Annotated in this window: 90 protein-coding genes and 1 pseudogene; 38 read left to right on the forward strand and 53 right to left on the reverse strand. The window is 60.5% G+C overall.

The window, feature by feature from the left end; genetic code table 11:
* The 8 genes and pseudogenes from AWB69_RS47875 to tssB all read right to left on the reverse strand — a co-directional run.
* On the reverse strand, window positions 1-238 hold a 238-nt coding region (locus tag AWB69_RS47875), incomplete at its 3' end, for a hypothetical protein (RefSeq protein WP_156528928.1).
* On the reverse strand, window positions 219-752 hold the full coding sequence (tssJ, locus tag AWB69_RS21940; protein ID WP_062088688.1) for a type VI secretion system lipoprotein TssJ: 534 nt from the start codon (window positions 750-752) through the stop codon (window positions 219-221). The genes AWB69_RS47875 and tssJ, both read right to left, overlap by 20 nt.
* A gap of 13 nt (window positions 753-765) precedes the next feature.
* A complete protein-coding gene (gene tssG / locus AWB69_RS21945) occupies window positions 766-1,869 on the reverse strand; it encodes a type VI secretion system baseplate subunit TssG (RefSeq protein WP_231937192.1) in 1,104 nt (367 codons plus the stop codon).
* Window positions 1,870-1,880: 11 nt separating this feature from the next.
* Window positions 1,881-3,038 (reverse strand): annotated as a pseudogene (gene tssF, locus AWB69_RS21950) (type VI secretion system baseplate subunit TssF); the annotation flags it as partial.
* On the reverse strand, window positions 3,011-5,599 hold the full coding sequence (locus AWB69_RS21955) for an ImcF-related family protein (RefSeq protein ID WP_082913515.1): 2,589 nt from the start codon (window positions 5,597-5,599) through the stop codon (window positions 3,011-3,013). The pseudogene tssF and the gene AWB69_RS21955, both read right to left, overlap by 28 nt.
* Before the next feature lie 358 nt (window positions 5,600-5,957).
* Complete coding sequence (vgrG, locus tag AWB69_RS21960; protein WP_062088695.1) at window positions 5,958-9,158, reverse strand: type VI secretion system tip protein VgrG; 3,201 nt, start codon at window positions 9,156-9,158, stop codon at window positions 5,958-5,960.
* A gap of 71 nt (window positions 9,159-9,229) precedes the next feature.
* Window positions 9,230-10,744 (reverse strand): type VI secretion system contractile sheath large subunit, encoded by a 1,515-nt coding sequence (tssC, locus tag AWB69_RS21965; protein ID WP_062088826.1) that lies wholly within the window; start codon window positions 10,742-10,744, stop codon window positions 9,230-9,232.
* Between the two features lie 32 nt (window positions 10,745-10,776).
* Window positions 10,777-11,277: a type VI secretion system contractile sheath small subunit gene (tssB, locus tag AWB69_RS21970; RefSeq protein WP_062088697.1), complete on the reverse strand. Its 501-nt coding sequence runs from the start codon at window positions 11,275-11,277 to the stop codon at window positions 10,777-10,779.
* Window positions 11,278-11,733: 456 nt separating this feature from the next.
* Between tssB and tssK the strand changes: the two genes are divergently transcribed.
* The 3 genes from tssK to tssE all read left to right on the forward strand — a co-directional run bounded on the left by tssK (window position 11,734) and on the right by tssE (window position 14,184).
* A complete protein-coding gene (gene tssK, locus AWB69_RS21975; RefSeq protein ID WP_062088699.1) occupies window positions 11,734-13,083 on the forward strand; it encodes a type VI secretion system baseplate subunit TssK in 1,350 nt (449 codons plus the stop codon).
* Entirely contained in the window at window positions 13,080-13,691 is a 612-nt protein-coding gene (locus tag AWB69_RS21980; protein ID WP_231937193.1) for a DotU family type IV/VI secretion system protein, read from the forward strand. The genes tssK and AWB69_RS21980 overlap by 4 nt, the downstream gene beginning before the upstream one ends.
* 61 nt (window positions 13,692-13,752) lie before the next feature.
* Window positions 13,753-14,184: a type VI secretion system baseplate subunit TssE gene (gene tssE, locus AWB69_RS21985; protein ID WP_062088702.1), complete on the forward strand. Its 432-nt coding sequence runs from the start codon at window positions 13,753-13,755 to the stop codon at window positions 14,182-14,184.
* Window positions 14,185-14,236: 52 nt separating this feature from the next.
* Here the strand turns inward: tssE and AWB69_RS21990 are convergent, their stop codons facing one another.
* Window positions 14,237-15,310 carry an AI-2E family transporter gene (locus AWB69_RS21990; protein WP_062088704.1) on the reverse strand — a complete coding sequence of 358 codons (1,074 nt, stop codon included), beginning with the start codon at window positions 15,308-15,310 and terminating at the stop codon, window positions 14,237-14,239.
* Between the two features lie 240 nt (window positions 15,311-15,550).
* Between AWB69_RS21990 and AWB69_RS21995 the strand changes: the two genes are divergently transcribed.
* Window positions 15,551-16,066 (forward strand): OmpA family protein, encoded by a 516-nt coding sequence (locus tag AWB69_RS21995; RefSeq protein ID WP_063977873.1) that lies wholly within the window; start codon window positions 15,551-15,553, stop codon window positions 16,064-16,066.
* Window positions 16,067-16,087: 21 nt separating this feature from the next.
* On the opposite strand, the gene AWB69_RS22000 is transcribed toward AWB69_RS21995, so the two are convergent.
* The 3 genes from AWB69_RS22000 to AWB69_RS22010 all read right to left on the reverse strand — a co-directional run bounded on the left by AWB69_RS22000 (window position 16,088) and on the right by AWB69_RS22010 (window position 21,000).
* A complete protein-coding gene (locus AWB69_RS22000; protein WP_062088706.1) occupies window positions 16,088-18,109 on the reverse strand; it encodes an acetyl/propionyl/methylcrotonyl-CoA carboxylase subunit alpha in 2,022 nt (673 codons plus the stop codon).
* Between the two features lie 85 nt (window positions 18,110-18,194).
* Window positions 18,195-19,802, reverse strand: coding sequence for a carboxyl transferase domain-containing protein (locus AWB69_RS22005; RefSeq protein WP_062088708.1), 1,608 nt, complete (start codon window positions 19,800-19,802; stop codon window positions 18,195-18,197).
* Window positions 19,803-19,818: 16 nt separating this feature from the next.
* Window positions 19,819-21,000 (reverse strand): isovaleryl-CoA dehydrogenase, encoded by a 1,182-nt coding sequence (locus AWB69_RS22010; protein WP_062088709.1) that lies wholly within the window; start codon window positions 20,998-21,000, stop codon window positions 19,819-19,821.
* 198 nt (window positions 21,001-21,198) lie between these two features.
* Between AWB69_RS22010 and AWB69_RS22015 the strand changes: the two genes are divergently transcribed.
* On the forward strand, window positions 21,199-21,924 hold the full coding sequence (locus tag AWB69_RS22015; protein ID WP_062088711.1) for a TetR/AcrR family transcriptional regulator: 726 nt from the start codon (window positions 21,199-21,201) through the stop codon (window positions 21,922-21,924).
* Window positions 21,925-22,122: 198 nt separating this feature from the next.
* On the opposite strand, the gene AWB69_RS22020 is transcribed toward AWB69_RS22015, so the two are convergent.
* A complete protein-coding gene (locus AWB69_RS22020; protein WP_062088713.1) occupies window positions 22,123-22,833 on the reverse strand; it encodes a TetR/AcrR family transcriptional regulator in 711 nt (236 codons plus the stop codon).
* 73 nt (window positions 22,834-22,906) lie between these two features.
* On the opposite strand from AWB69_RS22020, the gene AWB69_RS22025 reads away from it, so the two are divergent.
* Window positions 22,907-24,409 carry an MDR family MFS transporter gene (locus AWB69_RS22025; protein ID WP_062088715.1) on the forward strand — a complete coding sequence of 501 codons (1,503 nt, stop codon included), beginning with the start codon at window positions 22,907-22,909 and terminating at the stop codon, window positions 24,407-24,409.
* Between the two features lie 82 nt (window positions 24,410-24,491).
* Entirely contained in the window at window positions 24,492-24,701 is a 210-nt protein-coding gene (locus tag AWB69_RS22030) for a hypothetical protein (RefSeq protein ID WP_156528929.1), read from the forward strand.
* A gap of 50 nt (window positions 24,702-24,751) precedes the next feature.
* On the opposite strand, the gene AWB69_RS22035 is transcribed toward AWB69_RS22030, so the two are convergent.
* Entirely contained in the window at window positions 24,752-25,372 is a 621-nt protein-coding gene (locus AWB69_RS22035) for a LysE family translocator (RefSeq protein WP_062088718.1), read from the reverse strand.
* 383 nt (window positions 25,373-25,755) lie between these two features.
* On the opposite strand from AWB69_RS22035, the gene AWB69_RS22040 reads away from it, so the two are divergent.
* Entirely contained in the window at window positions 25,756-27,243 is a 1,488-nt protein-coding gene (locus AWB69_RS22040; RefSeq protein ID WP_062088720.1) for an MFS transporter, read from the forward strand.
* A gap of 70 nt (window positions 27,244-27,313) precedes the next feature.
* Window positions 27,314-28,405, forward strand: coding sequence for a phosphate ABC transporter substrate-binding protein PstS (pstS, locus tag AWB69_RS22045; protein ID WP_082913523.1), 1,092 nt, complete (start codon window positions 27,314-27,316; stop codon window positions 28,403-28,405).
* 151 nt (window positions 28,406-28,556) lie between these two features.
* On the opposite strand, the gene AWB69_RS22050 is transcribed toward pstS, so the two are convergent.
* Both AWB69_RS22050 and AWB69_RS22055 read right to left on the reverse strand, forming a co-directional pair.
* A complete protein-coding gene (locus tag AWB69_RS22050) occupies window positions 28,557-28,775 on the reverse strand; it encodes a hypothetical protein (RefSeq protein ID WP_062088722.1) in 219 nt (72 codons plus the stop codon).
* A gap of 335 nt (window positions 28,776-29,110) precedes the next feature.
* On the reverse strand, window positions 29,111-30,706 hold the full coding sequence (locus AWB69_RS22055) for a methyl-accepting chemotaxis protein (RefSeq protein ID WP_062088724.1): 1,596 nt from the start codon (window positions 30,704-30,706) through the stop codon (window positions 29,111-29,113).
* Between the two features lie 535 nt (window positions 30,707-31,241).
* Between AWB69_RS22055 and AWB69_RS22060 the strand changes: the two genes are divergently transcribed.
* The 3 genes from AWB69_RS22060 to AWB69_RS22070 all read left to right on the forward strand — a co-directional run bounded on the left by AWB69_RS22060 (window position 31,242) and on the right by AWB69_RS22070 (window position 34,958).
* Entirely contained in the window at window positions 31,242-32,339 is a 1,098-nt protein-coding gene (locus tag AWB69_RS22060) for a TIGR03118 family protein (protein ID WP_062088726.1), read from the forward strand.
* Between the two features lie 389 nt (window positions 32,340-32,728).
* A complete protein-coding gene (locus AWB69_RS22065) occupies window positions 32,729-33,520 on the forward strand; it encodes an ABC transporter substrate-binding protein (RefSeq protein WP_062088728.1) in 792 nt (263 codons plus the stop codon).
* 322 nt (window positions 33,521-33,842) lie between these two features.
* Window positions 33,843-34,958 (forward strand): succinylglutamate desuccinylase/aspartoacylase family protein, encoded by a 1,116-nt coding sequence (locus tag AWB69_RS22070; protein WP_062088730.1) that lies wholly within the window; start codon window positions 33,843-33,845, stop codon window positions 34,956-34,958.
* 164 nt (window positions 34,959-35,122) lie between these two features.
* On the opposite strand, the gene flhC is transcribed toward AWB69_RS22070, so the two are convergent.
* The 3 genes from flhC to AWB69_RS22085 form a co-directional block, all read right to left on the reverse strand.
* Window positions 35,123-35,782 (reverse strand): flagellar transcriptional regulator FlhC, encoded by a 660-nt coding sequence (gene flhC / locus AWB69_RS22075; RefSeq protein ID WP_062088732.1) that lies wholly within the window; start codon window positions 35,780-35,782, stop codon window positions 35,123-35,125.
* Between the two features lie 15 nt (window positions 35,783-35,797).
* Window positions 35,798-36,115, reverse strand: a complete 318-nt coding sequence (gene flhD / locus AWB69_RS22080; RefSeq protein ID WP_047845882.1) for a flagellar transcriptional regulator FlhD — start codon at window positions 36,113-36,115, stop codon at window positions 35,798-35,800.
* Window positions 36,116-36,780: 665 nt separating this feature from the next.
* Window positions 36,781-37,917 (reverse strand): purine-nucleoside phosphorylase, encoded by a 1,137-nt coding sequence (locus AWB69_RS22085; protein ID WP_082913524.1) that lies wholly within the window; start codon window positions 37,915-37,917, stop codon window positions 36,781-36,783.
* A gap of 241 nt (window positions 37,918-38,158) precedes the next feature.
* On the opposite strand from AWB69_RS22085, the gene AWB69_RS45960 reads away from it, so the two are divergent.
* Entirely contained in the window at window positions 38,159-38,539 is a 381-nt protein-coding gene (locus AWB69_RS45960) for a hypothetical protein (RefSeq protein WP_062088734.1), read from the forward strand.
* Here AWB69_RS45960 and AWB69_RS22095 read toward each other — a convergent pair.
* The gene (locus AWB69_RS22095; RefSeq protein WP_063977875.1) at window positions 38,464-41,055 is read right to left on the reverse strand and encodes a mechanosensitive ion channel family protein; all 2,592 of its coding nucleotides are present in this window, start codon (window positions 41,053-41,055) and stop codon (window positions 38,464-38,466) included. The genes AWB69_RS45960 and AWB69_RS22095 overlap by 76 nt on opposite strands.
* Before the next feature lie 174 nt (window positions 41,056-41,229).
* Between AWB69_RS22095 and AWB69_RS22100 the strand changes: the two genes are divergently transcribed.
* Window positions 41,230-41,562, forward strand: a complete 333-nt coding sequence (locus AWB69_RS22100) for a hypothetical protein (RefSeq protein WP_156528930.1) — start codon at window positions 41,230-41,232, stop codon at window positions 41,560-41,562.
* Between the two features lie 61 nt (window positions 41,563-41,623).
* On the opposite strand, the gene AWB69_RS22105 is transcribed toward AWB69_RS22100, so the two are convergent.
* Window positions 41,624-42,544, reverse strand: coding sequence for a cation diffusion facilitator family transporter (locus AWB69_RS22105; protein WP_062088738.1), 921 nt, complete (start codon window positions 42,542-42,544; stop codon window positions 41,624-41,626).
* Window positions 42,545-42,610: 66 nt separating this feature from the next.
* Window positions 42,611-43,675, reverse strand: coding sequence for a selenide, water dikinase SelD (gene selD / locus AWB69_RS22110; RefSeq protein WP_062088740.1), 1,065 nt, complete (start codon window positions 43,673-43,675; stop codon window positions 42,611-42,613).
* 311 nt (window positions 43,676-43,986) lie between these two features.
* Between selD and AWB69_RS22115 the strand changes: the two genes are divergently transcribed.
* The 3 genes from AWB69_RS22115 to AWB69_RS22120 all read left to right on the forward strand — a co-directional run bounded on the left by AWB69_RS22115 (window position 43,987) and on the right by AWB69_RS22120 (window position 44,903).
* On the forward strand, window positions 43,987-44,334 hold the full coding sequence (locus tag AWB69_RS22115) for a BspC domain-containing protein (RefSeq protein ID WP_231937194.1): 348 nt from the start codon (window positions 43,987-43,989) through the stop codon (window positions 44,332-44,334).
* A gap of 130 nt (window positions 44,335-44,464) precedes the next feature.
* On the forward strand, window positions 44,465-44,596 hold the full coding sequence (locus AWB69_RS50375; RefSeq protein WP_156528931.1) for a hypothetical protein: 132 nt from the start codon (window positions 44,465-44,467) through the stop codon (window positions 44,594-44,596).
* A gap of 70 nt (window positions 44,597-44,666) precedes the next feature.
* On the forward strand, window positions 44,667-44,903 hold the full coding sequence (locus tag AWB69_RS22120; RefSeq protein ID WP_062088744.1) for a hypothetical protein: 237 nt from the start codon (window positions 44,667-44,669) through the stop codon (window positions 44,901-44,903).
* 123 nt (window positions 44,904-45,026) lie between these two features.
* On the opposite strand, the gene AWB69_RS22125 is transcribed toward AWB69_RS22120, so the two are convergent.
* Window positions 45,027-46,007: an AraC family transcriptional regulator gene (locus AWB69_RS22125; protein ID WP_082913518.1), complete on the reverse strand. Its 981-nt coding sequence runs from the start codon at window positions 46,005-46,007 to the stop codon at window positions 45,027-45,029.
* Window positions 46,008-46,372: 365 nt separating this feature from the next.
* On the opposite strand from AWB69_RS22125, the gene AWB69_RS22130 reads away from it, so the two are divergent.
* Window positions 46,373-47,419 (forward strand): aldo/keto reductase, encoded by a 1,047-nt coding sequence (locus AWB69_RS22130; protein WP_062088745.1) that lies wholly within the window; start codon window positions 46,373-46,375, stop codon window positions 47,417-47,419.
* Between the two features lie 39 nt (window positions 47,420-47,458).
* Here the strand turns inward: AWB69_RS22130 and AWB69_RS22135 are convergent, their stop codons facing one another.
* Entirely contained in the window at window positions 47,459-47,968 is a 510-nt protein-coding gene (locus tag AWB69_RS22135; protein WP_062088747.1) for a GNAT family N-acetyltransferase, read from the reverse strand.
* 262 nt (window positions 47,969-48,230) lie between these two features.
* Between AWB69_RS22135 and AWB69_RS22140 the strand changes: the two genes are divergently transcribed.
* Complete coding sequence (locus AWB69_RS22140) at window positions 48,231-49,415, forward strand: 4-hydroxybenzoate 3-monooxygenase (protein WP_062088749.1); 1,185 nt, start codon at window positions 48,231-48,233, stop codon at window positions 49,413-49,415.
* A gap of 50 nt (window positions 49,416-49,465) precedes the next feature.
* On the opposite strand, the gene AWB69_RS22145 is transcribed toward AWB69_RS22140, so the two are convergent.
* Window positions 49,466-51,715, reverse strand: coding sequence for an amylo-alpha-1,6-glucosidase (locus AWB69_RS22145; RefSeq protein WP_082913519.1), 2,250 nt, complete (start codon window positions 51,713-51,715; stop codon window positions 49,466-49,468).
* 252 nt (window positions 51,716-51,967) lie between these two features.
* Between AWB69_RS22145 and AWB69_RS22150 the strand changes: the two genes are divergently transcribed.
* Window positions 51,968-52,786 carry a sulfite exporter TauE/SafE family protein gene (locus AWB69_RS22150; RefSeq protein WP_062088836.1) on the forward strand — a complete coding sequence of 273 codons (819 nt, stop codon included), beginning with the start codon at window positions 51,968-51,970 and terminating at the stop codon, window positions 52,784-52,786.
* A 372-nt stretch (window positions 52,787-53,158) separates the two neighbouring features.
* Window positions 53,159-54,847: an acid phosphatase gene (locus tag AWB69_RS22155; protein ID WP_062088751.1), complete on the forward strand. Its 1,689-nt coding sequence runs from the start codon at window positions 53,159-53,161 to the stop codon at window positions 54,845-54,847.
* Window positions 54,848-54,951: 104 nt separating this feature from the next.
* Here AWB69_RS22155 and AWB69_RS22160 read toward each other — a convergent pair whose 3' ends face one another.
* The 3 genes from AWB69_RS22160 to AWB69_RS22170 form a co-directional block, all read right to left on the reverse strand.
* Window positions 54,952-56,406, reverse strand: coding sequence for an HdeD family acid-resistance protein (locus AWB69_RS22160; protein WP_062088753.1), 1,455 nt, complete (start codon window positions 56,404-56,406; stop codon window positions 54,952-54,954).
* A 123-nt stretch (window positions 56,407-56,529) separates the two neighbouring features.
* Window positions 56,530-56,919 carry a RidA family protein gene (locus tag AWB69_RS22165; protein WP_062088755.1) on the reverse strand — a complete coding sequence of 130 codons (390 nt, stop codon included), beginning with the start codon at window positions 56,917-56,919 and terminating at the stop codon, window positions 56,530-56,532.
* Window positions 56,920-56,973: 54 nt separating this feature from the next.
* Window positions 56,974-57,879 (reverse strand): LysR family transcriptional regulator, encoded by a 906-nt coding sequence (locus AWB69_RS22170; protein ID WP_062088757.1) that lies wholly within the window; start codon window positions 57,877-57,879, stop codon window positions 56,974-56,976.
* 110 nt (window positions 57,880-57,989) lie between these two features.
* On the opposite strand from AWB69_RS22170, the gene AWB69_RS22175 reads away from it, so the two are divergent.
* On the forward strand, window positions 57,990-58,892 hold the full coding sequence (locus AWB69_RS22175; protein ID WP_062088759.1) for an NAD-dependent epimerase/dehydratase family protein: 903 nt from the start codon (window positions 57,990-57,992) through the stop codon (window positions 58,890-58,892).
* An 85-nt stretch (window positions 58,893-58,977) separates the two neighbouring features.
* Here AWB69_RS22175 and AWB69_RS22180 read toward each other — a convergent pair whose 3' ends face one another.
* Both AWB69_RS22180 and AWB69_RS22185 read right to left on the reverse strand, forming a co-directional pair.
* Complete coding sequence (locus AWB69_RS22180) at window positions 58,978-60,072, reverse strand: malate/lactate/ureidoglycolate dehydrogenase (RefSeq protein ID WP_062088761.1); 1,095 nt, start codon at window positions 60,070-60,072, stop codon at window positions 58,978-58,980.
* A 163-nt stretch (window positions 60,073-60,235) separates the two neighbouring features.
* On the reverse strand, window positions 60,236-61,699 hold the full coding sequence (locus tag AWB69_RS22185; protein WP_062088763.1) for a M20 family metallopeptidase: 1,464 nt from the start codon (window positions 61,697-61,699) through the stop codon (window positions 60,236-60,238).
* Between the two features lie 244 nt (window positions 61,700-61,943).
* Between AWB69_RS22185 and AWB69_RS22190 the strand changes: the two genes are divergently transcribed.
* Window positions 61,944-62,468, forward strand: a complete 525-nt coding sequence (locus tag AWB69_RS22190; protein WP_062088765.1) for a DUF1993 domain-containing protein — start codon at window positions 61,944-61,946, stop codon at window positions 62,466-62,468.
* A 36-nt stretch (window positions 62,469-62,504) separates the two neighbouring features.
* On the opposite strand, the gene AWB69_RS22195 is transcribed toward AWB69_RS22190, so the two are convergent.
* Together AWB69_RS22195 and mprF are read right to left on the reverse strand one after the other, a co-directional pair.
* On the reverse strand, window positions 62,505-63,767 hold the full coding sequence (locus AWB69_RS22195) for a virulence factor family protein (protein ID WP_062088766.1): 1,263 nt from the start codon (window positions 63,765-63,767) through the stop codon (window positions 62,505-62,507).
* Window positions 63,764-66,358, reverse strand: coding sequence for a bifunctional lysylphosphatidylglycerol flippase/synthetase MprF (mprF, locus tag AWB69_RS22200; RefSeq protein ID WP_082913520.1), 2,595 nt, complete (start codon window positions 66,356-66,358; stop codon window positions 63,764-63,766). Before mprF ends, AWB69_RS22195 begins: the two co-directional genes overlap by 4 nt.
* A gap of 347 nt (window positions 66,359-66,705) precedes the next feature.
* Here mprF and AWB69_RS22205 point away from each other — a divergent pair, with 347 nt between their 5' ends.
* A complete protein-coding gene (locus tag AWB69_RS22205; protein ID WP_062088768.1) occupies window positions 66,706-67,062 on the forward strand; it encodes a hypothetical protein in 357 nt (118 codons plus the stop codon).
* 16 nt (window positions 67,063-67,078) lie between these two features.
* On the opposite strand, the gene AWB69_RS22210 is transcribed toward AWB69_RS22205, so the two are convergent.
* From AWB69_RS22210 to AWB69_RS22230, 5 genes are all read right to left on the reverse strand, one after another.
* Window positions 67,079-67,621, reverse strand: a complete 543-nt coding sequence (locus tag AWB69_RS22210; RefSeq protein WP_062088770.1) for a hypothetical protein — start codon at window positions 67,619-67,621, stop codon at window positions 67,079-67,081.
* 250 nt (window positions 67,622-67,871) lie between these two features.
* Window positions 67,872-68,939 carry an ABC transporter ATP-binding protein gene (locus tag AWB69_RS22215; protein ID WP_062088772.1) on the reverse strand — a complete coding sequence of 356 codons (1,068 nt, stop codon included), beginning with the start codon at window positions 68,937-68,939 and terminating at the stop codon, window positions 67,872-67,874.
* 14 nt (window positions 68,940-68,953) lie between these two features.
* The gene (locus AWB69_RS22220) at window positions 68,954-69,787 is read right to left on the reverse strand and encodes an ABC transporter permease (protein WP_062088774.1); all 834 of its coding nucleotides are present in this window, start codon (window positions 69,785-69,787) and stop codon (window positions 68,954-68,956) included.
* Window positions 69,784-70,647 (reverse strand): ABC transporter permease, encoded by an 864-nt coding sequence (locus AWB69_RS22225; protein WP_231937196.1) that lies wholly within the window; start codon window positions 70,645-70,647, stop codon window positions 69,784-69,786. The genes AWB69_RS22220 and AWB69_RS22225 overlap by 4 nt, the downstream gene beginning before the upstream one ends.
* A gap of 232 nt (window positions 70,648-70,879) precedes the next feature.
* Window positions 70,880-71,956 carry an ABC transporter substrate-binding protein gene (locus AWB69_RS22230; protein WP_062088839.1) on the reverse strand — a complete coding sequence of 359 codons (1,077 nt, stop codon included), beginning with the start codon at window positions 71,954-71,956 and terminating at the stop codon, window positions 70,880-70,882.
* Window positions 71,957-72,498: 542 nt separating this feature from the next.
* Between AWB69_RS22230 and AWB69_RS22235 the strand changes: the two genes are divergently transcribed.
* Window positions 72,499-73,269: a DeoR/GlpR family DNA-binding transcription regulator gene (locus AWB69_RS22235; RefSeq protein WP_062088777.1), complete on the forward strand. Its 771-nt coding sequence runs from the start codon at window positions 72,499-72,501 to the stop codon at window positions 73,267-73,269.
* Window positions 73,270-73,273: 4 nt separating this feature from the next.
* Here AWB69_RS22235 and AWB69_RS22240 read toward each other — a convergent pair whose 3' ends face one another.
* On the reverse strand, window positions 73,274-74,947 hold the full coding sequence (locus tag AWB69_RS22240) for a Na/Pi cotransporter family protein (RefSeq protein WP_062088779.1): 1,674 nt from the start codon (window positions 74,945-74,947) through the stop codon (window positions 73,274-73,276).
* 193 nt (window positions 74,948-75,140) lie between these two features.
* Between AWB69_RS22240 and AWB69_RS22245 the strand changes: the two genes are divergently transcribed.
* From AWB69_RS22245 to AWB69_RS22260, 4 genes are all read left to right on the forward strand, one after another.
* The gene (locus tag AWB69_RS22245; RefSeq protein WP_062088781.1) at window positions 75,141-75,824 is read left to right on the forward strand and encodes an HAD family hydrolase; all 684 of its coding nucleotides are present in this window, start codon (window positions 75,141-75,143) and stop codon (window positions 75,822-75,824) included.
* Between the two features lie 154 nt (window positions 75,825-75,978).
* On the forward strand, window positions 75,979-77,256 hold the full coding sequence (locus AWB69_RS22250; protein WP_062088782.1) for a NupC/NupG family nucleoside CNT transporter: 1,278 nt from the start codon (window positions 75,979-75,981) through the stop codon (window positions 77,254-77,256).
* Between the two features lie 10 nt (window positions 77,257-77,266).
* Complete coding sequence (locus tag AWB69_RS22255; protein WP_062088784.1) at window positions 77,267-77,656, forward strand: cytidine deaminase; 390 nt, start codon at window positions 77,267-77,269, stop codon at window positions 77,654-77,656.
* On the forward strand, window positions 77,653-78,618 hold the full coding sequence (locus AWB69_RS22260; RefSeq protein ID WP_062088785.1) for a nucleoside hydrolase: 966 nt from the start codon (window positions 77,653-77,655) through the stop codon (window positions 78,616-78,618). The genes AWB69_RS22255 and AWB69_RS22260 overlap by 4 nt, the downstream gene beginning before the upstream one ends.
* Here the strand turns inward: AWB69_RS22260 and AWB69_RS22265 are convergent.
* Together AWB69_RS22265 and AWB69_RS22270 are read right to left on the reverse strand one after the other, a co-directional pair.
* Complete coding sequence (locus AWB69_RS22265; RefSeq protein ID WP_062088787.1) at window positions 78,615-79,289, reverse strand: alpha/beta hydrolase; 675 nt, start codon at window positions 79,287-79,289, stop codon at window positions 78,615-78,617. The two genes, AWB69_RS22260 and AWB69_RS22265, sit on opposite strands and share 4 nt — an antisense overlap.
* A gap of 26 nt (window positions 79,290-79,315) precedes the next feature.
* Complete coding sequence (locus AWB69_RS22270) at window positions 79,316-79,705, reverse strand: MAPEG family protein (protein ID WP_062088789.1); 390 nt, start codon at window positions 79,703-79,705, stop codon at window positions 79,316-79,318.
* 89 nt (window positions 79,706-79,794) lie between these two features.
* Between AWB69_RS22270 and AWB69_RS22275 the strand changes: the two genes are divergently transcribed.
* A complete protein-coding gene (locus AWB69_RS22275) occupies window positions 79,795-80,193 on the forward strand; it encodes a PPC domain-containing DNA-binding protein (protein ID WP_062088791.1) in 399 nt (132 codons plus the stop codon).
* On the opposite strand, the gene AWB69_RS22280 is transcribed toward AWB69_RS22275, so the two are convergent.
* The 4 genes from AWB69_RS22280 to AWB69_RS22290 all read right to left on the reverse strand — a co-directional run bounded on the left by AWB69_RS22280 (window position 80,184) and on the right by AWB69_RS22290 (window position 82,813).
* Window positions 80,184-81,020 carry a phosphatase PAP2 family protein gene (locus AWB69_RS22280; protein ID WP_062088793.1) on the reverse strand — a complete coding sequence of 279 codons (837 nt, stop codon included), beginning with the start codon at window positions 81,018-81,020 and terminating at the stop codon, window positions 80,184-80,186. The genes AWB69_RS22275 and AWB69_RS22280 overlap by 10 nt on opposite strands.
* A complete protein-coding gene (locus tag AWB69_RS22285; RefSeq protein WP_062088794.1) occupies window positions 81,017-81,886 on the reverse strand; it encodes a metallophosphoesterase family protein in 870 nt (289 codons plus the stop codon). The genes AWB69_RS22280 and AWB69_RS22285 overlap by 4 nt, the downstream gene beginning before the upstream one ends.
* Window positions 81,883-82,059, reverse strand: a complete 177-nt coding sequence (locus AWB69_RS47885) for a hypothetical protein (protein ID WP_156528932.1) — start codon at window positions 82,057-82,059, stop codon at window positions 81,883-81,885. Before AWB69_RS47885 ends, AWB69_RS22285 begins: the two co-directional genes overlap by 4 nt.
* Window positions 82,060-82,372: 313 nt before the next feature.
* Window positions 82,373-82,813 carry a CBS domain-containing protein gene (locus AWB69_RS22290; RefSeq protein WP_062088796.1) on the reverse strand — a complete coding sequence of 147 codons (441 nt, stop codon included), beginning with the start codon at window positions 82,811-82,813 and terminating at the stop codon, window positions 82,373-82,375.
* A gap of 395 nt (window positions 82,814-83,208) precedes the next feature.
* Between AWB69_RS22290 and AWB69_RS22295 the strand changes: the two genes are divergently transcribed.
* Window positions 83,209-84,168: a chemotaxis protein gene (locus AWB69_RS22295; protein ID WP_062088798.1), complete on the forward strand. Its 960-nt coding sequence runs from the start codon at window positions 83,209-83,211 to the stop codon at window positions 84,166-84,168.
* Window positions 84,169-84,304: 136 nt separating this feature from the next.
* Here the strand turns inward: AWB69_RS22295 and AWB69_RS22300 are convergent, their stop codons facing one another.
* From AWB69_RS22300 to AWB69_RS22310, 3 genes are all read right to left on the reverse strand, one after another.
* Window positions 84,305-84,571, reverse strand: coding sequence for a hypothetical protein (locus AWB69_RS22300; protein WP_062088800.1), 267 nt, complete (start codon window positions 84,569-84,571; stop codon window positions 84,305-84,307).
* A 309-nt stretch (window positions 84,572-84,880) separates the two neighbouring features.
* Window positions 84,881-85,318 (reverse strand): response regulator, encoded by a 438-nt coding sequence (locus tag AWB69_RS22305; protein ID WP_062088802.1) that lies wholly within the window; start codon window positions 85,316-85,318, stop codon window positions 84,881-84,883.
* A gap of 178 nt (window positions 85,319-85,496) precedes the next feature.
* Window positions 85,497-85,829 (reverse strand): hypothetical protein, encoded by a 333-nt coding sequence (locus AWB69_RS22310; protein WP_062088804.1) that lies wholly within the window; start codon window positions 85,827-85,829, stop codon window positions 85,497-85,499.
* Window positions 85,830-86,085: 256 nt separating this feature from the next.
* On the opposite strand from AWB69_RS22310, the gene AWB69_RS22315 reads away from it, so the two are divergent.
* Complete coding sequence (locus tag AWB69_RS22315; RefSeq protein ID WP_062088806.1) at window positions 86,086-87,105, forward strand: transporter; 1,020 nt, start codon at window positions 86,086-86,088, stop codon at window positions 87,103-87,105.
* 78 nt (window positions 87,106-87,183) lie between these two features.
* Here AWB69_RS22315 and AWB69_RS22320 read toward each other — a convergent pair whose 3' ends face one another.
* Entirely contained in the window at window positions 87,184-87,651 is a 468-nt protein-coding gene (locus AWB69_RS22320; protein ID WP_062088808.1) for a nuclear transport factor 2 family protein, read from the reverse strand.
* A 125-nt stretch (window positions 87,652-87,776) separates the two neighbouring features.
* Between AWB69_RS22320 and AWB69_RS22325 the strand changes: the two genes are divergently transcribed.
* Window positions 87,777-88,361 carry a TetR/AcrR family transcriptional regulator gene (locus AWB69_RS22325; protein WP_062088810.1) on the forward strand — a complete coding sequence of 195 codons (585 nt, stop codon included), beginning with the start codon at window positions 87,777-87,779 and terminating at the stop codon, window positions 88,359-88,361.
* A gap of 127 nt (window positions 88,362-88,488) precedes the next feature.
* Here the strand turns inward: AWB69_RS22325 and AWB69_RS22330 are convergent, their stop codons facing one another.
* Window positions 88,489-88,959, reverse strand: coding sequence for an RcnB family protein (locus tag AWB69_RS22330; protein WP_062088841.1), 471 nt, complete (start codon window positions 88,957-88,959; stop codon window positions 88,489-88,491).
* 347 nt (window positions 88,960-89,306) lie between these two features.
* On the opposite strand from AWB69_RS22330, the gene AWB69_RS22335 reads away from it, so the two are divergent.
* The gene (locus AWB69_RS22335) at window positions 89,307-89,783 is read left to right on the forward strand and encodes a DUF3331 domain-containing protein (protein ID WP_062088812.1); all 477 of its coding nucleotides are present in this window, start codon (window positions 89,307-89,309) and stop codon (window positions 89,781-89,783) included.
* 501 nt (window positions 89,784-90,284) lie between these two features.
* Entirely contained in the window at window positions 90,285-90,488 is a 204-nt protein-coding gene (locus tag AWB69_RS22340) for a hypothetical protein (protein ID WP_062088814.1), read from the forward strand.
* Window positions 90,489-90,595: 107 nt separating this feature from the next.
* Here AWB69_RS22340 and AWB69_RS22345 read toward each other — a convergent pair whose 3' ends face one another.
* Genes AWB69_RS22345 through AWB69_RS22355 form a run of 3 tightly spaced genes read right to left on the reverse strand, consistent with a single transcriptional unit; the run spans window position 90,596 to window position 92,823 of the window.
* Window positions 90,596-91,126, reverse strand: a complete 531-nt coding sequence (locus tag AWB69_RS22345) for a cupin domain-containing protein (protein WP_062088815.1) — start codon at window positions 91,124-91,126, stop codon at window positions 90,596-90,598.
* Between the two features lie 12 nt (window positions 91,127-91,138).
* Window positions 91,139-91,900 carry an ABC transporter permease gene (locus tag AWB69_RS22350; protein WP_062088817.1) on the reverse strand — a complete coding sequence of 254 codons (762 nt, stop codon included), beginning with the start codon at window positions 91,898-91,900 and terminating at the stop codon, window positions 91,139-91,141.
* On the reverse strand, window positions 91,897-92,823 hold the full coding sequence (locus AWB69_RS22355; protein ID WP_062088818.1) for an ABC transporter ATP-binding protein: 927 nt from the start codon (window positions 92,821-92,823) through the stop codon (window positions 91,897-91,899). Before AWB69_RS22355 ends, AWB69_RS22350 begins: the two co-directional genes overlap by 4 nt.
* A gap of 136 nt (window positions 92,824-92,959) precedes the next feature.
* Between AWB69_RS22355 and AWB69_RS22360 the strand changes: the two genes are divergently transcribed.
* From AWB69_RS22360 to AWB69_RS22370, 3 genes are all read left to right on the forward strand, one after another.
* The gene (locus AWB69_RS22360) at window positions 92,960-93,388 is read left to right on the forward strand and encodes a DUF1810 domain-containing protein (RefSeq protein WP_062088820.1); all 429 of its coding nucleotides are present in this window, start codon (window positions 92,960-92,962) and stop codon (window positions 93,386-93,388) included.
* 269 nt (window positions 93,389-93,657) lie between these two features.
* Entirely contained in the window at window positions 93,658-94,626 is a 969-nt protein-coding gene (gene panS / locus AWB69_RS22365; protein ID WP_062088822.1) for a ketopantoate/pantoate/pantothenate transporter PanS, read from the forward strand.
* 113 nt (window positions 94,627-94,739) lie between these two features.
* Complete coding sequence (locus AWB69_RS22370; protein WP_062088824.1) at window positions 94,740-95,006, forward strand: cupin domain-containing protein; 267 nt, start codon at window positions 94,740-94,742, stop codon at window positions 95,004-95,006.
* 84 nt (window positions 95,007-95,090) lie between these two features.
* On the opposite strand, the gene oxlT is transcribed toward AWB69_RS22370, so the two are convergent.
* Window positions 95,091-96,395, reverse strand: coding sequence for an oxalate/formate MFS antiporter (gene oxlT / locus AWB69_RS22375; RefSeq protein WP_062088843.1), 1,305 nt, complete (start codon window positions 96,393-96,395; stop codon window positions 95,091-95,093).
* Between the last annotated feature and the right edge of the window lie 279 nt (window positions 96,396-96,674).

A 96,674-nucleotide genomic window follows, 5' to 3' on the forward strand; every position in this document is an offset into this window, starting at 1 on the left:
GATCCTCGCGGTATCGCTGGATCAGGCAGCGCTCGAAGCAATGCCGGTCAATGAATACGTTGATTTGTACGTGATTTGATTCTGGATTTGCGTTAACCGAAACAGCCATTCGTGCGATGTTGCGAAACGGCTGTTTTTTAGATGCACCCATCCACCACTCCACCCCACAATAATCGGCGGCAGTTGAGCGATCCTGCTCAACAAGCGGCAAACAGGCGTCATCGTGCAGGTCGCTCACGTGGAACTTCATTGGCCGCCACAAGCTCTTGACCAACGAGATCGAACCTGAGCGGGTCGCTCGCTGACAGCGATTTCCTCGGCACCACTCGGCGCCAATCGCGATCGTTTTTCGGGTTGCGGAAGAATCCCACGATCGCAATATATTCTGTGTCCGGCCTCATGGGCTGCGACAGGCTCGCCGCACTGCCCGGGTTGACGACCACTCCCGCCGAGTCTTGCAGGTCTGCGCTCAACACGGCTCGCTCGTTTTTCAACAGATCATCGTAGGACGCTCCATCGAACGCTTTACGATCCTTTAGCTGATAAACGCGAACGGCTACGGACACCGGGCGGTTAGCCTCGTCAGGGTTCAGCGACGCACGCGCATTCAGATCAACATTTAATACCTTGACCTGCTTGTGAAACACTGCCTGATAAGCGCTGGACGACGTGTCAGACACGCCCTGCCAAGCACCACATGCGCATAGACTCAGGCTCGCCGCAACGGCGGTTACAGTAGAAATAACGTGCATGCAAACTCCTGGTTCATGCAGCTCGGCCACCGGGTGCCGGACGCGCAACATGTTCTGTCGGGATCGCTTCGTATCGGCCCAACGGGATGGTGATGACGCGGTCATTAGCCGGTTTCAATAACGTGGTCCAGGCAAGGCGACCTTGATGACCTTTGCCGAGTGCGTGAGCGTGTGCCGCGCCCAGCTTTAGTACCGGCATGACGGCGGCGGATACCTCCATTCGCAACACGACGTCTGCCTTGTTACCCACGTACACACGCAACATGCTGATCAACTCTTTATAAAGCGGGGCAGCGGGCAGCAGATCGTGCGCTTGCTCAGGAGTTGAGGGCCGCAATGTAAGCAAGACCGCTTCGCCGCGATTCTTGACACGCCTTCCCAGAACATGTCCTTGGCCAAGCCCTTGTCCAGCGGTTCCGCGCGTGCCTGGCGGGCCTAATGAACCGCCCGAACGCAGTCCTGGTTGATCGCCCAGCCTCACCCAAACAGGGAAGCGCTCGTCAACCTTCACACCGGCACCGGGCAGCGTCAGCGCAACCACGCCTGCCAACCCCTCCACGGTTCGCGTGCGCTGGGTCAGAAGACCCAGCAATCCGAGCACGCTTGCACCAGGCAGACCGGCACCAACTGCCTTGTCGCCGAGCCCAAATCCCGCAAGGCACAACAGCGCGCGTGAGGTCGTGTCATCGCCACGTTCGAACCCCGACGGATACCGATACTTGCGCCAGGTGCGATAGAAAAGCGTTGCAATCCGGTGATTAAAGAGGTCAAGAAAGGACATGACCTCCTCGTGCCCTTCGCGCCTCAGCACAATGTCGTCGATCAGATGCGGCGGCATCACTGCGTTCACGCCGTACAGTCCGAGGAAGGTAGTCCGAACAGTAGGTGGCCGATCCGGACGCTCGTGATCGAATTCCACTTCGGCAAGCTCAGTGCCCGGAAAACCCACCTTGGGATACGGCCGGAATCTGACTGTCTCGCCGGCTGGCGTGTCACTGGCCCCAAGACTCATGCTGTGCGGCATCAGCGTTTCTAGAAGTTGGCATAACTGAAAGAAATTCATCTGCGGCGCTCGCGCGAGCAGAGCCCGCACGAACGGTGTCATTCCATCAGGCATTTCAGGCGTCCTCATAGCGGTGAGCGCTCTGCATGACTCGCCGCCCATTCGATGCGCTTTCCGGAGGGTAAGCTGATGATCGCCAGTTGGGTGAATAGATTGATCTCGGCGTACAGCGTAAAGAACCGGTGCAATAACTCGCCGAAAAGGTACACATCACCTGTGCCCGCGAAAGCATGGCTATCAAGCGTGACTTCAATCAGCACGCCGCGCTCTATACCGCCGCCAATCACCTTGCGCAGGAGTTTTTGCGATACATGCTGAATACCTGCGAGTCGACGACGGTTCAGTTCGTCTCCCGTCCAGTCGTACAACGCCAGCGCCCCACGCAAAACTTCAGCGTCCATCAACGACAAGAAGTTCGGAGCGAGATGAGACAGCACGCGCCATTGGAAGCGGTCATTCACCGGTGGATAGACCGGCAGCGTGGGCGACGTAAGGTTGCGGACGCGTCCGACATTTGGTGCACTCGCGACCAGTTCATTGATGCTCGCTTCGCGCAGACCTTTGCGTGGCAGCATGCCGTTGGTACCCGTTACGCGTAGTGACAACGTCTCCTCAGGCAGGTCCGGCATCGATTCCCACGCGTGACCGCCGAGAATGATCCATGTGTCAAACAAACCCTTCACGCCTTGCCTGACGCGCGTATGAAAGTAACGTTCCGGCGCTTCATGGCGAAGCATGCCGCCACGATGCCGAAACGTCGAAAATGGTACGTACTCGAAACGCTCGGCGGTATCGTGATCGAACGCCTCAACCGCTTCAACCGAATACGTTTCGACGAAGTCGCCGTGATGATGCATCGGCTTCACGCGATACTCGGTTTCGTGATGATCGATCCGCACGGGTTCGGCGTCGAGTTCGAATAAGTTGATGATTGGCGTGCAAAACAACCGTACATTGGCGGCCGTGAAGCGCAGGTCGGCTGGATAACTTTCGTTGAGCAGCACTTCGACCTCGAAGCTCCAGGCGTCTGCTGGCAACGCATCCATGCTCAGGCCGCACAAGTCGACAAACAAAAATTTCTCGCGGAACGTGAAATATTCCAGCAGGAGTTGATAGCCTGAAAATGCGATGTCCGCCTTCGGCCACAAACGCTCTTCTGCTGAAAATCCCGCCGGTTCGATTCGGGCACCTTTAATTAGCGTTGCGGCGCCGTCATGCACTTCGGATAACGGGCACCATCTTGCTGCGAGACGGTTGCCCGTTCGAGTAAGCGAATCAGCCCAAATCGCCCTGTGAAGTCGAACGCCACGCGCGGGCCAGCCTGCTCGGTCTTCCACTCAATACGCGTGCCGTTTTCCAATGCCTCTCCCGGCCACACAAACGGCGCCCACTCTTCGCGCTGATTAAAGTAATGCAAGTCCCGCCCCGAAAGCGCGATCTTTACGTCGGTGATTCCAGGTGTAGGGATAGCGCGTAGTTCGTAGCGCAGGTTCGCGTCACCCGTTGGGAACAAAACGTTCGCTACACGTGTGAGCCGGTTCAATGCACTCACGAATTCAGGATCGACTCTGAGCGTATTGCCTCCGGCGGCTTGCATGACGACCCACTGATCACCCTGACGCTCGATGATGCCGCCAAGTTGCGTCGATATAAATTGCGAGAGCACGCCGCTATCCACACGCAGGAAGCGCGCCATTTCAGGCAATGAAGCATCGCTATCCGAGTCCGCAAACGGATAACGTCCGCCGAACGATTTGTTCCAGGCCGCGACAATGGCCGTGCGCCACGTTTCGTTCAGACTCGCGGTCGCCGGTTGGAGAACGACGTCCCAGGTTTGATCGAGTGGTCGCTGAAAGACCGCATTGCCAAAGCCCGACCATTGCTCGCCAAGGCTCGCGGCAACACGGCTTGCGTAGTCGCGGCTGTCGCCAATATCCGATGTCTTTCCCTGCAGGATCGCCTGCGCCGCCGTGCGCGACATGGCGTCCGGGTCCGGGCTCATCATGATTTGCTGGAGCTTGAGGCGTACTCCTGTTACCCGTTCGAGATAGCGCGGCAGGCTGATATCGGATGTGTTCGCCGATGGAGCAGCGGCCTTGGTGGTACTGGCCGTTGCCAGATCGCTGCCCGCGACGCGCAGCAGCGGACTGAAAGCCGATGCAAGCGGTGCTTCGGGTTGTGAGGAAGCGCTGGAAGGATCGCTATCTTTGTCACCACCGCCCACGAGCAACCGGGCTTTGTTGACGAGCGTATCCGATAGCGACTGCCCCACAGCGCCCGTGCTGGCCTGATACACGATCACCTTGAACAACGCCGATAGCGGCGAGCGTTGTGGATCGGCATACAGGCTCAGTTGATCGACGGTACCGGATAAGGATGTATCCGCCTGCCAGCGCACGCTGTTCAGGAACTGCTGCCAGGCACGGCCGTAATCGGCGAAGTAGCGCTGGCGCAGTTGTTCCTTGAGCGACGCAGCGGATGCGGTTGCGCTTGTTGTTGATGCATCGGACAGCACCCAGTCGCCGGTAACTGTGCGTTGCTCGTTGGCGTCATCGATAGCTTTGCCAATGCGCTCGTCCCACGCCTGCCGCGTGTAGACGCCGGGTACGGTTTCGCTGGTTGTGAACACGCCACGGCTGCTAGTGTCGCCCAGTAGCGACTGCAGTGACACGGGCGGGTACTTGACGCGGGTTTCTTCGAGGATCTGCTGGTAGACGGTATCGGTGGAGTTCCGCAGACCCATCACGCTCACGAGCGTCTGACGGGCTGTGGTGATTAACGTTGCGTCGGGTGTGATGGCGAGTGACGGGCGCTGGCGTAGGTGGTTCGCATGGAATGCCACAAGACGCTGGGTCACGTCGCGCCAGTTGCTCGGGTTGAGGGCGGATGATCCGGGACGTGCAGGTTGACCAGCAGCCAGCAATTGAGGGATCAGGAAGCCCGAATCGACGCGCTTAGGCTCGGTCAACATCAGGTATGACTTGAGGGTGCTGTAAGCGCGTTTGACCTGTGCGTCGCCGCCGCTTGCCAATTCCTGATCGGTGAGTGAGCCGAGTTGTCGTAGATCGGATTCCACCTTCGTTCGCAAGGGCTGCATCAGGATGCGATTGTTTGCGACTTCGTAGGCGGGCCACGCGGCGCTCAGCAGTGCGGCATCATGGTTCAGACCAAAGCGGGCGTACCACGGGGCACCGTCACGCTGACGTGCTTCGAGTGTGGCGATCTGGTTTTGTAGGACGTCGAGGTTTTGTGTGGCTTGCGTTGCGTCGCGCGCTGCTGCGAGCTTTGCGATCGTCGTGGACGCGGTCTGGATAGCGTTGCGATTGGCTGCCACGGAAACCAGCGTGCCAGTGATCCATACGGCCGCGAGCGCGATTGCGCTCCACGCCGCGACACGTGAGAACGAGAAACCCACGGGGCGGCCGTGCACGGTCCGGCTGTGGGCTGCGATGGCATGCCATGTTGGTTGCGCAAGTACAGATGGCGCTTGGGTTGCGTTAGCACCGCCGAGGAGCTGCTGTTTGAACAGGGGCGTGAAAACTACGCCGAACACCGTCGTACGCCTAGTCCGCGAGTTGCATAGCTGCGAAACAAGTTGCGACAGCGCCTCCGCGCGTCGAGCTACCTGTTGCGACAGCTGCGCAAGACAGGCTTCCTCCTTACTTTCACTGAGACGTTGCACGCCTGCATCGGCGAGCCGCTCAGACAGATCGGTGAGCGACGCTTCCACTCCGCGCGAGTTATTGGATCGAGTTGACCACGAACACATGACGGGCTCGGTCATCGCGGGAGCCGGACCATCGACTTCCACTGCGTTCAATACATAGGCCGGTGCAGAGACGCCGAGTGTTCGGTTTTGCTCGGCCAGACGATTGACGTTACAATCTCGGGACTCCCGCCCTCGATTTCGTACCGATCGATCTCAACATCTGTACTTCCGACACACGTCCACATAACTCGAATATCGAAGTCACCGGAACTTAGCGGATCACTATCCGAATGCTTAACGTCTTTGGGAAAAGCTATTTTGCAACCCTCCATAAGATTGCTGGCGGAAATAGCTGGTGATGCAACGTCACCAACTTGCGCGAACAAGGGGCTAGAAAAAAAAGCATAAGTAAATAACAACGTAGACGCAGTTCTTACCATCCATGCACCTGATCGAGCGTTGATTCCCATCTTTGTTTGCATAATTGACTTTCCTTATTGATGACGCGGAAGGCGGCTTTGACAGCTTCTTTCCTCCGACCGATATCCTTCAGGGCGGGATTTATCTTTGCAGTGACTTTGACGATCTTATTTTCGTCTGCCACTGCGTTGATACCCCATTGAGACCAGTACCAGGTCGATGAATCCGTGGCTATGTGTTTGTCAAACTGGACAGACAGTGGGTCTTTGACAATATCAATACCGCTGTGACTTTTATATTTGCGATAATTTTCCATCCACGTTAAATGTAAGAGACCACGCCCTCGATAATCCACGTCCGGTTGATCACTATCGCCAAATAAAACCAACCCTAAGCCTTGATCATTTTTTACCAACTCGGTTTTTGAATATTTTTCCATTTGAGCTTCAGACCAAGCAGGGTGTAAGCGATGAAGACCACGTACTAATGCGCTATGGTATGTGCGCCAGAGTCGACTTCCGTCCTTGTAGTACAAGCTCTCGGCGAATGCTGTGAAGCCACCGCATTCCACGGCGCACTGGCCAAAAAAATGCGCAACTCGGTGACATGTATTGATTTCATATTTTTCGAAGGCTATGTTTAACTCGGGAGCGAAGCCATTTGCGTTGTCAGGGCTAATGGTGGGAAATATTTCACGCATCATGTCTGAAGTGACCATTAGATCGACTCGGCATTCTCGGCAAAAGTAACCGGGTTTTCCAACGAAGTTACCCAACAATCCAATCGGATGAATATGAAACACCTCCGGCGACGACGGAAACCCTTCAATCTTCCCCGCTTCCACATCGCTCCACCACACGAGCTTCGCGATCCGTTTCTTCTCTTCATCCAGCGCTGGATCGTGGGCGGTCCGCTCTTCGACCTGTGCAAATAGGGAATCCCACTTTGTCGGATTAGCCCACTCGCTTTCGTGCCGCACTATTAATCGCGACAAGATCAACTGACGCCACTTATTCTTTGAAGCTTTACGCAGTTCGTCCGCCGCCTGCGCCCCTGACCCCGTCGGATACGCCGCCCGATATATCTCGTTTGCGGCCGGACTCAACTTGGCCAATGCCGCAACCTCGGGTACCGGAGCATCCAGCTTGTAGTCAATCCAACCTTGCGCACTAGCGAACATCGTATGCGTAGGATCGTGGGCCTCTTCTAGCGTCTTGAAGTCGACCCACTGGTGTGGTGCTTCCAGCGTCACCCTTCCCCCGGCGTGATTTGTCTCCCGCACCCAACCTTCAATGGGCGCGTGACGCACGTCCGCACTGTCGATCATCCACCAATGCGCTTTCCTTCCATCGCTTCCAGCTACCGTTTCCTGGGCCTGATCCTCTTTCTTGGCTGCGGCCAGGACCGATACTGGATAAATTTGCACTACTCCCGTCTCCGGCGCACTTATGCCCTCCTGGTCCATTTTCTTGTAAAGCTTCACCTGCTTGTCGACGCGAACGATCGTGTGATCTTCATCTTTCGCATGCTGATCCACATACGTTCTACTCTGCTTTAGATACGACTCAATCTCCTCGTCGCAAAGTACCTCGATGTGTACCATCCGGTTTCCAGCGGTCGGTGGACTCAACAGGTCATACTGGCCGAGATGTCCAATAAGGTCGCCAGCGTTAATAGGAAACGGTTTGGGCAAAATGACCACGCGGTCTAACTGCGCGTCGGACAAAACCTGCTTAACGACCGGCTTGCCGTGTTCCTTGCCGAGAAAAATCCATCCGGTCTTTGCATCGTCGGCGACATAAGCCCCGGCCTGCGGCGGATACACCTCCCCGCCCGATTCGATCTCAACGATTTTTCCCCACAGGTCTTTCTCTTTCTTTTCGCCGATCCTAAGCCGCGTTCCTTGCGGCAAAATTGCAAGTATCTGTCCACGCCGCGGCGCCGCACGAACTCGCAAACCGACTTGTTGTTCAGGCGCGGCGATTCCGGTATTCGCGTTGGCTTCCGGTCGATCCACAGCAGAGTCTAAGATTTCATACGCTAGGTCCCAATACGCAGGCTTTTTTAGCGCGCTGTCCTTCTCGTACTCTTCAACGCTTTGCAAATGCATATACAAACTGAAGAACGCCAGCTTTTGCCCGCGCGGGTATTCCATGCGGTGCCTGACTAGCGCGAAGCCTGTGCTGTACGGTGCGTTGACGGTCGGCAATCCATGTTCAGCATTCCCGAGTTCACGGTTGGTAAAGCGGAACACCGCGCCGGGCGTCATGCCGATCACATTGCCAGTCCCCTCAAAGATTACCTGTTGTGCCAATTCAGCCTGATGCCTCAAGGTCGCTACACGTTTTCCAGTCTCGGGCGTGGTGTAATGCTCGCCCCAGCGGTACTGATTGCCGACAGTAGTTTCGTCGTCGCGTGCGGTGTTCACCTTCGTCAACAACGCAACCCCCGCAGTTCGATGGTTGTAGTCATCCACAGTAATCGATTGCACCACGCGCTTGCGGCGCTCGACCAAGGTCATGACTGAATCAGCACCTCGGCTGGCAAAGCCGCCTTCCTCGCGATACGGCGCCGAGAGTTTCGGATCACGCGCGTACGCATCGAGGTCGTCGCCAAAGACAATGACCTCATGTTCGGGCGTCTGCTCGAAACGAAACCAGATGCCCTCTTCAGCAGCAATGCGCTGGATGAACGCCAACGCCGATTCGGCATACTGCGTAATGTATTCATGCGTTTCGTATTCGGCCCTAAGCTGGAACTTGAAATCAACAGCGGTGTAACCGTAGTGCCGCAACGTCGATTCGATAACGGCAGGAACAGTCTGATTCTGAAACAGCCGGCTCGCGACCTCGGATCCAAGATCGGACAAACGGGCCTCAAGCTTTACGCTGTATCGCGTTTCATCGGCTGATGAACTCAATTCATCGAACTCGGTGATAACTCCACTGATCAGCCGCTCAGGTGGCTTCACCAGGCGCGCGGCCAATTCCGCTGCCAGTCCTGCATTGGGATCCACCGGCTCAACAGAAAACTTGGCTCGCTTGCCGAGAACGTCGGCAATGGGAAGTCCAGCGCGAGCACAGGTGAACTCAATCACCAACCAATACGGCTTGCTAATATCTTCCTGACCCCCGAAAGACAGTACAGAAAATGCGGCGGGTTGCTTCGAGATACGCAGGCTATACGCTTGCGTCGGTAGAACCATGATTCCCATTGGTGGGCGTCTCCTGTTGGCTGACATGTCTCGCAATACATCGGCTGATTATTGAAGTGTGCTGTCCGCAGTTACATAGATTCGCATTTGTCCCTCGGCATTTGCGAAACCATGGAAAGACCAACATCCATGCCTTCCACCTGAAAGTGCGGAACGACAAAAAGCCTGACACGAAAGAAACCTGGGTTATCCTCAATGTCTTCCACCGACACTTCCGCTTGCCGCAGCGGATGCGCAGCCTGAAGGTCATCGGTAGGATCAGTCATCTCGGTGACCAGCGTCTTGATCCAATTATTGAGCTCTACCTCAAGCAGACGTCGGTCCTTGGTCGTACCAATGTTTTCGCGCTGAATCAGTTTCAAGTGATGTGCAATGCGTGACAGCAGAAATATATAAGGCAAACGCGCATTGATCCGGCTGTTGCCAGTGGCCTCAGGGGTGGCATAAAGCGCGGGCTTCTGCACGGAATTCGCGGAGAAGAAACAAGCGAAGTCATGGTTCTCGAAGAACGACAGCGGCATGAAACCCAGATTCGCGAACTCGAATTCCCGCGTTTCAGGGATCAACACCTCGGCTGAAATCTTGTTTTGAAATCCGGTGCCAAGGTCATACTGATGCACGGGCAAGCCCGCAACCTTCCCGCCCGCTTGCGGACCTCGGACTTGAACACACCAACCATTGCGGACAAAGCTATGCACCATGTTCGCCGCAAAGGCGAACGAGGCACTGACCCAAAGGAAGCGATTTGGATCAGTACCCTTGATCATTTCCCGATAATTCAGGTCACGTACGGGCGTGTTGTCGGGGCCATAAGGGTGACGACCGAGAACACGCGGCATCGTAAGACCGATGTAGCGCGCATCTTCGGTGCAGCGAAAAGCCATCCACTTGAGATAGTCGGCGCGATCGAAGTAGTCGCTAATTTCCTGGATCCCTACAACATCCTCCATCGACTTCTTGCCGAAAAATGCCGGACCCACAGCGCCGATAAATGGCATGTGCGCAGCTGCGGCGACCTTCGAAATATTGCGCAGCAGTGCGATATCCTTTGCCGAATTCACGAACTCGAAATCGGAGATGATCGCGCTGATCGGTTGGCCACCTGGAGTGTCATATTCCTGAATGTACGCGTGGTGGTACAACCCGCTCTGGATCACTTCAGGCGTATCATCGAAGTCTTGCTGCAAAGTCTCCTTCGAGCAGTCAAGCACTTCGATCTTCACGTTTTTGCGAAAATCGGTACGGTCGACCAGAAACTTCAACCCGCGCCACGCCGACTCGATCGTCTGAAACTGCGTCGAGTGCATCACGGTATCGAGACATTGGTTGACATGCTGATCAAGCGCATCAATGTGAAAGTCAAGAAGCGATTTATCTAGACTTCCAATCGGGCAGCCAGAGTTGGTCAGCGTCGCCATGAGCACGCCAAGCGCCCGCGTTAAACGTTCAGCAACTGGCGCTGTAGACAACGCGTCGTTATCCTGAAACCCTTCCAGTGACCGCACTTCGTACACCGGAATCAGGTCGATCTTTTCGAACAGATTGCCTAAGACGCTGCGGTCGTACTGTGCAGATGGCGAAGGCAGTACGGCGTCGACTTCTGAATTATCAGTGCGCGTCACGTCAACTCCGCAGTGCCGAGGCGCCCGAGTTCGGCAATCAGGCTTTCCGATAGCGGCGCACTTTTGACGATTCGCTCCAGTTCGATCTGAAACGCGCTGTTATCAAGCAGGTTCGATTTGAGATCGCGCAGCAGGTTGCGCATGGCTATGAGCCGCTGCAATTGCGGAATCTGAGCAGCAACATTTTCTGGCTCGAAGTCCTTCATCGACATGAAGCTCAGTGCTACGCCCGAGCCCGGGTTTTCGCCGTCCAGGGCGTTTTCCAGATCGACCTCAATCTTCGGGTTCAGCTCAGCGAGAACCGCATCGAAGTTACTTTTATCGACGTCGATCCTTTTCCGCTCGACAAGTGCATTACTCGCCTGTCCGGCGCTGTAGTCACCCATGACGAGGAGCTTGAGAGGCAGTTCAACTCGCTGCAGCGTTCCGCCAGTGTGCAGATCCACGGAGATGGAAATTCGGGCCTTGGGAATTTCCCGTTCAAAGTTATCAGACATGACTTCGTGGCCCTGTATTGATGACTGCGCAGCCCGCGTATAACGCTAACCACGCAGTGCGAAAAAGGGAGAATGCGAATACAGCTGACGGTGTGACGAAACGTCCGGCCGGATGAATCAAAATAAATTCAAATTGGCCCGTGCGTATTTTTTAATTAAAACAGGGCGAACGATCGTTCGTCAACCCGTTAGGTATCCGATTCTATCTAAATGGCAAAACTATGTTTTCAGAGGCATATCAACTCCTCTTTAAAATCAAACCCAGTGAAGATATATGTGAAATTTCAACACCAACAAATTGACTCCACGCCTAATAGACCCAGGCAAGATGCGCCCCCAACGCATGGAAGGTGATTTCAGATTAATGCCTGACGCATCGCTATCTCTTAAATAGACGACACCGCATGGTTCGTGTTTAGATTGCTCCCCAATAAGCCAACAATAAACTTAATCGCTATGCGGACTTTCAAACCGCTCTGGCATGAAGGTCTGATACTCACGCCGCAGCATTTTCAACAGCAAGAACAGTGGCTTAATTTCGCACATCGACAATTCGCCTCGCTCGCCGTGGCTGAGCCGTGGGGCGTTATCGACGTGGCGATCGATGAAGATATGCTCGACGCCGGTCGTCTGTCTCTCACGCGGCTGAAGTTGCGGCTACCCGATGGAACGCTGATCGACACCTCAGTCACCGACGTCTTGCCACGTCCGCGCGATCTCGGTCGTGACGTGGCCGCTGACGCGCAGAGCTTGATCGTAGTCGCGGCGCTGCCGTTACTCAACGCAGACGGCAGCAATTGCAGGTTCGACAACGAGACCCTGTCGCGCCCTCGCCGCTATTTCCGGGAATTCATCGAGGTACCCGATCTGAACGGAACGGGAGTGGAAGAGCTTTCGGTGGAACGCCATGCGGTTCATCTACTGTTCGAATTCGAACCGCACGCGGACGATGTCGTATGCCCCATCGCACGCATCACACGCAGGGCACGGGGCCAGTTCGAGATCGATCGTACCTACGTCCCTCCTTGTCTCACGCTTTTGGCCAATGCGCGCCATCAGGAACGCGTTGCGCGCCTGGCGGATATCCTGCTGGCAAAGAGCACGGTGCTCGCCGTGCGGCGCAGCGAGCGCGTTGATCAAATTGCGGAATTTGGCGTATCCGACGTATCACTCTTCTGGCTTCTGCACTGCATCAACACGCACTGGCCCAAACTGGCTTTCCTGGGCACCCATCCCAATCAGCCGCCCGAACGCCTGTACGAAATCCTGGCGGGGCTGACCGGCGCGTTGATGACTTTTTCGACCGGCACGGCGTTGACGTCCATTCCGATGTACGAACATGCTAAGCAAGACGAAGTATTTTCGACTCTCGAATCCCTGATTCGCGATCTTCTCGATGCAATCATTCCGTCTCGCGTTATTCCTATCGGCCTGACCCGCAAGAGCGCGACCACCTGGTCCGGCCAGTTCAAAGATGACCGTCTGCTGGTAGGCGCGGACTATTATTTATCGGTGAGTTCTTCCGCGCCAGCGTTTGAGATCGCCGAGCAAATCCCGAAATTATGCAAGGTCGGTGCGCCGGACGACATTGAACGAATTGTCAATTCTGCGCTCGCCGGCATACCGCTGAAGGCTGTGTTGCGAGTCCCGGCCGCCATTCCGGTACGCCTCGAAAACCAGTACTTCGCGCTCGACGCCCGTGATCCCGCGCATGCACGAATGCTTGCGGCACGTGCATGCCATGTCTATCTTCCAACCACTTTGCCCGATGCATCGTTTGAACTTTACGCGGTGCTGACGTCGTGAACGGGACCACCCAGCGCGAATCCGACGGCGCGTCAATGCGCGCACTGCTGCGCGATACCGCCCTCGAAGTCTCATTGCTTTCGCAGGACGCGACCGAGCGTTCAGCCTTCGACTTACGGGAACGCTGCCTGCGAATCGTCGATGATTTCGATCGTGCATTGCAAGTCAGGCAATGTCCTCGTGATGTACTGGAAGACGCTGTCTATGCGCAATGCGGACTGCTGGACGAGACAGCGTTGAGATGTCTCCCGGAAGACGAGCGGTCGAAATGGGATGCTCACCCATTGCAGGTCGAACGTTTTGGAAACCACGACGCCGGCAATCGAGTTTACGAACGAATTGCGCTTCGCTTACGGGAGATGCCACCTAAAGTGGTACTCCTGGAGTGCTACGCTGCGGTCCTTGGCCTCGGGTTCCTCGGCCGCTACGCGCACGAAGGTGAACCCCGACGTGCGGAATTGGCGGCCCTGCTGAATGAGCGCATTCAACGGGCGGGGCCGCAACGCCGTAGTTTCATTATTGACACCGTTAGCGGCACCCGTCTTGCTTGGCTACGCCGGCTCTCGCCCTGGGCCATCGCCGGAATCGTGTCCGTTCCGCAGCCCTGATCTGGTTTGTTCTAGGGAAATCGCTCGATGTGCAATTGGTCAACCTGCCCCGGCTGACGCCATGACAAGATCCGGCCCTTCCCTTTACGACATGCTGCTCGGTCACATCAACGGCGATGCACTGGATGACCACGACGACAACACGCTCGAGATATTGAGCGTGCTGGAGAATCTCAGGCGCATCCTGAATACTCGCGCGGGAACGCTCAAGCACCTGCCGAACTATGGGCTCCCCGACCTGACCACGGTCTACAGGAACCTGCCCGTGTCAGCACATCAGCTCAAGGCGCAGATGGAAGCCACGCTGCTGGTCTATGAGCCGCGCATCCGTTCAATAGACTTGGAATTGATGCCCGCGCAACCGGGGATGGTGGTCAGCTACGAAATGACCTGCCATCTGAAAAAGCGCGGTCTGGTGCGGTTTGGAACGCACTACCAGCCAGAGGGCCGGACCGTTCTGGCATGGCTCCGGCCGAGCGCAGGTAACGCTTAGAGCAGCTATTCCGAGACTTCGTCCTGCCTGCCGCAGCGGTGCTTACATTGCTTCAATGCACCCAGTCATTCCACAGTACAACCAGAATCGTCATCAACGCCGGTCCGATAAACAACCCGACCACGCCGAACGTCTCCGCCCCACCCAGAATTCCGAACAGCACCAGCAAAAACGGCAACCTCGCCGCGCCGCCGATCAGCACCGGCCTCACAGCGTGCTCGGCCACGAACACCACCACAAACCCGAACACCGCGACACAGGCTGCCGCCACCATCGCGCCCTGCGAAAGCAGCCACAGCGCCGCGCCGATAAACACAACCGGCGCGCAGAAAGGCAGCATCGCGGCAATGGCAGTCAGCATGCCCAGCAACGTGGCGTGCGGTACGCCGGTCGCGACATAAGCCACGCCAAGCATCGCTCCCTCGCCCAGACCCACCACCACCAGCCCGGTCACCGTGCTGCGAACCGACTCGGCCATGCGCCGCGCAAGCGACGCGCCGTCCGAACCAAACCCGCGCCTCGATGCTTCAAGCAACTGCTCACCCAGTTTCGACCCTGCCTTGAACAGGAAAAACAGCGTGACGAGCATGAAACCGAATACAACCAGTCCGTGCGCCACGCGACCACCAAAGTGCCGGGTCATCGCAACCACGGTTGCACTATGAAGGTTCTTCACCGCCGGAGAAGTTTCAAGCGGCGTAGCAAGATTGTCCTGCCACCACGCCGATATCTGCTTCGACCCGGCAGGCAGATGGTTGACAAGATCAGGCATGGGAATGCCCGTTCTCAGTGACTCATGAAACCAGCGGATCAGGTCGCGGGCTTCGCTGCCTGCCTGCGCCGCGACCAGGATAAACGGCACCACGAACACCAGCCCGGTCACGACCGTCATGCTCACGGCAAGCCAGGTGCGGTGCTGCTTGAACATTGGCTGCTGCTCGAGCCAGGTCAGCAACGGCCACAACGCAATGGCGATGACGGCCGCCCACACCACCGCAGGAATGAAGTCGCGGATCATCCAGATCGCGACCGCGACGAGCACCACGTACAGCAACCCCGACGCGGTTCGTTGCAGGCGCCGCGTGCGGTCCTTTTCGTCCGCCGAGGTTTGATCGCGTTGAATCATATGAAACGCCCTGGTTATTTGTTCTTTAACTTAAAACCTAAAAGCCTGCTTCCGTCCCAGTCTTACCGAGTCGTCCAACTGAGTGCCAACCCTGCATTGTAAGTCGGGCCCGTATCGGCCAGAATCAAGGCCGAGACGCTTTCAACCCGCTTTCCGGGTGTTGTTCTAATTTCACACTCGGCCAATTCCGTTTCCCTATAATCGAATCCCTTCGCCTGGCAACCGTTCAAGAGACATGCAGTGAAAGCCATTCAAACGATTGTGAACGCGTGCGCAACAACGGCCTTGCTTGCCGGATGCGCGTCCGGCCTGAACCGGTCAAAAGAAGAAGCGCTCAACCAGAAGGTCGGTATTGTCGTCCATCCGGTGAACGAGGGCGTGGAGTTGCGTCTTCAGGATACGGCGCTATTCGACTTCGACGAAGCCACCATGCGCCCCGACAGTATCGCCGTGCTCAACCGCGCAGCCGTGCTGCTCAAGCGCAGCACCCGTCCGATCATGGTCGAAGGGCACACGGACAACGTCGGCCCGTTCGACTACAACCAGACGCTGTCCACGGCGCGTGCCAATGCCGTAGGCGATGCACTGGTCGCACGCGGCGTTCCCGCTGCGCGTATCAAGACAAAAGGGATTGCGTTCCTGCAACCGATCGCGACCAACGACACGCCCGAAGGGCGTGCGTTGAACCGGCGCGTGGAGATTATCGTGAAGACGGAAACTGAAGAAACACTGATCGGACGCTTCAAGACGAAATGACGCGCGAAACCATGTGCAGCGTCATTTCGCGGGCTGCACTTCCATCACCAATAGCTGGGCGCCATCGGTGACCTGGTCGCCAACGCTGAACAGGATCTCGCCCACCGTGCCGCCCGCCGGCGCAACAATGGTGTGCTCCATCTTCATGGCTTCCATCACCAGCAGCGGCGCGCCCTTCTCGACCACCGCGCCCGCCTCCACCAGCACCGCGATCACCTTGCCCGGCATGGGCGCGGTCAGGCGGCCTTCGCCATGCTCGGCATCGGCGGCATGCGCCAGCAGGTTCTGCCATTCGAACGCCAGCGACGCCCCCGCGTAAAACACATGGAACACGTCGCCGTCGACAAACACCCGCCCCTTGATCCGCTTATCGCCGATCAGTACGACGAATGCATGCGGCTCATCCCCGTGGGACCAGTCGAACGTAAGCGTTTCGCCAAACAGTTCGAGTTGTTTGTTATCGGCGCGGCCTGACGTTGAATCGCGGGTAAAGACGGCCAGAATTTCATCGTCCGACCCAACCAGGCGCCAGTTCAACGCCTGCGTGTAACCACCGCTCATGCGCCAATGCGACAACGCATCCCACGGCGACACACCATGCGCCTCGCCGCCTTCACGCGTGAGCAGCGCGGCGCAAGCCAACGCGAGCGCCTGTGTTTTTGGCACCTCCGATGGCGCGAACAACGTGTCGTGATGACGTTCGATCAGACCGGTATCGAGATCACCGGTCGAGAAGGGTTCGCTCAGCACGATCCGATGCAGGAACTCGATATTCGTCGATGGGCCCACCACCTCGCATTGTTTCAACGCCAGCGCCATGCGCAACAACGCATCGTCACGATCGCGGCCGTGCACGATCAACTTGGCGATCATCGGATCGTAAAACGGGGTAATGGTATCGCCTTCACGCACGCCGCTATCAATGCGCACGTTACCGTTCAACTGAAATTCGACCGCGTCGGGCAAACGCAGATGCTTGAGCGTACCCGTCGACGGCAAGAATCCGCGCGACGGATTCTCCGCGTAGATACGCGCTTCAATCGCATGGCCGCCGACCTTCAACTGGTCCTGTGACAAGGGCAACAGTTCGCCGCTCGCCACGCGCAGTTGCCACTCGACCAGATCGAGCCCCGTCACCATTTCGGTCACCGGATGCTCAACCTGCAGCCGCGTGTTCATCTCCATGAAATAGAACTGGCCATCGCCGGTCATGATGAATTCGACCGTGCCCGCCCCCACGTAATTCACCGCACGCGCGGCTGCGACCGCGGCTTCGCCCATCGCGCGGCGGACTTCGTCGGAGAGGCCCGGCGCGGGCGCTTCTTCCAGCACCTTTTGATGGCGGCGCTGCACCGAGCAATCGCGGTCGAAGAGATACACGGCGTTGCCATGCTGATCTGCGAACACCTGGACTTCCACATGCCGCGGGCGCTGCAGATATTTTTCGATCAGCACACGATCATTGCCGAAACTGCTTGCGGCCTCGCGCTTGCATGACAAAAGCGCCGACGCAAAATCCGCACTTTTCTCGACCACGCGCATGCCCTTGCCGCCGCCGCCCGCGCTTGCTTTCAGCAACACCGGATAGCCCATGCCATCGGCTTCCTGTTGCAACAATGCAGGGTCCTGGCTGTCGCCGTGATAACCCGGCACGAGAGGGACGGACGCCGATTGCATCAGCGCCTTGGCCGCGGCCTTCGACCCCATCGCGGAGATCGCCTCGACCGGCGGGCCGATGAACACCAGCCCGGCCTTCTCGCAAGCACAAGCAAAGTCCTCGTTCTCCGACAAGAACCCATACCCCGGATGCACCGCCTGCGCGCCGGTTGCAAGCGCCGCGCCGATAATCTTTTCGATCCGCAGATAACTCTCGGACGCAGCCGCTCCACCTACGTGCACGGCTTCATCGCAGACGGCGACGTGCTTCGCCTCTGCATCGGCGTCCGAATAAACGGCCACGCTGCCCACGCCTAATCGTTTGCAGGTCGCAGCCACACGGCACGCAATTTCACCGCGATTCGCAATCAGTACTTTATTGAACATGACGAAGCCTGGAAGAAAGAGGTCAGCCCTGCATGGGACTGGACCAGGCGCTGAAGGGCCAAGTCCAGTCGACAGCTCTGCAAGATCACATCCGGAACACGCCGAAACGCGTGTCCTCGATAGGCGCATTCATGGAGGCCGCCAGCCCAAGCCCCAGTACATCGCGGGTCTGCGCCGGGTCGATCACACCGTCATCCCACAGGCGTGCGCTCGCATAATACGGATGCCCCTGTACTTCGTACTGCTCGCGAATGGGCGACTTGAACGCTTCCTCCTCTTCCTTCGACCACGTACCGCCCTTGCCCTCTATGCCGTCGCGGCGCACAGTCGCGAGCACGGACGCGGCCTGCTCGCCGCCCATCACGGAAATGCGCGCGTTCGGCCACATCCAGAGGAAACGCGGCGAATACGCGCGGCCGCACATGCCGTAATTTCCCGCACCAAACGAGCCGCCGATAATCACCGTGAACTTCGGCACCTTCGCCGTTGCAACGGCTGTCACCATCTTCGCGCCGTTGCGCGCGATGCCTTCGTTCTCGTACTTGCGCCCGACCATGAAACCCGTGATGTTCTGCAGGAACACGAGCGGGATCTTGCGCTGGCAGCACAGCTCAATGAAGTGCGTACCCTTTAACGCCGACTCCGAAAAGAGGATGCCGTTGTTCGCAATGATGCCGACCGGATGCCCCCAGATATGCGCAAACCCGCATACGAGCGTCGTGCCGTAACGCGCTTTGAATTCATCGAAGGCGGAGTCGTCGACAATGCGCGCAATCACTTCGCGAATGTCGAACGGCTTGCGGGTGTCTGCCGGAATCACGCCGTACAAGCTATGCGGATCATGACGCGGTGGCAGCGGTTCTTTAAGCGCCACCGGCGAAACCTTCACGCGATTCAGATTGCCCACGATGCTGCGCGCAATCCCCAATGCATGCGCATCGTTTTGAGCGAGGTGATCGACCACGCCTGAGAGCCGCGTGTGGACATCGCCACCACCCAGATCTTCGGCGCTGACCTCTTCGCCCGTTGCCGCTTTCACCAGCGGCGGCCCCCCCAGGAAAATCGTGCCCTGGTTCTTCACGATGATCGATTCATCGCTCATCGCCGGCACATAGGCGCCGCCCGCGGTGCACGACCCCATCACCACGGCAATCTGCGAAATGCCCTTCGCCGACATGTTCGCCTGATTATAAAAGATGCGGCCGAAGTGATCGCGATCGGGAAATACATCGTCCTGATTCGGCAGATTCGCGCCGCCCGAATCGACGAGATACACGCACGGCAAGCGGTTTTCTTCCGCGATCTCCTGCGCCCGCAGATGCTTCTTCACCGTCACCGGATAGTACGTGCCGCCCTTCACGGTTGCGTCGTTGCAGACGATCACGCACTCCTGCCCCGCAATCCGGCCAATGCCCGTAATCACGCCGGCCCCAGGGGCGTCGTCGTTGTACATGCCGTAGGCGGCCAGTTGCGACAACTCGAGAAACGGCGTGCCCGGATCAAGCAATTGGGCAATGCGGTCACGCGGCAACAGCTTGCCGCGTGACATGTGTTTGTCGCGGGCAGCTTGACCGCCGCCCAACGCGATCTTCGCGACCTTTTCCTTCAGGTCCGCGACAAGCGCTTCAAGCGCCGCCGCGTTCGCACGGAATTCGTCGCTGCGTGGATTCAGTTTCGATTCGATGATCGGCATAAGTTGGTCCGCTCGCTCAAGCTGTTTCAGCGAACAGTTCGCGGCCGATCAGCATGCGGCGAATCTCGCTCGTGCCCGCGCCGATCTCATACAACTTCGCATCGCGCCACAGACGGCCCACCGGATACTCATTGATATAGCCATTGCCGCCCAGGATCTGGATCGCCTCGCCGGCCATCCACGTCGCCTTTTCAGCCGTGTAGAGAATCACGCCCGCGCAATCCTTGCGAACCTGGCGGCCATGACCTGCACCGAGCGTATCAAGTTGACGTCCAACCGCGTAGAGATACGCGCGGCACGCCTGCAAGGTCGTATAGAGATCGGCGACCTTGCCTTGGATCAACTGGAATTCGCCAATCGCCTGACCGAACTGCTTGCGGTCGTGGATGTACGGCACGACTGCGTCCATGCACGCGACCATGATGCCCGTCGGGCCGCCCGCCAGCACCGCGCGTTCATAGTCGAGGCCACTCATCAGCACCTTCACGCCCCCGTTCAATGCTCCAAGGATATTTTCCTTGGGCACTTCCACGTTCTCGAACACGAGTTCGCCCGTATGCGAACCGCGCATGCCGAGCTTGTCGAGTTTCTGCGCGACAGAGAACCCCTTCATGCCCTTCTCGACGATAAACGCCGTAATGCCCTTCGCATTGGCCTCAATATCCGTCTTCGCATATACCACGAGCGTGTCGCAATCCGGCCCGTTGGTGATCCACATCTTCGTGCCGTTGAGCACGTAGTGATCGCCCTTTTCATCGGCGCGCAGCTTCATGCTGACCACGTCCGATCCGGCGTTCGGCTCGCTCATTGCCAGCGCGCCAATGTGCTCGCCCGAGACCAGCCCCGGCAGATATTTGCGCTTCTGCGCTTCGGTGCCGTTACGATGAATCTGGTTCACGCACAGGTTGGAATGCGCGCCATACGACAACCCTACCGACGCCGACGCCCGCGAAATCTCCTCCATCGCGACCATGTGCGCCGTATAACCCATGTTCGCACCGCCGTACTCTTCGGAGACCGTCATGCCAAGCACACCGAGATCGCCGAATTTCTTCCAGAGGTCCATCGGGAACTGATCGGTTTTATCGATTTCAGCGGCGCGCGGCGCAATCTCCTTCGCGGCGAAATTGGCAAGCGAATCGCGCAACATGTCGATGTCTTCGCCCAGGGCGAAATTCAGACCGGGTACGTCGTTCATGCGGGTCTCCTTCTTCGGTGTATCGGCTTGAGGTCGGCAGCGTGGTGTTGGCAGGACCAAATGTTCGACTCAAATCTTGAGTCGAACTCACACTCGGGAATTTCCATGATGGACGGGAGTTTCACGCCGAATACCCCTTCCCGTCAATAGGGATTTGAGCTACGCTCACATCTGGTTCATCATCGTGCACGCCTTCTTATGTCCTCCACTCCCGTCACCGGAAATCGCCGCACGCCCGCCGGCGTGAAGTCGCAGCAGCGCGTGAAGGACATTCTTCAGGCCGGCCGGGACGTCTTCGCCGAAAAAGGTTACGACGCCGCGACGAGCGCCGAGATCGCCCAGCGCGCCGGGATTTCAGAGGCTACCGTATTCAGCTATTTCAGCGGCAAGCGGGAGTTGTGCGCGCGGGTGATCGCGGATTGGTATGACGAGATCATCGACGCATTCGAAACCGGACTGCCGCGCGACGGCAGCGTGCGCCAGCAATTTGCGTTTATCGTCAGGACGCATTTGCGGCTGATGCTGGTGAACGGGACGGGGCTGTGCGCGCTGGTTTTATCGGAAGGGCGGACGAAACACCATGATCTCAGCGACACGCTTACCGACCTGCAACGCCGCTATACCGCACCGCTGATGAACGTGCTCGCTCACGGCCAGACGGTTGGCCAGGTGCGGGCCGACTTGCCGTTGCGGCTGATGCGCTCGCTGATCTTCGGGCCAATGGAACACGTGCTGTGGGACGCGACACTCGCCAGGCGGCATCTGAGTCAGGCTCAGATCGATACAACCGCGGATGAACTCATCGACGTGCTGTGGACCGCGCTGCAGCCCCCCGCTGCCAGCCTGACTGCGCTTGCGCAGTTCAGACAGGACGTGGAAGAAGCGTCGCGGCGGTTCGAAGAAGCCGCGAGCCGGGAGAAATGAGATTGTGGAAGCTCGCGGACGCGAGCCCGGCAGACAGTTAGTTGCTATTTGATAAATCGCCGTGCAATCCGGGCGAGCCAGGGCACGGTCACCGGGCGCAAAAGACGCGCGCCGTAACCGCCATCGCAACAATCACGCTCTTGCGCTCGAATTTATCGGACCAAAACCCCCAAACCCGTCCACCGGCGCGAGCGAAAATCAACCGGCCGGCCCAATCCCGTGCATCAGCATTGCCACTGCGTGCCGCGCGATCTGGTCGCGCCTGGGTGCACAGCCGCCGCTCTCCTCAGCCGACGGATAAGTCACCGCCAGCGGCAACACGGTCAATCCGAATAGCGACACAAACAGCAACGACGGCTCCAGGTGCGAGTTGAGCTTGCCCTCCTTCTGCCACTGCGCGATACGTGCAATCGATGCCTTCTTGTTGGCATCGCCAAAACGCTCGGCAATACGCTGGCGCAGCAAACCGCCCTCGCTGATGACTTCGCGAACCCATAGCGTCGCAAACCACGGATACCGCTCGCAGACAGCGATAAGACCCTCCGCGAATGCGCGTAACGCCTCCGCCGGTTCCGCGTCCGAGTCGGCGAACGCACGGCCGAGTTCGGCGCGCAAGGGCACGAATCGCTCGTCGATCAACACGTCCAGCAGTTGATCGCGCGTTTTGAAGTAGTAATGGACCATGGCCGGCGTCACGCCCGCCTCGCGAGCGATCGCGCCGAGCGTGGTCTCCATGATTCCCTGGCGGGCAAACAACACCAGCGCCACGTCCAGCAGCAGCGCCCGCGGCTCGCCGTGCTGCGCGCCGGTCGGCCGGCCGGGCCGGCGGCCGGCCTTCGGCGGCTCGGCGGGGACGCCGGGGACGGCGGATTCGGAATGTTCGGAAGGATCGGTTACATCTTTAGTCATAGTGGCAATTGACCCCGGGAATGGTGTCGCCTAATATTAACTCCAACATTAATTAATCTCATCGGGCGGCTGAATGGATTCCCTGCAACCCTCTGTCGCATTTCCTGTCGTTGAAGAGCGGCCTCCCATCCGGCTGCTCTTCACGGCGCTGCTGCTCGTCATGCTGCTCGGGGCGCTCGACCAGACCATTGTTTCAACAGCGCTGCCCACCATCGTGGGCGAGCTGGGCGGGCTCGAAAGCCTGTCGTGGGTTGTCACGTCGTACTTGCTTACGTCGACAATTGTCGTGCCGCTGTACGGCAAATTCGGCGATCTGTTTGGCCGCAAAGTCGTCATTCAGGCGTCAATCCTCATTTTTCTTGCGGGCTCCGTCCTGTGCGGCGTCGCGCAGGACATGACCCAGCTGATCGTGTTGCGCGCGTTGCAGGGGCTCGGCGGCGGCGGCTTGATGGTCGTGACCATGGCCGCCATTGCCGACGTCATTCCGCCCGCCGAACGCGGCCGCTACCAGGGTTTGTTCGGCGGCGTGTTTGGACTCGCGACGGTCGTCGGACCGCTGCTGGGCGGGTTTATCGTCGAACACTTGTCGTGGCGCTGGATCTTTTACATCAACGTGCCGCTGGGCGTGCTTGCGCTGATCGTGATCGGACTCGTGTTCAAACCGCATGTGGCGCACGTGAAGCATAAAATCGATTACATGGGCGCTGCGTTTTTAGCCGCATCGCTCACTTGTATCATCCTTTTTACCAGTCAGGGCGGCACGCTGCTGCCGTGGAGTTCGCCGCAGCTCTGGTTCACGCTCGTGCTCGGATTCATTACGCTGGGCGGTTTTATCTACGAAGAACGCCTCGCCGATGAACCCATTATGCCGCTTGAGCTGTTCAGGGAGCGTACGTTCGTGCTGAGCGGACTGATCGGTTTCATCGTAGGATTTTCGCTGTTCGGCGCCATCACGTTCCTGCCGCTTTATCTGCAGGTGGCGAAGGGATCGACGCCGTCGCAAGCCGGCCTGCAAATCCTGCCCATGATGGCCGGCATACTGTCCACCTCCATCATCAGTGGCCGCCTGATCAGCCGAATCGGCAAATACCGCTGGTTCCCGATCTGCGGCACCGCGCTGGTCGCCTGCGGCATGTTCCTGATGTCCACGCTCCAATTGACCACCCCGCTTCACACCATGTACCTGTTCATGCTCCTGCTGGGACTCGGGCTCGGCATGGTCATGCAAGTGCTGGTGCTCGCCGTGCAGAACGCGGTGCCGTTCAAGAACGTGGGCGTGGCGACGTCCGGCGCGACCTTGTTCCGGTCGATCGGCGGTTCGGTGGGGGTCGCAACATTCGGCGCAATCTTTACGAACGGTCTGCAATCGCGTCTGGCCGACACCATGCCGCCCGGGGCGGAGCTGCCGCGATCGATGGGGCCGACAACGGTCGAGCATCTTCCCGCCGCTCTCCGCCATACCTATCTCAATGCGTTCGCCGGATCGATGCATGTGGTGTTTCTCGTCGCCGGAGCGGTCGTGCTGCTTGCGTTTGCGTTGTCCTGGTTCATGCAGGACAAGCCGCTTCGCAAGTAACAGCGAAGCAATGAGGTGCGTCAGCGGCGGTTTGGCTCATTTGGTTTAAGCTGATGTACCTCAACTTCCAAACGTCCGCACAATGAAGCTTACGCACATAGTGATCGCCTCGACCCTCAGCGCTTTTGCCTTTATCTCGACCGCCGCACTGGCGGAGACTTACCACTTCGGCGAGGGACAGACGTCCATGTCGGGAAGCGGCAACACGTCGCGGCACGCACCGCCGCCCAAACATAAAAAGCACAAGAAGACGCGCCACGTCACCGACAAAGGTACCTATTCGCAGCCGTAAGCGAAGAGCCTCAGTAGCGCCCTCGCCTCTCGCCTTCGTCACATGGGTTTTCAGCGCGTCAGTAACTGGCGCACACCCAGCGCCACGATCAACCCGCCACAGACGCGGTCGATCCACGCCCGATACCCGCGGTAGCCTGACGCAATCCCTGCGTGTGACAGGACGAGTGCGACGAACCCGTACCACGTCGTTGCGACCAAAGCGACCATTGCAAGCATCGCCGCAAAAGTGACCGGCGACATATGCGCCGGGGTGGCGGACGCGAAGATGGCGGCGAAAAACGCCACCGACTTCGGGTTCGTGATGTTTGTCGCGAAGCCTTGCACGAATGCCTTGCGCAATCCGCCAGACACGCTCGCCTCGGCCATGCCCGACTCGCCGGCGCGCGCCTTGATGATCAGCCTGCAGCCGAACCACATGAGATACGCCGCGCCGCCAATCTTGACGACCAGCGCCATCCACGGGAATGCAGCAAACACAATCCCTACGCCAAGAATGGCGCAGGTCGCCCAGAACAGGCTGACCAGGACGATGCCCGCGACGACCGCCAGGGCCTCGGAGCGTGTCGACGAGGCCGCCTTGTGCGCCACCGCGACAAAGTTCGGTCCGGGAATAACCACGCCTGCAATATAAACAGACAAAACAGCCAGGACTGCGGATGAATCGGCCACGCCGTTGCTCCCTCATCAATCGACGCGCGCAAAGGCGGCGCGTCAGCCAACGCATTATCGCTGAGGTCTGTTCTGACGATTGCTCACCCCAACGCGCTGAGTAGCTGCTTGGGTTTTTAGCGCGGTCGATTGACGACCAACTCGTTGAGCCGTCGCAGTTTTGTCATTTAGCGGACACCACGCGACGTCACCATGGCTGGATCAAAAATGCGAATGAATCTGCCGACGGGCTCGCCTGTTGCAAAACAGCAGGCCGGGCATCGGTCAGATTCGTCTCCGGTTCGGGCGGGTGTGATGCATGACGCAGAGCGGAGTGTGCGTCATGCCGACAAGCCTCCTGCGCCACATGGGCGACGCGATAATTATCTTACAAGGAGCTTGGAATGCATGATGTGGCAGATCCGGACAAAGTGCAGCGTTCCACCATAAAGTCGGTTCAGGATTACATCGACGAACGGCCAATGTGGCCAGATGGAACGCATCTTCCGTCAGCCCCCATGACCTCGATGCAGTGGCGCATCTGGGCACTCGCGGCAGCAGGCAAGTTCTTCGAGGGATTCGTCGTATTCATGACGGGGGTGGCATTGCCCCTGATCTCGCACGAGTTCGGAATCAGCGCTGCGCAGAATGGTTTCATCAGCGCGGCCAGCCTGATGGGCATCCTGGTCGGAGCGGTCGGTCTCGGTGGCATGTCCGATTACTTCGGGCGCAAACGCATGTTCATTGTCGAGATGATCATCTTCTGCGCGTTCCTGGTGCTGCTCATTTTTTGCACCAACTTCATATCGCTCGTTGTCTGCCTCTTCGGCCTGGGTGTGGCGCTTGGCTGCGACTATCCGACCGCGCACATGATCATCTCCGAAAGTATTCCCAGCACCAGCCGCGGCAAGCTGGTTCTGGCTGCATTTGGGTTCCAGGCACTGGGTGCGCTCGGCGGCACGGCGGTGGGCTTTCTTGTCCTGTCGATCGAACCAACCCTCGATGCATGGCGCTGGATGTACGGCACCGCGATCATCCCCGCGCTGCTGGTCACGATCGGACGCTTCTACATCACGGAGAGCCCGAACTGGCTCCACGTCCGCGGCGCGGTTGACCGCGCGGAGCTAGCCGCAAAACGGCTGCTGGTCCGCGTTCCGCAATACCCGACCAACATCTCCCTGGCACGCGGTGGCGAGTTCGAGGCAGGCGGCCACGGCGACAAGCAGAGTTTTTTCGCGCTCTTCGCGAAGCGCAACCTGCGCGCGACAATCCTGGCCTCCGTACCGTGGTTTCTGCAGGATCTTGGAACGTACGGCATCGGTATCTTCACGCCCACGATCCTTGCCGCCGCGTTCGGCAGCAAGCCGGATCATGTTCGTAGCGTCAGCGACCTGATCCTCAACGACATCCTTGCAGCCAAGGGCGCCGCGCTGATCACCACACTGCTGATCGTCGGCATTGTGTTCGCCGTCATGCTCGCGGACAAGGTCGGCCGGATCTGGCTGCAAGTGATCGGCTTTATCGGCTGCGCGGCCGGCCTGTTGCTCGCATCGTTCTCGACCGGCTTCGAAGGGACCACGAAGACAGCCGTCATTTTCGCCGGCTTCATGCTGTTCAACTTCATGACCAACCTGGGACCCAACGCGCAGACCTACCTGCTCGCGGGAGAAGTATTCCCCACCGCGATTCGTGGCACGGGCGCAGGCTTCGCTGCGGCGGTCGGCAAGATCGGCGCGGTGGCCACGGCCTTCCTGTTCCCGATTCTTCTTACGGGTATCGGCACGGCGCCGCTTCTCTACATTCTGGTGGCGACGTCGATTCTCGGCGCGGTGATCACATGGTTGTTCCGTATCGAGACGAACGGAGTAAGCCTCGATGAGATCGGGCGATAACGACTTCCAGGGCCGTCATGGCCATCAGACAGAACATATGGCTTCCCCGCAGCCCGACAGAGAGACGCGCATGATTGGATATCTTAAAGACCCGGCGATTCCCGTAAAGCGGCGATGGCTCACTGCTGTGCCGCTATGCATGGCGACGCTGGCCGCGCTCGCGGCCACACCGGTCCACGCGGAAGGCGTCAAGCTAAGCGAAACCGGCTCGACCTTGCTCTATCCGCTGTTCAATACCTGGGTCGCGGCTTACACCAAGGCTCATCCCGATGTACAGATCAGCGTTGGCGCAACCGGCTCGGAGTCGGGGATCCAGCAGGCGATCGCAGGCAAGGTGCTGATCGGTGCGTCGGATGCCTACATGTCGGACTCCGATGTCATGCAACACCCGCAGGTCCTCAACATTCCTCTCGCGATCGCCGCGCAGACGGTCAACTACAACGTGCCCGGTCTCAACGCGGCTCACCTGAAACTGGACGGGCCGGTGCTGGCCGGGATCTACACGGGGGCCATCCGCGAGTGGGATGCAGCGCCCATCGCAGCGCTCAACCCAGGCGTTTCGTTGCCGCATCAGGCGATCGTTCCGATCCATCGTGCCGAGGGCTCCGGCGACACCTTCGTCTTCACTCAGTACCTCTCGTTCTCCGAGCCTTCATGGGAGAACGACAAGGGATACGGCACCACGATCGAATGGCCCGCCGTGCCGGGTAGCATGACAGCGACGGGCAACGCCGGCATGGTGCAGGCTATCCAGTCAACCCCCTATTCGATCGGCTACGTCGGGGTGAGCTTCAGCGACGGCATAGCGGCCGCGAAGCTGGGCACAGTGGCGCTCAAGAACGGGGCCGGCGAATTTGTCATGCCGACCAAAGAGACGATCACCGCTGGCGCGGCTTCGCTCGGTCCCCGGACGCCGCCTGACGAGCGTCTGAGCCTTGTATTTGCGCCGGCAAGCGGGTCATACCCGCTGGTCAACTACGAGTACGCAGTGGTCTCGACCAAGCAGCCGGATGCCGCAACCGCTGCAGCGGTCCGCAGCTTTTTGTCCTGGTCGATCGTACCGTCCGAGACCAATGAAGCCTACCTGAACTCAGTACATTTCATTCCGTTGCCGCCGCATACGTGGGAGCTGAGCCAGGCGCAGATCCAGTCGATCAAGTAACCGTTCGGCGGCGCTGGTAAACGGGTGGATGCTTTCGGGACAATACGGAGGCGTGATTGTCTGCGAGACAATCAACAAGACGAGATCATCCACCGAGTCCATCAGCCGGGACACTTCCATGAAGTGTCCCGGCCGTTCACCGCTGAACCGGTTAGTGCCCGCCGTGCAGGTGCACGGTCTTCTTCGCTGCATGCTCAGCATGTTCGCTGGCGTGCAGTCCATGGCCATGGGCTACATGGGCATGATGGCTTGCCTGCGTATGATCGCCGGCCTCGGCATGTTTTGCCGCTTCGCGATGATGTTTCGCGGCAGCATCGAGATGCTTGGCCGCTTCTTCGTGATGGTGATGAACTTCGTGTTGGTCGCTCATGGAAATCTCCAGTGTTTGCAACGGGGCTCAATCCACAGGAGGACTGAGCTTTATCCACGATAGAGAAATGCAGTGTCACTTGCGTGACCCACGGCGGAATTCAAAGGTCTCCGCTGTACGCGGGATAGCGATCATCGAATCGTCAATGACCTGAAAGAATCGCTATCCCCGGAATGTTGGCTACGCTGCGCACGGGTTGCGCCATGCCACTCTTCTCCAGCAGCCGCACCACTGCCGCACCCATTTCGCGATAGCATGAGCTCCGATCGATTGATGACAGGAGAGCATGCTCATGAGCTTCGACGAACGGATGTTGAACGGCATGGGCGTCGCAGTCAGGCGAAAACCCGCGCGTCGGCGGACCGATAAGACAGCCCCGACACGCCCGCCTCGACCGTGAACACCGACACCGTCCCGCTCAACCGGATCGCCTGTTCATCAAGCGATTGAGCCGCCGCAGCCGCCTCTTCAACCAGCGCCGCATTCTGCTGCGTGACTTCATCGATCTGGCCAATCGCCTGATTGACTTGCTCGATCCCGTGGCCCTGCTCATCGGACGCCGCGGCGATCTCGCTGACAATTTCCGCTACCCGTTTGATCGCGCGCTGCACCTCCGCCGTCGTGCGCCCGACCTCTTCGGCCTGACGTGAGCCCGATTGAATGGTCGTCACTGAGCGCTCGATCAGATCCTTGATCTCCTTGGCCGCCACCGACGAGCGCTGCGCGAGGCTGCGCACTTCCGACGCCACCACCGCGAAACCACGCCCCTGCTCTCCGGCTCGCGCAGCCTCGACGGCCGCATTCAACGCGAGAATATTGGTCTGGAACGCGATGCCTTCTATCAGCGTGGTGATCTCCGCGATCCTCGCGGAACTCGACGCGATCTCGTTCATCGTGCCGACCATCCGTTCGACGGCCAGATTGCCTTCGTCGGAGATATGGGTCGTGCTCACCGCCAGCGCGCTCGCTTGTTTCGCGTTGTCCGCGTTGCCCTGAACCGTGGCCGTCAACTCGCCGAGACTCGCCGCCGTTTCCTGCAAAGAGGCGGCCTGCTGCTCGGTGCGCGCGGACAGGTCGATGTTCCCTGCGGCGATCTGCCTCGATGCAACGCCCACCGCATCGCTTGACACCCTGACTTCCGCCACGACGCCCGCCATGCGCTTGAGCAGGCTGTTCAACGCAACGGCGGTGTGACCGATTTCGTCCATGCGTTCCACCTGCGTCTGCTGGGACAAATCCAGCGATGCGCTGATTCTCTGCAGCGTGTCCTGCAGGCGGCCAAGGCCGCGGCTGATCAACCGGTAAAGCTGGCTCCCGAACACCCCCGTCAACAGCAACGCACCCGCGACGATAACCAGCATCAGGCCAAATGCCGTCTTGTAAGCCGAGGCGTTTTCATTGCGCACCGCCTGGCCGCGTTCGATGTTGTAGTTGAGGTGTCCATGCAAGCCACTGTTCAGCGCGACCGCCGCCGTATGCACCGCCCCGCCGTCGTGCAGCATGGCGAGCGCGCCGTCCTTGTCACCTGCCTGGATCTTCCCGAAGAAGACAGTGCGAGCGGCGCGATAGGCTGCAATATGCGCCCGGTCGGCATCCAGCATGGTTTGATCGGCCGGGTCGGACATGCCGAGCGACTGATAGTCGGCGACGTGGCTATCGAAGTGTTTATCCGCATCGCCGATTTCTTTTTCGATCGCGCTCCGGCTCGCGTCGTCGATTCCATCCACCACATAGCGGTACACGTTCAACCGCATGTCGGCGACATCGTCGAGCGTCATTGAGATCGACTTGAGGCCAGGGATAGTGTGTGTCTCGAGGCCCTCTATGCGCTGATAGGACCCGTGAAGCTGCGAGAGCCCATAGCCTCCCACAAAAGCCAGCGCCAGCAACGCCATCCCGAGCGTCATCACCAGCCGTCGAACGATAGTCATAGGGTTGTTCTCGTTTGATCTTCGGCAACAGGGTTATGAAAAATTGCCGATGGGTTATAGCCGCAAAAAACGTGCAACACGCTGTCTGAAAACGAGCTTGTCGACCGGTTTACGGACGTGGGCGGAAAAACTTGAGAGCAATTTTCGAGGCGGGAGACAATCGGCGAACGCGTACCAGACGTCCATCGACCTAAACGTTTTCAATGTCGGCTTTATTCCATTCGACTGCCAAATCTTCGCGATACGAACCGCAAAAAAATAGTTCGTTTGATTGGAATATCTGCGAGGCGCCAGCTGTTCTCTTGTTCGCGCCAGTTTGCGGCCCGGTGAACGTTTCCAGTCGGCCCTGAGTTTTAGTTAGGAATGGAAAACGAAAATCAATCCTGCTCAGCATGGAATAAATGTTTTGGTGCGCACGTTCAGACTGGGACGATCGAACGCTGCATCCAGCGATTCCTCTCGTCTGTTGGCCGGGCGTCACCCAGGGAGAGTCGACATCGGCGAACACCACTCGGACCGCAAGAGGAGAACATCAATGAAACTTCAGCAGAAGCTTACTGTGTCAGTGCTACTGGGCATGGCCGTTGCAACGCTGGCGGCATGCGGCGGCAGTGATTCCAACTCGAACAACGCGCCGATTGTTGGTCCGTTCAAATCCACCGTGCTGGTCTCCGACGGCACCAGCGCGGCGCCCCACACCGACGCCAACCTGCAAAACGGGTGGGGCATCGCGTTCAATCCGGCTGGCGTAGTGTGGGTCTCCGATAACACCACGAGCAAGTCGACGCTATACGACGGCAACGGTGTCGTGCAGTCGCTGGTGGTGACGATCCCGCCAGCGGCGGGCGGCCAGACCGGCGGCCCGACGGGCATCGTGTTCAACACCAGCACCGACTTCCAGGTCACGGCAAACGGCAACACCAGCAACGCGCTGTTTATCTGGGCAACGGAAGCCGGGACGATTGCCGGCTGGTCGCCCAAGGTGCTGCCAACCACGGCCGTGAAGGCCTACGACGACGGTGCCGGCGGTGCGGTGTACAAAGGCCTCGCCATTGGCAAGAACGGGACTGCAAACCTCTTGTATGCGACCGACTTCCATAACGGCAAGGTCGATGTCTTCGACAAATCCTTCAACAAGGTGCAGCTCGACGGCCTGTTCCAGGACCCCACGCTGCCCGCGGGTTTTGCGCCTTTCGGCATCAGCGTGACGGGTAGCACGGTCTTCGTCACCTATGCCAAGGTGGGGCAGGACGGACGCACGCAGGTGAATGGTCCAGGAAATGGCGTGATTGACACCTTCGACACCGACGGTCACTTCGTCAAGCGAATCGCCACGAACGGTACCCTGAATTCGCCGTGGGGCATCGCCATGGCGCCGGCGAATTTCGGCGGTGCAAGCAACGACCTGCTGATCGGGAATTTCGGTGACGGCACCATCGATGCATTCAACCCGGCTACCGGTGCGTTCATCGGCGCACTGACCCAGGTCGACGGCACCGCGATCCTGCAAAAGGGCATCTGGGGCATCGCGTTTGGCAACAACGTTGACAACCAGCCGCTCAATACGCTGTTCTTCGCCGCAGGCCCGAGCCCGACGACCGGTATTTACGGCCGTATCGACATCGCGCAATAGCCCGGCGGTACCTGCTCCGCTCGCCGCCCCGATCTCAACGGCGGCGAGCGGGGCCGTTGCGATGGCCGGAACATCCCCCGCGGCACTCCAGCTGCCGCACTTCATGACAAGCCTCACCATCCGGCTTACCAGTCAGACTTACAATCGTGTCGCACAAAAAATGATTCAATCGCCCGCACGAGCCGAAATGCCCGGCCGCACAAGGGTTGCAAGATTAGCTATCGGGACTTTCACCAACTCCCTTATTTTTTTGGCTTGGTAACCTGCTGCGGTTCTATTGCGGACACAATCCGCGGAATGCAAGCTGTCCGGCGCCGAGGGGCCTCACGCCGGACAAACCCGGGTACCGACCTATCCGGGACGTACTGACCACCTATGGAGTAAAAACAGTGAAAAAACTGCTCGCGGCTTTGACGATTTCCCTGCTCGCCGTCACATCGATCACCTCCGTCACCGCCAATGCGAAGGATTACTCGACCATCCGTTTCGGCGTCGACGCCTCTTACGCCCCGTTCGAATCGAAAGGTCCGGATGGCAACCTGGTCGGCTTCGATATCGATCTCGGCAATGAAATTTGCGCGCGTCTGCATGCAAAGTGCGTATGGGTGGAAAACGATTTCGACGGCATGATCCCGGCATTGAAGGCGAAGAAGTTCGACGGCGTGCTGTCGTCGATGTCCATGACGCCGCAACGGGCCGAACAGATTGCGTTCTCGAGCAAGCTGTTCAACACGCCGACGCGCCTGATCGCCAAGAAGGGCAGCGGCATCCTGCCGACACCTGAAGGCCTGAAGGGCAAGACGGTGGGTGTGGAACAAGGCACGATCCAGGAAACCTACGCCAAGACCTACTGGGCGCCGAAGGGTGTAACGGTTACGCCGTACCAGAACCAGGACGGCGTGTACGCCGACTTGCAAGCTGGACGCCTGGACGCAGCGCTGCAAGATGCAGTGCAGGCTGACGTTGGCTTCCTCAAGACGCCACGCGGTGCGGGTTACGAGTTCGTGGGCAAGGATCTGGTCGATCCGACGATCCTCGGCAACGGCGCGGGTATTGGCCTGCGCAAGGAAGACACCGACCTGAAGGCACAGATCGACAAGGCAATTGCCTCGATCATCAAGGACGGCACGTACAAGAAGCTTGAGAAGAAGTACTTCGACTTCGACGTGTACGGCAGCTAAGCAGTCCCCTGGCCTGAGCCCGGAACACGTTCCGGACCTGGCTTGATCGCCTGAGAAAACGGGCTCCGCGACAAACGCGGAGCCCGTTTTGTTATGGGCGTCTTTTTTCACCCGGTGGGGTAATACCACCGTTTTCAGCTAAGATCGAAGGTCCGGGGCAGGCGGCACCGCGAGTAACTGACCAGGGAACTTGCCAGGTATTGGCCGATGCGACCGGCCCGCAATACCCGCCGGCCGTTGCGGGCGCTCCGCCCCGCTCTCCTGAACACGCCGACACTTATCCCACGCGCGACGCGTTTCCGAGCGCCGTGCACCGAAAATCATGCAAACCAAAACGCACACCCTGATTTCGCCGTCGATCGGCACCATCCGCACTATCCTGAGTTTTCACTACGGCCCGGGCGGCGGCGAAAAGATCTATATCCAGTCCTCGCTGCATGCCGACGAACTTCCCGGCATGCTGGTCGCGTGGCGGCTGCGGCGGCATCTGGCCGAGTTCGAAGCGGCGGGCAAGCTGCGCGGTGAAGTCGTGATCGTGCCGGTATGCAACCCGATCGGGCTGAACCAGAACATGCATGGCACGCTGCTCGGGCGTTTCGAGCTGAACAGCGGCCACAACTTCAACCGCAATTTCCACGACCTCGCTGCGCTGGTCGCACCGCGCATGGAAGGCCGGCTGTCCGGCAATATTGATGCGAACAAGCTTGCTGTGCGCCAGGCCATGCGCGAGGCGCTGGACGAGCAAAAACCGCAAACCGAGCTCGAATCGCAACGCCTCGCACTGCAAAAACTCTCCTACGACGCCGATGTCGTGCTCGACCTGCATTGCGACCTCGACGCGGCGCTGCACCTCTACACCAACCCGGAGATCTGGGACGAAGTGGAACCCCTTGCGCGATACCTGGATTCGAAGGCTTCGCTGCTGGCGCTGAATTCGGTGGGCAACCCGTTCGACGAGATTCACAGCTTCTGCTGGTCGGACCTGAGGGCCAAGTTTGGCGATCGTTTCCCGGTGCCGAACGGCGGTATTTCGGTGACGGTGGAGTTGCGCAGCCAGCACGACGTATCGTATGAATTCGCCGATACCGACGCGCAGGGCATCATCAACTACCTGATCCATCGTGGCGTGATCGATGCCACCGCGCCCGCCATGCCGGCACTTTCCTATCCGGCGACGCCGCTTGCCGGCGCCGAGCCTATTGTTGCGCCTGTGAGCGGCGTGCTGGTGTTTCGCGCGAAAGTCGGGGCGCTGGTCAAGGCCGGCGACGCCATTGCCGACGTGGTCGACCCGCTGACGGATACGGTTACGCCTTTGAATTGCACGACCACCGGTGTGCTGTATGCGCGGCAGATTGCGCGGTTCGCCACCGCGGGGATGGAAGTGGCCAGGGTCGCGAGTGCGACTGCGTTCAGGACAGGGTCGCTATTGTCGGCGTAGGGTCAGAAGCAAGCGCCAGAAAGCAAAAACCAAAAAGCAAAAGGGCTACCAACCTCGGTAGCCCCAAAAAAAATCCACAACCCCTTTAAACCTTAAAAAACAGCAGCGGGTCCTGCGGCCACCCCATCGAATGATGGTCCTCGGGGCCACCGGTCCGCTACCGCCTAAGCAGCCTGTGCAATCAGGCTTTCTTTGCGCGCCTGTAACATCGCCGCGTTTTCGAGCGCCGTCGGTTCCGGCACTTCGTTAGTCGATACCACACTCAACTCCACCAGCGCGGTCTCAAGGCTCGCCTGACGGGCGGCCGCCGCTTTCTTGGTCTTCCCCGCGCGTGACGGCGGCTGGCAGGCCCCGCACACCACGTTTTCTTGCAAATCATGTTTGTGCGCAATGAACTTTCCAGTGCAGCGGCAGCATTTCGTGAGCTGCAGCATGCCTGCATCGAAAAAGCGCACAAGGGTCCAGGCCCGTGTCAAATCCAGTACCGCCTCGACATCGCTATTCCTGCAATGTTCGAGATACAGCCGATACCCCTTCGTCAGGGCATCGAGGTGCGAGCAACCCGCTTCTTTCTTCAGGAACACATACGTGTTGTAGAAGAGCGAAGCATGGATGTTCGCGAGCCACGTCATGTACCAGTCAGCCGAGAAAGGCAGCATGCCCTTCGGCGGCGATACACCCTTCACCTCGCGATACAACCGGATCATCCGGTCACGCGACAGTGTCAGTTCACTTTCGAGCACCTGCATCCGCGCCCCGAGTTCGATCAATGCGATCGCGCGGAAAACTTCCTGTGCATCTTCGGTGAGGCTCTTCTTAAGCATGGCGCGCTCTCGTGCTTAGAGGAACTGTTCCGCTGGCTGGCCGGCCAGCAAGATGGCTGCGTGCGTCGGCGCGATATCCGCATGCTTCGCGGGCGACGTGAGTGCAGCCAGCATGGTGTGATCGTTGAAGCGGAAAAAACACAGCAACTGGTCCGAAGCCGCCAGTTTGACAACCTGCGCGAGCGTCAGCCCGGACAGAAGGTCGGCGAGTTCCTTAGACAAACCCAGTCGAAACATCCCGATAGCACGATCCTCTCGCAGCATGCGCTGCGCGAGCATGATGTACGACAAGTTGATTTCTCGAATCGAGTCCAGCGTTTCGCGACCGTTCATGATTTTCCTGCGTTCGATATAAACCCCGAGCACCCTACCGGCATTTTTTGCCAGCTATCTTTTTGCCTAGCCAAACGTTTGTCCTGTCCGGCTACGTTTAAACTTTGTTTCAGTGAGTTACATCTTGTAACAACACTGTGAAACGGATTGTAAGTACCACGCAGCGGGAAATCAAGAACATCTCAATAATAAATTTCCATAAAACAACAGAGAGAAACGGTAACTTTTTCCCGAAGTTGTAACAAGAAAGTGTGACCGATTTTTGGCGGCGATTTTGAAGCGGGTTGACATGGGTCAATCGACAGAAGGTTTGCTTGACGATTGATTCCTTAGGGAAAAAACGGATAGGGGCAATAGTCGGTTGACGCGCCCGATGAATTAATCGGATTGCGATGAATCGCGAAGTTGTAACAGCCGCTCAGTCAGCTTTCAGGATTGTCGCGAAGGAAAACCCTTGGATAAAAACTGTCAGTCCGCTTTCACTTTCGAGGTCGTTATTTTGACCGCCAGGACAGGCAAATAACAGCCGGTCGGCATATGTTGCACCCAGTTGTAACAGCGCCATAAAGACTATTGAAATTTACTAATCAATAGAGAATTACTCTTTAATGCCGCCGCCCCCGGTAAGCACCGATGCGAAAGAACGGCGACCGGGATTCATGCCGTTACCGTTGCGGTACGCCCGCGCGCCATTCGCTCCAGTGCGTTGCAATCTCCTGCACCAGCGGGTTACCTGCCCGGTACAAATTGTCGATAGCCGGCACGAAGCCGCCCTGAGCGGCGTAATCGAGAAGATTATCGGAGGCTGATTGTCCGTCGTGTGGCCGGTCGAAATCCGAGCCCGCGCGCACTGCGGCCACCCGGGTCAAATCCACGCGATGCGCACTCGCCGCACGCGACAACGCTTCGTATGTCGCGTTGTCTTCCTGCTGCGTCGTGCAATACACGCCCTTCCCGTCAGTCACGAGCCTGGTCCATTCACGCGCACGCTCGCCGATATATTTCCCCGACCACCACGTATCGCTCGCCAGCGTGTCGCACTGGATCACCTTCGGCGGCTGGTTCGCCGGCGCATAGCTGAACTTGGCGCGCGCCGCCTGCGCTTCGGGGCTGTCGGAAAGCGTTACGTTCTTCGACAACGCATAAGCTGCATCGGCCAGATCCGGATTCAGCCGGAACACCTCGGTCTTGTAATCGAGCGGCGGTTTATCGTTTGGCCCTTTCGTATTGATGCCGAGATAACCGCCCGGCCAGCTATCCGGTTTTTCGCGGGCATCGAGCTCCCACTGGATGCCGAAATCAACGAGATATCTGGCCCACGCGGCAGAGCCGACCGTGCCTTGCATCGGGTCGATACCCGCAATCCCCGCGATCACGAAATAGGTGCGGCGCAGATCGAATTTATCGGAGAACGTGAGCGCCATCAGCGAAGCGGCCGCGTTCGCATGACCCATGCCGGTGGTCATCACGCAGACCTCCTGCCGGTTGCAGTTCACCACGGGATAATCCGGCGAGAGTCCGTCCACGCGAATGGCCTTCCAGGGGCCGAGCTTGTCGAGCCAGACCTTGCCCTCGGGACCGAACATGGAAATGATCATGACCTTGACCGGCTGACCTTTGTTATCGCCCTTGGCGCTGCGAACGCTATCGGCAGCCTGCGCAAACGTTGGCGTACAAGCACTGAACAAGAACGCTGCCGTTGCGGCTGTCGTGCTCAATGCAGTGATGCCCGAGGGAATGAATGAGGGGCTGAATGAGGAGCGACGAAGCAGGTCAAGCGAGGAACGGATGATCGATTTCATCTGGGCGGCACCGTAAGTGGAAGGAAAACGCGAGGTGCAACGCACGGCGAGGTGCATAGCCTGGACGCACACCCGTCCAGTCGAACCCACCCGCCGGACACTCGCGCGCTGAGCGCATTATAGAAGGGCGAAGGATGCCGTTGTAAGCCACATAAAATGTTCCGGTAACGGCCATCGAGCACTACTCTTGCTATCTCGCTTCCTGCTGTTAAGTGAAGTCCACTTGCTCTGCAAGGCACCCATGTCCGACACCGCCGCTTCACGAATGATCGATGCGTTTCACGCCAGCCGTATCGAGGACCGCCAGCACGTCCAGATGTGCCTCGAGGCTACCGGCGACTCCGCCGTTGCGCTCGAGGCCTTGTGGTCCGAGGGGGAACATCATCGGGGGCATGCACGTGCGGCCCTGGAGCGACTGGTTGCGCTGGCGGACCGGCACGGTGTCATGCTTTCGCTCGTGCCACGGCCGCTCACGCAAAAAGGACAAGACGCTGCCGCGCCTTCTGTTGATCAGGCCGCGCCGGATAGCGCGGCACTCGAAGCGTTTTACGGCCGGCTGGGGTTCGAACGCTCAGGGGGCAAGTTCGAAGGCTCGCCGGTGATGGTGCGCTCGCCGCGTTGACCGGCATCGGCATTAGCAGCGTTGGCATTGGTATGCGCGTCGCCTGAAGAGTCGCTCTGCTGATCCCGCTCCACGACTGCAGCCAACTCACCCGCATCGCCGCCCTTCACGATCACGAAATTGCGCTGCGGATTCGCTATCTCGATGCCGCGCTCCGTGAACCGGTCCACAATACGTCGATTGAACTCGCGCTGCACACCCCAGCGCGCGGTATCACGGCACTGGATCTGACCGGCGAGCGTGACGCTCGAGCCATCTACCGCGTCCACGCCCCACAGGCTGAAGTCGGAGAGGATACCGTCCTTGAACGCATCGTCTTCACGCAGCGACGCCCCGATCTCCTTGAGCGTATCCGCAGCCAGGTTCACGTCCTCTCCGAGCGCGATGCTCACGCGCACCGCGGCATTGCCAATGCCGCGATTCGTGTTGTTCACCGTCGATACCGAACTGAACGGCACGGTAAAGAGCGACCCGTCACTGCCCCGCAAACGCACCGTGCGGATCGACAGATATTCGACCGTTCCCGACACCCCCGCGAGCGTGACCGAGTCACCCACTTGCATGGCGTTCTCCATCAACAGGAAGATGCCGGTGATCAAATCCTGCACGAGCTTTTGCGACCCGAAACCCAGCGCCACGCCGAAGATGCTTGCGCTCGCGAGCAGCGGCGCGGTGTTCACCCCGATCTCGCTTAATCCCGTCAACACGACGACCATCGCGATCACGATAAAAAGCGCGGTGCGCATCATTGGCAGCAAGGTTCGAAGGCGCGCGGCGCGCACGCGGTCGCCGCTCGCGGTCCACGTTTCCAGCCGTTGCTCGACCATCACGTTCGCGCCTTCCCACACGATCACGGCAAACGCGGCGGCGACCGCGATGGTGATGAGCGCGGACGCAAGCCGATGGCCTACTCCGCCCGACGAGAATAGCGACGGGACGTGAAGCCCCCAGACCTGCAGCAGCGTCAGCAGCGTAATGACGACGATCACCGCCTGCACCGCACGCCGCATCAGCGGGTAATAGCGGTAGGCGTGCCGATGCGCGATCGACTTGTCCGACATGTCTTCCCCGCTGCCCTCCTTATGAAAGATTCGGCCAAGCGCACCGAACGCGACAATCGCGACCACGCGCGCCGCGACCAGCACGAGGACCGAGATGCCGAACAGATGAAACAGCGTCCTATACCCGTTGCGGACATCGAGCGCCCAGACGAACCACAGCGCCAGCACAAAAAACACCGCAAGCCCGGCCCAGACGTCAGCAACCCAATTAGCCAGCAGTACGAATGAACGGCGCCCCTGGACGCTCTCGCGAATCCACGCTGCGACCGGCACGCGGCATTTGAGGATCACGATAGCGAGCAGGACATGCACGACCAGCGCGACCGCCTTCAGGATCGAGTCATGGGCGGCGTCGGTCATGCCGAGCGGCACCGCGGCTTCCGCGAGGGCCGAACCCGCTCCCGCCACACACACTATGCGCACCAGCCAGTCGTGCGCGAAGCGGGCGGCATCGTCGTCTATCTGGATCAGGCGCAGGCCCGGGGCGTTAGGCGCGAGGAACAAACCGCTCGCGATCACAATGCCGCGGCACAGCAGGTACACGTCGATCAGCGCACCGACAGTACGGCCCTGCGGCGTGCTGTCGTCGATGAACATGGACATCAGCACCGCGGCCACGGCCACGAACACGATCAGCGGCACCACCGTGAGCAAACCACGAAGGATGGCGCTTGGCAGCCGCTGCAACAGGGTCCAGTGACGCGCGGCATGACGCACACCACGGGCGGTATCGGTCTTGCGTTCAGCGACCTGGATAGCCGCCTCGTTGCCCGAGCGCTCGGCCACGGCTTCGGCGTGCACTGCCGCCCGCTCCTTCTGCGCGAGTTCGGGCTGGGTTGCATCGGCATCCACGACCCCGCGAGCCGCGATCCTCGCACGCAACCGGCGCAGCCATCGGGAGCTCAGGTATTCCAGCAACAGTGCGGGTAACAACGAGATCGAGATCGACCAGATCACCTGCCCGATCAGCGCGCGGCCGCTGGCGGTCAGCATGCGCTGGCGCCACCATTGGAAGACCGAGCCGTAGTCGAGCAGCGCCACGACGGAACGGCGCAAGCCGCTGCTGATCCCCACGAGCCAATAACCCGCTTCATGTGAAATCTGCGATGCGAGGCCGTTGCTCGTGAGGGACTTCGCCAGCACGCTGGCCGCGCCCGATGCACCGCTTGCAGCCGACGCGCTCGCAGCAGGCGCCGAGCTGCCTGAGGCAGCCTGCGCGGGCGTGGCGAGCACACCCGCGGCGGCGACCGCCCGCAGCGTGTCCTCCATCTGGCCACGGCGCACAGGATCGTTGAGGACGGCCAGCGCGGCACGTGCCTGTTCGGGGGTCAGCGCGACGGTGGATGAATCAGCGGCAGGTGAGGCTGCGCTGGCGGCGGCATTCGCGGCAGATGCGAACGTGCTGCTCAGGACGCTCAGGACAAAAAGAAAGATGACGAGAACAATTTTGCGCATGGGCGAAGATGAGGAACTCGGTTAGGGAAACCGCCACGGATGCGCCGGACCTGCAGCGCGATTGAACCTGCGGTGTTCACTCTCAAGCTGGGACAAGCGGGACAAGCTGGGCAAGCGGGTAAAGCTGGAATGGTTCGTGCGACAAACATCAGATCAAAGCTACCGGACAACGGCATGAGCGTCCACCTTACGCGAACCATACGAATCATCGGCACTCTTGGCAAAATCGGCGCTGCCGTGTCCCGCGCCGCCGTGCTGTTCTCGGCGGCCGGACTGCTGGCAGCACTTCTTGCGCCCGGGCGGGTATCCGCTACCGAACGCGGAACTCTCGAGCGGGCCGCAAAGCCTACGCCGCCATCGGTTGCGGGTGTGACAAAGCAGGTCGAGAGCGTCGAGCCGCCAGACGAAGGCACCACACAACTTCCCGCCAGCGGCGACACCCAGCTTCCTGCTACGCCCGATACACCACGTCCGCATTACGGCCGGCCGCCGGCCCATTTACCGTGATGCCGGATTCTCCGCGTGCACCGGTTTCAGTTTAATGGAACGTTGCGGCTGTCATCACCGCTCAAACACTCGCCTCGGCCACCCGGGGAATATCCGGCTCGAAGAAGACCCAGCGCGCTTCGGGAAATGCGCGTTGCAGGTCCGCTTCGATCACGTTGATTGCATCGACCATCGCGCGGCCGCTGTCGTAGTGCACCATCTCCGCTTGCACGGCCACCACGATCTGCTTGCCCCACTGCAGCGTAATCAGGTTGATCACGCGGACAATTTCCGGGCGCGCGCGCAAGTGCGCATCGATAGCCCGGCGTACCTCCGGACTCGCCGATTCCCCGACGATCATGGATTTCACCTCATGGGCGACCAGGTACGCAATCACCATGAGCAGCACGCCGACGCCGATCGACCCTGCTGCGTCGTAGACGGGATTGCCGGTGATCATGGTCATCAGCACGGCGCAGAACGCAATGGCAAGACCTGCCAGCGCAGCGACATCTTCACCCGCGACCACGATCAGTTCGGACTCGCGCGTCTCGCGGAACCATCGCCAGAGGGACTTGTTCCCCGACGTCTTGCGGATCTCGCGCAATGCGCCGGCCAGGGAAAACGCCTCGAGCACGACCGATATCCCCAGCACGACGAGCGCGACAATCGGGTTGCTGACCACTTCATGCCGGGCGATCCGGTGCACGCCCTCATACACCGAAAACGCGCCGCCGACGAAGAACAGCAGCAGCGCGACAAGCATGGAATAGAAGTAGATCTCGCGGCCTGAGCCGAGCGGGTGCAACACGTCGGCGGGGGCCTGTGAGCGCTTGAGGCCGAACAGCAGCAGGAGTTGATTGCCGCAGTCGGCGCTCGAGTGGATGGCTTCGGCAAACATGGAGCCGGAGCCGGTGAACGCGGCCGCCCCGAACTTGCAGACGGCGATGCCGAAATTGGCTGCGAGCGCGTAGAAAATGGCTTTCGGCGATTCTTCTTTCATCGTGCTCCTGGCGGAAAGGGGTCAGGCGCTCTCGTTAAACCTCTCAGGAAACCAACCACCACTGCACTAAACAACTTCCACGCGGCCCGCTCCATCGATCATTTCTCCGATCACGGCCGCCTGGTCGAAACCATCTGCGCGGAAGATGGCGAGGACTTCGTCAACGGCTTCGGGCGCGCACGATACCAGCAAGCCACCCGACGTCTGCGGGTCGGTCAGCAGGCTTCGTGCCACATCGTGCAATGACGACGCCAGCGTGACGTCGTGGCCGTATGCCGTCCAGTTGCGGCCCGATGCCCCCGTGACCACGCCCGCTTTCGCGAACGCCTCCACGCCGGGCAGCCATGGCAAGTCGGCGTACCGCAGGCGTGCCGTGAGACCGGCGCCGCGGCTCAGTTCCAGCGTGTGGCCCAGCAGGCCGAAGCCGGTCACGTCGGTGAGCGCGTGCACGAGGTCCAGCGCGGCGAGGTCCACGCCCGGGCGGTTCAGCTTGGTCGTGGCCGCGATCATTGCGGCGTAGCCGGCGGCATCGAGTTGATCCTTTTTCAGCGCAGCCGACAACACGCCCACGCCGAGCGGTTTGCCGAGGATCAGCACGTCGCCCGGACGAGCCGAGGCGTTACGCTTCACGCGCTTCGGATGCACGATGCCGATTGCCGCAAGGCCGTAGATAGGCTCGACGGAATCGATCGAATGACCGCCCGCGACAGGAATGCCCGCCTCGGCGCAAATCGACTCGCCGCCCTTCAGCACGGCCGCGATCACCTCGTGCGGCAGCACGTTGATCGGCATGCCGACGAGCGCGAGCGCGAGGATCGGTTTGCCGCCCATGGCGTAGACATCGGATAGCGCGTTGGTCGCGGCAATACGGCCGAAGTCGAACGGGTCGTCGACGATCGGCATGAAGAAGTCGGTGGTGGCGACAATCGCCTGCTCGTCATTCAAACGATAAACCGCCGCATCGTCGGCGGTGTCGTTGCCGACCAGCAAGTCGGGGAAAAACGGCAACGGCACGCTGCGTTTCAACAGGTCGGCAAGGACGCCCGGCGCGATCTTGCAGCCGCAGCCACCGCCGTGGGACAAGCTGGTCAGACGGGGCGACGAGGTTGCATTCAGCTTGATGTCAGTCATTCGCGGTTATCCGGCAAAGTTGCGTGTGACCGATATTATCGTGGTTGTCGCGTCCGGACGTGGCGACCGCGATCCAGCTTGCGATCCCGCCTGCCGTCCCGATGCGCGCCGCGATCCGCCCGCATCAACGTCGAGAGGCGTCATGCGAGCGCTCACGCGGTACACTTCGAGTCACGGTCCGATGCCGTCTTTCAACATTACCCATCACCCGCCCCGCGCCCTTTACCCGCATGAAATCTTTACCGCTTGTTCTCGGCCTGATGCTCTGCGCTTCGACATATCAATTTAGTCAGCTCAGTCACGCCCAGGAAATGCCTGATCCCTCCAAAGAAGACTACGCCTACCTGACCCGCATGCATGTCCCGGAGCCGGTGATCCGCTGCGTGGCAGCATTCGACCAGTGGGTGGCAATGACGCCCAAGTACGACACGTTCATCGTGCCCGACCGGCGCGTATTGAGCGCAAAGATCGATAGCGACACCACGGTCTTCAGCGCAGGCAATCCCGTTCCTGTCGACGAAGTGATCGCCATGCGCGCCGTCGCCAAAGTCCGCGGCCGCTCGCAGTGGACCCGCGTAGACAGCCGTTGCGGTGTGCGCGATGGCCGTGTGGTCGGTGTTTCGCTCACCCCAAATGTAAGGCCGAAGATCGTTCAGTAACAGCGCCTGAGCACCAGGCCTTCACAGTCATTCCCGAATATTTCCAGACACACTTTTCCTTACAAACGCAAACGGCTTGTCATTTATCTAATCGCTAAATTGATTTCACGGATTTCACTTGGAGAAACCGATGAAACGATTAGCGATTCTCGCCACGCTCGCGGTACTGCTCGGCAGCACCCTGGGTGGTTGCATCGTCGTGCCGGACGGTGGTGGATATCACCATCACGACTACTACGGTTCCGGTTACGGCCGCTACTAGGCCACTACGGCCCCTGCCGGCTTAGCTGGATAAAGTGGGAAACCGAATAACAAGCGCAAAGGAAACCAACATGTTGACAGTCAAAAAAGGCTTGGCCGCTGCATCGCTCGCGGTGGCCGCAGCAATGAGTCTCGGCTTCACCAACACCGCATCCGCCGACGACCATTTTCAGCCCGGCTACGTTCACGTCGACAGCCGCGGCTGGCACGGCGACCGGTATTACGACGGGCATCGCTACTGGGAACGGCGCGAGTGGGAACGCCATCACGCACCGCGTCATGACGGCCCCCCGCATCGGGACTATTGATCGGCCTTGAAGCAACTTGAAGCATCAAGAAACGAGAAAGCCAGGGACGTCCCTGGCTTTCTCGTTTCCGGCAGCTTCCACGCAACGCTAAAACAACGTTAAGGCAGCACGTTGAACCCTTGCTCACGCGCTGGCAGTTTCACGCCATCTGCGGGTATCGCGTAACGGCGGCGCACCGAACAGGCGGCTGTACTCGCGGCTGAATTGCGATGCGCTCTCATAACCCACGCGGTGCGCCGCCGTGGCTGCATCGGTCATGTCGATCAGCATCAGACGGCGCGCTTCCTGGAGGCGCAATTGTTTCTGGTATTGCAGCGGGCTCATCGCCGTGACCGCCTTGAAATGATGGTGCAGCGACGAGACGCTCATATGCACGTCGCGAGCGATCGACTCCACGCGCAACGGCTGATCGAAATGCTGGCGCAGCATCATGATCGCCTTGGCAATGCGCTGCGTCTGGCTGTCCTGCAGCGCGATCTGGCGCAAGCGCGCACCGGGACCGTTCATCAGCAGCCGGTACAGGATCTCGCGCTTGACCAGGGGCGCGAGAATCGGAATGTCCTCGGGCGTATCGAGCAGGCGCAGCAAGCGCAACACGGCATCCAGCAGCGACGTGCCGAGCCGGTTGACATACAGGCCGCGCGAGGCGTCCGTGGGGGTGGACGGCGGCAGGCTTTCGTCGCGAATCAACTTGGTGATTTCCTCGACATCGAGGTCAAGCCGCATGCCGAGATACGGCCTGTCCTCGGTAGCGCCGGTCACCTGCCCCATCACCGGCAGATCCACCGATGAAACCAGATAATGCATGGGGTCGTACACATACAGTTCGTCGCCTACCATGATCCGCTTCGACCCTTGCGCGATCACGCCAAGCGCCGGTGTCTGGATGCCGTGGCTCGGGCCGCCGCAGTGCAAGATCCGGTGCAGGAACAAACCGTGCACCGCCGTTTCGCACGTGCCGGCGGTGTCCGCCGTGAAACGGTCGAGTAACGCGACAAGATCGAGCCGGGCGTGATCGAGGCCCGGATCAAGCGGCGCAGGTGTGCCGTTGATAGCGTGGTTCGAAGGGTCGATGGCGGAATCCGCCGTCTCATTCAGGGCCATGATTCGCAGATAGTGAGTTTGCGCGGCTGCTGCCCGGGAACGGCCACAGTCTTGCAAGGATGGAGAAGGGTCGCCGTCAGTCAGGTGCCAATCGCGATCAAGCGCGCACTGCCGGCTAATGGCATCCAGCTTACTCGCGCCTGCCTGTTTTCGCCCAGAGCTTCACGCGGCCTTTGCAGAATCGGGCAAGGATCTGACAGGATCAGGCTAGCCGGGCGCGGTGGCTCAGGCAGATACTGCTTCATCGCGGCGTTGCTGAAACACCGAACGGGCGTTCGGTCGTTCCGCCGCGAAGCGGCCGCCGCGGCACGTTTTCCGTCAACGGGCCGGCCGCTAGTTCAAGGATGAATTCTAAGGGACCCAGCATGCGTAACAGAAAATTCGGCAATACCGGCTTGTTCGTTTCGGAATTGTGCCTCGGTACCATGACGTTCGGCGAAGGCGGCATCTGGACCAATATTGGCGGCCTGCAACAGGCGGACGCGGACAAACTCGTCGGCCGTGCGCTGGACGCCGGCATCAACTTCATCGATACCGCCGACGTCTACGCCGACGGCACCTCGGAGATCATGACCGGCCAGGCGCTCAAGAACCTGAAGGTGCCTCGCGAAAACGTGGTGATCGCCAGCAAGATCCATGGCGAAACCGGCACGAAAGGCATCAACTCACGCGGCGCGTCGCGGTATCACATTATCGACGGCGTGAAGGCGAGCCTGAAGCGCCTGCAACTCGATCACATCGATTTGTATCAGCTACATGGTTTCGATACAGCCACGCCAATCGAAGAAGCGCTGCGCGCGCTCGACAACCTCGTGCAGCACGGCCATGTCCGCTACATCGGCGTGTCGAACTGGGCGGCGTGGCAGATCGCCAAGGCGCTTGGCATTTCGGAGCGGCTCGGGCTCGCTCGTTTCGAGTCGCTGCAAGCGTATTACACGATTGCCGGGCGCGATCTCGAACGTGAAATCGTACCCATGCTCAAGAGTGAAAACCTCGGCCTGATGGTCTGGAGTCCGCTTGCGGGCGGTCTGCTGAGCGGCAAATACAAGCGCGACGGCAGTTCGACGGAGCAGGGCCGCCGCACGAATTTCTCGTTTCCGCCGGTGAACATGGAGCGCGCGTTTGATTGCATCGACGCCATGACGCAGATGGCCGAAGCCAAGGGCGTGACCGTGGCGCAGATCGCGCTGGCGTGGCTGCTGCACCAGAAGGTGGTGACGAGCGTGATTATCGGGGCGAAGCGGATCGGGCAACTCGACGACAACATTGCAGCGACGCAAGTGAAGCTGAACGACGACGAACTCGCCGCACTCGATGAAGTCAGCCAGCTCGCCAGTGAATACCCGGGCTGGATGTTCGCGCGTCAGGGGGAATACCGCTTGAATCAGCTGCGGGAATCGAGCGGCGGTTAAAGCCGGTAGTGCGATAGTCGCAGTAGTCCCGGTAATCAGCTAAACAACGGGTTCGAACGGCAAGGTCATGAGTACCGACTCATGATACTTGCCGTCTATTTTCAGCGAACGCGGCTCACGCGCGTACTCGACGAACCCGACCGAGCGATACAGGCGTTGCGCCGCCTCGTTATGCGGCGCAACCGTCAGTTGCACCTCTTCCACCACCGTGCGCGCGTGGCTCAGAACGGTTTGCACGAGCGCCAGCGCCATTCCCGTGCCGCGAGCGGCCGGGCGCACGTACATGCCCATCAGCACGCCCTTGTGCCGCTGTTTCGCGCCTTGCGGCACCATCAGACCGGCGACGCCGGCCAGTTCGCTTTCGTTGTTTAAAAAACCGCCGAATACCGCAGCATTCACGATCCGTTGCTCGAACCATGCGAGCGGCTGCTCTGCCTCGTCTTCCCACGCCGAGCCGAAACCATCGGGGTGCCGGGCGAGACCCTCGAGCCTGACATCGCGATATGCACTGGCGTCGGCGGCAGTAAGACGGCGGATGGTGAATGGCATGGATGGGGACCTTGAGCAGTGATCTGCCGCGTGAAAGCGCCAGTTTCGCACGCACGGCATAGTCGCTCCAAATCGCTCCAAGCCGGATTGCCCAAGCCTTCCGCCTGGATGATCGGCCCGCCGCCCGGCACAAAAACCGGCAAACGATCCAGAACCTTTATCGGCATTTCGAATACAGCCTATCCGCGGTATCGCGTTGCGCGATACCGGGTCCGTGCGCAAGACTGTGTCCACAAAATCAACACGCATTCCGGAGACATTCATGCGTACACAAGTCGGCATCATTGGTGCAGGTCCCGCAGGCCTCCTGCTCTCCCATCTTCTCCATCTTCGCGGTATTGAATCGGTCGTGCTCGAGGCACGCAGCCGCGGCGAGATCGAATCCACCATCCGTGCAGGCGTTCTCGAACAAGGCACGATGGACCTGCTGAACGAAGCCGGACTCGGCGCGCGCATGCTCGCGGAAGGAGCGGTGCACCACGGTTTCGAACTCGCGTTCGAAGGGGAACGCCGGCGCATTGCACTGACTGTACTCACCGGCCACTCAATCACCGTCTACGCGCAGCACGAAGTCATCAAGGACCTGGTCGCCGCACGCGTGGCGGCCGACGGTGCGTTGAAATTCGGCGTGACCGACGTGTCGCTGCACGACTTCGACGACGCCCCCGGCACCACCCGGCCGCGCATCCGCTACAGGCACGAAGGGTTCGAGCATGACCTGGAGTGCGACTTCATTATTGGCTGCGACGGCTCGCAAGGCGTCGCGCGTGGCTCGATGCCCCAGGCGCTGAGGCATGACTATCAGCGCATTTATCCGTTTGGCTGGTTCGGCATCCTGGTCAACGCGCCGCCTTCCGCGCATGAACTGATTTACGCTCGCCACGATCGTGGTTTTGCGCTCATCAGCACCCGCTCGCCGAACGTGCAGCGCATGTACTTCCAGTGCGATCCGAAAGATTCGGTCGATGCCTGGTCCGACGACCGCATCTGGTCCGAACTCCACGCACGTGTGGACACGCTGGACGGCTGGCAGATTACCGAAGGGCAAATCTTCCAGAAGAACATTGTCGGCATGCGCAGCTTCGTCTCCACGCCGATGCAATCCGGCAAGCTGTTCCTCGCCGGCGACGCCGCGCACATTGTCCCGCCCACCGGCGCAAAAGGCATGAACCTCGCGGTGTCCGACGTCCGTATTCTGACCGCTGCCCTGCAAGCGTTCTACGAAGAAGGCGCGAGCGACAAACTGGACCGCTACACCGAGACGGCCCTGAAGCGCGTCTGGCGCGCGGAGCACTTCTCGTGGTGGATGACCCGGATGCTGCACAAGCTTGACGACACCTCGCCGTTCGAGCAACGCCTGCAAGTGGCCGAGCTCGAGCACGTGACCACGTCGCGCGCGGCCGCCACGGCGCTGGCCGAAAACTACGTCGGCAGCGTCGCGGTTTAAACGTTCAGGCAGCTAAGCGGCTAAACGGTGGCGGCGAGGTTCGGGTAAGGTCAAAGCACCGCCACCACCCGCATATCGCCTTCGATAGACGGCACAACCTGCCCGCCCACGCGCCGGAAGGTAATTGACACGGTCTTGTCGCCGACCCGCAGTTCACCGATCTCCAGCCAGTCGATACCATCCGGCAACTGCGGCCGGTCGATACGCACTTCCTGACGCTCGGCGTCGATCGTGACACCGAGACAGGCCTCGAGGATCATGAACGGCGATCCGGCGGCCCAGGCTTGCGGCAAACACGCGACCGGGTAGCCGATCGGCCGCTCGCCGCGTTGCCGGGTGAACCCGCAGAACAGCTCGGGCAGGCGCATGTCGAACGTGACGGCCGCTTCGAACAGTGCCTGCAACAAGCGCACTGCGCCGCCGCGGTCACCGTAGCGTGCGAGTCCGCGAGCGCACATGGCGCTGTCGTGCGGCCATACGGAGCCGTTGTGGTACGACATCGGATTGAAACGCGGCTGGCCTGCTGCCAGCGTGCGAACGCCCCAGCCGGTGTTGAACAAGGTTGATTCAAGCTGGCGCGCGACCGCTTCGCCGCGGCTGCGCTCAACCAGGTCGAAGGCCAGCAAATGTCCGGCATTCGACGCCAAGACCTTGCACAGATCGCCCTTTCCGTCGAGCGCGATACCGTAGAAGTCCGACTCGGGCATCCAGAACATCGTCTCCACGCGTTCGCGGATGTTTTGCGCGCGCCGCTCGAAGTCCGTCGCCTGCTCCGGTGCGTTGCGCTGCCTCGCGAAGTGGGCCATGGTGGCAAACGCGGTGGAGGCATAGGCCTGGACTTCGACCAGCGAGATCGGTCCGACCGGGAAACTGCCGTCGGCGTGAAACACGGAGTCGCCGCTATCTTTCCAGCCCTGGTTCGCAAGCCCCGCTTCCGTGGCGCGCTGGTAGCTCAACAAGCCAAATTCGTTCTTGTCGCAATGACGCGCGATCCACTGTGCGGCCAGTTGCAGCGCGGGCCACAATTCGTCAATGAGCGCCTTGTCGCCGGTGCGTTCGGCGAATGCGCCGGCCAGCGCGACGAACAGCGGCGTGCTGTCGACTCCGCCGTAGTACATCGCAAACGGCACTTCGCCCGTCGCAGCCATTTCGCTATTGCGGGTCTCGTGCATGATCTTGCCCACTTCGGCATCGCGGAACGCCGAGTCTTCACGTGCCTGGTGTGCCGCGAGAAACCGCAGCACGCCGCGGGCAAGCGACGGATCGAGCCACAACATCTGCATCGAAGTAATGATGGCGTCGCGGCCGAAAGCCGTGGAAAACCACGGAATGCCCGCGTACGGATACGGTCCCGTTTCAAGATCGGTAGTCAGCAATCCGAGATCGGCGAGCGAACGATCGATCCATTCGCTGAACAACGGGTTGCTCGAGCGCACGCGTGCCACGGAGCGCCGCCGTTCGCGCATGCGCCGGTGGGCATCGACAAGCGCCTCGCGAATGGCCGGACGCCCCGATTCCGGCGCGCATTCGGCGCCTTCCTCAGCGATCTTCTTGCTCTCCGCGCTGGCGTCGCTCAATGCGTGCGTAACGGCCGTGATCGACAAGTAGATCGACATGGCCGTTTCCGACTGGATCCGCAGCACGTAGTCCGCGCGGTTGACCGAGAGCGAATGTGGCGCGGGCGAAAACTGGATGCGCGCGGTACGCTCGACCTCATCCAGCCCTGTGTAGCGCAACACGACTTCGCCATCTTCGATGCACGGCTCGCGCATGGCCCCGCGTTTCGGACGGGTGGAACCGCGCACTTCGAACATGTCGTGGAAGTCGGCGGCGAAGTTGATGGAAAGCGGCACGGTGGCCGGTTCCGTACCGTAGTTGGTGAGGACGATCGCTTCGTGCAGCACGTGCCGCGACAACACCCGGCGGCGCTCGACGTGGATCACGCCCTCCGGTGTGGTCGCCCCGCCGATGGGGGGCAGCGGCCGGTTGGTCAGGTGCGCGGTAAACACGGCGTTGTCGCTGGACACGCTACCGGACAAGAGCGACGGCGAGCGGCCGCCGAAGGTCAGGCGCAACTGCGACAACACGCGCGTGTCGTTGACGAAAAGACCGTCGTCATTGCCGCGGATGTCGCCGTTCGCGTCGTTGACGACGAAGGTGTTGCCGGCCTTGAGCACGAACTGGCGCTCGTTCGCGTAGTTCGTATGTTCGGTTGCGATAAATGCCCCGTCCGCTACTGCATCGGGCGTCGACGGAGGAACCTCGCGAACGCCGGCCGCGGTGCGGATGGGATCGGGCATGTCGTCATGAGCGGGACCGTGGGCAGCTTCGCGAGCGATATCACGGGCCTGTCGGTCATTCTGCGCCTGCTCTGCTTGCTGTTGTTCCTTCGTTTCCATTACACCTTCCTGAAAGAGTTGCCTGGACACCTGGCCGATTGTACGGCCGAAGCCCGTGAATCAATTTTGCGTGGCGGGCGGCAAGCGCGCCGCGGACCCGCTATCATCGACCGTTTTTCGACCGACGCTCATCCAACCGGTTCTCCCAGCCGAATGCCTTTTCCGCACATCGACTTACTTTATTCCGCATCCGGCCTGGCCGTGGGTTTCCTCGTGGGCCTGACCGGCGTGGGCGGCGGCTCCCTGATGACGCCGCTGCTCGTGCTGCTGTTCGGTATCCACCCGGCTACCGCGGTCGGCACGGACCTGCTCTACGCGGCCGCGACCAAGGCGACCGGCACGCTGGTCCACGGTATCAAGGGTTCCGTGGACTGGCGCATCACCGGCCGGCTCGCGGCGGGGAGCATCCCGGCGGCGGCCATTACCCTGATCCTGCTCAACCGGTACGGTTTGAACACGCCTGCCGCCGCCCGGGTGATCCAGCTCGTGCTGGGCTACGCGCTGCTGGTTACCGCTGTCTCGCTCGTGTTCCGCCCGCAACTCGCACGCCTTGCCTACAAGACCGGGATGGCCCGCGAAGCCAGCGGAAAACCAGGGGCGGCGAGCCGTGAAACCCGCACCTTGGCCTGGACCGTGCTCACCGGCGCGATCCTGGGCGTGCTGGTGTCCATCACCTCGGTCGGCGCAGGCGCCATTGGCGTGACCGTGCTGTTGCTGCTCTACCCGCGTTTGCCGACCGCACGCATAGTCGGGTCGGATATTGCCCATGCCGTTCCGCTGACGCTCATTGCAGGAACCGGCCACTGGCTGCTCGGTTCCGTCAATTGGGACCTGCTGCTGTCCCTGCTCGTGGGTTCGCTGCCAGGGATCGTGCTGGGCAGCATGCTTGCCTCCCGGGCGCCGGAGGTACTGCTGCGTAACGTGCTGGCGGCCACGCTGGTGATTGTCGGTGTGAAACTGGTACTCAGTTGATTCCCGGGCAGTTCGAACGATAGTAGTCGCCCAGCGTGACGCTTTCCAGTCGACCAAACGGCATATGACGTCCGGGTCGACCCATTTTCCGAGCACATAGACCGTTCGGTCAGCTATCGGGAACCACACGTTTGCGGGCAAGATTCAGGTAGACAAGAGCGGATGAAGCACCGCACAGGCGCTCTCTGCGATATGCAACCGGGTAGCGTCTCGTGCTCGTGCATCGCCTTGATTAGCAGGCTCAGTTCAAGGGTTCGGTCCAAGGGTTTGATTCAAAATAGTCCGCTGCAAAATTGCGTCACTTTGTTGGGTCACACTATTTAGCAACATCAAGAAGCACATTGATGAACCGCCAGACATTCAGGAGCTGCGATGAGCCACACTGACGATCCCCGCGACGAAGAACCCGTGTCCGACCTGCCCCAAGATCCCGTGCGCCGCCGCCTGCTTGCGGCCGGCGTCGGTCTGGCCGGCCTGACCGGACTGTCGCTAAGCGGCTGCAATCTCTTCGACTCGCGCCCCGCCACGCCCAAGACGGCCGCCGACCTGGCGCTTGATCGAACGCTGCAGGCGCGCGTCCGCCATATTGTCGTGATCTACGCGGAAAATCGCAGTTTCAGCAACCTCTGGGGCAACTATCCCGGCGTGCAATATCCGCTGGAAGCCGTGCCCGCATCCCGCTATGTGCAGCTGGACCGGGACGGGCGCACGCCCATGGCTGTCCTGCCGAAAATCTGGGGCGGCCTCGTGCCGCAAGCGCAGGAAGTGGACGGCAAGCGCTACATGATTTCGGAAAAACAGATCGACGGCGTGCCGAACGGACCGTTCCATCTGGTCGACGCACAGGGGCAACCGCTGCCCAACGGCGTCATCACGCGCGACCTCGTGCACCGTTTCTATCAGAACCAGATGCAGATCAACGCGGGCCGCAACAACCAGTTCGCCGCCTGGGGCGACTCCGGCGGTCTGGTCATGGGGCATTACCGCAATTCGGCTGAATCGCTGAAGCTTTGGAACATCGCCCGGCAAAACGTGCTGTGCGACAACTTCTTCATGGCCGCATTTGGCGGGTCCTGGCTCAATCACATCTTCCTGATCTCGGCACAGACCCCGTTCTATCCGGACGCGCATAACGGCCCGGCGAAAAAACTCCTGTCGGTCCTGGACGGAGACGATCCGCTGGGCACTCGCCTGAAACTCGCGGCTGATTCGCCGGCATCGGCACTGGACGGCCCCCCGTCCTTCGTCAACGACGGCGCGCTCACCGCCGACGGTTACGCCGTCAACACCATGGCGCCGCCTTATCAGCCGAGCAACGTTCGCCCGGCGCAAGGCGGCGATCCAGCGCTGGCGGACCCGTCGAATTATCGCGTGATGCCACCGCAAACTTACGCCACCATCGGCGACCGGTTATCGGATAAAGGCGTGGACTGGGCGTGGTATGGCGGCGGCTGGGACTATGCGCTCACGCACAGCGACACCGGCATGGTTCCCGATTTTCAGTATCACCATCAGCCGTTCAACTATTTCCGCAGCTTTGCGCCCGGCACGCAGGCTCGCACCCAACACCTGCGCGACGCGGGTCTGGGTGACGATTCGTCGACCAACAAGCTGATTGCGGACATTGACGCAGGGCGGCTGCCCGCGGTGACGTTCTACAAACCGCAGGGGAATCTGAACATGCATGCGGGTTACGCCGATGTCGAATCGGGCGACCGGCATCTCGCCAACGTAGTCGAGCGAATCCAGCGTGGACCGCAATGGGAAAGCACGGTTGTCATCATCACGCACGACGAGAACGGCGGCTGGTGGGATCACGTGCCACCGCCGAAAGGGGATCGATGGGGACCAGGGTCGCGCGTTCCAGCCCTGGTGATTGCGCCGTTCGCGAAGAAGGGGCTCGTCGACCATACGGTCTACGACACCAACTCGATCCTGCGCTTCATCACGCGCGTCCACGACCTGGTGCCGCTTGACGGCGTGGTCGCGCGGGACCGGGCATTCGCGGCAAACGGCCAGCCGCCGCTAGGGGACATGACGGCCACGCTCGATCTCGCCTGAGCCGCAAACCGCAAACGGCGACTCGCAACGCGTAAACACGCAAACGCCCGCGGCGGCGGGCGAACCTGGACGGCGCACCACGAGGTCACGACGGCGCACAGGACCTATGAAGCACGCGAGCCGTCCATCCGGTCTGCGCGGGCGTCGGCGGCATCGGATGCTTCCCGCCGCCATTGGCGCCGCGAGCGCAGCATCTTGCGCACCGCGAGCCGCGCCATCTTGAGATAGCCAAACGGCCGGGGATCGGCGAGCATGCTCAGCGCCCGCGCGTAGTCGAGCGTCAGGCCCGGGGTCCAGGCCATGGTGGCGGCGCGCTTGCGGATCTGCGCGGCGACCCACAGCTCCGGCGTGACGATCAGGCGCAGGAACGCACGCCAACCGGTATCGCGGCCGTGAAAGGTACCCACCGTGCCTTCCAGTGACGCTTCCAGCGCCTTGGAGACAGTGCTGGAACAATTCCGGTAGGTCAGGTTATAGGTCTGATCCTGCCGATATTTCTCCCAGAAAGCCTTCAGCCGATCCGGCCGGTAATTGCGAATACGCACACGGGTGGTGGACTCGCACCATGCCTTCGATTCCGTCGCGTAATCCGGTTGGAATGTGCCCGGCACGTTGTTCTCACGGCTCGCGCGCAAGATGCGTCCGAACTCGTCCGGCGAGCGATCGATTTCCACGCCCGGGTACAGGCTGATGTAAATACCCTCGGGTGACTCAAGCGCCGCGTGGCCCGTCGAGATGACGCCGTTGGCATCGACGGCGGCAATGTAGCGGTCCACGATCAGACGCCGATTGGCCTGCGCCCGTGCGGACCCGACGGGCGTCCATACATGCACGGTAAGCGCTTTTTCATCGGCGGCGGGGGGACCGTCCCATTCGAACGGGCTGTCGGCCTCGGTCTCCGCCCCAACCGCGGCAGCCTTTGCCGTAGCAGACTTTTCAGCGAGCATCGGATCGGGGATTACGTCGTCGGAAAGCGCCAGCGCTTTCTCGTTTTCAGGGGGCAGGCTTTCCATGCGGCGTACGCGAAATGCGATCCACAGCATGTTCAACCCGCCGAACGCGAGCCCGAGCCCGATCGCGTACGGCGCCGTGCCGACGTAATGCGTGGGATACGGTTCGAAGAAAAAGATGGCAAGCAGGATCTCGACAATCGCGAGCGCCAGCACAATCCTCCACCGGCTATAACGAACCACGATAGCCGACACGGTCTGCAGCAAGCCGTCGGCGAGAAAAAACGTGCCGAAGATCATCGACAGCACGAAGTTGCCGTGATGATTGCCTGCCATGATCAGCAGCGCGGCGAGGGTGAATGCGCCGCCTTTCACGTAACGCAGCGTGCGCTGGCCGCCCACGCCAATACTCGCAATAGCGAGAGTCGCGAGCCCTTCAATGAGCAGCAGCCAGGCGAACAGACGGATGGGGAAATACAGGACGCCGTCGAGGGCATCGATAAACACCGACACCCCGATCACCAGCCAGATGCCGCCCGCCACGGCGAGCATGCGCCAGCGGCGGCGCAGATAGTCCACGCCCAGCAGAAGCAGCACGAGTTGGATCATGACGTTACCTGTAAGGATGCGGCCTCGCCATGATAAAAGCGCTGCCGCGTTACGCCAACGGGAATCGAACGGCTGTGCGTTCGCCCCTATACGCCCGGGCCAGCCGCTCAGGCAAGCAACAACTCAAGCCGGCTCCACCCATGCCCGCACTGCGATTTCCAGCAGGTAACCGTAATGCAGCGCACCCACGGGAACGACTGCCCGCGCAGGTTTCCAGTCGCCGAAATGACGCGCGTAGATCTCGTTGAAGGTTTTCCAGTGATCCACGCCGACCAGGTAAACCGTCACTTCGATCACGTCCTTCAACCCCGCGCCGGCGGCTGCCAGCACCGTGCTGACATTGTCCAGTGCCTGCTGCGCCTGTTGTTCGAACGGCAAGTCGCCGGTATGCGTGCCGTCGGGACGCATCGGCAACTGGCCCGACACGCAGACGAGATTACCCGCGCGGGATGCATGGCTGTAGTGGCCGGCGGGTACCGGAAGACCTGGCGCGTTGATGAGCTCAATGGGCATATAAATTCACGAAGGGAAAAAGAAAAGGGAAACCGGCAGCATACGTCGCGCGCTTTAAAGCACCAACCGTCCGGCGAGGAAATCGAGGAAGGCTTTCGCCCGTCGCGCCATGGACGCGCTCTGGTAGAACACCGCGCTGATCGGCTGGCGAACGTCGAGTAGAACGGGATCCATCACGGTTTGCAGCCGTCCACTGGCTACATCCGCGCTGGTCATGTACGCAGCGAGACAGACGATCCCGCCATCGGCCAGCGCAAGTTGCCGCATGGTCTCGCCGCTCGATGCCGCGATGTCCGGCACGATCCGCAAGCGCGCGCCGCCGCCCCGGTTAGCCGTGTCGTCATCGATCAATGGCCAGTCGTTCAGGCTCTCGGGCGCTGTGAAACCGATCAGCCGATGCCGCCGTAATTCAGCCACCGTGCGCGGTTCCCCGCGTTCCGCGAGATATGAAGGGCTCGCCAGGATACGCAGCCGGCTGCTGCCGAGCGCGCGCGCGTGCAGCGTGGAATCCTGCAGCGCGCCAATCCGGATCGCTATATCCACGCGCTGCTCCATCAAGTCGACAATTCGCTCATTGCTGCTCAATTCCAGCACGATTTCCGGATACGCCGCGGCGAACGCCTGCACGTGCGGCACGATGCTATGCAGCATGAAAGGCGACGCGGCATCCACCCGCAAACGCCCCGCCGGCCGTTCGCGTTGCCGGGCGATCGACTCCTCGGCGTCTTCGATCGCAGCGAGGATGGCGCGGGCACGCACAAGGAAAAGTTCGCCTTCGTCGGTGAGTTGCAGGCGCCGCGTGGTCCGCCGAACCAGCGTGGCGTCCAGCTTCTGCTCCAGCCGCGTCAATGCCCGGCTCACGCCGGAAACGGTTTGCTGCAATGCCTCGGCAGCCGCTGTGATCGAACCGCTGTCGATCACGGTCACGAACGCCAGCAGTTCTTCAGTGGTCGTCTTCATCTATCCATTGTTGATTCTAAATCAAGATTGATTTGAGACTAACACTGTCTTTGCGAAAGTCGAACACGGGGATACTGCATGCATCGACTCAATGGGACCGGAGAATGGACATGAAGATTTTTGTGACTGGCGCAGGCGGTTTTATCGGCGGCTCGATTGCGGCGCACCTGGCCCGCAACGGCCATCAGGTCAGCGGCCTCATCCGCCGCCCGGAACAGGCGGACGAACTCAAGGCATTGGGCATTGAACCCGTGATCGGCAGCCTGGACGACCGTGCGTTGCTGATCGCCCAAGCCAAGGCAGCCGATGGCGTTATCAACGCCGCCAGCAGCGACCATCGCGGTGCGGTCGAGGCGTTGATCGAAGGGCTCGCAGGCTCGAACAAACCGCTGCTGCACACGAGCGGCTCGAGCATTGTCGGCGATGCATCCGGCGGCGAAGGGTCGGACGCGATCTATTACGAAGACAAACTGCCCGAACCGACCGCCGACAAAGCCGCGCGCGTGGCCATAGACAATCTCGTGCTCGACGCAGCCAAACGGGGCGTGCGTGCATCCGTGCTGTGCAATACGCTGATCTACGGCCACGGCGCCATGGCGAACGCGAAAAGCGTCCAGTTGCCGCGTTTGCTGGCGCAGGCGCAAAAGAGCGGCGTCGTGCGGCATGTGGGACCGGGACGCAATATCTGGTCGAACGTGCATATTGACGATGTCGCCGACCTGTACGCGCGTGCGCTTGAAAAATCGCCGGCCGGCACGTTCTATTTCGTCGAAAGCGGCGAAGCGGCCTTCCGCGATATGACGACGGCAATGGCCAAGGTACTCGGTCTCGGCGCGCCGCAAGACTGGCCGCTCGAGGAAGCCAAGAAGGAATGGGGCTACGAAATGGCGTCGTACGGGCTGGGATCGAATAGCCGGGTGCGTGGCAAACACGCGCGGGAACTGCTGGGCTGGGAACCGAAGCGGACGTCGGTGACCGACTGGATCAGCAACGAGATGGTGCAGACAAGCTAACCGGCAGTTGCACGCCGCGCGGGCGAGGCTGGATAGGGTCCCTCGCCCGCGCGGCTGCTCCAGGGCAACCCGTGCAAAACCAGCCTTATTTCAACGCTCGCACGAACTCCTCGATCGCGCCCGCCGGCATGCCCGACTGCACGGCGGCGGCACGGATTTGCTGCCACGTGGTGGGATCGATGGGAATGCCGTTCGCGTTGAGATCGGCCCGCCGCGCCTGTTCCGGCTCGCCCGGCACCATGATCCTATCCGTACCGGCCGCGAGTGGCGACGCCTTCACCCATTCAACAAATGCATCGGCTTCGGCCTGCGCGTTGGGGGCATCGAAGGCATTCGGATCGACAATCACCGACGTCATGCAATTGATGATCGCGTTCGTCTTGTCCAGCGTGTCCGCATGGGTCGTGAAACCGCCCGATAGCGCACCGCCGAAAATCTCGCACATGGCGGCGAGGCCATAGCCTTTGTGCGCCCCCATTGCCGTGAGCGAACCGAACGGTGCTTCGTGCATGACCTTCGGTTCGATGGTGGGCACGCCCGCGTGGTCGATCAGGTAACCCGGCGCGACCTTTACGCCCTTGTTGTAGGCCACGCGCGTCTTGCCATAGGCGATCCCCGCGGTCGCAAAGTCGAGCACAAGCGGCGTGTTGCCTTCGCGCGGAAACGCGGCGCAGAACGGGTTCGTGCCGAAGCGCCGGTCAATACCGCCAAACGGCGCGACCAGCGGGTCGCCCGCCACATTGACGAAGTGAAACGAGACCAGACCCGCCGCCGCGCACTGCTCGGCCCAATGCCCGATGCGCCCAATATGATGCGCATTGCGCAAACCGACCGCACACACGCCGAGCTTTTTTGCCCGCTCGATCCCATGTTCCATGGCCTCATGCGCCACGACCTGGCCGAAACCCTTGCGACCGTCGATAGTCAGCACCGCACCGACATCGCGGACAATGTCAGCGTGGGTATTGAGCTTCAATTCGTTGTCCGCAAGTGACGCCATATAGCGCGGAATCATGCCGACGCCGTGCGAATCGTGTCCCGACAGATTCGCCATCACCAGATGATCAGCCACCAGTTCAGCTTCACGCGGCGTACTGCCGGCGTGGGTCCATATTGCGCTGACATAGGCGTGCAAGGTATCCGGGGCAATGCGCGATTCGCGCGTGGTTTCAGTGCTCATGAGACTGCGTCTCCTGGTATTTGAAAGGACTTCACTTCAGGCTCAACCAAACTCAACCAAATTCAACCCGGTTCAACTGCCCGCCGGTTCATCGCCGTGGCGTACAAATAAAACGGCGCGCAAAGCTGCGCGCCGTATGAAAGTCAGGGTCGCTCACCCGCCATCAAGGTGTCGCCGCGATCACCTCGGCGACCGTCGCCGTGAGTTTCTTCGCGAAAGGCACATGCAGGAATTCATTCGGGCCGTGCGCGTTCGACCTCGGTCCCAGCACGCCGCACACCATGAACTGCGAACGCGGAAAGCCTTCCTGCAATGTGTTCATCAACGGAATGGTACCGCCCTGGCCAAGGAACGCGACATCCGCGCCGAAATGCCGGCGCGAGGCGTCATTCAGGGCGTCACCCAGCCACGGCGACAGTTCGGGTGCGCTCCAGCCGGTCGCTTCGCCGCGCTCGGGCTTGAACGTGACCTTCGCGTTATAAGGCGGATCGGCTTCGAGCATGGCCTTGAGTTCTGCAAGTGCCTTCGTGGCTTCAACCAGCGGCGGCAGGCGCAACGACAACTTGAACGCGGTGCGCGGGCGCAGCACATTGCCCGCATTGATCAGGGACGGCAGCCCCTCCGCCCCGGTCACTGCCAGCGACGGCCGCCATGTGGAATCGAGCAACGCTTCACGCGGGTCCGTGGTGACGGGCAACACCGTGCCGCCATTTTGCCCGCAGGTCCACGGAAGTTTCTTCCATACATCGTCGCCAAGAATGCGTGCCGTTGCTTCCGCTTCGCTCAGCCGGCGCGACGGAATGTCGCAGTGAAAACCCTTCGGCAGCAGGTTGCCGGTGCTCGAATCTTCGAGCCGTTCCAGCAGCCTGCGCATGATGCGAAACGTGGACGGTGCAATGCCGCCGTTCGTGCCCGAGTGAATGCCTTCGTCGAGCACCTGCACTTCCAGGTCGCCCGCAACCAGACCGCGCAGCGATGTTGTCAGCCAGACTTGATCGTAGTTACCCGCACCGGAATCAAGGCAGATCACGAGGCTCACGTTGCCGAGCCGTTCACGCAGTGCATCAATGTACGGCAGCAAGTCATAGCTGCCCGATTCCTCACATGTTTCGATAATGCCGACACAGCGCGGCCGTTCGACACCCTGGGCATCCAGCGCGGCGATCGCACTGATTGACGAATAGGTGGCGTAACCGTCGTCCGCGCCGCCGCGGCCGTAGAGCTTGCCGTCTTCGTATTTGGGCGACCACGGCCCGAGATCGCGACGCCAGCCGTCGAACTCAGGCTGTTTGTCGAGATGGCCATACAGAACAATGGTGTCGCTGCTGTTCGAACGCGTAGCGGGTGCTTCGAAAAAGATCACGGGCGTGCGATTGGGCAAGCGGATGATTTCCACTTTCAGGCCGCGCACGGGTTGCCGCTCGGCCCATTGCGCAGCGTCCGTAATGACGCGTTCGATATATCCGTTGCGTGCCCAGTCGAGGTCGAACATCGGGCTCTTTGCGGGCACCGCGATGTAGTCCGTGAGCGCGGGGAGAATCTCGTCGTCCCACTTCCGGTCGATGAATTCGCGCAGTGCCTCACGGTCGATGCGCTGTATTTCCTGAGTAATATCGTCTGAAATCATGACGGACGTCCCGGCCGTTTAAATGTCAATGATAGCCGTGTTTGGCGGCAGTTCGAACGCAGAGTTTCTCATGCGCGGCGTCTTACGCGCGCGGCTTTCGCCTTTGGCAGCGAGCGTGACGGACGTTTCGCAAGCTTGAAAAATGGCACACGCGTGCCGGAAGAACGCGGCGCTCGAACGGCGGAAAAAGCGCTATGGGCGACGTCCCGGTATGCTGATGGCCCGTCCAGTCAGGAGCCTCATCATGTCCGTTTCAATGTATCGCGCGACCGTTCCGGTTTTGATCCGTAGCCTCGACGTGCTCGCTTCCCTGCTCGATAAAGCCGCCGCCCACGCCGAAGAAAAGGGCTTGAGCGACGCGGACGTAACGAGCGCCCGGCTAGCCGAGGACATGCTGCCGTTCTCGGCTCAAATCCAGCGCGCAAGCGACACGTCGAAAGCAACGGCGGAACGGCTGTCGGGCGTCGCCGCACCCCGTTTCGACGATACCGAAACAACGTTCGCTGAACTGCGGGAGCGCATCGCGAAAACGACGGCGTATCTGAAAGGGATTGATGCGGGGACGTTCGAAGGGGCTGATACGCGTGTCGTGACCATCAAGCAAAAGGACTTGGAGCTGAAATTCAGCGGCGCGGAGTATTTGTTCCAGTTCGGGTTACCGAACTTCCATTTCCATATTGTCACGGCTTACGACATCCTCCGGCATCTCGGCGTGCCGGTAGGAAAGCGCGATTTCATCGGGCCGCTCGAGCCCGGCGTAACGGCCTGATCCCTGGTTAGCGCTGAAAGCCGACCGCCGCCCGGTTCAGGTCCGCGCGGCGACCTGCTTCTGCCAGCTGGCCAGGATGTGTCGCGCGAGCAGCGTGTAATCGCCGCCGAAGTGGTGATCCCCGGTGGTCTTCACCACTTCTATTCCGGTCTGCGTCAGTGTGGGACACAACGTATCTGTCTCGGCCGCGCCGTAGATGCACTGCACAATCGAGGGCGGCAGTTTCGCCAGTTCCGGCTGCACTTTCAGCGCGTCCCTGCTGGCTGGCATGCCGAGCCAGCCCGTGACGCGAATCTGGAAATCGGCGTCGGGCGCAAAGCCCATCAACGACACAAGCGACACCTTCGCGCGCACCGAATCCGGCAACCGGTTATAGGCGAACGGCATGACGTCGGCGCCGAATGAATAGCCGATCAAAGCAACATGCTCCGAGTGCCAGCGAGCGCTGTAAGCCTGGATCACGCGAGCGAGGTCGTGGCTCGTCTGCTCGGGTGTCTTCGCGCTCCAGAAATACCGCAACGCGTCAATGCCGACCACCGACACTCCATCCTGCTGCAACGACTCCGCAATGGTTTTGTCGAGATCGCGCCAGCCGCCGTCGCCGGAAATCACGATGGCGAGCAGGTTCGTCGGACGCGCGGCGGGCAGTTCTATCAGCGGTAAATCCGATACGTCTTCATCGCGGATCTGCTCTGCCTTCAGATGCGGCGCGGCGAGGGCAAGCAGCGCATCGGCTTGCGAAGCACTGGCGGGCTGCGTGGTTTTATCGAAGAAACCGGGCAGGCCCTTCGCGTGCGTGATGGTCGGATCGGGCGGGCACAGGTTGAAACGCGCATCCAGCCGGGGATCGGGATTCAGCGCGAGCGCACCCGCCACCGTGTTGTCCGGCGCCTGCGCAAGGATCTTCATGGCCAGCACGCCGCCCTGCCCCGTGCCCGTCAGGATGGGTGCGAAATAACGGCTGGATTGCACTTCGCGTTCAAGCTGATGGCTCACCGATTCGGCATCGCCAACCAGGTTGTGGCAAGTCTCCTTCAGCGACGGCAATTTCGCCGCGTAGCGCGCCGTGTCCACGCCGACCACCATCGCGCCGTTTTTGGCCAACGCGTCGGCGGTCTGGGTGTCGGCCGGGGTCCAGCTTTTATCGGAGAACAGCACGACGAAGCCGCGCATGGGACCGGCGGGTTTCGTGAACGTCACGTCGCCATAACGGCCGCCGGGCAAGGTGGCCGCATGGGCCATTGAAATCGACAACACAGACAGCAGGGAAACAACCGCGAACTTCCTGAAAAATGTCATGAACGCCAGCCTCCCGCCAGCAACGAGAGATCTGCGAGCGTGAAAAACACGCCCACCGAGCCGGATGCCGCCAGATAACGCGGTTCCCAACGCGGCTGGAACTTGCTCTTGAAACCGCGCAAGCCCCGGAAATTGTAGAAACGCCCGCCGAACCGCCAGACCAGACCGGCCAGCCGATGCCACGGCGAAGCAAGCGGCGTCGGCTGCATGCCGGACAAAGGCGCAATGCCCAGGCTCAAGGTCCGGAACCCCGCCTGCTTCAAATGCAGCGCGAGCTTCGTGAACAGATATTCCATCGCGTACGGCGACGCGTCGGGCTGATGCCGCATCACGCCGACCGTGGCCTCGGTGTTCAGGTCGGTCGTCATGAAAGTGACGAACGCCACCGGCTTGCCCTGCTGGCGCACCAGCAACACGGACTGCGCGGCGAGGTAATCGTCGGTGAAGGCCGCAACCGAAAAGCTCTTTTCGCGCGCCTCGCGGCTTCCCAGCCACGCATCGGAAATCTCGCGCAGGACCGGCATGCACCCGGGAACGCGCGGGGAATCGATGACTTCCACGTCGAAACCGTCGCGTTCGCCGCGCTTCAGCGCGTATCGCAAGTGAGCGCGATGCGACCCCTTCAGGTCAAAATCCTCCAGCACCACATGCGCTTCCTCGCCGAGTTTCATCAGCGTGAGACCGGCGTCGAGGTAAAGCGGCAGCGCGTCGGCGCGAACCTGGTAGAACGCGGCGCGACCGCCGTGCGCATGCGCCATTTCCACGAACCGGCGGATCAGTTCCGCCCATTCGCGGCGCGGGCCGACAGGGTCGTGCAGCGCCGCCCAGGTGCGTCCGTGTTTCGCGTACATCAGGAACGCTTCGCGCGAGGTCGAGAACACGAAACTCTTGTCGCCCATCATCGCCAGACCGGCGTCGCTGCGCTCCTGCGCGCGGAAAATGCGTGCGGCATCGAGCAAGTCCTGCGGCGCGGGCTTCTCGAACCGGCCGGCTGCCGGACGCAACAACTGCCACACGGCGAACAACGCGGCGGACAGAGCCGCCGCGAGCGTCGCGCGCAGCGCGCGCGGCGCGCGGTCGTCGAAGGCGAATTGCCACCAGAGGTCGCGGCTGTAGCTGACATCGCGAAAAGCGAACAACAGGATCCACACCGCCAGCCCGATCACAATACCCACCGAGACCAGCCAGCTCGCCGTGAACCCCTCAGCCAGCAGCGAAGAACGCCGGTTGAAGCGGTCACGGGTCGCGAGCAGCATGGCGATCAGCACCGCGAGCACACCTGTTTCGACAAACGCCAGTCCCTTCGCCATCGACAGCGCCAGGTTGGCTACCGCGAGCGTGATGGCCAGCCACCAGGCAGCATCGAGACGGCGCAGCAAACCGCGCGCAACGAAAAGCAGAACCACGCCCAGCACGCTTCCCAGCAGTTGCGAGCTTTCGAGCACCCACAGCGGCAACACGGCTTGCAGTATGGCGATGCGTTTGCCGAAAGCGGGTGTTGCACCGGAAATCACCAGCATGCCGCCGACCACAAAGGTCACCACGCTCAGGAACACGGGCGCGAGCTGCGACACATTCGATGGATTCAGGAACGCGAAGCGTCCCTTGAGCGCGCGGCCTTCGAACGCCGCCAGGACGAACGTGGACGCGATCAGCGGCAGGCCGAAATAGATCGCGCGATACGCAAGCAGCGCAGCCAGCATTTCGGGCGTATTCACGCTGCCGCCGAGCGCAAATACCATCGCCGCCTCGAACACGCCGACACCGCCGGGCGTATGGCCGATCATGCCGAGCAGCATGGCCGCGGAAAACACCGTGAGGAATTCGCCGAAGCCCACCTGGGCGTGCGGCAGTACGGCCCACAGCGCAAGTGCGGCGGCGAACACGTCGAGTGAGGCGAGCAGGAGTTGCGCAACCAGGTCGCGGCGTGCCGGAATGGTGACGGCAAGCCAGTTCCAGCGCGCCCGCAGCGTTCTGGGCGCAGCGCGGCACAGTACGATCATGACGGCGAATCCGGCCAGGACCGCGCTACCGCTTACTCGCAGCAAATCCGGCGATGCATGGAGCATGGCGGCCAGGGTATCGGCGGCGCTCACCATGCCGACCGCGGTCATCAACGCCAACGCGAGCGCCAGCGTCACGCTCGTGAACACGGTCAGGTGGCCGACCTGCGTGGGCGTGACGCCCGCGACGCCATACACGCGGCAGCGCACCGCGCCGCCGGTCAGCGCGCCGAAACCGGTCGCGTTGCCGAGCGCGGAGGCGACTGTCGCCCCGACCCACAGCACGGAACGGGGCACTTTGGTGTCGAGGTATCGCAGGCCCACGGCGTCGCGGCCAACCAGCGCCACGTAGCTCAGCACGGTGGCGGCGAGCGCGCCGGCCCACGCCTCGAAGCGCAGCGCGCGCAATTGGTGAACGACCGTTTTATAGTTGACGGCGTGCGACAGATGCTGGAATACCACCAGCAGCAGCGCACACACGACCAGTGCGAGCAGTGGCGTGGTGAAACGCTGCAGCCGCCACGCTTTCAACAAGCGGAGCAGCGACTCCAGCGAAGGAACTGAACTGACACTATTTCTGCGAGACATGCGGATTACCGGACTTGCTCCAACGCCTTCTGGCCTTGCGGCTTTTTAGCGTTCTTGTTGGTTCTTGGTTCTGGCGGCCAAAAGCCGGACCGTTGCGCATCTATCCGGCGCTCATTCAGATTTCAAAAACCTGAATAGAACGTTACGGTTAGCAACGGTTGTATAACGGCGTAGGTTGACGGGACTTAAGAAAAGTCTCGGAGACTATGCCGTTCGGGCGAGTCCAGCAGCGGTTTTGTGCCTGTTCGGCCGTTTTCTTCACACCTGACCGGGTGAGCGGTTAGCATCTTGGCTCCGATGCACGCCTCCCGGGCGCCGCATTTATCATCGATAAAAGGTTCTACCGTATGAAAACGCCACGCCTCGCCGCCGCTGTGACCCTCTCCGTCGCCGTCTTCGCCTTGAGCGCCTGTGTGACCCAATACGATTCGCTGATCAAGACGGTGCCGGTCGGCTCGGGAACGTCGCAACTCAAGACGCTGCCGTTCGCGACCTGCGTGAAGGCAAAATGGGCCACGCGGCCACTGAAGATCGCCGAATACTCACCGAACGCGGACGGCAGCGTGATCACCGTGCACGGCGCGAATGGACAGACCATGTTGCTGATTGACGCGGAACCGTCGGCGAACGGCACGGGATATACGATTTACGGCGATATCGTGAGCGCGGCAGCCTACGTGGCCGACGCCCACAAATGCGACTGAGCCACGCGCGGGAAAATCAGCTCGCACCGCCCTTGAGATCGGTGTACGCCCGGTGCGTACCCACGATGCGCCCGATCAGATAACCATCCGACGCACACGCATTCACCCGCTGGTCACCGTTCCACACGATCTTGTACTGCTCGTCCTGCAAACGGATGGCTGAGGGATCGAACTGGGGTTGCGGCGCACCGGCGGTCTTGCCGCCTTCGCGCGCCTGTTCCATCACGAGGCGATTCCACGTGTAGGCATAACCGTATTGCACGCCGTCGGCGAAGGCGTCGAGATCGCATACCTGCTTGGGCGGCCTGATGGCGACTTCGGTGCGGTAGCCGTTGGGGCCGCCGACCTCAATGCGTTGTTCGCCAGGAACGCCGGAAGAATCGACCTGTGCAGAACGTTTCGGGGTGGATTGCGTTTTGGCTGCGGCCACCGGCGTGGTGCTTGCGCCTGCCGGCGCGTTCGCGCCGGTGTCGGTCGGCAGGGGCGCGCAAGCGCTGAGAACAAGAATCGATGCGGCGAGGGAAACGCCTAGAACCTTCAGATGGGTGGTGAAAATCACGCTTTTGCTGTCCGTCTCAAAATAAACCGAGCACTACCTTAACATTTTGAGACGAAGGTGGAGAGTGTGTCGCGTTTTGGAGGGGTGACCGGATGGCGGCGACGCCGGGGAAAATAAGGGCCGTTCCAGCGCCAGGATCCGGGACGGCTCGGCCTCTCCGAACAGAAAAGGCCGCTCGCGCGATGCAAAGCGGCCTCTTGAACCAGCACCCGTCGTCAAGCCGCTTCGGGCGGCTTCAGCTAGCCAATGCTCAAGCCCCCTCCTCCAGCACCAGCAGGTTCTCGTGCGAGAACCCAAGCGCCACGGGTTGCCCGCGTTCCGGCAAACGCCGATTCGGATCGTTGAAGACATCGAGTGAAATCACGGACTGGTCCACGCGCGTCCTGATCCGCACCACCGCGCCGAGGAAATTGACATCCTCAACCGTCGCTGCGAGCGTATTGCGGCCGTTCGCCGGCGCTTCCAGCACGATCGCTTCCGGCCGAACCGCGAGCATCCGCTGCTTGCCGGCATCGGCGGAACCAAGCGCGTGCGAGGTCCGCAATTCCTGACCGCCAACCACGATCTTCCCACTCGCCGGATCCACCACCTGTCCCGACAGCAGGTTCAACGTTCCGACAAACGACGCCACAAAACGCGTACGCGGAAAGTTATAGATCTCCGACGGCGTGCCGATCTGCTCCACGCGCCCTTCGTTCATCACCACGATCCGATCGGAAATTGACAGTGCCTCTTCCTGATCGTGCGTCACGAAAATCGAGGTAATGCCGAGTTCGCGCTGCAAGTTGCGAATGTCCTCACGCAAGGAGACGCGAATCTTCGCATCGAGCGCGGACAGCGGTTCGTCGAGCAGCAGGACCTGCGGTTTATTGGCAAGCGCCCGCGCGAGCGCCACTCGCTGCTGCTGACCACCCGACATCTGCCACGGATACCGGTCGGCCAGGTGAGGCAGCTTGATCAGCTCGAGCATTTCCTTCACCCGCGCCTTGATCTCCGCCTGCGGACGCCCCAATACCTTCAGTCCGAAGCCGATGTTGTCCGCCACCGTCATGTTCGGAAACAGCGCGTACGACTGGAATACCATGCCGACCTTGCGCTGCCGCGTGCGCACGTGGGTGACGTCGCGCCCGCCGAGCTTGATCGTGCCGCGCGTGGGGGTTTCGAAGCCGGCGATCATTCGCAGTACCGTCGTCTTGCCGCAACCCGACGGCCCGAGGAAGGTGATGAATTCGCCGCGTTCGATCTGCATGTCGAACTGATGCAGCACGGTGTTCGTGCCGAACGTCTTGGAAAGGTTTTCGATCTCGAGAAGTGCCATGACAAGCCTGCCCTTTAAATTTTTTGTCCGGCGAGAGAGCGCGCCGAGCCGAAGACCTGAATAAGCCCCATCGAGGCCCACGTAATAGCAAACGCGATGATCGCGAGCGCCGAAGGTTCATACGCCCGGTTCGCGCCGATCAACTGAAGGTACGGCCCGAACGCCGGACGGTTGAGCAGGCTCGCCAGCGTGAATTCACCGATCACCACCGCGAACGTCAGGAACGCGCCCGACAGGATCCCGGAACGCACGTTCGGAAAGATGATCTTGAAGAGGATGGTCGGCCAGTTCGCGCCCAGGCACTCGGCCGCTTCGGTGAGCGAACGGACATCGACGGCGCGTAGGCCCGCATCGACCGAGCGGTACATGTAGGGCAGACACAACGTGACGTAACCGCAGATCAACAGGAAATCGGTCGCGCGCTCATTGCCGGTGAGCGGCAGGAACGAACTGCTGTTGTAGATATGCAGATAGCCGAACACGATCACGATGGCCGGGATCACGAGCGGCAGCAGCGTGATGAACTCGATCAGCGGACGCAGCTTCGGCAAGCGCAACTGCACCCAGTAGGCGGTCGGCACAACCAGTAGCACCCCGAGCACGATGGCGAACACGCCCATCATGATGGAGTAGCCAAACGACGCCTGGAAATGCGGATCGGTGAGGACCACGCGGTAGGCGTCGAAGCTGTATTCATCGCGACGCATCTTCAGGCTGAACTCCACGGTGGCCGCCAGCGGCAACAGGAAGTACAGCGCACCGATGAGCATGGCGATCCAAGCGCCCGCCCGAGTCTGGGCCCGGACCTTGTTGTCCGGAGTCGGAGTGACTGTGGTGACGGTGCTCATCGACGGCCCCTTTCAGCGCGCGAGCGCAACCAGATATAACCGCCGTTGGACAAGCCGGTCACAAGGACCATGCCGAGCGCGAGCGCATAACCAAGATTCTCGTTGTGCAGCACGTCGCCGCGAATCTGCGCGTACAACACAATGGGCACGATGTTGAGCGAACTGCCCGTGAGCGCATAAGCCGTTGCCACCGCGCCGAACGCGTTGGCGAACAGCAGCAGCGTGGCGCCGAGCACGCTCGGCCAGAGAACAGGCAGCGCGACGAACATCCAGTAGTGGTACGCACTTCCGCCCAGACAATCGCAAGCCTCGCGCCATTCGCGCTTCAGGCCGTCGAGCGCGGGCGTGATGATGAGCACCATCAGCGGGATCTGGAAATACAGGTAGGTCAGCGTCAGGCCGGTGAAGCTCAGGATGCTGAAGCCCGTGGAATACAGGTTGATGCCGACATACTTCTTCAGCAACACCGTGACGAGCCCGACGCGCCCAAGCGTGCAGATAAACGCGAACGCGAGCGGCACGCCCGCGAAGTTCGACGCCACGCCGGAGAATGTCATGAGGGTCGGGCGAATCCACACAGGCAGCTTGCCCTGCACCGCCGCCCAGGCCAGCAGGAGCCCGAGCACACCGCCGCCCAATGCCGATGCCGCGCTGACCTTGAAACTGATCCAGTACGCGTCGAGCACGCTGGGCTGAAGCAACTGGCGGAAATTCTCAAGCGTGAAATGGCCCTGTGGATCCTGGAACGCACCGACCATCAGCCACGCGGTGGGCAGCAGCAGGAACAAGACCGCAAACGCAAAAAACGGTAAGACGCCGAGATAATTCCACGCGGGCGACACGCGTCGCGCCGCTTTCATGCCGGGGCCGAGCGACGGGTTCGACTGCCCCTCGCGCTCCTCATGTCCGGACATGGGCGTGGCGATCTTCGATGAAGTGCTCATGATGTCGCTCTTGACTGACAGGCCGCGCTGGAGAAAAGCACAAAGCGCGAGCCGGGAGGTTAACCGGACCTGGAGTCCGGCTAACCGTGCACTACGTTACTTCGTGTGACTACTGCATGTGATTACTTCATGTGACCAAGTCAGGCAGTTACTTCACGTTGGCGCCGACCACCTGGTCCCACTGGCCCGTGATGAGCGTCTTCGAAGCGTTTTGCTCGTCGAGCGTCGGGAACACCACGTTCTTGTAGGCCGACGGCGGCGGCAGCTTGGCGAGCAGCGCTGCCGGGATCTTCTTGTTCGCTTCGAGGTCCTTGAAGCGGATCGGATGGCAGTAGCCGGTCAGCCAGCCAATCTGGCCTTCGTCCGAATACAGGTATTCCATCCACAGCTTCGCCGCGTTCGGGTGCGGAGCGTAAGCGCTGATGCCCTGCACGTAGACGCCGGCAACCACGCCCGTCTTCGGCACGACCACCGACACCTTCGGATTGCCCTTCAGCGTATCGCGATCGGCCAGCGCGTTGTAGTCCCAGCGCACGACGATCGGCGTGGTGCCTTGCGCAAGAGATGCCGCCTTGCCAATCACCGGCACGAAGTTGCCGTTCTTGTTCAGCGTGCTGAAGAAGCTCAGGCCCGCGGCGCCCGCCTTCGATGCGTCGCCCTTGCTTTGCGACAAGCCCGCAGCGTAGACGGCCTGAATCGCCTGGTTAGCCGAGCGCGGGTCGCCCGCGAGCGCCACGGCATTCTTGTAGTCGGCCTTGAGCAGGTCGGCCCAGTCCGTCGGGACCTTGTCGATCATGTCGGTGTTCACTTCAAACGACAGCACGCCGTAGTAATCACCGTACCAATAGCCGTCCTTCTCCTTGGCCGAATCCGGAATGGTCGCCCAGGTCGACACCTTGTAAGGCTGCAGCAAGCCGGCGGCCTGCGCCGTCGGTCCAAACGACAAACCGACGTCGATCACGTCCGGCGCCTGCGGTCCCGTGTTGCCCTTGTTCGCCTTGATGGCTTCGACTTCGTCGCCCGAACCTGCGTCCGGATTCAGCTCGTTCACCGTGATGCCGTACTTCGCCTTGAAGCCCTCGATCAGTGCACCATAACCGCACCAATCGTGCGGCAACGCGATCGTGGTCAACTGGCCTTCCTTCTTCGCAGCAGCGATGAGCGACGCCGGTGGCGCCGCCACGGCCTGCCCCGCGACCGCGGTCAGCGCGGCAATCGCCGCCATGATGGATGCCTTGCCGCTTGAACGGCGAAATGTCGAGGTCACTCGCAACCCGTCTTGATTCATGGTGATTCCATCCTCTGCCTGCGTGCTTACGTTTTTGGAAAGTTGCGTGCTGCCTGCGTGCTGCATAGTCCGAAACTTGTTTTTCTAATGCGCACTCACATTTGGCGCGCACGCGACTCTGGCGGCCAAATGTTTAAGAACGATGACGACAGTGAAAAAGACAGCAATCCAGGACTTGTTTCAGGCACTCCGGACGGTCCAGGGGAACTATCCGCGAGTGTGACGGAGAGACTAAGTTCAAATACCCAAATTCGCAAGTATCCAAAAAAATGCAACATCGGCAGCGCCAGTTCTTGTTAATCTTTCAGCCGGAATCCCTGATAACACCTGACGCCGGACAGCCAATTAATATTGGCGACACACGGGCGACACATAGTCCGTTCACAAGACTTGAGGCGCTGCCGGACCGGATTGGCGGCCACGCAGCGTCTACTCGTTTTCACTAGTCACCGTTCAACTTCAACGCTCAGGAATACGGCATGTGGCAGGAAGATCGTCATCAGAGAATTCGCGCGCTGCTCGCCACACTTGAACGCGTGTCGACCGAACGCATCATGGCCGAACTCGGCGTGTCGCGCGAGACGGTCCGCCGCGATCTGGTGGATCTTGAAGCACTGGGTGAATTGCGGCGCGTGCATGGCGGCGTGACGCGCCCAGCTGGCGAAGCGCCGATCGCCGAGCGCAGCCACACGCGCGTCAAGTCGAAGAACGCCATTGCACGGGCGGCCACCGCGCTGGTCAGCAGTGGCCAGACCTTGTTTATCGACGCCGGCACGACCACCGCCATCCTGGCCGAAGAACTCGCCAAGCTGGCCAACCTGACCATCATCACCAACTCAATAGACGTTGCCCAGAAGATGCGGGCAACCGGCGAAAAGACGGATGCCAGCAACGAGATCATCCTGCTTGGCGGCTCGATCAGCGACCGGGCATTTGCCACGGTAGGCGGCACGACCGTCGCCGAAATCCTCAGGTACCGCGCCGACGTGGCGCTGCTCTCGCCGGTCGCCATCGATCACCGGCATGGCGCGACCAACTTCGATCACGCCGAGACCGAAGTGGCTCGCGCCATGGTCGCGCACGCCGACCGGGTAGTGATCCTGGCCGACTACAGCAAGATCGGGCAGTGCAGCAGGATTGCGTTCTGTCCGATCAATCGCGTGGATACGCTGATCACCAACAAGAAAGGCGCCGACGGTCCCGCGCTGCTGTCATTGCGCAAGAAGCTGCCGCAAGTCATTCTCGCCTAGCGTTTCAAACGCTGTCGTTACCGTAGGTGGCGTCGAGCACGCGGCGCCGCAGCCGGGTGTCGCGCAACGCGCCGGCTGCGTCGAGCACCGGGTACGCGGTTGAGCAGAACAACGAGTTGAGGCGCTTGAGGTCGCTGATGATGTCGAGATGCAGCGCACTGGTCTCGATGCTGCGCGCGCTCTGCCCAGCCAGCCGGTCCAGGTGCGCATACGAATAACTGCGCTCGAGATCGCGGAACCGTTCCTTCTCGGCGAGCAGGCGCTCGGCGCTACGCAAGTCGCTATTGAGAAACACGCTCAAACCCAGTTGCAAGGTCAGGATCACGCGGGAATGAAGGTCCTCCAGCTCGGCCAGGCCCTCAGGCGAAAAGGCCAGCCGGTGCGTAATCTTCTTCTCCAGAATGTTGGTCGCCACCCGTTCGAGGATGTCGCCCGCATGCTCCAGATTGATGGTCAACGTAATGATGTCGGTCCAGCGGCGGCTATCCGCCTCGTCGAGCTGCTCGCGTGAGATGCGGGCAAGATAGGTCTTTACCGCCGCGTAGAGCTGATCGACGTCGTCGTCCATGCGGATTGTCGAGCGCGCCTTGGCCGGGTCGTTGGCCCGCATCAGGTCGAGCAGGTTGTCGAGCATGGTGCGAATGATGTCGCCGATCCTCAGCGTTTCGCGCGCGGCATTCGCCAGAGCAAGCGTAGGCGTGGAGAGCGCGACGGGATCAAGATACAACGGCCGCAGTTCCGGGTTGACTTCAGGCCGGTCCGGCAGCAGGCGATTACACAGGCGCGACACCGGATCGATCAACGGCATGCACGCCACGCAGCGCACCATGTTGTAGATGAGGTGGAACGTGATCACCGCCTCGCGCGGATACGGGATCAACGCGCCAATGCCTTTGGCGATCCACGGGGCGAACGGCAGCACGATCAATGCGCCGGCCAGCTTGAACAGCACGTTGCCGAGGGCGAGGCGCCGGCCGGCGGGGTTTTGTCCCAGCGTGCCGATCACCGCAAGCAGCCCGCTGCCCAGGTTCGCACCAATCACGAGGCACACCGCCACCTTCAGCGAAATCACGCCCGACGACGCCAGCGTTGCGGTCAGCAGCACCGCTGCAAGACTGGAGTAGGAGATCATGGCGAAGGCCGCGCCTACCAGCGTATCGAGCATGGAGTCGCCCGTCAGCGCCCCGAACATGACCTTCACGCCCTCGCCCTGCATCACGGGCTGCGCGGCCTCCACAATCAGGTGCAGGGCCAGCAGGATCAGCCCCAGCCCGATGATCGTACGTCCCACCTGACCGGTACGGGTCTGTTTGAACGACAGGAACGCGATCACGCCGCCGAGCAGCAGGATGGGTGACAGCCACGAGAGATCGAGCGTGAGCACACGCGACATCAGCGCGGTGCCGACGTCCGCACCCAGCATGATGGCGAGCCCGGGTGCGAGCGGCAGCAGGCCTTGCGCTGCGAACGACGAAGCCAGCACGGCGGTCGCGTTGCTGCTCTGGACCAGGCTTGTCACGCACAAGCCTGCGCCAAATGCCCGGAAGCGGCTGTTCGCACTGCGTCCCAGCACGCGCCGCAACTCGGCGCCGAAGACCCGCAGGATGCCGGTCCGGACAATATGCGTGCCCCATACCAGCAGGGCCACGCCTGACAAAATATTCAAGAGAATCAACATGAGGCTACGTCCGTTGTTCGTTCCGACTGTACTGCCATCCGTGCCATGATGCCACGCAAACAGGTTGTACAATTTTGCTTTGTTGTAGTTTTGGGTATTTAAAGTTACGATCGAATCGTCTTGGGAAACCTGTGCCGGACGGTGGTCCGGCGCGCTTTTTACCCGCTTTTAACCTGCCATCAAGGGCTATGGGATGAGTCGTACTCTGGCGTTGTTCGATCTGGATCACACATTGCTGCCGCTGGACAGCGATCAGTCGTGGGCGCGCTTCTACGCCACGCTGGGTTTCGAGGGCAGTGCGGACCATGCGGAAGAAATTGACGCCTGCTATCAGCAATACGTCGCCGGCACGCTCGACATGGACGCGTATCTGGGCCTGACGCTCGCGCCACTGGCGCATCATCCGCGCGCGCAACTTGACGCGTGGCATGAGACCTTCATGAAGACGGTGATCGAACCGGCCATCCGCCCCGAAGCGCTTGCGCTGCTGCGCCGTCATCGCGACGCGGGGCACTTGTGCTGCATCGTTACCGCTACCAATGCGTTCGTCACCGCGCCCATTGCGAAGGCGCTTGGCGTTGAGCACTTGCTGGCCATCGACCTGGGCACTGAAGGCGATGATCCGCTCGGGCGTTACACCGGGCGCCCGGTGGGCGTGGTGACGTTCCGCGAAGGCAAGATTGTCCGCACCGAGCAATGGCTGGCTTCCCAGGGATTGAAGCTGGCGGATTTCGAAACAAGCTATTTCTATAGCGATTCCGTCAACGACGTGCCGTTGATGGAGCGTGTCACCCATCCGGTTGCAACGAATCCCGACGCGAAATTGCGGGTGATTGCAGCCGAGCGCAACTGGCCGGTCATCGAATTGTTCGCGTAAGGTTCTGGTTCGCCTCCGGGACTTCAAGGGAGGGGTCCAGCGGCCCGCAGACATCACGGGAACGCGGCGTGAACCCAATCTCCCGCCCTATTCTCCAAACCCCGCACATGGCGTAGCATCCGCCCATTCCTCTGACAAACACATATAACGAGACATGGCCCTGATCGCACGCAATCTGCTTGGCATCGCCGTCCTGCTGCTTATCGCTTTCATCTTCTCCGCCAATCGCCGCGCCATTCGCCTGCGCACCATCGGGCCTGCCCTGCTGGCGCAGGTCGGCATCGGCGCCTTCATCCTGTTCGTGCCCTTCGGCAAAAGCGTGCTCTCCGCCGCGGCGGCAGGCGTCAATCACATACTCGGCTATGGCAACGCAGGCATCGAGTTCCTGTTCGGCGGTCTTGTCCAGCCAAAGATGTTCGAACTGTTCGGCAACGGCGGATTCGTCTTCGCCGTTCGCGTGCTGCCCGCCATCATCTTCGTGACCGCCCTGATCTCGGTGCTCTATTACCTCGGCATCATGCGCTGGATCGTGATCGTGCTCGGCACGGTCTTTCAGAAGCTGCTCGGGGTGTCGAAGATCGAATCGTTCTCGGCCGTGACCACCATCTTCCTCGGCCAAAGCGAAATGCCGGCGGTCGTGAAGCCGTTCGCACGCGACATGACAAGCGCGGAGCTGTTCGCCGTGATGTCGAGCGGCATGGCGGCAGTCGCGGGTTCCGTGCTCGCGGGTTATGCGGGCCTCGGCGTGAAGGTGGAATACCTGCTCGCTGCGTCATTCATGGCCGTGCCGGGTGGATTGCTGTTCGCCAAGATCATCCATCCCACGAGCGAAGCCAGCCGTGTGACCCTCGAAAACCTGAACTTCGACGAGAAACGTTCTGCGAACGTGATCGAAGCGGCCAGTTCCGGCGCAACCGTCGGCCTGAAGATCGCGGTCATGGTCGGCGCCATGATGATTGCGTTCGTCAGCCTGATCGCGTTGCTGAACGGAGTGGTGGGCGGCATCGGGGGCTGGTTCGGCGACCCAAATCTATCCATGCAATCCATGCTTGGCACCGTGTTCGCACCGCTTGCGTATCTGATCGGCGTGCCTTGGGATCAGGCCGCCCTCGCCGGCAACTTCCTCGGTCAGAAACTCATTCTCAACGAGTTCGTGGCGTACGCGTCACTGTCTCCGTATTTGAAGGACTCCGCCAGCGTCGCCGCGGCTGGATTGCAGGCGCTCGATCCGCGTACCATAGCGATCTTGTCTTTCGCGCTGTGCGGCTTCGCAAATTTTTCGTCCATCGCCGTGCTGACCGGCGGCTTCAGCGCGGTTGCGCCGGAGCGGCGCGCGGAAGTCGCACGCTACGGCCTGCGGGTCGTGCTCGCGGCCACACTCTCGAACCTGATGAGCGCGACAATCGCGGGCATGTTCCTGACGCTGAACTAAGGAGTCACGCATGACGATGGACCAGTTGCTCGAACGCGCGAAGAACGCGCGCGATCGCGCCTACGCACCCTATTCCAGGTTCAAGGTCGGCGCCGCTTTGCTCACCAAGGACGGTCGCGTGTTCGATGGCTGCAATGTCGAGAATGCATCGTACGGGTTGTGCAATTGTGCGGAACGTACGGCGTTTTTCAGCGCTGTCGCCGCGGGTTACACACGTGACCAGTTCACGGCGCTCGCAGTCATTGGCGACACCGACGGACCGATTGCACCTTGCGGCGCATGCCGGCAGGTGATCATTGAACTGGGCGGCCCCGACCTGACCATTCGCCTCGGCAACCTCAATGGCGCGATCCGCGACACGACTGCCCGCGAACAACTTCCCGATGCGTTCTACCTATGACAAACCATAAAGTCATCTACGACACCGACCCGGGTGTCGACGACGCCATGGCACTGGTGTTCCAGGCGCTGCATCCCGAGATCGAATTGCTTGGCATCACGAGCGTGTTCGGCAACGCGACCATAGAAACGACCACGGCTAACGCGCTCTATCTGCGTTCGCGTTTTGCACCCGGCGTGCCGGTGGCGCGCGGGGCGGCAGCGCCGTTGCATCGTGCGCCGCCTGCGCCGGTCGGCTGGATTCACGGCGACAACGGTCTTGGCAATATCGAACTGAGCCAGCCCGCTGATACAACGCTCGACGCACGTCCCGCGCATCAGTTCATGATCGATACGGTTCGTGCACATCCTGGCGAGGTGACGCTGATCGCAGTCGGTCCGTTGACGAATCTCGCGCACGTGCTGAAAGCCGACCCGGACATCGTCGGGCTGGTGAAGCAGGTCGTCATCATGGGCGGTGCATTCGGGATTGCGGGCGTGCTCGGCAACGTGTCGCCGGCCGCTGAAGCCAACATCATGTGCGATCCCGATGCAGCGGATCTCGTGCTCGGCGCCGCATGGCCGGTCACGCTGGTCGGACTGGACGTCACGCAAAGCACGATCATGCCGAACGAATGGCTGGCATCGGTCTGCGACGGCGCGGGCGAGACCGGCCGTTTTGTGTGGGACGTATCACGGCATTACGCGCAGTTCCACCGTGACAGCGCCGGACTCGAAGGCATCTATGTCCACGATGCGTCGGCGGTGGCGTACGTACTGGCTCCGCATCTCTATACCGTGCGCAAAGGGCCCGTGCGTGTGCTGACCAGCGGAATGGCCACCGGTCAGACGATACAGAAACCCTCGACCATGCGCGTTCCCGCGCCGGACTGGGACGACCGTCCGGCGCAGTCGGTCTGCATCGGCGTGGATGCAGCCGGCATGCTGGAGTTATATAAAAACACCTTGATGAAGGCAGTCTAGGCGCGCAGCCTTGCGCCGAGCCAGACCCGCAAGGCCTCGACTTCTTCGGCACAGACAGAGTGCGGCATGGGGTAGGTATGCCATTCCAGCTTGCACTTGTGCGCAAGCGCGAAGTCGCGGCCTTGAATGGCCAGCTCGATCGGCAGCACGGGGTCCTGGGTGCCATGTGCGGCGAAGATCGGCGTGTCGCGATTCGCATCGCTGAACGCCGCATCAATCAAACCGGGCGACGGCACGTAACCGGACAACACCATCAGCCCCGCCAGTTTCTCCGGATGCGTGAGTCCTGCGGTGTAAGTCATCGCTCCGCCCTGCGAAAAACCTGCGAGGAAAATCTTCGAGGTCGGAATACCGCGCTCGTTCTCCCGCGCGATCAGTTCGCGAATCCGTTCGCACGAAACCTTCAATCCGGCTTCATCGACCCTGCGGTTCACGCCTTCGAACGACAGAATGTCGTACCACGCCCGCATCACATAACCGTTGTTGCCGGTGACCGGTATTTCGGGGGCATTCGGAAACACGAAACGCACGCCGGGCAGATCGCCCAGGCGCAGCTCCGGCACCAGCGGGATAAAGTCATTGGCGTCGGCGCCCAGGCCGTGCATCAGGATCACGGCGAACTTGGGATTCGGCGCGGTTTCCACGTCGATGGTGGTGAGCAAAGCGGTCATTGGCTGGACTCCGGTTTCAGATGTTTTCAGATGATAGGGACAAGAACAAGAATGATGCCGAAAAGCGAGACGAGCCATACGAGCGAGCGCAGGAATGGAATCCCTGCCGCGTACAGGGGCAGGTAGATCACGCGAGCGATGATGTACAACCACGCGCCGTAAAGCGTCAGCGTGCCTTCCCGGCCGGCCATGTGCGCGACCAGGATGGCGATGGCGAACACGGGCAAGGTCTCGAACAGGTTGGCCTGGGCACGCATCAGACGGCCAGTCACCTTGCCGACTGGCGGCCCCGGCTGGTCACGCGGTCCGCCGTTATATCCCACGCCGGTTTCCCGGTTGCGAACCACCGACGGCAGCAGCACCTGAATGAGGGCGAGTACAAGCGCCCAGGCGAGGATATGAAGTTCGGTCGTCATGGGAGGTGCCCGTTTGATTGGAGGTCGTTACGCAAAACCGGAATCATCATGCCATCATTGATGCATTACGTAGCCTTGGGACTTCACTCATGCAAACACTTCCCGTGCGCCTTGTTCCCGGCGACGACCTGCGTGTGGCGCTTGAGACAATCGCGCGAGACCAGGCCCTTGGCGCCGCGTTCGTGATGCAGGGCATTGGCAGCCTGAGCGTGGCGAACCTGCGTTACGCGGGCCTCGACCAGCCGGCCCGGCTTACCGGCGACCTCGAGATCCTGACGCTGGCCGGCTCGCTTGCTGCTGACGGCGCGCATCTTCACATGGCCGTCTCGAATGCCGAGGGCCATGTGTACGGCGGCCATGTATCGCCGGGATGCATTGTTCGGACGACGGCGGAAATCCTGATCGTTTGCCTGGACGGCGTGCGCTTCTCACGCGATCTGGATCCGCGCACCGGCTTCCCCGAACTCTCGATACACCCTCAGGCCTGACGCCGCGACGGCCTCGGCCAATACCTGCGGGTCAGTTCGATGCTCAAGATACACGCCACCAGCCAAACCGTTCCCAGTGCAAAGCCCGCCAGCACGTCGCTCGCGAAATGCACGCGCAGGAATACGCGGCTGCTTGCCGTGGTGAACGCGATGAGCGTGGCCGCCACGATGACGGCCAGGCGCCAGCGGTCCGGCAAAACCCGCACGAGCACATACGCAATGATGCCGTAGGTGACGAGCGACCCCGATGAATGACCGCTCGGAAAACTCCATCCGGTGGCGGTGGCGATCGATTGATCATGCACTGGCCGCACGCGTTCAAACAGATGCTTGAAGATGCTGTTGAGCAGGCCGTTGCCGACTATCGCGAGTGTGAAGCCAATGGCCAGCGCATACCGTCGCCGCACCGTCAGGATCGCTGCGCCGAGCACGCACCACACGCCGAGTAACCATGCATCGCCCAGATGCGTGACCAGTGCAAACGCGCGGATCACGCCGATAGGAACCGCGCTCGCTATGCCGTCGGCAAAGGCCTGGTCCAACCGGCCGAGTGTCTCTCCTGCGCCTATTTCATCAGCAATCGCGGCGAACAAGGCAGCCGCGCCAACGATCACGACGAAGCTCACCGCCAGATTCACGATCAGCAGGACCCTGGCCGACGGGCCGCCTTCTTCGCGCGGCAGACCGTAACGTTGAACGAGCTGCCACACACTCAGCACTACGACCATCGCGAGAACCAGGGACACCGCAAACACCGTCAATGCATGTTCACCGGCTATATGTGCTACCTCAAACAAGCCGGCGTACGGCCCTTCAGTCTGTTTCATAAAAGCGTCGCTAATGGAGTCTTGAGTGACTCGCTATCCAGGTCGAGTTCGTGTTGCATGTTGAGTTCAAACGATGCGCTCGCCCGACTGAAATCCCAGCGCGCAACGATCGCACGGCGAATTGCGCGATGAAGCGCACCGCGTGCGTCCGTCTTGGACCCGTCGTAGTCAATCACGTTCACTGAATTGGGCACGCGCCCGCGCACGCGCGAAGACAGCGCGGTTCCTGCCTGCACGGCCCACATCTGATGCGGCAAGTCCTTATACGCAACATGCAGCGGCGTCACATACGGAAGATGGATATGGCCGCCCAGGATCAGGTCCACGCCCGCTTGCGACCAGCGTTCAATCGCATGTTCGCGGCCGTGCAACAGGTTCCTGATGTCGTTGGTACGCGCTGCCGCCACGGGCTGATGCGTGACCACAACCCGCAACTGACGCGGTGTCGCATGGTCGAGGCAGCGAACCACGCGCTCGACTTGTTGCACGGATATTTCGCCATCCTTACGACGATACGCACGCGTGGTATTGACACCGATCACCAGCAGCTCGGCCGATTCGAACACAGGTTCGAGATCGTCTCCGAACACGCGCTGATGATTGGCATACGGATGTGCGATGCGAGCGAAGAGGTTGTACAGCGGAATGTCATGATTACCGGGAACGATAATAAAAGGCGTTGCACCGAATGTATCGACGAACGCCCGCGCTGCATTAAATTGTGCACGCCTGGCGCGCTGCGTGATGTCACCGGACATGACAACGAGATCGGGCTGCAGCATATTGGCAAGCCGCTGCAATGCTGCCACGACCGGCGGTTGTTCGGTGCCAAAGTGCGGATCAGAAATCTGGAGCAACAGGGTCATGAGCGATTGGCGTTGGCCACGTCTGCCTCGAGCTTGAGCAGGAACAACGGCTCCGGAGCTACGCGAAATTCGAGCGGCATGGTGATCCAGTTTATCTCGCCACCGGCCGCAACCTTGACGGGTCGTTGACGTTTGGACGGATGCGTCACCGTGATGCGCTTGAACGCGATCATGAAGGGCGCTCCTCTGAAGTCAGAGGCCGAATGCAACCCGGCGAGGGAACAGGTGCCCTGAGTCAGGCCAATGCATCAGGCCAATGCATCAGGCCAATGCATCAGGCCAATGCGCGGCATCGGCCAATTATAACAATTAGCTTACATAGCGATTGGCTGATCGAATCCGCCGCAGCGGTCTTGACGGATCGAACAATGACTACGCGCGGTAACCCGAGCCGCGCCCGAACCGAGTGAGCGCAATGCACACGCAGCAACACCAATAAAACACAGCGCGGCGTTTTCACGCCGCGCTGCGCCCCTCCCGGGCAAGCTACATGTGCTCGCCTCGAATATATCCCTCGAGCTGATGAATCGTGAGCTGCTGCTCGGAGATAATATTTTTCACCAGATCGCCGATTGAAATCATGCCCACCAGCTTCTCGCCATCAATCACCGGCAGATGCCGCATGCGGCGCTCAGTCATCAGGGCCATGCAGTCGTCCGTGGTCTGGTCGGGACGCACGAAACGCACTTGCGAGGTCATGATTTCGCGCACGGGAGTCTGCCGCGAGACGCGGTCCATCAGCACGACTTTGCGGGCATAGTCGCGCTCGGTCATGATGCCGACGATCGCCTCGCCGTGGGTCACGATCAGGGCGCCAATGTGCTTCTCCGCCATCATCGCGATCGCCTCGTAGACCGATGCCGTATCGGCGATCGTGAAGATGGTGTGATCGGGTTTCGAATTAAGAACTTGTGCGACTGTTGCCATCGAACGCCTCCGTTGAACCGCGCGACGCCTGCCGGCTGGCGGGCGTTTCACATGGGTGAATAGCCGGCTTGCCGGTCGCACGGCGCCTGTCACCGCGGGTTCGGGCGACACTCCGCACCCGCCGCGTTAGATCAATTGCCTTGCATTGGCACCTTACATCCGGATTACCCAGCCCATTCAAAAAGTATAGGCCAGACACCTGCCGCGTGAACGCTGGAAAACACTGCTTTTTATGCGTCCAAGGGTCTATCCCGATGCTGCCGCGCGAGAGAGCCGGCCGGCATGAAACAGTCTCGTCACAAAGCATCGAAAAACGCTTCAGTTTCCCCGCATCCCGCCGCTAATCAGGAACCGGCTATTTAGAAGCCAGGCATAAATCGATCAGGAGAACCACCTTGAGCAGTTCACAACACGACATCGAACAGCGGGTTCGGCTCGCCGGCAACAACATGTTCGAACTGCTCCTGTTTCGCCTGGGCGAAGCACCGGACTCCGAACAACGCGAGCTGTACGGCATCAATGTGTTCAAGGTGCGCGAGATTCTCGCGATGCCGCCGATCACCGTGGTCGCCGGCGCAGACCCGGAGATTCTTGGCGTAGCCGACATCCGCGGCCAGATCATCCCTGTAATCGACCTGGCGCAGGTCACGGGCTGCCAGCCGAAGAACGGCCTGAAGATCCTGCTGGTCACCGAATTCGCGCGCACGACGCAAGGGTTCGCCGTCGAGGAAGTCGATGACATCGTACGGCTGGAGTGGAATCAGGTTTTGTCCGCGGAATCGCATTCGAGCGGGCGGACGGTGACCAGCTTCGCGCGCCTCGACGGCAACGTGGACGGCTCGCGGCTCGCGCAGGTGCTCGACGTCGAGCAGATCCTGCGCGACGTGCTGCCGTCGACTGAAGTGGAGATCACCGAATCGAGCACCGGACGGGTGATTCTGAAACCGGGCACCAAAGTGCTCGCCGCCGACGACTCCGGCGTCGCGCGCAGCCTGATCGAACAAAGCCTGACCGCGATGGGCGTGTCGTTCATCATGACCAAGAGCGGCCAGGAAGCGTGGGACGTGCTGGAAGACCTGCAGAGCAAGGCGGAAAAACATGGTGGCTGTGCCGCGGACGAAATCGCGCTCGTGCTGACCGACCTGGAAATGCCCGAGATGGACGGATTCACGTTGACGCGCCGCATCAAGGCGAACGCCGGCATGCAGGCCATTCCGGTCGTGATCCATTCGTCGCTGTCGGGGTCGGCGAATGAGGAGCATGTGCGCAAAGTGGGCGCAAACGCCTATGTAGCCAAGTTCGCGGCCTCGGAATTGGCAACGGTGATGCGGGACGCGCTCAAGACAGGCACCTGAAGCACTCCTTCCTCATGCACAAAACAAAGGCCCGCTGAACTTTCGCTCAGCGGGCCTTTGTCCGTTTCAGGTCGTCCAGCTCGGCGCGATCATGGCGGCACACGTACTGCCGGCCATGCACGTAGAAGCTTGAGAATTACTGACCGAAGAAAACAGCTTGTGCGTTGTTGGTACGGCTGTGGCTCGAACCCGATTGCGACACCGACGTACGTTCGCCACCGTAGGCGTTCGTATCAGCGTTGTTTTGTGCAGCGATGGTTTGCGTGTTCAGGCCTTGTTGCGAAGCCGGAGCGCCAACCGTCGGGCGATACGAAGGTGCCGGGCCGTAGCCGCTGGCAAATGCCGGAACAGCGATAGAAGCAGTAGCAGCGATGAGTAACGATGCAAGAAGATTCTTTTTCATGGTGAGCTCCGATATACGTTGGCTTTCGACTGGTTCAGAAGGCGTCGCAGCGGTCAGACTTTGTTTCGGTGGCTGCTTCGTCGATGAAATGCAGTGTATACCCCTACTATCGGTTTTTTATCTCCATAAACTTCAATACACTTTTCGGGATAAGCCAATAATCGAATGAGGTCCCGATCCTGAAAAATCGACGCGAGCGCGCCTGGAAAAGGCTTGCAGGGAAGTTAAGGTAAGGGAAAATTTTAAGGGCCGGACTCCATCGAAATCAGAAAAATTTCGATGAGGTGCCCGGAAATGCTGATTGAACCTTCAGTGAACCTGGACCAGCCGGCTGATCAAATCCACCAGGACACCGGGCGCATTGCCCTTCTGGCAGTAGCCGTCGAAACCTGCATGGAGGCCTTTCGAGCGGACGTAATCCTCGCCGAGCGCCGTAAACGCAATGATCCCGGCGTTACGGGTGGGAGAAATCCGGCGCAGGACCCGCGCGGTCGCAAAACCGTCGTGCTCCGGCATGCTGATATCGAGAATCACGACGTGCGGCACCCAGCCGTCAATAGCCTGCAGCGCATCCACGCCGCTCAGCACATAACGCGCGTCGCAACCGTCCGCGCTCAGCGCCGCGGCAAGGCCTTCGGCACTGGCGGCGTTGTCGTCGACAACCAGAATTCGCCAGCGCTCAGCGTCCGCTTCGACGTTCCGATCGGTCCATAACACGCAGCTTGGGGTAAAAGAGACTGAAACCATGACCGCTCAGATTTATGCATGTGCAGCAAACGCAGCATTTTCCGCGCCATCCTGCTTTTTTGCTGCGAGCGGTTTCTGCCGGTGTAATGAAAAAACCGCCAGATCTCTTGTCCGATAAAGCCAGACGGGCTTAGAGGCAGCGCCGCGTGGGTTTCACGAGACGACAGCCGGCCCGGTTTCAGGATTTGGTTTTGGCTTTTTTGCTGGAAGATTCGTCCGTGGAGCGTAGTTTTGCGTTTGCCGATACCAACAGATTTGCATCGACCTGACGCACCGCGTGTTCAACTCCTTCCAGCGCCTCGCGCAAAGTGCGCTTTTGAGCCTTGTCCAGCAGGTGCGGCCCCGATTCGGCTACCAGCTTCGCTTCTTTTTCAAGCCGTTTGAGCAATTTGGCTCCCAGACGGCTGTCGATGGCTTGCTCGCCCAGCAATTCGACGATGCTCGTCGCGAGCCGCGTCAGTCCGTCTGCCGTGGTTTGCGTAGGTTCGTCCTGCTCGACGCGATCTTCCATTTGTGTTTCCCCGATGAAGCGTAAAGGGTCGGGCTGCGCCCGACGGCCCTCTTGCACCGCGCGAGTCTACCCATCGGGCGTGACATCCATAAGTACTTTCTGTGTCACGCGGCATTTGCCCAACAATAACGCAAATCCGATCGGACGTTGCTTGATTCGAGTTGCACCGCGGGGACAATCCAAGTCCGGATCAGCTTTCAATTGCCCTTGCCGATCACGACTGAATCACAACGACTGAATCCCGATAACGATCACGATGACTACCGCCCTACCCTACGCCTCTGATTTCTCCGGCATCGTGTGCGGCTTTCGTTTTGCGCCGGATGCGCCGGGCGTGCATATCGACTCCGCAGGCGCGCTTGAGTGGCTGAAGCAATCCCGCGCCGAACGGTCTTCAAACGACTTTGTCTGGCTGCACTTCGATCTCGCGAACAGCGCGAGCGAACGCTGGATGCGCACGCAACTCGACCTGCCGGATGCCTTCTTCGAAAACCTGCGCGACGGGTCGCATTCCACGCGGATTGAACACCAGGAGGGCGCGCTGCTCGCCGTCATCAACGACGTGATGTTCAACTTCGACGTCACGCCGTCGGAAATTGCGACGTTGTGGGTCTACACCCGCGAAAAGCTGCTCATCACCGCGCGGCTGAAACCGTTGCGGTCTATTGATACGCTGAGGGAGTCGGTACGCAACGGCGAAGCCTTCAGGTCGACGGCCGAACTGCTCATTCATCTGTTACGCGACCAGGCCGATCTGCTGGTACAGATCGTACGGCGCACGAGCATTGATATTGACAAGATAGAAGACCGTTTTCTGTCGATGCGATCCCCCGCCACCCGCTCGGAACTCGGTGCGTCACGACGCGTGCTGGTCAGGTTGCAGCGTTTGCTCGCGCCTGAACCGGGGTCGATTTTCCGGCTGCTGGCCAGGCCGCCACGCTGGTTGCAAGCGCTTGACCTGCAGGACCTGCGCGATGCCACCGAGGAGTTTTCGCTCGTGCTGGGTGATCTCGCGGGACTGGTCGAACGCATCAAGCTGCTGCAGGAAGAGATCGCCGCGCGCACGGACGAGCAGAGCAACCGCACGCTGTTCACGCTGACGCTGGTCACCGTGCTGGCGCTGCCGATCAATATAGTCGCCGGCATTTTCGGCATGAACGTTGGCGGAATTCCGCTCGCCGAAAACAAGCACGGTTTCTGGGTGATGATGGCTATAGTGGCGACCTTCACCATTCTGGCCGGATGGTGGGCCTTTTACCGGCGGCGAGGCCGCTAGCATTCCAGCAGTCAGTTCACACAACCGGTTTTCGTTACGGATGAAGACCGAAGCCACGGACTGCCGGCCACGCTCCAATCAGAAACCCAGGTCGCTCAAGCCAGGATGGTCGTCGGGACGGCGACCCAGCGGCCAGTGATATTTGCGCTCGGACTCCTTGATCGGCAAGTCGTTGATAGATGCGTGCCGATGCGTCATGAGGCCTGCTTCGTTGAACTCCCAGTTCTCGTTGCCGTAGCTGCGGAACCAGTTTCTTGAATCATCGTGCCATTCGTAAGCAAAGCGCACCGCAATCCGTGATCCGGTGAACGCCCATAACTCCTTGATCAACCGGTAGTCCAGTTCGCGCGCCCATTTGCGCGCGAGGAACGCTTCCACTTCAGCACGCCCCGATACGAACTCTGCGCGGTTGCGCCAGCGCGTGTCTTCGCTATACGCCAGGGCAACCCGCTTTGGGTCGCGTGAATTCCAGCCGTCTTCCGCGAGACGGACCTTTTGCCGAGCGGTGTCGGCATCGAATGGCGGGAAGGGCGGTTTGCTTTCCATGACGTTTCCTTTTGATCGCGAAGGGTTGATTAGCAGCTCACCTGGCACTAGAGTACAGTGGTAGACAGGTCTGTCTACCACTGTACTCTAGCGCAGGGAGACAGACCTGTCTACAATGACTTGCCATGGACAATCATTCACTCAATACAGAACTTTCGACCGACCTCTCACCGGCCGACCGCATTCTGGTCACGGCCCATGAACTGTTCTATCGGGACGGTATTCGCGCAACCGGAATCGATCGCGTGATCGCGGAATCAGGCGTCGCGAAGAAGACGTTTTATCGCTACTATCCGGCGAAAAACGACCTGATCGTGGCGTTTCTGGAATATCGGCACCGCAACTGGATGACGTGGTTCGAAGACGCCGTGAAGCGCCATGGCGCAAACGCGGATGCGTTGGTCCCGGCACTGGCGGAATGGTTCGAGAGCGATGTGTATCGCGGCTGCGCATTCATCAACGCGGTGGTGGAAGTAGGCGGGACCTTGTCCGAAGCGGTGAGTATTTCACGACGCCACAAGCTGGATATGGCAGCGGTCATCAGGACACTTTTGCCGGCATCGTCGAGAAGCGCGAAGGCCGACGCGCGGGCATTGGCCATGGCGGTGGACGGCGCCATAGTCGGCGCGCAATTTGAAGACTCGCCCGAAATGGCGTTGAAGTCGCTGGCGCGCGTAGTAAAAGCGATTACCGATACTGCAAAAGGGTAGGCAGCGGTTGCGCTGGAGGTTCACGCCGGGCACATAAAACAAGGCCGGTCCAGACTCGCGTTTGGACCGGCCTCTTCATCTCGACTCGCGTCTTGGCTCGCTACGAGAGCGTTCCGCGAGTAAGCGCTTAGTGCCCGTTGCTCAGTACGATCTGCGCAATCACGCCGGTCGCGACTGCGGCAAGCACGTAATCGCCGTTCACGCCCACCCAGTGATAACCGCGCGGGGGCTGATGCAATCCATAACCGCGATAATCGTCGACCACATATTGGCGATCACGATAGTCGTCCGGCAAGCGATCTCCGCGGTGCCAGTCATGCGGACCTTCGCCACGCGGACCGCCAGGGTCGCCGCGTGCCGGACCATTGTCCGCATGCATTGGCGCGGGAGGACGCCCGTTGTTGTGGTTCTGATCCTGACGACCGCCGTTGTTATGGTTCTGATCCTGATGACCGCCGCCGTTGTGGCCTTGCATGGCGGAACCGCCCGGACGCTGTTGCGGCCCACCTTGATCACCCGGACCGTTTTCGGCAAACGCCGTGGCCGTCAGACCCAGGCTTGCGCACAGCACTGCAGCACGAATATAGCTTTTCTTCACGAACACCTCGTTCAACGTTGTAGGTATGCAGCTAGTATCCTCCACGCAAGTTTCGTTCCACGGCATTTGGCGAAAATTGGCACCTTACGAAATCTATACAAATTGTTTGAACCGGTATCGCCCGGCGCGTCAGGTTCTCGTCAAACCACCGCCGCTATCGCGCCCATTAAAACGTTCAATCAAGCGCAGACAGCACTTCTGCTGCTTGGCAGCATCGGGGAAAGCCTTATTGCATAAAGCGTTGTTGTGATTATTCGCGCTAACAAGACAGTGTATTCACCTTAATGGTATTTATCGGAACAGGCTGATTGCGTAAGTTCGATCATGAACCATGCCAGGAACGAACCATGACAGCGTTAGCGAGAAGCGCGGACCCGTGGCTGCAAACGGTCCGCTCATTGACAGCGACCCACAACCGCGCGGCAGAACCTGCCCCGCAGCAAAAGGCCGCGCACCCGTTTCTAGAGCGGCTCGCGCGAGCGCGGGAGCGCGATCATCCGCGCGTCGCGTCGCCGTCGCCGCAATCGCCGCGGCCGTTCCCTGAAGCGGTGGTGCGTGTGATCGAGCGGCCGAGCAGCGCGACGGCGATCGTCTACTGGTCCGACGCGGCAACTTGCCACTACGGCTACCAGGGTTGGCGCGTCACTACGGCTACGTCGGACGGCGCCTGCGCACTCACGGGCGCACCCATTCATCGAGGCGACTCGGTGTACCGGCCGTCACAGCGCGACCCGAAACCGCAAAACGCGTCGGCAATGATTCTTGCGGCTTCCATGCCACAAAACGAGACCAGCGACGCCGATTTGCAGGACCAGCACGCCTGAAAGCGTCGCCGGCCCCGGTTGAACTGACGAAAAGCACGGCTGCGCCATGCGGTTGTGCTTTCCGTCATGTGGAATCCGCACAGCAAACGCGCCAACTCTGAGAAACAGCTTTAACTGTTTCCGCGGAGCGTAATGTACACGCGGATAAGTGCGGTGCCGGTCTGATTTACAAAGTCCATCCGCCCCGTCCGCCGGTCTCATCCCCCTCTTCCAGGCTCCCGCGCAAACGCTTGCGTCAAACGCAAGTTCCAAGCCCAAACTCGCGCTGCGCGCTGATAGTGGCGACATCAGGTCATAAGCCAGAAGTACGAATCCCCCTTCGCGACGCCATTAAACTGTAGAGCCGCGCTTTCATTGCAGGGTGCGCAACACAACATAGTCAGGGTCGAACGGTTCACCCGGCGTAGTCGTGCACCATGAAGCATCAAGCGTCGTAAATCTGTCATGGCAGTTCAGTAGCATCGCAGTCTCCCGCCGCTCCATCACTGCAAGGAGTTCATCGTGAAGAGTTATCAAGCGCAGCGCGTCGAAGCCAGAGACACTATTCGTTCAGGTGACACAGCTTACGAATCGCCGGTACGCCGCGAATCGCAGGAAGCACGTGCACAAGCGGATCAGGATGTCTATGGCGATTCACTCGACATACCGCTGAACTACGGCGGCATGATGGACGCCGTCCGCGACGCAGTCAGGGCCAACCTATAAATCGAAGTGTGCAAAAGCGGCGCCTCAGAAATGAGAGCGCCGCTTTTTTTCGTTCTGTTTTTAAGTTGTTCCCGTCGTGCGGGTTGCGTGCCACGCACGGCACGCGCTCAGCGCTTCGCTCCCGCCGCCGGAGCCAGCCTCCCGATCACAGCCTCGTGCTGCGGATACGTCTTTTTCAAAGCGGCCACATCGGCAAGCTCGAACTCGCTGAACTCGAAACCCGGCGCCACCGTGCAGCCCACCAGCGCGAACGTTGCCGGATTGCATAGCTCTGCCGCAAACCACTGCCCTGCCGGTACGACTGCCTGAAATACGGCGTCGTCATGCGTCAGCGCATTACCCAGGCGATGAGTGACCAATTTCCCGGTGGGATCGATGACATGAACATCGAGCGGCTCGCCTGCATAGAAATGCCACACCTCGTCCGAGCGGATCCGGTGCCACGCCGAATGTGCGCCGTCGCAAAGCATGTAGTAGATCGCCGTCGATGCCGAGCGCATCTCGCCAGGCGAAGCATCGCGCGTGAGCTCGCGCACTACCCTGTCCGCGCCGCGAAACGTCTCGCGAAAATAGCCGCCTTCAGGATGCGGCTGCAGTCCGAACCGCTCGATCAACACGTCACGCATCACGTCACGCATAAAGCACGCTCCCTATGATTTCAGCCTGTAGCCCGTCTTGAAGATCCACGCGACCACGCCAATAAACACCGCGAGGAACACCAGCGTCATGATGAGGCTGATCTCGACGCTGACATCGGCGGTGCTGTAGAAGCTCCAGCGAAAGCCGCTGATCAGGTACACCACCGGATTGAACAGTGCGACGGCCTTCCAGAACGGCGGCAGGATGTCGATGGAATAAAAACTCCCGCCGAGGAACGTCAGCGGCGTGATGATCAGCAGCGGGATTACCTGCAACTTCTCGAACCCGTCCGCCCAGACGCCAATGATGAATCCCAGCAGGCTGAACGTCACCGCGGTGAGCAGCAGGAACACGATCATCCAGAACGGGTGATCGACGTGCAGCGGCACGAACAGACGCGCGGTCGCAAGAATGATGAGACCGAGGATGATCGACTTGGTGGCGGCCGCGCCAACATAACTCAGCACGATCTCCAGATACGACACCGGCGCCGACAGCAGTTCGTAGATGGTCCCGCTAAACCGGGGAAAGTAGATGCCGAACGACGCGTTGGACACGCTCTGCGTAAGCAGCGACAACATCACGAGCCCCGGCACGATGAACGCACCGTAACTGACGCCGTTCACTTCGGGAATGCGCGAGCCGATTGCGGCGCCGAAAACGACAAAATACAGCGACGTGGAAATCACCGGCGAGATGATGCTGCCCATGATCGTGCGCCACGTGCGCGCCATTTCGAATACATAGATTGCGCGGACTGCGTGGATATTCATTTTTTCTCTCCGACCAGGCTCACGAAAATATCTTCCAGCGAGCTTTGCGTCGTTTGCAGGTCCTTGAACCTGACGCCGTTATCGGCCAGATCTTTTAGCAGCGTAATGATGCGCCCCGGTTCGTCCTGCGCGTCGTAGGTGTAGGTCAGTTCACTGCCGTCTGCGGACAGGTCGAGCCGGTAGGCCCCGAGGCCGGCGGGAATCTCGCCGATCTCGTCTTCCAGTTGCAGCGTGAGTTTCTTCTGGCCGAGCTTGCGCATCAGTTCGGCTTTTTCCTCGACCAGGATGATCTCGCCGCCGTTGATCACGCCAATCCGGTCGGCCATTTCCTCGGCTTCATCGATGTAATGCGTCGTCAGGATGATCGTCACACCGCTCGCTTTCAGGCCGCGCACGAGATTCCACATGTCGCGGCGCAGTTCAACGTCGACGCCCGCGGTCGGCTCATCGAGGAACAGGATCTCCGGCTCGTGCGCGAGCGCCTTGGCAATCAGCACGCGGCGTTTCATACCCCCGGACAGCGTGCGCAGCTTGTTGTCCTTCTTTTCCCAGAGCGACAACGATTTCAGCACTTTTTCGATGTGCGCCGGATTGGGCGGCTTGCCGAACAGGCCGCGGCTGAATGAAACGGTCGCCCAGACCGACTCGAAGGCGTCGGTGGTCAGCTCCTGCGGCACGAGGCCGATCATCGCGCGGGCCGCGCGGTAGTCGGAGATAATGCCGTGACCGTTGACCCGCACCGTGCCTTCCGTGGGATTCACGATGCCGCACACAATGCTGATCAACGTCGTTTTACCGGCGCCGTTCGGCCCGAGCAGTGCGAAGATTTCGCCATGGCGGATACTCAGCGTGACGTTTTTCAGCGCCTTGAAGCCGGACGCATAGCTCTTCGACAGGTTCGAAATTTCGATGATGTTTTGCATGGCCGTGAAGATATCAGAAAGCGGAATATCGTTCGCAAATGGCCGGGATTAGACCTCGGTCAGCTTGACCGCGAAATGCGCGGGAACGTGGTTTGCGGCGCGTTCCGGCAAGATTCAGGAAGACCCGGAGGCTCGCATGACCGATTCCGATCCTTTCGACTTGCAGCGTTTTATCGATGCGCAGGCGCCGGTGTTCCAGACGGTGACGGCCGAACTCGAGGCCGGCAAGAAACGCACGCACTGGATGTGGTTCGTATTTCCGCAGATCCAGGGGCTGGGCCATAGCGACATGGCGCGCCGGTACGCGATTTCATCGGTGGACGAGGCGCGGGCCTACCTGGCTCACCCTGTACTCGGCGAGCGCCTCCTGATCCTCACGCAGATCGTGAACGCACTCGACGGCCGCTCGGTCGAACAGATCTTCGGCTACCCCGACGACCTGAAATTCCATTCTTCGATGACCCTCTTCGCCCACGCCGCCGCCGACAAGGCGCCGTTCGAACTGGCGTTGAATACCTATTTCGGCGGCGAGCCGGACGCGGGAACGGTCGCGCGGCTGAGGTAAGCGAAGAATCCGCTCCCGCGGGTCTCCTCCTACAAAACGTTACAATTCGCGTCGACGCATTCGCCGCCGGCCGGTCCCACAAGGACCCGTGACGGGTTGCATCACTGGCCGCATCTATCGATGGCACGGTCAGCCAGGCCTGGAACACCCTTCTGTTTGCTTCGCCATATCGTTGATCGCCCACCCGCCCCGCGTGCACGTCCATATCCATGTCCCGGCGCTTCGGGCTACGCCCCTATCAATCAGAAATCAGCCAGGATCGTCTCTCCATGCTTTCGCGCGTCACCCGCTTGTTTCCTCTTTGGGCCGTTCTCATTTCGGTCGTCGCCTACTTCTCGCCGGCCTCGTTTACAGGCATCGCGCCGCACGTCACCCTGCTACTCACCATCATCATGTTCGCGATGGGCGTAACGCTTTCATTCGCCGACTTCCGGCGCGTTTTCACCCGGCCGGCGCCGGTCATAGCAGGGATCGGGCTGCATTACCTGGTGATGCCGCTCGCAGCCTGGGTAATCGCAAAACTGCTGCGCATGCCGCCCGACCTGACCGCGGGCATGGTGCTGGTCGGCAGCGTTGCCAGCGGCACGGCGTCGAACGTGATGATCTATCTCGCGCGCGGCGACGTGGCGCTGTCCGTCACCATCAGTGCCCTGTCCACGCTGGTCGGCGTGTTCGCCACGCCGCTCTTGACGCGCCTTTACGTGGATGCGTCGATTGCCGTCGATGTCCACGGCATGCTCATGAGCATTCTCCAGATCGTCGCGCTGCCTATCGTTGCCGGGCTGATCATCAACCAGTTGTTCAACAAGACTGTGCGCGCGGTCGAGCCCGCATTGCCGATCATTTCGATGATCGCAATCCTGCTGATCATCTCGGCCGTGGTGGCGGGGACGCAGAAAAGCATTGCCTCAGTCGGCTTGCTGGTGATGCTGGGGGTGATCCTGCATAACGGTATCGGCCTGCTCGGTGGATATTGGGGCGGCCGTCTGCTTGGCTTCGATGAAGCCGTGTGCCGCACACTGGCAATCGAAGTCGGCATGCAGAATTCGGGACTGGCGGCCACGCTGGGCAAACTGTATTTCACGCCGATCGCAGCGCTCCCGGGCGCACTGTTCTCGGTGTGGCACAACTTGTCGGGATCGTTGCTCGCCGGGTACTGGGCCGGGCGGCCGGCGAAAGGGTCGACGCGTGATCTTGAAGCGATGGAACTGGCGAAAGGTCCGCGGCTGGAGAGCTGAGTGGAGCTGAGTTTGATCCGGGGCGATGCGGTGCATCGGCCCCTTGCACCTGCGCCGGGGCGTTTCAACTTATATTAAGGGGTGAGTAAAGATCAGCTAGAAAGGGAACGATCATGGAACGCGACGATTTCATCGAAATGCTGGCGCGCGAGGGTTTCCAGACTACCGTACTCGTGGAGCGGGAAGCCGGCGCGTCTCTTGACGATCACGCGCATTCGTTCGAAGCGAAGGCGCTGATTCTCGAGGGCGAATTGACGCTGCGCATCGCCGGCAAGGACACGCTCTATCAGGTCGGCGATGCGTTCCATTTGAAAGCGAACGAAGCCCACAGCGAGCGTTACGGCCCCGAAGGCGTCTGCTATCTGGTGGGCAGAAAATAGCAAAACGGCCGGATGAAAACCGGCCACTCCTTCATCGGAAACGAGCGAAGCCGGCACACACGTTGGCTTCGCCCGAACGTTTGATCACTCCTTCAAGGCCGAACCAAACGGCATGCCGGCTAGCCCAGAGGCATGCTTCTGCTTGTGAGCTTGCCGCATTGGCTTGAGCACAAAGAGCGCCAGCAGTGCCGATGCCGCGGCCATCCCCGAGGCCAGCATGAACACCGCATGCCAACTGCCGGTCGCAGCCGTAATCACGCTGCTGAACGGCACGAGCAAGGCCGCTGTACCTTTCGCCGTGTAGAGCAAACCCACATTCGTGGCCGCGAACTTTGGCCCGAATGTATCGCCGCACGTCGCGGGAAAAAGGCTATAGATCTCGCCCCAGGCGAAGAAAACAATACCCGTCAGCACAACGAACGCCACCGGGCTCTGGCCATATTTCGACAGCAGCAAAATGCCGATCGCCTCGATCGCAAACGCGATGAACATGGTGTTCTCGCGGCCGATACGATCCGAGATCCAGCCGAAGAAAGGCCGGGTCAAGCCGTTGAGGACCCGGTCGATCGTCAGTGCGAACGTGAGCGCGGGCAACGTCAGGCCAAGCAACGAGACCGGCGAGTCATGCAGGCCGAAGTCCTTCGCAATGGGACCAAGCTGCGCGGTCGCCATCAGGCCGCCGGCCGCCATCATCACGAACATGAGATACATCACCCAGAAGATCGGCGAGCTCACGACCTGCTTGGGCGTCGCGTTATAAACGGCGCTCTTCAAGGCGCTCTTGACCGATGCAAGCAGGCTTGCGGGCGGCGCATACAGCGCCATCCCGAGCAGGAACACCACCAGTCCCTGGCCGAGACCGAACCACAGGAAGGTGGCTTCGTAACCGCTGCTCTTGATCATGTGCGCGATCGGCACGACCGTTGCAGCCGATCCCGCGCCGAAGCCGGCGGCTGTGATACCGGCTGCCAGGCCGCGGCGAGTGGGGAACCACTTCAGCGCATTGCCAACGCACGTGCCATATACGGCGCCTGCGCCGACACCGCCCACGGCCGCGGCGAAATACAGCAACGGCAACGACGAAGCCACCGAGTTAAGCGCCCACGCAATCGCGCAAAGCAGGCCACCGCCAACAACGACCGGACGCGGGCCGTACTTGTCGACGAGATAACCTTCGATAGGAACGAGCCAGGTTTCCGTCACCACGAAGATCGTGAACGCTACTTGAATGGCCGCGCGGCCCCAGTGATGCTTTTCATCGATCGGGTTCACAAACAAGGTCCAGCCGTACTGCATATTCGCGATCATGGCCATGCAGATCACGCCAAACACAAGCTGCATCCATGGCGACGCTAGCCGCGACACACCTTCCTGGCGATTTGTATCCATCACTGTCTCCTTGGCATTTGCTGCCTTGTATTCGCGACGCCGAATGGACGTCTCCGTCATCGCCCGTCCTTGGTTTTGATGGCGATTGAATACACAATATGTAATATATCAAGTAAGTACAATGAAAGAATTGACAGGGTTTTTACCAGATCGGGTTAATACCGAAAGAAATATGAAAGTATTTTTCCGATTGTTCCGCGGGGATCGGGATAGGGGCAGGCCTCGCGGCCCGACCCCTCCCACACCACCGTGCGTACGGGTCCGTACACGGCGGTTCGG

Source organism: Caballeronia udeis, assembly GCF_001544555.2.
Lineage (GTDB): Bacteria > Pseudomonadota > Gammaproteobacteria > Burkholderiales > Burkholderiaceae > Caballeronia > Caballeronia udeis.

Bases quoted from the DNA above. Each gene is read 5' to 3' on its own strand.
- oxlT (WP_062088843.1), bottom strand. From the start codon at position 96,395: ATGGATACAAATCGCCAGGAAGGTGTGTCGCGGCTAGCGTCGCCATGG.
- AWB69_RS22235 (WP_062088777.1), top strand. From the start codon at position 72,499: ATGTGGCAGGAAGATCGTCATCAGAGAATTCGCGCGCTGCTCGCCACA.
- AWB69_RS22060 (WP_062088726.1), top strand. From the start codon at position 31,242: ATGAAACTTCAGCAGAAGCTTACTGTGTCAGTGCTACTGGGCATGGCC.
- AWB69_RS22265 (WP_062088787.1), bottom strand. From the start codon at position 79,289: ATGACCGCTTTGCTCACCACCATCGACGTGGAAACCGCGCCGAATCCC.
- AWB69_RS22165 (WP_062088755.1), bottom strand. From the start codon at position 56,919: ATGCCCATTGAGCTCATCAACGCGCCAGGTCTTCCGGTACCCGCCGGC.
- AWB69_RS22195 (WP_062088766.1), bottom strand. From the start codon at position 63,767: ATGACATTTTTCAGGAAGTTCGCGGTTGTTTCCCTGCTGTCTGTGTTG.
- AWB69_RS50375 (WP_156528931.1), top strand. From the start codon at position 44,465: ATGAAACGATTAGCGATTCTCGCCACGCTCGCGGTACTGCTCGGCAGC.
- AWB69_RS22215 (WP_062088772.1), bottom strand. From the start codon at position 68,939: ATGGCACTTCTCGAGATCGAAAACCTTTCCAAGACGTTCGGCACGAAC.
- AWB69_RS22255 (WP_062088784.1), top strand. From the start codon at position 77,267: ATGACGATGGACCAGTTGCTCGAACGCGCGAAGAACGCGCGCGATCGC.
- AWB69_RS22135 (WP_062088747.1), bottom strand. From the start codon at position 47,968: ATGCCATTCACCATCCGCCGTCTTACTGCCGCCGACGCCAGTGCATAT.
- tssB (WP_062088697.1), bottom strand. From the start codon at position 11,277: ATGTCTGATAACTTTGAACGGGAAATTCCCAAGGCCCGAATTTCCATC.
- selD (WP_062088740.1), bottom strand. From the start codon at position 43,675: ATGACTGACATCAAGCTGAATGCAACCTCGTCGCCCCGTCTGACCAGC.
- AWB69_RS22005 (WP_062088708.1), bottom strand. From the start codon at position 19,802: ATGCCGATCATCGAATCGAAACTGAATCCACGCAGCGACGAATTCCGT.
- AWB69_RS22000 (WP_062088706.1), bottom strand. From the start codon at position 18,109: ATGTTCAATAAAGTACTGATTGCGAATCGCGGTGAAATTGCGTGCCGT.
- AWB69_RS22360 (WP_062088820.1), top strand. From the start codon at position 92,960: ATGACCGATTCCGATCCTTTCGACTTGCAGCGTTTTATCGATGCGCAG.
- AWB69_RS22120 (WP_062088744.1), top strand. From the start codon at position 44,667: ATGTTGACAGTCAAAAAAGGCTTGGCCGCTGCATCGCTCGCGGTGGCC.
- AWB69_RS22355 (WP_062088818.1), bottom strand. From the start codon at position 92,823: ATGCAAAACATCATCGAAATTTCGAACCTGTCGAAGAGCTATGCGTCC.
- AWB69_RS22050 (WP_062088722.1), bottom strand. From the start codon at position 28,775: ATGAGCGACCAACACGAAGTTCATCACCATCACGAAGAAGCGGCCAAG.
- AWB69_RS22015 (WP_062088711.1), top strand. From the start codon at position 21,199: ATGTCCTCCACTCCCGTCACCGGAAATCGCCGCACGCCCGCCGGCGTG.
- AWB69_RS22335 (WP_062088812.1), top strand. From the start codon at position 89,307: ATGACAGCGTTAGCGAGAAGCGCGGACCCGTGGCTGCAAACGGTCCGC.
- mprF (WP_082913520.1), bottom strand. From the start codon at position 66,358: ATGTCTCGCAGAAATAGTGTCAGTTCAGTTCCTTCGCTGGAGTCGCTG.
- AWB69_RS22290 (WP_062088796.1), bottom strand. From the start codon at position 82,813: ATGGCAACAGTCGCACAAGTTCTTAATTCGAAACCCGATCACACCATC.
- AWB69_RS22125 (WP_082913518.1), bottom strand. From the start codon at position 46,007: ATGGCCCTGAATGAGACGGCGGATTCCGCCATCGACCCTTCGAACCAC.
- AWB69_RS22280 (WP_062088793.1), bottom strand. From the start codon at position 81,020: ATGAAACAGACTGAAGGGCCGTACGCCGGCTTGTTTGAGGTAGCACAT.
- AWB69_RS22260 (WP_062088785.1), top strand. From the start codon at position 77,653: ATGACAAACCATAAAGTCATCTACGACACCGACCCGGGTGTCGACGAC.
- tssG (WP_231937192.1), bottom strand. From the start codon at position 1,869: ATGCCTGATGGAATGACACCGTTCGTGCGGGCTCTGCTCGCGCGAGCG.
- AWB69_RS22285 (WP_062088794.1), bottom strand. From the start codon at position 81,886: ATGACCCTGTTGCTCCAGATTTCTGATCCGCACTTTGGCACCGAACAA.
- tssJ (WP_062088688.1), bottom strand. From the start codon at position 752: ATGCACGTTATTTCTACTGTAACCGCCGTTGCGGCGAGCCTGAGTCTA.
- AWB69_RS22220 (WP_062088774.1), bottom strand. From the start codon at position 69,787: ATGAGCACCGTCACCACAGTCACTCCGACTCCGGACAACAAGGTCCGG.
- AWB69_RS22185 (WP_062088763.1), bottom strand. From the start codon at position 61,699: ATGATTTCAGACGATATTACTCAGGAAATACAGCGCATCGACCGTGAG.
- panS (WP_062088822.1), top strand. From the start codon at position 93,658: ATGCTTTCGCGCGTCACCCGCTTGTTTCCTCTTTGGGCCGTTCTCATT.
- AWB69_RS22030 (WP_156528929.1), top strand. From the start codon at position 24,492: ATGAAGCTTACGCACATAGTGATCGCCTCGACCCTCAGCGCTTTTGCC.
- AWB69_RS22040 (WP_062088720.1), top strand. From the start codon at position 25,756: ATGCATGATGTGGCAGATCCGGACAAAGTGCAGCGTTCCACCATAAAG.
- flhC (WP_062088732.1), bottom strand. From the start codon at position 35,782: ATGCTTAAGAAGAGCCTCACCGAAGATGCACAGGAAGTTTTCCGCGCG.
- AWB69_RS22310 (WP_062088804.1), bottom strand. From the start codon at position 85,829: ATGGAAGATCGCGTCGAGCAGGACGAACCTACGCAAACCACGGCAGAC.
- flhD (WP_047845882.1), bottom strand. From the start codon at position 36,115: ATGAACGGTCGCGAAACGCTGGACTCGATTCGAGAAATCAACTTGTCG.
- AWB69_RS22300 (WP_062088800.1), bottom strand. From the start codon at position 84,571: ATGAAAAAGAATCTTCTTGCATCGTTACTCATCGCTGCTACTGCTTCT.
- AWB69_RS22305 (WP_062088802.1), bottom strand. From the start codon at position 85,318: ATGGTTTCAGTCTCTTTTACCCCAAGCTGCGTGTTATGGACCGATCGG.
- AWB69_RS22070 (WP_062088730.1), top strand. From the start codon at position 33,843: ATGCAAACCAAAACGCACACCCTGATTTCGCCGTCGATCGGCACCATC.
- AWB69_RS22140 (WP_062088749.1), top strand. From the start codon at position 48,231: ATGCGTACACAAGTCGGCATCATTGGTGCAGGTCCCGCAGGCCTCCTG.
- AWB69_RS22100 (WP_156528930.1), top strand. From the start codon at position 41,230: ATGAGCGTCCACCTTACGCGAACCATACGAATCATCGGCACTCTTGGC.
- AWB69_RS22275 (WP_062088791.1), top strand. From the start codon at position 79,795: ATGCAAACACTTCCCGTGCGCCTTGTTCCCGGCGACGACCTGCGTGTG.
- AWB69_RS22180 (WP_062088761.1), bottom strand. From the start codon at position 60,072: ATGAGCACTGAAACCACGCGCGAATCGCGCATTGCCCCGGATACCTTG.
- AWB69_RS45960 (WP_062088734.1), top strand. From the start codon at position 38,159: ATGTCCGACACCGCCGCTTCACGAATGATCGATGCGTTTCACGCCAGC.
- AWB69_RS22205 (WP_062088768.1), top strand. From the start codon at position 66,706: ATGAAAACGCCACGCCTCGCCGCCGCTGTGACCCTCTCCGTCGCCGTC.
- AWB69_RS22145 (WP_082913519.1), bottom strand. From the start codon at position 51,715: ATGCCCGATCCCATCCGCACCGCGGCCGGCGTTCGCGAGGTTCCTCCG.
- tssK (WP_062088699.1), top strand. From the start codon at position 11,734: ATGCGGACTTTCAAACCGCTCTGGCATGAAGGTCTGATACTCACGCCG.
- AWB69_RS22160 (WP_062088753.1), bottom strand. From the start codon at position 56,406: ATGATCCAACTCGTGCTGCTTCTGCTGGGCGTGGACTATCTGCGCCGC.
- AWB69_RS22345 (WP_062088815.1), bottom strand. From the start codon at position 91,126: ATGCGTGACGTGATGCGTGACGTGTTGATCGAGCGGTTCGGACTGCAG.
- AWB69_RS22245 (WP_062088781.1), top strand. From the start codon at position 75,141: ATGAGTCGTACTCTGGCGTTGTTCGATCTGGATCACACATTGCTGCCG.
- AWB69_RS22105 (WP_062088738.1), bottom strand. From the start codon at position 42,544: ATGAAAGAAGAATCGCCGAAAGCCATTTTCTACGCGCTCGCAGCCAAT.
- AWB69_RS22085 (WP_082913524.1), bottom strand. From the start codon at position 37,917: ATGAAATCGATCATCCGTTCCTCGCTTGACCTGCTTCGTCGCTCCTCA.
- AWB69_RS22010 (WP_062088709.1), bottom strand. From the start codon at position 21,000: ATGAACGACGTACCCGGTCTGAATTTCGCCCTGGGCGAAGACATCGAC.
- AWB69_RS22240 (WP_062088779.1), bottom strand. From the start codon at position 74,947: ATGTTGATTCTCTTGAATATTTTGTCAGGCGTGGCCCTGCTGGTATGG.
- AWB69_RS22350 (WP_062088817.1), bottom strand. From the start codon at position 91,900: ATGAATATCCACGCAGTCCGCGCAATCTATGTATTCGAAATGGCGCGC.
- AWB69_RS22250 (WP_062088782.1), top strand. From the start codon at position 75,979: ATGGCCCTGATCGCACGCAATCTGCTTGGCATCGCCGTCCTGCTGCTT.
- AWB69_RS22115 (WP_231937194.1), top strand. From the start codon at position 43,987: ATGCCTGATCCCTCCAAAGAAGACTACGCCTACCTGACCCGCATGCAT.
- AWB69_RS22130 (WP_062088745.1), top strand. From the start codon at position 46,373: ATGCGTAACAGAAAATTCGGCAATACCGGCTTGTTCGTTTCGGAATTG.
- AWB69_RS22370 (WP_062088824.1), top strand. From the start codon at position 94,740: ATGGAACGCGACGATTTCATCGAAATGCTGGCGCGCGAGGGTTTCCAG.
- AWB69_RS22270 (WP_062088789.1), bottom strand. From the start codon at position 79,705: ATGACGACCGAACTTCATATCCTCGCCTGGGCGCTTGTACTCGCCCTC.
- AWB69_RS22225 (WP_231937196.1), bottom strand. From the start codon at position 70,647: ATGAAAGCGGCGCGACGCGTGTCGCCCGCGTGGAATTATCTCGGCGTC.
- AWB69_RS22155 (WP_062088751.1), top strand. From the start codon at position 53,159: ATGAGCCACACTGACGATCCCCGCGACGAAGAACCCGTGTCCGACCTG.
- pstS (WP_082913523.1), top strand. From the start codon at position 27,314: ATGATTGGATATCTTAAAGACCCGGCGATTCCCGTAAAGCGGCGATGG.
- AWB69_RS47885 (WP_156528932.1), bottom strand. From the start codon at position 82,059: ATGATCGCGTTCAAGCGCATCACGGTGACGCATCCGTCCAAACGTCAA.
- AWB69_RS22190 (WP_062088765.1), top strand. From the start codon at position 61,944: ATGTCCGTTTCAATGTATCGCGCGACCGTTCCGGTTTTGATCCGTAGC.
- AWB69_RS22170 (WP_062088757.1), bottom strand. From the start codon at position 57,879: ATGAAGACGACCACTGAAGAACTGCTGGCGTTCGTGACCGTGATCGAC.
- tssE (WP_062088702.1), top strand. From the start codon at position 13,753: ATGACAAGATCCGGCCCTTCCCTTTACGACATGCTGCTCGGTCACATC.
- AWB69_RS21990 (WP_062088704.1), bottom strand. From the start codon at position 15,310: ATGATTCAACGCGATCAAACCTCGGCGGACGAAAAGGACCGCACGCGG.
- AWB69_RS22095 (WP_063977875.1), bottom strand. From the start codon at position 41,055: ATGCGCAAAATTGTTCTCGTCATCTTTCTTTTTGTCCTGAGCGTCCTG.
- AWB69_RS21955 (WP_082913515.1), bottom strand. From the start codon at position 5,599: ATGACCGAGCCCGTCATGTGTTCGTGGTCAACTCGATCCAATAACTCG.
- AWB69_RS22025 (WP_062088715.1), top strand. From the start codon at position 22,907: ATGGATTCCCTGCAACCCTCTGTCGCATTTCCTGTCGTTGAAGAGCGG.
- AWB69_RS22055 (WP_062088724.1), bottom strand. From the start codon at position 30,706: ATGACTATCGTTCGACGGCTGGTGATGACGCTCGGGATGGCGTTGCTG.
- AWB69_RS22020 (WP_062088713.1), bottom strand. From the start codon at position 22,833: ATGACTAAAGATGTAACCGATCCTTCCGAACATTCCGAATCCGCCGTC.
- AWB69_RS22150 (WP_062088836.1), top strand. From the start codon at position 51,968: ATGCCTTTTCCGCACATCGACTTACTTTATTCCGCATCCGGCCTGGCC.
- AWB69_RS22175 (WP_062088759.1), top strand. From the start codon at position 57,990: ATGAAGATTTTTGTGACTGGCGCAGGCGGTTTTATCGGCGGCTCGATT.
- AWB69_RS22320 (WP_062088808.1), bottom strand. From the start codon at position 87,651: ATGGAAAGCAAACCGCCCTTCCCGCCATTCGATGCCGACACCGCTCGG.
- AWB69_RS22230 (WP_062088839.1), bottom strand. From the start codon at position 71,956: ATGGCGGCGATTGCCGCGCTGACCGCGGTCGCGGGGCAGGCCGTGGCG.
- AWB69_RS22325 (WP_062088810.1), top strand. From the start codon at position 87,777: ATGGACAATCATTCACTCAATACAGAACTTTCGACCGACCTCTCACCG.
- vgrG (WP_062088695.1), bottom strand. From the start codon at position 9,158: ATGGGAATCATGGTTCTACCGACGCAAGCGTATAGCCTGCGTATCTCG.
- AWB69_RS22315 (WP_062088806.1), top strand. From the start codon at position 86,086: ATGACTACCGCCCTACCCTACGCCTCTGATTTCTCCGGCATCGTGTGC.